This is a genomic window from Streptomyces sp. NBC_01217, from assembly GCF_035994185.1.
In the GTDB taxonomy this organism is placed as follows: Bacteria; Actinomycetota; Actinomycetes; order Streptomycetales; family Streptomycetaceae; genus Streptomyces.
Genome location: NZ_CP108538.1, coordinates 6,867,198 through 6,982,540, shown reverse-complemented (window position 1 = coordinate 6,982,540; position 115,343 = coordinate 6,867,198). Strand labels below are relative to the sequence as shown.

General features: G+C 68.3%; 96 protein-coding genes and 8 pseudogenes (1 of these 104 only partly in view). 47 read left to right on the top strand and 57 right to left on the bottom strand.

Annotated features, from left to right (window positions below; all coding sequences use genetic code 11):
- From mmuM to OG507_RS31120, 14 genes and pseudogenes are all read right to left on the bottom strand, one after another.
- Nucleotides 1-551, bottom strand: the 5' portion of a protein-coding gene (gene mmuM, locus OG507_RS31185; RefSeq protein WP_327370442.1) for a homocysteine S-methyltransferase. Its footprint begins 484 nt before the window's first position; 551 of the gene's 1,035 nt are visible here — the first part of the coding sequence; it begins with the start codon at nt 549-551; the stop codon falls past the left edge of the window.
- Nucleotides 552-638: 87 nt separating this feature from the next.
- On the bottom strand, nt 639-1,562 hold the full coding sequence (locus tag OG507_RS31180) for an LLM class F420-dependent oxidoreductase (protein WP_327370441.1): 924 nt from the start codon (nt 1,560-1,562) through the stop codon (nt 639-641).
- A 93-nt stretch (nt 1,563-1,655) separates the two neighbouring features.
- On the bottom strand, nt 1,656-2,192 hold the full coding sequence (locus OG507_RS31175; RefSeq protein ID WP_327370440.1) for a DUF6099 family protein: 537 nt from the start codon (nt 2,190-2,192) through the stop codon (nt 1,656-1,658).
- A 126-nt stretch (nt 2,193-2,318) separates the two neighbouring features.
- The gene (locus OG507_RS31170) at nt 2,319-2,687 is read right to left on the bottom strand and encodes a nucleotide pyrophosphohydrolase (protein WP_327370439.1); all 369 of its coding nucleotides are present in this window, start codon (nt 2,685-2,687) and stop codon (nt 2,319-2,321) included.
- Nucleotides 2,684-3,949: an ATP-binding protein gene (locus tag OG507_RS31165; protein ID WP_327370438.1), complete on the bottom strand. Its 1,266-nt coding sequence runs from the start codon at nt 3,947-3,949 to the stop codon at nt 2,684-2,686. The genes OG507_RS31170 and OG507_RS31165 overlap by 4 nt, the downstream gene beginning before the upstream one ends.
- A 116-nt stretch (nt 3,950-4,065) precedes the next feature.
- The gene (locus tag OG507_RS31160) at nt 4,066-4,464 is read right to left on the bottom strand and encodes a cell division protein SepF (RefSeq protein WP_327370437.1); all 399 of its coding nucleotides are present in this window, start codon (nt 4,462-4,464) and stop codon (nt 4,066-4,068) included.
- Nucleotides 4,465-4,568: 104 nt separating this feature from the next.
- Complete coding sequence (locus OG507_RS31155) at nt 4,569-5,843, bottom strand: cytochrome P450 (protein WP_327370436.1); 1,275 nt, start codon at nt 5,841-5,843, stop codon at nt 4,569-4,571.
- Nucleotides 5,840-6,454, bottom strand: coding sequence for a GTP-binding protein (locus OG507_RS31150; protein ID WP_114247180.1), 615 nt, complete (start codon nt 6,452-6,454; stop codon nt 5,840-5,842). The genes OG507_RS31155 and OG507_RS31150 overlap by 4 nt, the downstream gene beginning before the upstream one ends.
- On the bottom strand, nt 6,432-6,785 hold the full coding sequence (locus OG507_RS31145; RefSeq protein WP_327370435.1) for a DUF742 domain-containing protein: 354 nt from the start codon (nt 6,783-6,785) through the stop codon (nt 6,432-6,434). The genes OG507_RS31150 and OG507_RS31145 overlap by 23 nt, the downstream gene beginning before the upstream one ends.
- Complete coding sequence (locus tag OG507_RS31140) at nt 6,782-7,207, bottom strand: roadblock/LC7 domain-containing protein (RefSeq protein WP_327370434.1); 426 nt, start codon at nt 7,205-7,207, stop codon at nt 6,782-6,784. Before OG507_RS31140 ends, OG507_RS31145 begins: the two co-directional genes overlap by 4 nt.
- Nucleotides 7,204-8,574, bottom strand: coding sequence for an ATP-binding protein (locus OG507_RS31135; RefSeq protein ID WP_327370433.1), 1,371 nt, complete (start codon nt 8,572-8,574; stop codon nt 7,204-7,206). Before OG507_RS31135 ends, OG507_RS31140 begins: the two co-directional genes overlap by 4 nt.
- 130 nt (nt 8,575-8,704) lie before the next feature.
- Nucleotides 8,705-9,718: an MBL fold metallo-hydrolase gene (locus OG507_RS31130; protein WP_327370432.1), complete on the bottom strand. Its 1,014-nt coding sequence runs from the start codon at nt 9,716-9,718 to the stop codon at nt 8,705-8,707.
- A 344-nt stretch (nt 9,719-10,062) separates the two neighbouring features.
- Nucleotides 10,063-10,364 (bottom strand): annotated as a pseudogene (locus tag OG507_RS31125) (hypothetical protein); the annotation flags it as partial.
- A 265-nt stretch (nt 10,365-10,629) separates the two neighbouring features.
- Nucleotides 10,630-11,430, bottom strand: a complete 801-nt coding sequence (locus OG507_RS31120; protein WP_327370431.1) for a DeoR/GlpR family DNA-binding transcription regulator — start codon at nt 11,428-11,430, stop codon at nt 10,630-10,632.
- 183 nt (nt 11,431-11,613) lie between these two features.
- Between OG507_RS31120 and OG507_RS31115 the strand changes: the two genes are divergently transcribed.
- Complete coding sequence (locus OG507_RS31115) at nt 11,614-12,498, top strand: SIS domain-containing protein (protein ID WP_327370430.1); 885 nt, start codon at nt 11,614-11,616, stop codon at nt 12,496-12,498.
- A 77-nt stretch (nt 12,499-12,575) separates the two neighbouring features.
- On the opposite strand, the gene OG507_RS31110 is transcribed toward OG507_RS31115, so the two are convergent.
- Entirely contained in the window at nt 12,576-13,133 is a 558-nt protein-coding gene (locus OG507_RS31110) for a MarR family winged helix-turn-helix transcriptional regulator (RefSeq protein ID WP_327370429.1), read from the bottom strand.
- A gap of 62 nt (nt 13,134-13,195) precedes the next feature.
- Here OG507_RS31110 and OG507_RS31105 point away from each other — a divergent pair, with 62 nt between their 5' ends.
- Together OG507_RS31105 and OG507_RS31100 are read left to right on the top strand one after the other, a co-directional pair.
- Nucleotides 13,196-14,674, top strand: coding sequence for an MFS transporter (locus OG507_RS31105; protein ID WP_327370428.1), 1,479 nt, complete (start codon nt 13,196-13,198; stop codon nt 14,672-14,674).
- 213 nt (nt 14,675-14,887) lie between these two features.
- Nucleotides 14,888-16,051, top strand: coding sequence for an LLM class flavin-dependent oxidoreductase (locus OG507_RS31100; protein ID WP_327370427.1), 1,164 nt, complete (start codon nt 14,888-14,890; stop codon nt 16,049-16,051).
- Nucleotides 16,052-16,214: 163 nt separating this feature from the next.
- On the opposite strand, the gene OG507_RS31095 is transcribed toward OG507_RS31100, so the two are convergent.
- From OG507_RS31095 to OG507_RS31025, 15 genes and pseudogenes are all read right to left on the bottom strand, one after another.
- Nucleotides 16,215-16,766 (bottom strand): hypothetical protein, encoded by a 552-nt coding sequence (locus OG507_RS31095; RefSeq protein ID WP_327370426.1) that lies wholly within the window; start codon nt 16,764-16,766, stop codon nt 16,215-16,217.
- A 106-nt stretch (nt 16,767-16,872) separates the two neighbouring features.
- A complete protein-coding gene (locus tag OG507_RS31090; RefSeq protein ID WP_327370425.1) occupies nt 16,873-17,547 on the bottom strand; it encodes a 4'-phosphopantetheinyl transferase family protein in 675 nt (224 codons plus the stop codon).
- Between the two features lie 551 nt (nt 17,548-18,098).
- Entirely contained in the window at nt 18,099-19,250 is a 1,152-nt protein-coding gene (locus tag OG507_RS31085; protein WP_327370424.1) for an MFS transporter, read from the bottom strand.
- Nucleotides 19,251-19,256: 6 nt separating this feature from the next.
- Nucleotides 19,257-19,814 (bottom strand): GNAT family N-acetyltransferase, encoded by a 558-nt coding sequence (locus tag OG507_RS31080; RefSeq protein WP_327370423.1) that lies wholly within the window; start codon nt 19,812-19,814, stop codon nt 19,257-19,259.
- Nucleotides 19,815-19,826: 12 nt separating this feature from the next.
- The gene (locus tag OG507_RS31075; RefSeq protein WP_327370422.1) at nt 19,827-20,996 is read right to left on the bottom strand and encodes a type III PLP-dependent enzyme; all 1,170 of its coding nucleotides are present in this window, start codon (nt 20,994-20,996) and stop codon (nt 19,827-19,829) included.
- A 20-nt stretch (nt 20,997-21,016) separates the two neighbouring features.
- Nucleotides 21,017-22,330, bottom strand: coding sequence for a DUF6271 family protein (locus OG507_RS31070; protein ID WP_327370421.1), 1,314 nt, complete (start codon nt 22,328-22,330; stop codon nt 21,017-21,019).
- Nucleotides 22,312-23,376: a phytanoyl-CoA dioxygenase family protein gene (locus tag OG507_RS31065; protein ID WP_327370420.1), complete on the bottom strand. Its 1,065-nt coding sequence runs from the start codon at nt 23,374-23,376 to the stop codon at nt 22,312-22,314. Before OG507_RS31065 ends, OG507_RS31070 begins: the two co-directional genes overlap by 19 nt.
- 227 nt (nt 23,377-23,603) lie before the next feature.
- Nucleotides 23,604-24,581, bottom strand: coding sequence for a helix-turn-helix domain-containing protein (locus tag OG507_RS31060; protein WP_327370419.1), 978 nt, complete (start codon nt 24,579-24,581; stop codon nt 23,604-23,606).
- Nucleotides 24,582-25,051: 470 nt separating this feature from the next.
- On the bottom strand, nt 25,052-25,717 hold the full coding sequence (locus OG507_RS31055; RefSeq protein ID WP_327370418.1) for a DedA family protein: 666 nt from the start codon (nt 25,715-25,717) through the stop codon (nt 25,052-25,054).
- Nucleotides 25,710-26,504, bottom strand: a complete 795-nt coding sequence (locus OG507_RS31050; RefSeq protein WP_327370417.1) for a lysophospholipid acyltransferase family protein — start codon at nt 26,502-26,504, stop codon at nt 25,710-25,712. Before OG507_RS31050 ends, OG507_RS31055 begins: the two co-directional genes overlap by 8 nt.
- On the bottom strand, nt 26,501-27,247 hold the full coding sequence (locus OG507_RS31045; protein ID WP_327370416.1) for a GNAT family N-acetyltransferase: 747 nt from the start codon (nt 27,245-27,247) through the stop codon (nt 26,501-26,503). The genes OG507_RS31050 and OG507_RS31045 overlap by 4 nt, the downstream gene beginning before the upstream one ends.
- A gap of 135 nt (nt 27,248-27,382) precedes the next feature.
- Nucleotides 27,383-28,204, bottom strand: a complete 822-nt coding sequence (gene ddaH / locus OG507_RS31040) for a dimethylargininase (protein WP_327370415.1) — start codon at nt 28,202-28,204, stop codon at nt 27,383-27,385.
- Between the two features lie 1,275 nt (nt 28,205-29,479).
- Nucleotides 29,480-30,145 (bottom strand): SDR family NAD(P)-dependent oxidoreductase, encoded by a 666-nt coding sequence (locus OG507_RS31035; protein WP_327370414.1) that lies wholly within the window; start codon nt 30,143-30,145, stop codon nt 29,480-29,482.
- 16 nt (nt 30,146-30,161) lie between these two features.
- Nucleotides 30,162-30,320: a hypothetical protein gene (locus OG507_RS31030; protein ID WP_327372251.1), complete on the bottom strand. Its 159-nt coding sequence runs from the start codon at nt 30,318-30,320 to the stop codon at nt 30,162-30,164.
- Nucleotides 30,321-30,946: 626 nt separating this feature from the next.
- A pseudogene (locus tag OG507_RS31025) lies at nt 30,947-32,076 on the bottom strand (IS701 family transposase); the annotation flags it as partial.
- Nucleotides 32,077-32,267: 191 nt separating this feature from the next.
- On the opposite strand from OG507_RS31025, the gene OG507_RS31020 reads away from it, so the two are divergent.
- From OG507_RS31020 to OG507_RS31010, 3 genes are read left to right on the top strand one after another with little or no spacing between them, the layout of a single operon-like run.
- Nucleotides 32,268-33,353, top strand: coding sequence for a transposase (locus tag OG507_RS31020; protein ID WP_442811121.1), 1,086 nt, complete (start codon nt 32,268-32,270; stop codon nt 33,351-33,353).
- Between the two features lie 37 nt (nt 33,354-33,390).
- Complete coding sequence (locus OG507_RS31015; protein ID WP_327370412.1) at nt 33,391-33,573, top strand: hypothetical protein; 183 nt, start codon at nt 33,391-33,393, stop codon at nt 33,571-33,573.
- The gene (locus tag OG507_RS31010; RefSeq protein ID WP_327370411.1) at nt 33,570-33,779 is read left to right on the top strand and encodes a hypothetical protein; all 210 of its coding nucleotides are present in this window, start codon (nt 33,570-33,572) and stop codon (nt 33,777-33,779) included. Before OG507_RS31015 ends, OG507_RS31010 begins: the two co-directional genes overlap by 4 nt.
- Nucleotides 33,780-33,822: 43 nt before the next feature.
- On the opposite strand, the gene OG507_RS31005 is transcribed toward OG507_RS31010, so the two are convergent.
- The 5 genes from OG507_RS31005 to OG507_RS30985 all read right to left on the bottom strand — a co-directional run bounded on the left by OG507_RS31005 (nt 33,823) and on the right by OG507_RS30985 (nt 40,039).
- On the bottom strand, nt 33,823-34,233 hold the full coding sequence (locus OG507_RS31005) for a VOC family protein (protein ID WP_327370410.1): 411 nt from the start codon (nt 34,231-34,233) through the stop codon (nt 33,823-33,825).
- 326 nt (nt 34,234-34,559) lie between these two features.
- Nucleotides 34,560-36,611 carry a beta-galactosidase gene (locus tag OG507_RS31000; RefSeq protein WP_327370409.1) on the bottom strand — a complete coding sequence of 684 codons (2,052 nt, stop codon included), beginning with the start codon at nt 36,609-36,611 and terminating at the stop codon, nt 34,560-34,562.
- Nucleotides 36,612-36,729: 118 nt separating this feature from the next.
- Nucleotides 36,730-38,073 (bottom strand): ABC transporter substrate-binding protein, encoded by a 1,344-nt coding sequence (locus tag OG507_RS30995; RefSeq protein ID WP_327370408.1) that lies wholly within the window; start codon nt 38,071-38,073, stop codon nt 36,730-36,732.
- 99 nt (nt 38,074-38,172) lie between these two features.
- On the bottom strand, nt 38,173-39,108 hold the full coding sequence (locus OG507_RS30990) for a carbohydrate ABC transporter permease (protein ID WP_327370407.1): 936 nt from the start codon (nt 39,106-39,108) through the stop codon (nt 38,173-38,175).
- A 4-nt stretch (nt 39,109-39,112) separates the two neighbouring features.
- Complete coding sequence (locus OG507_RS30985) at nt 39,113-40,039, bottom strand: carbohydrate ABC transporter permease (protein WP_093929901.1); 927 nt, start codon at nt 40,037-40,039, stop codon at nt 39,113-39,115.
- Between the two features lie 287 nt (nt 40,040-40,326).
- Between OG507_RS30985 and OG507_RS30980 the strand changes: the two genes are divergently transcribed.
- Nucleotides 40,327-41,325 (top strand): LacI family DNA-binding transcriptional regulator, encoded by a 999-nt coding sequence (locus OG507_RS30980; protein WP_442811120.1) that lies wholly within the window; start codon nt 40,327-40,329, stop codon nt 41,323-41,325.
- 140 nt (nt 41,326-41,465) lie between these two features.
- Here OG507_RS30980 and OG507_RS30975 read toward each other — a convergent pair whose 3' ends face one another.
- Together OG507_RS30975 and OG507_RS30970 are read right to left on the bottom strand one after the other, a co-directional pair.
- The gene (locus OG507_RS30975; protein ID WP_327370405.1) at nt 41,466-42,089 is read right to left on the bottom strand and encodes a class I SAM-dependent methyltransferase; all 624 of its coding nucleotides are present in this window, start codon (nt 42,087-42,089) and stop codon (nt 41,466-41,468) included.
- A gap of 135 nt (nt 42,090-42,224) precedes the next feature.
- Nucleotides 42,225-43,487, bottom strand: a complete 1,263-nt coding sequence (locus tag OG507_RS30970; RefSeq protein WP_442811045.1) for an IS701 family transposase — start codon at nt 43,485-43,487, stop codon at nt 42,225-42,227.
- A 100-nt stretch (nt 43,488-43,587) separates the two neighbouring features.
- Here OG507_RS30970 and OG507_RS30965 point away from each other — a divergent pair, with 100 nt between their 5' ends.
- The 4 genes from OG507_RS30965 (at nt 43,588) to OG507_RS30950 (ending at nt 48,437) form a co-directional block, all read left to right on the top strand.
- Nucleotides 43,588-44,700 carry an IS630 family transposase gene (locus OG507_RS30965; RefSeq protein WP_327370404.1) on the top strand — a complete coding sequence of 371 codons (1,113 nt, stop codon included), beginning with the start codon at nt 43,588-43,590 and terminating at the stop codon, nt 44,698-44,700.
- A 1,393-nt stretch (nt 44,701-46,093) separates the two neighbouring features.
- A complete protein-coding gene (locus tag OG507_RS30960) occupies nt 46,094-46,291 on the top strand; it encodes a hypothetical protein (protein WP_327370403.1) in 198 nt (65 codons plus the stop codon).
- A gap of 84 nt (nt 46,292-46,375) precedes the next feature.
- Nucleotides 46,376-47,713: an ABC transporter substrate-binding protein gene (locus OG507_RS30955; RefSeq protein ID WP_327370402.1), complete on the top strand. Its 1,338-nt coding sequence runs from the start codon at nt 46,376-46,378 to the stop codon at nt 47,711-47,713.
- Between the two features lie 340 nt (nt 47,714-48,053).
- Nucleotides 48,054-48,437: a ParA family protein gene (locus tag OG507_RS30950; RefSeq protein WP_327370401.1), complete on the top strand. Its 384-nt coding sequence runs from the start codon at nt 48,054-48,056 to the stop codon at nt 48,435-48,437.
- Nucleotides 48,438-48,491: 54 nt separating this feature from the next.
- Here OG507_RS30950 and OG507_RS30945 read toward each other — a convergent pair whose 3' ends face one another.
- The 3 genes and pseudogenes from OG507_RS30945 to OG507_RS30935 form a co-directional block, all read right to left on the bottom strand.
- Nucleotides 48,492-50,408 (bottom strand): transposase, encoded by a 1,917-nt coding sequence (locus OG507_RS30945; RefSeq protein ID WP_327370400.1) that lies wholly within the window; start codon nt 50,406-50,408, stop codon nt 48,492-48,494.
- Between the two features lie 183 nt (nt 50,409-50,591).
- Nucleotides 50,592-50,981: pseudogene (locus tag OG507_RS30940) on the bottom strand (transposase); the annotation flags it as partial.
- Between the two features lie 27 nt (nt 50,982-51,008).
- Nucleotides 51,009-51,806, bottom strand: coding sequence for a hypothetical protein (locus tag OG507_RS30935; protein ID WP_327370398.1), 798 nt, complete (start codon nt 51,804-51,806; stop codon nt 51,009-51,011).
- Between the two features lie 85 nt (nt 51,807-51,891).
- Here OG507_RS30935 and OG507_RS30930 point away from each other — a divergent pair, with 85 nt between their 5' ends.
- Entirely contained in the window at nt 51,892-52,212 is a 321-nt protein-coding gene (locus tag OG507_RS30930) for a hypothetical protein (protein ID WP_327370397.1), read from the top strand.
- Here OG507_RS30930 and OG507_RS30925 read toward each other — a convergent pair.
- The 3 genes and pseudogenes from OG507_RS30925 to OG507_RS30915 form a co-directional block, all read right to left on the bottom strand.
- Nucleotides 52,187-52,498 (bottom strand): annotated as a pseudogene (locus OG507_RS30925) (FAD-dependent monooxygenase); the annotation flags it as partial. The gene OG507_RS30930 and the pseudogene OG507_RS30925 sit on opposite strands and share 26 nt — an antisense overlap.
- Before the next feature lie 57 nt (nt 52,499-52,555).
- Nucleotides 52,556-54,157 carry an MFS transporter gene (locus tag OG507_RS30920; RefSeq protein ID WP_327370396.1) on the bottom strand — a complete coding sequence of 534 codons (1,602 nt, stop codon included), beginning with the start codon at nt 54,155-54,157 and terminating at the stop codon, nt 52,556-52,558.
- An 89-nt stretch (nt 54,158-54,246) separates the two neighbouring features.
- On the bottom strand, nt 54,247-55,257 hold the full coding sequence (locus OG507_RS30915; protein WP_327370395.1) for an NAD(P)/FAD-dependent oxidoreductase: 1,011 nt from the start codon (nt 55,255-55,257) through the stop codon (nt 54,247-54,249).
- A 96-nt stretch (nt 55,258-55,353) separates the two neighbouring features.
- Between OG507_RS30915 and OG507_RS30910 the strand changes: the two genes are divergently transcribed.
- Nucleotides 55,354-55,968 carry a helix-turn-helix domain-containing protein gene (locus tag OG507_RS30910; RefSeq protein ID WP_327370394.1) on the top strand — a complete coding sequence of 205 codons (615 nt, stop codon included), beginning with the start codon at nt 55,354-55,356 and terminating at the stop codon, nt 55,966-55,968.
- A 107-nt stretch (nt 55,969-56,075) separates the two neighbouring features.
- Entirely contained in the window at nt 56,076-56,969 is an 894-nt protein-coding gene (locus tag OG507_RS30905; RefSeq protein WP_327370393.1) for a class I SAM-dependent methyltransferase, read from the top strand.
- A 99-nt stretch (nt 56,970-57,068) separates the two neighbouring features.
- On the opposite strand, the gene OG507_RS30900 is transcribed toward OG507_RS30905, so the two are convergent.
- Nucleotides 57,069-57,872 carry a helix-turn-helix transcriptional regulator gene (locus OG507_RS30900; RefSeq protein WP_327370392.1) on the bottom strand — a complete coding sequence of 268 codons (804 nt, stop codon included), beginning with the start codon at nt 57,870-57,872 and terminating at the stop codon, nt 57,069-57,071.
- Between the two features lie 99 nt (nt 57,873-57,971).
- Here OG507_RS30900 and OG507_RS30895 point away from each other — a divergent pair, with 99 nt between their 5' ends.
- The 11 genes and pseudogenes from OG507_RS30895 to OG507_RS30845 all read left to right on the top strand — a co-directional run bounded on the left by OG507_RS30895 (nt 57,972) and on the right by OG507_RS30845 (nt 65,824).
- Complete coding sequence (locus OG507_RS30895) at nt 57,972-58,787, top strand: siderophore-interacting protein (protein ID WP_327370391.1); 816 nt, start codon at nt 57,972-57,974, stop codon at nt 58,785-58,787.
- Nucleotides 58,788-59,106: 319 nt separating this feature from the next.
- A complete protein-coding gene (locus OG507_RS30890) occupies nt 59,107-59,460 on the top strand; it encodes a sensor histidine kinase (protein ID WP_327370390.1) in 354 nt (117 codons plus the stop codon).
- A gap of 172 nt (nt 59,461-59,632) precedes the next feature.
- On the top strand, nt 59,633-59,959 hold the full coding sequence (locus OG507_RS30885; RefSeq protein WP_327370389.1) for a rhodanese-like domain-containing protein: 327 nt from the start codon (nt 59,633-59,635) through the stop codon (nt 59,957-59,959).
- 64 nt (nt 59,960-60,023) lie between these two features.
- The gene (locus tag OG507_RS30880) at nt 60,024-61,253 is read left to right on the top strand and encodes an NAD(P)/FAD-dependent oxidoreductase (protein ID WP_327370388.1); all 1,230 of its coding nucleotides are present in this window, start codon (nt 60,024-60,026) and stop codon (nt 61,251-61,253) included.
- Nucleotides 61,254-61,383: 130 nt separating this feature from the next.
- A complete protein-coding gene (locus OG507_RS30875; RefSeq protein WP_327370387.1) occupies nt 61,384-62,769 on the top strand; it encodes an MBL fold metallo-hydrolase in 1,386 nt (461 codons plus the stop codon).
- A gap of 82 nt (nt 62,770-62,851) precedes the next feature.
- The gene (locus OG507_RS30870; RefSeq protein ID WP_327370386.1) at nt 62,852-63,433 is read left to right on the top strand and encodes a rhodanese-like domain-containing protein; all 582 of its coding nucleotides are present in this window, start codon (nt 62,852-62,854) and stop codon (nt 63,431-63,433) included.
- Nucleotides 63,430-64,404, top strand: a complete 975-nt coding sequence (locus OG507_RS30865; protein ID WP_327370385.1) for a sulfite exporter TauE/SafE family protein — start codon at nt 63,430-63,432, stop codon at nt 64,402-64,404. Before OG507_RS30870 ends, OG507_RS30865 begins: the two co-directional genes overlap by 4 nt.
- A gap of 82 nt (nt 64,405-64,486) precedes the next feature.
- Nucleotides 64,487-64,726, top strand: coding sequence for a hypothetical protein (locus tag OG507_RS30860; protein ID WP_327372164.1), 240 nt, complete (start codon nt 64,487-64,489; stop codon nt 64,724-64,726).
- A gap of 102 nt (nt 64,727-64,828) precedes the next feature.
- A pseudogene (locus OG507_RS30855) lies at nt 64,829-65,029 on the top strand (three-helix bundle dimerization domain-containing protein); the annotation flags it as partial.
- The gene (locus tag OG507_RS30850) at nt 65,026-65,208 is read left to right on the top strand and encodes a hypothetical protein (protein ID WP_327370383.1); all 183 of its coding nucleotides are present in this window, start codon (nt 65,026-65,028) and stop codon (nt 65,206-65,208) included. The pseudogene OG507_RS30855 and the gene OG507_RS30850, both read left to right, overlap by 4 nt.
- A gap of 10 nt (nt 65,209-65,218) precedes the next feature.
- On the top strand, nt 65,219-65,824 hold the full coding sequence (locus OG507_RS30845; protein WP_327370382.1) for a class I SAM-dependent methyltransferase: 606 nt from the start codon (nt 65,219-65,221) through the stop codon (nt 65,822-65,824).
- Nucleotides 65,825-65,848: 24 nt separating this feature from the next.
- On the opposite strand, the gene OG507_RS30840 is transcribed toward OG507_RS30845, so the two are convergent.
- The gene (locus tag OG507_RS30840) at nt 65,849-66,523 is read right to left on the bottom strand and encodes a peroxiredoxin (protein WP_327370381.1); all 675 of its coding nucleotides are present in this window, start codon (nt 66,521-66,523) and stop codon (nt 65,849-65,851) included.
- Nucleotides 66,524-66,802: 279 nt separating this feature from the next.
- Here OG507_RS30840 and OG507_RS30835 point away from each other — a divergent pair, with 279 nt between their 5' ends.
- The gene (locus OG507_RS30835; protein WP_327370380.1) at nt 66,803-67,093 is read left to right on the top strand and encodes a hypothetical protein; all 291 of its coding nucleotides are present in this window, start codon (nt 66,803-66,805) and stop codon (nt 67,091-67,093) included.
- Between the two features lie 688 nt (nt 67,094-67,781).
- A complete protein-coding gene (gene trxA, locus OG507_RS30830) occupies nt 67,782-68,150 on the top strand; it encodes a thioredoxin (RefSeq protein ID WP_327372163.1) in 369 nt (122 codons plus the stop codon).
- 48 nt (nt 68,151-68,198) lie between these two features.
- Here the strand turns inward: trxA and OG507_RS30825 are convergent, their stop codons facing one another.
- On the bottom strand, nt 68,199-68,786 hold the full coding sequence (locus OG507_RS30825; protein ID WP_327370379.1) for a rhodanese-like domain-containing protein: 588 nt from the start codon (nt 68,784-68,786) through the stop codon (nt 68,199-68,201).
- Between the two features lie 80 nt (nt 68,787-68,866).
- Between OG507_RS30825 and OG507_RS30820 the strand changes: the two genes are divergently transcribed.
- Nucleotides 68,867-69,154 (top strand): metal-sensitive transcriptional regulator, encoded by a 288-nt coding sequence (locus OG507_RS30820; RefSeq protein ID WP_327370378.1) that lies wholly within the window; start codon nt 68,867-68,869, stop codon nt 69,152-69,154.
- Between the two features lie 30 nt (nt 69,155-69,184).
- On the opposite strand, the gene OG507_RS30815 is transcribed toward OG507_RS30820, so the two are convergent.
- The 3 genes from OG507_RS30815 to OG507_RS30805 all read right to left on the bottom strand — a co-directional run bounded on the left by OG507_RS30815 (nt 69,185) and on the right by OG507_RS30805 (nt 71,752).
- The gene (locus OG507_RS30815; RefSeq protein WP_327370377.1) at nt 69,185-69,931 is read right to left on the bottom strand and encodes a sulfite exporter TauE/SafE family protein; all 747 of its coding nucleotides are present in this window, start codon (nt 69,929-69,931) and stop codon (nt 69,185-69,187) included.
- Nucleotides 69,928-70,314 carry a rhodanese-like domain-containing protein gene (locus OG507_RS30810; RefSeq protein ID WP_327370376.1) on the bottom strand — a complete coding sequence of 129 codons (387 nt, stop codon included), beginning with the start codon at nt 70,312-70,314 and terminating at the stop codon, nt 69,928-69,930. The genes OG507_RS30815 and OG507_RS30810 overlap by 4 nt, the downstream gene beginning before the upstream one ends.
- 70 nt (nt 70,315-70,384) lie before the next feature.
- Nucleotides 70,385-71,752 (bottom strand): MBL fold metallo-hydrolase, encoded by a 1,368-nt coding sequence (locus OG507_RS30805; protein WP_327370375.1) that lies wholly within the window; start codon nt 71,750-71,752, stop codon nt 70,385-70,387.
- A gap of 119 nt (nt 71,753-71,871) precedes the next feature.
- On the opposite strand from OG507_RS30805, the gene OG507_RS30800 reads away from it, so the two are divergent.
- The 3 genes and pseudogenes from OG507_RS30800 to OG507_RS40525 all read left to right on the top strand — a co-directional run bounded on the left by OG507_RS30800 (nt 71,872) and on the right by OG507_RS40525 (nt 74,023).
- Nucleotides 71,872-72,273 (top strand): DUF302 domain-containing protein, encoded by a 402-nt coding sequence (locus OG507_RS30800; RefSeq protein WP_327370374.1) that lies wholly within the window; start codon nt 71,872-71,874, stop codon nt 72,271-72,273.
- A 702-nt stretch (nt 72,274-72,975) separates the two neighbouring features.
- Nucleotides 72,976-73,365 (top strand): annotated as a pseudogene (locus OG507_RS40530) (maleylpyruvate isomerase N-terminal domain-containing protein); the annotation flags it as partial.
- A gap of 64 nt (nt 73,366-73,429) precedes the next feature.
- The gene (locus OG507_RS40525) at nt 73,430-74,023 is read left to right on the top strand and encodes a hypothetical protein (RefSeq protein WP_442811044.1); all 594 of its coding nucleotides are present in this window, start codon (nt 73,430-73,432) and stop codon (nt 74,021-74,023) included.
- Between the two features lie 67 nt (nt 74,024-74,090).
- Here OG507_RS40525 and OG507_RS30785 read toward each other — a convergent pair whose 3' ends face one another.
- Nucleotides 74,091-74,840, bottom strand: a complete 750-nt coding sequence (locus OG507_RS30785; protein WP_327370373.1) for an IclR family transcriptional regulator — start codon at nt 74,838-74,840, stop codon at nt 74,091-74,093.
- Between the two features lie 71 nt (nt 74,841-74,911).
- Here OG507_RS30785 and OG507_RS30780 point away from each other — a divergent pair, with 71 nt between their 5' ends.
- The 5 genes from OG507_RS30780 (at nt 74,912) to OG507_RS30760 (ending at nt 79,811) form a co-directional block, all read left to right on the top strand.
- The gene (locus tag OG507_RS30780; protein ID WP_327370372.1) at nt 74,912-75,718 is read left to right on the top strand and encodes a 2-keto-4-pentenoate hydratase; all 807 of its coding nucleotides are present in this window, start codon (nt 74,912-74,914) and stop codon (nt 75,716-75,718) included.
- 9 nt (nt 75,719-75,727) lie between these two features.
- Entirely contained in the window at nt 75,728-76,690 is a 963-nt protein-coding gene (locus OG507_RS30775; RefSeq protein ID WP_327370371.1) for an acetaldehyde dehydrogenase (acetylating), read from the top strand.
- Nucleotides 76,687-77,685 (top strand): 4-hydroxy-2-oxovalerate aldolase, encoded by a 999-nt coding sequence (gene dmpG, locus OG507_RS30770; protein ID WP_327370370.1) that lies wholly within the window; start codon nt 76,687-76,689, stop codon nt 77,683-77,685. Before OG507_RS30775 ends, dmpG begins: the two co-directional genes overlap by 4 nt.
- A 501-nt stretch (nt 77,686-78,186) precedes the next feature.
- Nucleotides 78,187-79,323, top strand: a complete 1,137-nt coding sequence (locus tag OG507_RS30765; RefSeq protein ID WP_327370369.1) for an ImmA/IrrE family metallo-endopeptidase — start codon at nt 78,187-78,189, stop codon at nt 79,321-79,323.
- Entirely contained in the window at nt 79,320-79,811 is a 492-nt protein-coding gene (locus OG507_RS30760; RefSeq protein ID WP_327370368.1) for a hypothetical protein, read from the top strand. Before OG507_RS30765 ends, OG507_RS30760 begins: the two co-directional genes overlap by 4 nt.
- Here the strand turns inward: OG507_RS30760 and OG507_RS30755 are convergent.
- Nucleotides 79,808-80,674 carry a DUF6602 domain-containing protein gene (locus OG507_RS30755; protein WP_327370367.1) on the bottom strand — a complete coding sequence of 289 codons (867 nt, stop codon included), beginning with the start codon at nt 80,672-80,674 and terminating at the stop codon, nt 79,808-79,810. The genes OG507_RS30760 and OG507_RS30755 overlap by 4 nt on opposite strands.
- 491 nt (nt 80,675-81,165) lie before the next feature.
- On the opposite strand from OG507_RS30755, the gene OG507_RS30750 reads away from it, so the two are divergent.
- Complete coding sequence (locus OG507_RS30750) at nt 81,166-81,612, top strand: GntR family transcriptional regulator (protein ID WP_327370366.1); 447 nt, start codon at nt 81,166-81,168, stop codon at nt 81,610-81,612.
- Nucleotides 81,613-81,623: 11 nt separating this feature from the next.
- Nucleotides 81,624-82,181: an HD domain-containing protein gene (locus OG507_RS30745; RefSeq protein WP_327370365.1), complete on the top strand. Its 558-nt coding sequence runs from the start codon at nt 81,624-81,626 to the stop codon at nt 82,179-82,181.
- Here the strand turns inward: OG507_RS30745 and OG507_RS30740 are convergent.
- A pseudogene (locus OG507_RS30740) lies at nt 82,182-82,619 on the bottom strand (NUDIX domain-containing protein); the annotation flags it as partial.
- 74 nt (nt 82,620-82,693) lie between these two features.
- Here OG507_RS30740 and OG507_RS30735 point away from each other — a divergent pair.
- Nucleotides 82,694-83,678, top strand: a pseudogene (locus tag OG507_RS30735) (IS5 family transposase).
- A gap of 135 nt (nt 83,679-83,813) precedes the next feature.
- Here OG507_RS30735 and OG507_RS30730 read toward each other — a convergent pair.
- Nucleotides 83,814-87,386: a DNRLRE domain-containing protein gene (locus tag OG507_RS30730; protein ID WP_327370364.1), complete on the bottom strand. Its 3,573-nt coding sequence runs from the start codon at nt 87,384-87,386 to the stop codon at nt 83,814-83,816.
- 479 nt (nt 87,387-87,865) lie between these two features.
- Here OG507_RS30730 and OG507_RS30725 point away from each other — a divergent pair, with 479 nt between their 5' ends.
- Nucleotides 87,866-95,026, top strand: coding sequence for a ricin-type beta-trefoil lectin domain protein (locus OG507_RS30725; protein ID WP_327370363.1), 7,161 nt, complete (start codon nt 87,866-87,868; stop codon nt 95,024-95,026).
- Nucleotides 95,027-95,109: 83 nt separating this feature from the next.
- Nucleotides 95,110-95,826 (top strand): hypothetical protein, encoded by a 717-nt coding sequence (locus OG507_RS30720; RefSeq protein ID WP_327370362.1) that lies wholly within the window; start codon nt 95,110-95,112, stop codon nt 95,824-95,826.
- Here the strand turns inward: OG507_RS30720 and OG507_RS30715 are convergent.
- Nucleotides 95,814-96,254 carry a hypothetical protein gene (locus OG507_RS30715; RefSeq protein ID WP_327370361.1) on the bottom strand — a complete coding sequence of 147 codons (441 nt, stop codon included), beginning with the start codon at nt 96,252-96,254 and terminating at the stop codon, nt 95,814-95,816. The two genes, OG507_RS30720 and OG507_RS30715, sit on opposite strands and share 13 nt — an antisense overlap.
- Before the next feature lie 1,826 nt (nt 96,255-98,080).
- Here OG507_RS30715 and OG507_RS30710 point away from each other — a divergent pair.
- The 3 genes from OG507_RS30710 to OG507_RS30700 all read left to right on the top strand — a co-directional run bounded on the left by OG507_RS30710 (nt 98,081) and on the right by OG507_RS30700 (nt 105,366).
- On the top strand, nt 98,081-103,261 hold the full coding sequence (locus tag OG507_RS30710; RefSeq protein WP_327370360.1) for a DUF6531 domain-containing protein: 5,181 nt from the start codon (nt 98,081-98,083) through the stop codon (nt 103,259-103,261).
- A gap of 1 nt (nt 103,262) precedes the next feature.
- Complete coding sequence (locus OG507_RS30705; RefSeq protein ID WP_327370359.1) at nt 103,263-103,544, top strand: hypothetical protein; 282 nt, start codon at nt 103,263-103,265, stop codon at nt 103,542-103,544.
- Between the two features lie 376 nt (nt 103,545-103,920).
- Entirely contained in the window at nt 103,921-105,366 is a 1,446-nt protein-coding gene (locus OG507_RS30700) for a hypothetical protein (protein ID WP_327372162.1), read from the top strand.
- A 63-nt stretch (nt 105,367-105,429) separates the two neighbouring features.
- Here OG507_RS30700 and OG507_RS30695 read toward each other — a convergent pair whose 3' ends face one another.
- The 3 genes from OG507_RS30695 to OG507_RS30685 all read right to left on the bottom strand — a co-directional run bounded on the left by OG507_RS30695 (nt 105,430) and on the right by OG507_RS30685 (nt 107,637).
- Nucleotides 105,430-106,518, bottom strand: coding sequence for a tyrosine-type recombinase/integrase (locus tag OG507_RS30695; RefSeq protein ID WP_327370358.1), 1,089 nt, complete (start codon nt 106,516-106,518; stop codon nt 105,430-105,432).
- Nucleotides 106,519-106,584: 66 nt separating this feature from the next.
- A complete protein-coding gene (locus OG507_RS30690; RefSeq protein WP_154821627.1) occupies nt 106,585-106,791 on the bottom strand; it encodes a helix-turn-helix domain-containing protein in 207 nt (68 codons plus the stop codon).
- 228 nt (nt 106,792-107,019) lie between these two features.
- A complete protein-coding gene (locus tag OG507_RS30685) occupies nt 107,020-107,637 on the bottom strand; it encodes a tyrosine-type recombinase/integrase (RefSeq protein WP_327370357.1) in 618 nt (205 codons plus the stop codon).
- An 836-nt stretch (nt 107,638-108,473) separates the two neighbouring features.
- On the opposite strand from OG507_RS30685, the gene OG507_RS30680 reads away from it, so the two are divergent.
- Genes OG507_RS30680 through OG507_RS30670 form a run of 3 tightly spaced genes read left to right on the top strand, consistent with a single transcriptional unit; the run spans nt 108,474 to nt 115,321 of the window.
- Nucleotides 108,474-110,024, top strand: coding sequence for a hypothetical protein (locus OG507_RS30680; protein WP_327370356.1), 1,551 nt, complete (start codon nt 108,474-108,476; stop codon nt 110,022-110,024).
- On the top strand, nt 110,021-110,839 hold the full coding sequence (locus OG507_RS30675) for a hypothetical protein (RefSeq protein ID WP_327370355.1): 819 nt from the start codon (nt 110,021-110,023) through the stop codon (nt 110,837-110,839). The genes OG507_RS30680 and OG507_RS30675 overlap by 4 nt, the downstream gene beginning before the upstream one ends.
- Nucleotides 110,840-110,863: 24 nt before the next feature.
- Entirely contained in the window at nt 110,864-115,321 is a 4,458-nt protein-coding gene (locus tag OG507_RS30670) for a hypothetical protein (RefSeq protein ID WP_327370354.1), read from the top strand.
- The last annotated feature ends 22 nt before the right edge of the window (nt 115,322-115,343 follow it).

Sequence of the window (115,343 nt, the reverse complement as noted above, 5' to 3'; positions counted from 1 at the left end):
CGCAGCAGCGCCTCGGCCTCGTCGATGTCCGGCACTGTCTCCAGCGCCAGCGCATCGGGCTCTGCGGCGGCCAGCGCCTGGACCCGGGGCCGGTGGAACCGCTCAAGCTCCCGGACGGAGAGCCCGTACCGGCCCCGGTACTCACTGCCGTCTGCCAGCATCGCCCCGTACGGGCCGACCGATGCGGCGACCCAGACCTCCCGCCCCGCCTCCACCGCACCGGCCGCCCGCCGCGCCAGCCGCACACTGCGGGCGAACAGCTCCGCAGCTCGGGCCCGTCCGATCCCCCGCCGCTCGAACCCCTCGAAGGTCGCCTGATAACTGGCCGTGATGAGCACCTGTGCACCCGCCCGCACATAGGCCATGTGCGCAGCCTCGATCTGTCCCGGCCCGTCGGCCAGCAGCCGGGCCGACCACAAGGCGTCGGACAGATCGCAGCCCTGCGCCTCCAACTGATTGGAGAGGCCGCCGTCGAGCAGGACCGTGCCCTCCGCGAGGGCGCGATCGAGCGCACGGGCGGGCGGACCGCCGACTGACCGGACGGGTTGCACAGGTGACTCCCTGCTGGGCCGGTGACTGCCCGGCCCGGGTGAGCGGCGGACGGTTCCCGGCTCAGGTGAGCCGGAGCCGTTCCCGGCTCAGGTGAGCTGGGACTGGACCTGGGAGGAGATCAGCTCCAGGTGCTCCAGGTCGTCCAGATCCAGGACCTGGAGGTAGATCCGGGACGACCCGATCGCGCCGTACCTGCCGATCTTGTCGACCACCTCGGCGGGCGAGCCCGCGAGCCCGTTCGCCTTCAGCTCCGCCACCTCACGGCCGATGACGGAGGCGCGCCGCGCCACCTCGGCGTCGTTCCTGCCGACGCAGACCACCAGGGCGTTGGAGTACACCATGTCTTCCGGTCCGCGGCCGGCCGCCTTTGCCGCCTCCCTGACCCGGCCGAACTGCTTCTCACTGTCCTCCAGCGATGCGAAGGGGATGTTGAACTCGTCCGCGTACTGAGCGGCAAGTCGTGGTGTACGCGTCGCACCGTGACCGCCGATCAGAACCGGCACCTTGGCCTGCGCCGGCTTGGGCAGCGCGGGCGAGTCGGTCAGCTGGTAGTAGGTGCCGTCGAAGCTGAACGTCTTGCCGATCTCGGTCGCCCACAGTCCGGTGACGATCTCCAGCTGCTCCTCCAGCCTGCCGAACTTCTCCTTGGGGAACGGAATGCCGTAGGCCTTGTGCTCCTCCTCGAACCAGCCCGCGCCGAGGCCGAGCTCGACGCGTCCGCCGGACATCTGGTCGACCTGCGCGACCTGGATGGCGAGCACACCGGGGAGCCGGAAGGTCCCGGCGGTCATCAGCGTGCCGAGCCTGATCCGCTTGGTCTCGCGCGCCAACCCGGCCAGGGTGATCCACGCGTCGGTCGGGCCGGGCAGTCCGTCCCCCGGGCCCATGCGGAGGTAGTGGTCGGAGCGGTAGAAGGCGTCGAAGCCGAGATCCTCGGCAGCCTTGGCGACGGTGAGGAGGGTGTCGTAGCTCGCCCCTTGCTGGGGCTCGGTGAAGATTCGAAGATCCATGCATCCATCCTGCACCTCCGAACGCCGGTCATTCCTCTCCCCCTCCTTCCCGTGCGATCCGTGCGGTGCGTGCAGTGCGTGCGGCACGTGTGGTCACGGCTGGCCCGCCGCCGAGCCAGCCGGTCCGCGGACCGCTCCGTACGGGCCGTCCCGCTCCCGGCCGCGCTCCAGATCCTGCTGCCGCTCCCGGTCCTGCTCGTCGAGGCGGCGGAGCATTCCGTGCACCCGGTCCATGGACTCGTCGGCCGCGTCGATCGCCTCCATGCACTGCCAGTACAGCCCCTGCTCGTCGGTCTCACAGGCCACCCCGACCAGGGCCATCCCCACCTCCCCGAGCAGTGTGCCCAGCCCCGTCAGCGTCGCCCTCGGTTCTGCGAGTTCGGACAGCTGCGCGGCGCGCGCCACTCCGGCCCTCGCCGCCGGGTGATCCAGCGCCCCGCCGCTCCTGCCGCCGATCTCGCTGAGCCCGCGCGCCTCCCCCCGTAGTTCCTTGGGCCCGTCCACCGCCAGGCGGCTGCCGATCGCCTGAGCAAGTGCCTGGGCCTGCCATGCCTCGGCGATGATGTCCGGCGTGCCTCGGCTCTGTGCCAGAGCACGTCGGCTGACTCCCACAAGCCGCTCCGCTTCCATGCGTTACCCCCGCGTCCGTACGAAAAGCCGCTCAACTCATCCATTACCCACAGTGAAGGTGTCGGTACCGAAAAGCCAGAGGAATTCGGAAATCTGTGGACACGAAGTCGACTGTGGATAAGTCGATCACTCCGCAGAGTGACGATCTGGGGGTTCGGAGGTGTCCGGACGGTCCGGCACCGGAAATCGGGTCTCGTTCCGGTCGATCTTCTGCGACAGCGCGGCCAGCGCATCGATCCCCAACACCTCGCAGAACTGCAGCAGATAGGCGAGAACATCCGCGACCTCGTCCGCCACCCGGTGCGCCGTCTCGGGCGTCTCCATCACCCGCGCCGACTGTTCAGGCGTCAGCCACTGGAAGATCTCGACCAGTTCGGACGCCTCGACGCTCAGCGCCGCCGCCAGGTTCTTCGGGGTGTGGTACTGCTCCCAGTCCCGTGCGGCCGCAAACGCGGCGAGCCGTTGCTGAAGGGCCCGTACATCAAGTTCTGTCACGGCTCCAGGTCTACCACCGTCACCCCGGGCATCTTCCCGGCCCGCACCGCGCGCGGCTCCGTGACCGTCCCCACCAGCCTGAGGTGCCCGGCCGCCCCGATCGACACCGCCAGCTCCAGCAGTTCGCGCAACTGCCGTCCGTCCAGGTCCCGGTCGAGTCCGTCGGCCAGCACGGTGAGGGTCTGCATGGCCGACGGCACCTCGCCCGCCGCGTCCACCGCCAGCACCCCGGGGCCGGTGAGCAGCACCAGGGCGAGCGAGAGATACCTCAGCTCACCGTCGCCGAGCCGGCCGACCGGCGTGACATGCCCGGCGCCGCGCCCGACCGTCGCGCGCAGCAGCCCGTCCGCGAGCCGCTCGACACCGAGTGCGGTCACCGGCCCCGAGCATCCGGCGTGGGCGGCCGCGACCAGCCGGGCGTGGCGCACCGCGCACTGTGTGTGCGTGCGCTCCAGCACCGCCGCGAGGTTGTCGCACTCCCTGCGCAGCCGCCCGTCGCCCGGCGGCACCGCGGCACGCATCCGCGTCGGCTGCGGTTCACAGGCGAAGACCGACCTCAGGGCCACGACCATCTGCTCGGCCGCGGCGAGGACCTGTAACTGCCCCTCGGTCCTGCCCGCCACCCGAAGCGGCAGCAGGGCCGTTCCGAGGCGGTCGTCCGGCAGCGGCGCTCGCGTCACCGGGACCGTGCCCGCGGTGTGCCAGGCAGCCTGGACCGTGGAGCGCCCCGGGTCGCGCAACGCGGTGGTGAGCAGGGTCTCGCCACCACCGGTGAGCCGTTCGCCGACAATACGGAGGGTGGGCTCCGCCTGAACGGCCACGTCGAGCCGTACCGGTCCTGCCGGACCCTCCGTCGTGCAGCCGATCCGGAATCCGCGGCGGCCCTGCGCATCGGCCGCGGCGCCTTCCGGAACGCAGCCCGCCGGGTCCAAGAAGACCTCGTCGAGCGGGTCTCCGCTGCCCAGCCGCGCCAACGCCTCGTACGCCCGCAGCGCATTCGACTTGCCGCTGCCGCCGGGCCCGGCGAAGAGCGTGACCGGGCCGATGGGGAAGTGGGCACCGCGGTGCGAGGCGAAGGCGGACAACCGCAGTTCGGTGATGACAGGTCCGGCGGAGCGGACTGGACCGCCGGAACGCCGTGCGGCTTCAGCAGTGGCAGGAGCCTCACCAGACACAGACGTACCGGTATCAGCAGAAGCCTCGCCGAGCACGAACGTACCGGCGGGCGATGGCGGGGTGGTCCCCGGGCGGAGTGCACTCATGGGCGGACCGTACGCAGAGCGCAAAGCGGTGAACCGTTCCGCCTGAACGACCTTCCTACGATCGGGGGACGTCCGCCTCCGAGCCCACCGGCCGTCACCCGCCCGGACAGGCCCTGCTACGAACCGGGTACGCCCGCCGCCACGACCCCCTCGACCTCCATGCCGACCGGTGACAGCAGGAAGACATTCCGGTCGACCCGGTGCATTCCGCTGCCGAGCCCGAAGACGACCCCGCTGGTGAAGTCCAGGATGCGCTTGGCCACATCCGTCTCCGCGCTGGTCAGATCGAGCAGCACCGGGATCTGGGCGACCAGATACTCCGCCACCTCCCGCGCGTCCGCGAAGACCTGGACCCGCAGCACGACGAGGCGCCGCTGTTCGGCTTCCGCACGCTCGTCGGGGACCGTACGGTGATCGACCCTGGACGGCCATTCGTTGCGGCTGCGCAGGGGTACGACCTGGGCAAGCCCTTCCCACTGCTCGTCCGTGACGTCGTACCTGTCGTACCTGCTCACCGGACCACCCCGTCTGTGCTTCGGTCGGCGTTGCGCCCGCTGCGCTCGCTGTTCATCGGGCAATTCTCTCGCCCCTCACCCGTTCGGCGTACCACCGACACGGTTCACGGGGTGATCGACACCGCTGACAGCCCGTCCGACGCGCCTTCGGCGGCTTCCCACCGGTCCGTCCCCGCACTCATGTCGACGGGGGTGAAACGGACCGGAAGTCGCACCAGAGCGCGGTGGAACGGTCCCGGCCGCCACTTCAGCCCGCTGACCGGGACGTCCAGTTCTGCGTCGCACAGCTGGCTGGTGAGCTGCTCGATCGCGGTCATGGCGATGAGCAGCGCCGGCTGCTTCGCCGGGCACCGGTGCGGCCCCGCCGACCAGGCCAGATGGGCACTGGATCCGGAGCGGACCCCGGGGTCCGAAGGACCGGGCGCGGACTGGGTGTTGGCCGCACCGTAGGAGACCAGGAGCAGCTGCCCGGCGCGCAGCCGTACGCCGTGGAACTCCGTGTCGCGACGCGGGTAGTGAGCGGCGAAATTGGCCAGCGGCGGGTCCTGCCAGAGAACTTCGTTGATCGCCTCGTGTGCCGTCATCGCGCCCCCGTGCAGCGAGCGCGCGTAGCGCGCGTCGGTGAGCATGTGCAGCAGCGCGTTGCCGATCAGGTTGGTCGTCGGATCGTGGCCCGCGCTCATGATCAGGGTGATCTGACGCACAGTCTCGTCGTCGTCGAGACCGGCCGGATGAGCGAGGAGGTGCGAGGTGAGGTCGCGGCGCGGCCGGGCGCGCCGGTCGGCGACCAGATCGGTGACGACCTCTACGAGGTCGGCGTACGCGGTGGCGGCGTCCTCGGCGGAGTTGAACATGCCGGCGATGCCGTTGACGATGCGTTCGCTGCCGCCGAGCGGTACGCCGAACCAGGTGACGAAGACGTGCACCGGGAGCCGTCGGGCGTACTGCGCGATCAGGTCGCCGCTTCCGGTGGCGGCGAATTCGCCGATGAGCCGCTGGGCGACCCGGGCGACCTCGGCCCGCAGGATGTGCGGCTCGATCAGGGCGAGGCTGTCGTTGATGGCGTCGCGGTAGCGGGCGTGCACATCGCCGTCGCTGAAGAGCGCGGTGGGCCGGTAGCCGAGCATGGGCAGGACCGGCGAGTCGTCGGGGACGGTGGCCTGCCAGGCGCGCGGGTCCTTGGTGAAGGTGTGGGTGTCGCGCAGCAGGTCGACGGCAGCCTGGTAGTCGGTGACCAGGAGGGCGTCGATGCCGGGGGCGAGCCGGACGGGGGCGAGGGGGCCGTGTTCGCGCAGGCGCCGGTAGTGACTCTGCGGGTCGGCGGCGAAGTCGGGGCCGTACAGCGCGAGGGGCTGCGGCGGCTGTACGGGCGGTGTCATGACGGGTCCTCGGGCCGGGGCATTCGGGTCAGTACGTGCTCGGCGAGCGCGATCAGTGCGTCGATGCTGCCGCGGCGTTCACGGGCGTCGCACTGCACCAGCGGGGTCTCGGGGGCGAGGTCGAGGTGTTTGCGCAGGACCTCGTCGGTGTGGGCGGGGGCGTCGGGGAAGCGGTTGACAGCGACGGCGTACGGCAGGCCCTGTTCCTCGACCATGTCCATGACCGCGAAGGAGTCGGCGAGTCTGCGGGTGTCGACGAGGACGAGTGCGCCGAGCGCGCCGCGCGCGATGTCCTCCCACAGCGGGAGGAACCGCTGCTGGCCCGGGGTGCCGAACATGTAGAGCACCAGGTCGTCAAGGACGGTGAGCCGGCCGAAGTCGATGGCGACGGTGGTCGTCGTCTTGTCCGGCAGTCCCGCGGTGTCGTCGAGCCGGGTGCTGGACTGGGTCATCGCCTCTTCGGTGTGGAGCGTGGCGATCTCCGACAGCGTACGGATCAGGGTGGTCTTGCCCACGCCGAAGGGACCCGTGACGACGAGCTTCATCAGGGTCCGGGCGGCAGGCGGCAGATAGCCGATGCCGGTCCGGTCAGTGGAGGGAGCGGAGTCCAACGAGCAGCCTCTCGACGAGCGACCGGTCGATCTCCCCGGCGCTGGGGACGGGCGGTCGGGTGTGCAGATGTCCGGCGGCCGCGAGGTCCGTGGCCAGGAAGACGGTGGCGCTGACCGGCAGGTCCAGGTGGGCCGCGGATTCGACGACGGTGAGCGCGCCCGGTTCGAGCAGCTCGCACAGCCTGCGCTGTTCCGAGCCGGTGTCGGGGGGCAGGTCCGTGCCGGTGCGTATGAGTACGGCGAGCCGGTCGAGCACGGGACCGGCGGGCCGGGTCCGGCCGCCGGTGACCAGATATGCGGGGATCAGACGGCGTCCTGGGCCGGAGGTCATGGCCGGGCGGCGGTGTCCGGTTGGCGGGCCGGTGCGTTCATGGCCCGCGTCAGGGCGGTGACCTGCACCTGCATCTGGTAGGCGATGTCGCCGAGTTTGGCTCCGGGTTCCGCGAACAGGGCGAGGGTGGTGTTGTTCCCGGCCGGTACGACGACGGCGAATCCCTGGTCGGACTCGACGACCGTCTGGGCCAGACGCGGCGCCTCGACGTCGGTGAACGCCGTGGTGAAAGCGCGGGCCGCGGCGTGCAGCGTGGCGGTCATGGCGGCGACCCGCTCGCCGGACGCCCGGTCCAGGCCGGGCGATGCGCCCTCGACGAGGCCGTCGCCGGTGGCGACCACGGCGTGCTGGACTCCGGGCAGCTCCAGCAGGGGGGTCAGCACCCATGCGAGGTCACCGGTGGTGGGATTGGGGGCGCTCACTTCTCGTCGTCTCCTTGTTCGTCCTGGTCGTCCGCACGGTCGTGGGCGTCCGCTGTCGGTGCGGATGACCGCCCGGCGACGCTCCTGCCATTGAGGGTGCCTTGCTGGAGTGCCGCCCAGGAAGCCTCGGCCTGCTCAGGTGTACGGGACAACTGTTCCCGGTCCTGGGTGACGACGGCGGAAGCGGACCGGGCCGGGGTCGGGCGTGGCGACCGTCGGCGCCGGCTGGGCAGCTCGGCGGGGTGCCCGCCGGACGGCTGCGGTGCGGCTACGGTCTCCGGCTCGGCGGGGGCGGAAGCGGAGGGAGAGGCGTGCGCCTGCATCGGCTTCGGGGCGAGGGCGGAGAGGTTGCGGTCGTCCTTCAGCACCGTGAGCAGTTGGGCGGGGACGCGCAGGATCGTGCGCATGCCACCGAACGGCGACGGCTCGATGTGGCAGTTGAAGCCGTACTGCACGACAAGTCGGCCGACGACCGCGAAGCCGGTCTGCGGCGGGTCGCCCAGCTCGGTCAGCAGCACTTCGGAGGGGCCCGCCAGCAGGGCGCGGGCCCGGTCGAGCGCGTCGTCGTCCATGCCGATGCCCGCGTCGTCGACGACCAGGAACGCGCCACGGCCGCCGCTCTGCTGGACGGTCACCTGTACATCGGTGTCGGGGTGCGAGTAGGCGGTGGCGTTGGCCAGGAGTTCGGCGAGCGCGATCGCGAGCGGTTCGGCGGCGCGGGCGACGAGCGCGAGCCGTTCGTCGCGCAGATGGTTGGCGACCTTGATCCGTTCGTAGCCGGCGACCCGGGACTGGGCTCCGAGCACGATCTCGACGAGCGGTGAGTTCTGGCGGGCCAGGCCCGGCCAGGCGTCGCAGAGCACGGCGGTGGACTGGGTGCGGCGCAGGGCCAGTTCGTTACGGAAGTCCAGCTGCAGGATCCGTGGGTCGTCGTACTCGTGCTGGAGCTCGTGCAGCAGCTGCTGGGACTGATTGAGCAGGGACTGGATCTTGGCGGAGGTGCCGCGCATCGCCGCACGGGCGGCCGCGTCGACTCGGCCGCGTTCCTCGACGACCGCCGCGCGGGCGGCCTGCACGGCCTCGGTGAGCAGCCGGGCGGATTCGCCGTCGATCCCGGCCGCCTCCCGCAGTCCGGGGACCGGGGCGGTGGGGTGGGAGAGGGCGAGCGCGGCGGCGGGTATCCGTTTGTGGGCCAGTTGCCGGATCTCGTCGGTGAGGGCGGCGGTACGGGCCTCGGCCGCCTTCAACTGCCGCTCGGCCAGCTCGGCGCGGGCCAGGGCAAGGTGCTCGGAGCGCCCCGCGTTCTGTGCGCGGACAGCCGCCGCCACGGCAGCAACGACGGCGATCACCGCCACGATCCATCCCATGCCGTCACCGCATTTCTTTAGTCGGATGCACTTCTTTAGTCGGAATCTTTGGTCGGATCGGTCTTCCGGCTGAAGCGGCAGCACAAGTTCCGCCTGCTTCTGCGCGCAGAAGCTCCGCCTACTCCTCCGCTTACTCCTCCACGTGCTTCTCCGCCGGACCTGCCGGCTCGTGTGCCGGCTCCACTTCCTGAGCGACCTCGGCGACATCGGTCATCACCTGGAGCACTCCGGGCAGTTCGGAGCCGTCGAGCTGCCGGTACTCGCTGCCGATGGTCACCACCAGCCGCTCGGGGAGGCCGAGCTCCGGATAGCGCCCCTCGGCGATGACCCGGCGGGCGGCCTCAAGGGATGGGATCCCGGCCGTGTGGAAGGCGTGGGCACGCTCGCGTACGTACTCCAGATACCCGATGTGATCGCGCACCCCGGCCTGGTCGAGGACCGGTCCGTGCCCCGGGACGATGGTCTCGGCGCCGGTGGCCAGCACCCGTTCGCAGGCCGCGATCACATTGCTCAGGGGACCGGCCCAGTGAACCGGGTGGTCGCCGGGCCGGTCAGGGGTGGAGGAGAAGATGACGTCCCCGCTGAACACGGCGCTCTGCGCCGGCAGATGGACCATCAGGTCGCCGGTGGTGTGCGCCGACGGCAGGGCCGTGATCTGGACCGGATACTCCCCCAGGGTCAGTTCGAGCTCCCCCGTGAAGTACGTGGTCGGCTGCACCGGCTCGGTATGCGACCAGTCGAAGGGGCCGAAATGACGTCCGAGGTAGGCCCCGAGCGCAGTCGCCCGGTCGCCGGTGGAGACGAGCGCGTGCTGCTGCTGGGGAGTGGGCTCGTAATGGATGTGCTCGCGGGCCTCACGGGTCGCGATGATCTCCGCGTCCGGCAGTACGCCCGCGCCCCAGAAGTGGTCACCGTTCGCATGGGTGACGACGACCCGGTCGATGGAGGCACCGTCGGGCAGCCGTTTCGAGGACTCGGCCAGGAATTGGCCGGCCAGCACGACGTCGTACGGGGTGTCGATCCAGAGCGCGCCACGGGCCGAGACGAGGAGGCCGCAGTTCGCCAGCCCCCAGCCCCGTTTCGGCGGGAGCCATGCATACAGGTCCCGCCCCAGGTCAACGACGTCTCCACTCGTGATCGACATGGACGCGATTATGCCGACCGCGATCCGGCCATGCGTTCGAACTCAGCCACCCTATGGTTCCGTTGGCGCAAAATCGACGCTCGCGCTCTTGGGTGGTGGCGGCTCGGTGACCCTGCGAGACCGGGCCCCTGCGCCCCCATACGGCATCTTCAGGATGATCGCCCCCAATTCACCCGACGGTGTCACGCATCGCGGCGGATACCGATCGAGCGGCCACCAAACCGGAAGGGGCCGACTACCCACTGAGCATGGCTGAAAACAGCTGTACCAAAGCCTCCGGTGACGGTGTCGGACAACGCTGTCACCGGAGGGCCGCCGACACGGCTCACGCCGGATCCGCGTGCCCCGCCGCCGTGCGAGCCGTCGGCCTCCGGTAACCGGTAGGTGATGTCGGCCTCGGCGCGGTAACTGCTGGGACCGGTGTTCCGGGCAATCGGCGGCCAGTCGAATTCGCGCAGCCGGTTCGCGAGGCGCAGGGTGTCCGACTCGCGGCGCGGCAGGTCGCCGTAGACAAGGTGGCGGTGTCGCCGAGCGCGTTGACGCGGCGGGTGTAGCCGTCGGCCAGCCAGTGCGGGACATCGATGCCGTAGGCAGCCTTCTGGAGCAGCAGGCCGGTGGTGCGGGTCCGGTCGGCAGGCCAGTCCCTTCTGACCGCCCGTACGGGTGGCGCCGGTCAGGACCGCATACTGGCACAGTCAGGGCCTCGCACTCGGCGCGGGGACAGTCACATGGTCCACAAGGCGCACCCAGATGACGGGAGTTGCTCATTAGACAGGCATAATGAGCAAGGTTTGACATAGATAAGATTCCTGCGTGCGCCTAGCGAACATCGCCCGCGGGCACCCGCGCGCGAAGCGGCGGGTGCCCGGTGTTCGGGCAGCAATGCCGGACTGCGGCATCGGACGGCAGCCTCAGACGGCGATGACGGTGACGCCGGCCTCCGTGAAGCGGGCGGTCGCCTCCGGTGTGATCCCCTTGTCGGTGACCAGGAAGTCGATCTGTCCGAGATCGCAGACCCGGGCGAAGGCCCGCTTTCCGATCTTCGAGGAATCGGCCGCCACGACCACCCGTTGGGCCTGCTCGGCAAGCAGTCGGTTGATGCTCGCCTCACCCTCGTGATGTACGTACGCTCCGCGCTCGATGTCGATCGCGTTGACGCCCAGCACGGCGACGTCCAGCGTGATCTCGCCCAGTACCCCGCTGGCCAGCGGGCCCGTCAGCTCGTACGACTGCGGCCTGGCCACTCCGCCGGTCACCACGATCTTGATCTGCGGCCGGATGACCAGCTCGTTGGCGATGTTGAGGGCGTTGGTGACCACGGTCAGGGTCGGCTGACCGCCCATACCCGCCGCAGTGTCGCCGACGACGTCGGGGCGCACCGCCAGCGATCGGGCCACCTCGGTCAGTGTCGTGCCGCCGGTCAGCCCCACCACTTCGCCGACCGCCACCAGTTCGGAGACGGCGCGGCCGATGGCCTGCTTCTCCGGGGCGTGCCGGCCGGTCTTGTAGCGCAGAGCCAGTTCGTAACTGACGCCGTGCGCGACCGCACCCCCGCGGGTACGCGTGAGCAGCTGCTGCTCCGCGAGCTGGTCCAGGTCGCGACGGATGGTCGCGGCCGAGACGTCCAGCGTCGCGGCGGCGTTCTCGACCTCCACCCGGCCGTTCTTACCTACAAGCTCCAGCAGCGCGTTCCACCGGGCATCCCTGGACAAGAGAACTCTCCTTATGAACCCGGGCTTCGGACACCCATCCCCTTGGGTACGGTCACCGGACACGCGCAAGGGTCGCACAAGGCTCCGTCCAGTCAAGTTCCTGCAAGAAGAATGCTTGATAATGCTCGTACTGCCCATATAACGTGCGTAAACGAGCATCCACTACGAGTACGGAGTGCAACCGTGTCATTTGTCGAGATCGAGACAGCGAGTCAGCCGGAGTGCTGGCGCCGCGCTGCCGAGCTGGCCCGGACCCAGACGGCCGCTCTGCCCGCGACCGGTGAGCGCATCGCGGTCGTCGGCTGCGGCACCTCCTTCTACATGGCTCAGGCATACGCCGCGCTCCGCGAGGGGTCGGGGCAGGGCGAGTCCGACGCCTTCGCCGCTTCGGAGTTCCCCTTCGGCCGCAGTTACGACCGGGTCGTCGCCCTCACTCGCTCGGGGACCACGACAGAGGTGCTCGAACTGCTCAACCGGCTCCGTGGCGTCACCCGCACCGTGGCCATCACCGCCGACCCGGACACCCCGGTCATGACGTCCGCCGACGAGGTCGTCGTGCTCGACTTCGCCGACGAGCAGTCCGTCGTGCAGACCCGGTTCGCCACGACCCTGCTCACACTGCTCCGCGCCCACCTCGGTCTGCACACCGATGACGTGGTCCGTGACGCGCAGACCGCACTGGCCGAGCCGCTGCCCGAAGGCCTCCTGGACTGCACCCAGTTCACCTTCCTGGGCCGTGGCTGGACGGCGGGCCTCGCCAACGAGGCCGCGCTCAAGATGAAGGAGGCGTCGCTGTCCTGGACGGAGGCGTACCCCGCGATGGAGTACCGCCACGGTCCCATCAGCATCGCCACCACCGGCACCGCGACCTGGATGTTCGGCACCGCTCCCGAGGGCCTTGCGGAGCAGGTGCTCGCGACCGGCGCCCGCTGGGTGGAGAGCGGCCTGGACCCGCTGGCCGATCTGGTACGCGTGCAGCGCCTGGCGATCGCCCGCGCCGCCGCCCGCGGTCTGGACCCGGACAGCCCGCGCCACCTGACCCGCTCCGTGGTGCTCGCGAAGGCCTGACCGAAACCCCTCACGAAGCCCCTCACGATCCCCTTCACCCGGGCGTTCGCGAGGGGCTTCTCGCCATGCCCGCGGCCTCAGGCGTGCGACGCGGCGCCTGCTCGGTCGTCGGAGACCAGCACTCTACGCAACAGCGCGGCCAGCACAGCCCGTTCGGCCGTGGACAGGTCGGCGAGAAATGTCTCCTGCGAGCGCTCGGCGACTTCCTGAAGTATCCGCTGGAGCCGCTCCCCCTCCGGCGTGAGCGCGACGACCTGCCTGCGACGGTCGGCCGGGTCGCGGTCGCGGCGCACCAGGCCTCGCTTCTCGACGGCATCGAGATAGCCGACGAGATGACTGCGGTTCAGACCGAGCCGGTCGGCCAGTTCGTGCTGGGGCAGCGGGCCGAAGTCGGCGAGCGCGGTGAGCGCGGCAAAGTGCGGAAGCCGCAGGCCGTGTTCTGCGATACCGGAGACCAGCGCGTCGTGACCGATCCGCGCGACATGGCTCACCAGATAGGTGGGGAGGGCGAGCAGGCTCGGCGGGCGCAATGCCTCGCCGTCGGCGGGCTCGCCGGACACGTCGGGCCCGCTGGATCCGTCAGGACCGTTGGAGCCGCCGGGGCCGTTGGAGCCACATTTCTCGGCTTCGTTCATGGAGCCAGCATAGCGATTTTTTCACCCTGGACGTAATGATGTCGATGTGTAACGATTCCCTCATGACATTAAATCCGGCGAGGCCGCGCTCCTCCGCGGCACCCTTCGCGGCTCTGCTGATCGCAGTGCTGTCCTTCTCTCTCATGCAGACGATGGTCGTGCCGGCGCTGCCCGACCTCCAGCAGGAGTTCCGCACCTCCACGACGACCACCTCGTGGGTGCTGAGCGCCTTCTTGCCGACCGCTTCCGTGGCCACCGCGCTGCTCGGCCGGGTCGGCGACATGTTCGGCAGACGCAGAGTTCTGATTGCCAGCCTGGTGGTGTTCGCCATCGGGACGCTGCTCGCCGCCCTGTCCACCTCGATGGGCATGCTGATCGCGTCCCGTGCGGTGCAGGGCGTGGGCTCCGCCGCCTTCCCGCTCGCCTTCGGCATCGTGCGGGACCAGTTCCCGCGTGAGCGGGTGCCGGTCGCGATCGGGATGATCAGCTCCACCTTCGGGATCGGATTCGGTGTCGGACTCGTAATCCCCGGCCCGATCATCGACACGCTCAGCTGGCACTGGGTGTTCTGGCTCGGGCTGGTCGTGATCCTGGTGGGCATCGCCGCCGTGGCGGTGTTCATCGAGGAGTCACCCTCACGCTCCCCCGGCCGGATCGACTGGCCGGGCGTGATCCTGCTCACCGATGGCATCGTCGCGCTGCTGCTGACCATCAGCCAGGGAAAGTCCTGGGGTTGGGGCTCGGCAGGCGTGATCGGACTGTTCACGGCGGCGGTGGTTCTTCTCGGCGTCTTCGTCGTCATGGAAGGCCGTGTCCGTGAACCACTGATCGACATGGAGCTGTTGCGCCGCCCTGCGGTCGCCACCTCGCATGTCGCGGCCCTGATCATCGGCTTCGGTATGTACGGCGCGTTCACCCTGGTTCCGTTGCTGGCCCAGACGCCCTCGAAGGCGGGGTACGGATTCGACGCGTCCGTCACCGAGTCGGGCCTGTTCATGGTCCCCATGGCGGTGACGATGCTGATCGCCAGCCCGGTGGCGGGGCGGCTCGGTGCGGCCCTCGGCTGGAAGCTGCCGCTCGTGCTGGCGTGCCTGATCGGCCTGGCGGGCTTTGTCGTCTACGCCGTGGCACATGACACGGAATGGACGATGTACGTCGGGTCCGCAGTCCTGGGGATCGGTGTCGGCTTTGCTTTCGCCGCGCTCGCCAACCTTGTGGTGAGTGCTGTCGACCCTCGGCAGATGGGAGAGGCAACCGGTATCAACACGATCATGCGGACCATCGGCGGTTCGCTCGGAGCCCAGATAGCGGCCACCGTCGTGGCGTCCCACGTGATCACCGGCACCCGGGTTCCCGCGGAGTCCGGCTACACGACGGCGTTCACCATGTCCGCGATCGCGCTGGGTGTGGCCGCCGTGGCCGCGCTCGCCGGCCCCGGCACTCTGCGCAGGTCCACATCGCCGGCCCCCGCAGTCGTACCCGCAGTCGAACTCCGTGGGCCGAGCACCGGCCGGGCGCGAGGCGACTCGACCACCGGCTGAGCCGAGGAGCATCTCCCATGACGGACTACGGACATGACCTGCTCTTCGGAGCCATCCTGACGCCTTCGGCCGCCCGGCCGCACGAGGTCGTCGAGCTGGCGGTCGCAGCCGAGCGGGGCGGACTCGATCTGGTGAGCGTGCCCGATCATCCGTATCGGCCGGATCTCCTGGACGACACTCACGGTCATTGCCGCCGCCACCACTCGGATCCGGGTGTTCCCGAACGTCGCCAATCTGCCGCTGCGTCCGCCCGCCGCGCTGGCCCGCAGTGCCGCGAGCCTGGACCTGCTCAGTGGCGGGCGGGTCGAGATCGGCCTGGGTGCGGGGGCGTACTGGGACCTCATCGGCGCCGAGGGCGGGCCCAGGCACACCCCCGCCGAGGCGGTAGGAGCGACCCGCGAGGCGATCGACGTCCAGCGGGCTCTGTGGCGCCCCGGCCCCGAGGCCCGGCTGGACGGCAAGCACTACGGCCTGTACGGCGCGGCCCCGGGGCCCGTCCGGGCGCATGACATCGCCGTCTGGATCGGTGAGGTGGGGCCGCGCATGCTGCGGCTGATCGGGCACATCGGGGACGGATGGCTGCCGAGTGTGCCGCATGTTCCGCCGGGTCAGCTGGCGGCGGGCCACCGGATTGTGGACGAGGCTGCGGAGGAGGAGGGCCGCTCTCCCGCAGCCGTACGCCGTCTCTACAACCTGTCCCCCGGCAGCTTTCCCAGGGGGCGGCCGGGAAGTTGGGCCGAGCAGTTGGCGGACCTCGCTCTGGAGCACGGCACGAGCATCTTCCTGCTGCCCGCGAACGGCGCCGGAGGAACGGTGGGCGACGCCGGGCCGCTCCTCATCCGCCCCTCCCCGGCCCCCGCGACGCCCCACGGCGCAGCGCGGCTGTGGGACAGGTCCACCCGGCCTGTCGGGCCTCCAGCGCCCCCGGAGCGGCGCTACACGCGGCAGCAGCAGGAACCGGCACGCAATCTTGTCGCCGCCCACGATCAGCAGGAGCTGAGCCTGCGGCAGAACTCATGGGGGCTGGGTGCCTACTGCGCCTCGTACTGTCAGCTGGCGACAGCGCATCATGAGCGGGAGGATCTGGGTCTCTTCCCGTATCTGAGGCGCTCCGAACCGGGGCTGGGCCCGGTGCTGGACCGGTTGATCGAGGAACACCACGCCATTCACGGCGTCATCGAGCGCATCGACCGAGCACTGGTCGCCCGAGTCACGGGCAGCAGCGGAGCTTGGGCCGGGGGCGAGGCCGGGCGAGACGCCGACGCCGGGGAGCTGCGCTCGGCGATAGATCTGCTCGCCGACGCTCTTGTCTCGCACCTGACCTATGAGGAGCGTGAACTCATTGAACCGATGGCCCGGTTCGGCAATGGCTGGTAGGGGTCAACCGGGGCACGCCTCTCCAGGGCGGGGACAGTCGGGGATGATCCGGGAGAGGCCGGGATGACTGAGGCCCCGCCGACCAGGACGAGGTCTGCGGTCGCGAGGGGGCCGACGGTCGTTTCGGCCGCCGGCCCAGCCTCCCCGGACGACGCCGTCGAGGTCAGGACTCCTCGAAGTAGACGTCCAGGACCGCGTCGAGTTCTTCCGCCCACTGCTTGAGGTTGCTCCTGGCCGGTGCCTCGACCTCGGCGTTGAACCATCGACGGGTCGACATATGGACCGTGACGGTGAACCGTCGGCCGAATCGGGGGGTCTTCACCTCGACCGCGCCGATCTCGTCCCAGTGGAAGTCGGCTTCCTGGTCGTCGAGCCGGAACCGGACGCCGTCGCGGTCCGCGGTGATCGAGCCACGGCGGTCGCTCACCTCGAATACGGGGCCGTCCGCTGCCTCCTTGTCGTCGGCGGCCGCCTCGGCGGCAACCTCCCCGTCGGCTGCCGCACTTTCGGTCACGGACTCCGCAACGGCGCCGGACGCCCGCTCCTCTGTCTGTCCCTTGCCTGTCAGTTCCTGATCTGTCAGTTCCTGCTCTGTCTGCTCCCGGCTCGCGTCCGTCTTTCCGACGGCGACGGGGGCCGTGAGACCAGGGATGTACGCCGGGTCTGTCCCCGCGGCGTACCCGGGCTGAGTCTTCGGATCTATGCGCTGCTCCACGGCGGGCAGTATGGCCGACGAACCTGTACGAGGCCAGCGACCACCACGCCCTGCGCCTGACTTCACCGGCCGCGACCTCCGAATGCGCCTTCGGCCAGGCGTTCGGTCACGGTGTGTTCTCGACGGCGATCGCGGTCACCACGAGACCGTCCGCGACCAGCCAGCGGCCGTTGAAAGCCGAAGGGGGTGCTGCTGACCCGGCGGCCAGGGCGGCCTCCGTGGCGGAGGGCAGCAGCCCGGCGGTGAAGGTTCCGTTCGAGTGGAGCACGATGTCGGCCTCTTCGAAGCCGAGCCAGCGTTGGGTGAGCGGAAACCACGCCTTGTAGACGCTCTCCTTCGCGCTGAACAGCAGCCGGTCCCAGTGGATCCCCGGGTGCTCCCTGCGCAGTTCTCGCTCGCGCCGCTGCTCCGTCGCGAGGGCGATCGTCTCGTGCACGTCGTCCGGCAGCGGCGCGTGTGGTTCGGCGTCGATGCCGACGGTGAGGACGTCCGCCCGGTGGGCGACCGCGACGGCGCGGTAGCCCGTGCAATGGGTCATGCTCCCGACCGTCTGCGGTGGCCAGATCGGGGCGCCGCGTCTGCCCTTGAGAATGGGGGCGGGGGCTATGCCGAGCGAGCCGAGCGCGCGGCGTGCACAGTGGCGTGCGGTGGTGAATTCCCTGCGCCGTGTCTCTACGGCACCACGGATCAGTTCCTCCTCGGCGGGGAAGAGCACGGCGCCGGGCGGATCGGAGAACGCCTCTTCCACGGCCATCCGGGACGGCAGTATTTTCTCGATCACGCTCTCCCCTTCACGGCCGGTCCGCCTCATTATTCTCCACGGCATTCTCCACGACGGTCTCGAAACCGGTCCGAACTCGCCCCGGTTCATCTTTCGAGATCGCTCAGCCGGTGGTCCAGGGCGCACTCCACCTCCCGATCCGGTGGCCAGGCCTTCCAGGAGCTGGCCGATGCCTCGGTGCGGATCGTGACGGCGCGGGGGCCACGACCCGGGCCGGTCAGGGCTGCCTGCCGGGACTCCCGGCTCGCGGTGCCCCAGTATCTGCAGTTCGCCCTCGGTTACGGGCCGCTGCGGGCCGGCCTCGCGCACCGGATCTCCCCGGCGCCGTCGGATCCTGCCTCCCGCCCGGTGGCCGGGGCGTAGCTCTGCCTGCACCGGCCCCGCCCCGTTGCACGCCTGCTCCCACCGGGACAGGTCCTGTGCGAGGGCCCTCTGTCCACGCAGCGCGAGCCGCTCGAACTCGCGGACGTCCACGTCGGCATCGGAGGAATCCAGGATGTAGCCGGGGTGACTGCGGATGAGAGGCACGAAGGGGTCGGGGCCGCGCGTCGTCAGGACTCGGCAAGCCTCGGCCAGCGGATCTGTGTGGCACACAGGGATACGAGGACGGCCGAGGCTGCGACGGCGCCCATGCCCCACACCAGGCTGCTGGCGCTCGCTATGAAGCCGATCACCGCGGGTCCGGCCAGCAGACCCGTTGTTCCCATGGCGGCGACCAGGGCCAGTGCGTCCGTGCCCTGTCCCGCGGCGGCCACATAGATGCACGGTGTCACTGCTGCGACGCCCAGCCCGACACAGGCGAACCCGATGAGGGTCGGGACCACGCCGCCGGCCAGCAGCGCGAGCGCAAGACCCGCGCCGGCCACCGCGCTGCCGACGCGGACGATGCGTCCGTCGCCCCAGCGGCTGCGCCAGCCGTCGGCGAAGATGCGGGCCAGCACCATCATGACCGAGACCACCGCGATGCCCATGGGCGCCAGTTCCGCCGTCGCGTTGACGACGTCCTTCATATAGAGCGCGGACCAGTCGTTCATGGCGCCTTCGGTCACCGTGCCGAACACCATCGCGCAGCCCATCCATATCGTCACGCGCGAGGGCCTGGTCAGCTTGCGGCGGCTCTTCTTCGGTGCCTGCTGGTCCTCCGTCAGCAATCCCGACTGTGTGAGTCCGACCAGCAGCAACAGAATGACGGTGGCCACACCGAAATGCGCCGAGACGGCCGGGGTCAGCGCATTCATGCCCGATGCGAGAAGCGCTGCGAACAAGGATCCCGCACTGAATGTCGCATGCAGTTTGGCCATCGCGGTGCGCTGGTACTTGACTTCGAGGGCAGCCCCCTGCGCGTTCATGGCGACATTCAGGCTTCCGACGGCGACACCGTCACAGCAGATGATCAGCAGTGCGACCGGGTAGTTCGGTGCCACAGCCAGCGCAAGCAGGAGGACGCTCAGACAGATGGCGGACACAAACGCCAGGCGCCGGGATCCCAGCCGCTTCATCAACATCGCCACCAGGGGGAACGACGCTGCCGCCCCGGCCCCGCAGGCCATCAGCAACAGACCCAGTTCCGCTTCCGTCAGGTCGAGCCGTGCCTTGATCGCGGGGAGCCGCGAGGCCCAGGTGGCGTACTGGAACCCGAGAAAACAGAACAACGCCGCGATCGCGAGCTGTGCCCGGCGAAATTGATCGTGAATGCCAAACATGTGAGATCAGCCCACTTCGTCTTTCAGAGGTGCCGTGCACAATGGTTCATCGGCGAGGTTCGTGTTCCTGGTGCGGCCGCCCGGTACCGACCGGGACATGTACACCGCGTCCGCGCCGTAACTCCTGGGCGGCGCGACGTCGTGGTGGGCCCGGTATCCGTTTGCCGACCAGAAGGTGGCGCTGCCCGAGACGGCGATCAGGGAGATTCCCTCGTACCCCTTCGACCCGGCCGTTGCCGTGAAATGGTGCAGCAGTCTCTTCGCCAGGCCTCTTCCGCGGAATTCTTCGGCGACGACGAGATCGTGCAGATGCAGGTTCCGGGAATGGAAGATGACGTCCTCCGTCCGGTCCAGATCCGGGTACTCGAACATCGGGTAGGGCAGTGCCAGCAGGTATCCCGCTATCCGCCGCCCGCTGTCGAGAACGAAACAGGTCCCTGGTGAGGCATGGGCCCGGGACTGCAGCGCCGCCCGTCCCTCCGACAGTCCGTGGTCGGTGTACACGCTCGCTTCGAGCGCAGTGATGCCGTCCCAGTCACCATCGGAGATGTGCCGTATGCGCACGTCGTGATCCATCTACTCGCCGCGTATCCATGTGTACGGAAGTGGATTGAAACCGTTGAACCCTTGGGTCATGTAACCGATGGCGTACGCGCCGCAGGAGAGTATCCAGACCGGATCCCCCGATGCCGCGGACGCGGGCACGGACACACGGTTGTGCTCATGGGCGTAACCGTCGTCGCTGTCGCATGTGGGGCCCGCGACAACAGCCGGAACATGCTCACCGCCGGCATGAGAGGGAAACACCAGCCGGTACTGCAACTGGTCCATCTCGTAAAGGCCGTTGAACTTCCCGCAGCTCAGGTACAGCCAGTGCTCACGCTCGCCGTCGATCTGCTCTCTGGACGACAGCCGTGACACATGGGCCCTGATCGCACCGTGGTCGGCGATCAGGTGGCGTCCCGGCTCCATGATGAATGCGAGCGGGGATTCCGATACGGCCCGGAGCTGCTGCATGCCCTCCCGGATCACGGCGAATATCTTGTCGACCGGGGGATCCAGCGGCCTGCCCCGGTTGTCCAGATAGCCGAGCGCGGGGAGGCCTCCGCCGAGATTGATGTGGTCCGGGAAGATCCCCCGGGCGTTCAGGGACGTGAGCACGTCGGCAAGGCGCTCGAAGGCGTCCTGCCAGGCGTCGGACGTCATCTGCTGCGAGCCGACGTGCACGGACAGGCCCGAGGGCGTCAGTCCTGCCGAGTGTGCCGCTTCCATCACGAGCACCGCGTCGGCCGCCGAGCAGCCGAACTTCCGGCTGAGCCCCCAGAGCGCCCCGTCTCCGCTGGTGGCCAGTCGGCAGAACACACGGGATCCGGCGGCGTGGGCCGCGATGGCCGCCACGTCCTGCGTGCTGTCGGTCGCGAAGTCCCTGACGCCGAGACGGTACGCGTCGACGATGTTCCGGTCCGACTTGATGGTGTTGCCGTAATGAATCCTGCTGACCGGCACGCCGGTTCTCAGAGCCTGCGCGATCTCATTGGGACTCGCCGCGTCGAAACCGGAGCCCCTCTGCGCCAGACAGGCGAGAACCTCGTCCACCGGACAGGCCTTCATCGCGAAGCGGACGGAGATGTCGGGCAACTCCGCCAGCAGGGAGTCGTATTGGGCTTCGATCCCGCCGAGATCGAAGACGATCCGGTCCTCGGAGGCCGCCGCCAGGGCTGCACGCATGGGCGCGTTCAGGTGCATGATGAGATTTCCGGGCCCAACTACCGGCCGGTCCGGTGGACGGGCGTGGTCCTGCTCGCCCGTACCAGGGGTTCCCACGCCTCGGTCAGCAGTGCGAAGTCCTCGATGTCCTCCTGGGCCTCTTCGAGCAGCCGCGGTCCCAGCGAAGTCAGGCGGTCGGCGAACTCGGCGTATCTGCCGCCCAGTTTCCGGTAGGAGCGGTCGAGGACGTCCAGCCGGTGTACGTTCTCCTCCCGGTCCAGCCGGGCGGCCTCCGTGGCGAGTTCGACGACCGCGTCCGGCCGGACGCGATGGCCGCCGTCCAGCAGTGACGAGCCGGCCGCCGCCATCCTGTCGTAGATGAAATTGAAGTAGAGCATCGACAGGAAGAACTTCGTCAACCGCAGTTGGTAGGCCGCGAATCCGGCGTCGGTTCTGCGTTCGGCCGTGTAGAAGTTGACGATGTTGCGGTTGTGCAGGACGCCGGGCAATGTGCCGTCGTACACCAGGTGCATGAGGAAGTAGTCGCTGCCGATGGTGTCGGTCGCGGGCGGCAGTGGTACGCGCTCGTACACCTCGTGCAAAAAGCTGATGTTGCACATGTCCACGCGCATGGGGTCGACATGGGTGAGGGTCGAGTGGTCGCCGGTGAACGGTTCGGTGCCCGCCCCCCGGAACGACTCGTCGACCAGTTCCCTCTTCTCCTCGTCCGGCCAGTCACGGGGCGCCCACAGGCTGACGACGTCGTAGTAGATGCCGCTGTCCAGCCGGGAGATCTCTCCGATGTCCACCGACAGCTCGCCGACGAAGGAACTGCCCACCATCGCCACCGGCTTGTGTGCGTGCTCCTGGTCCAGCACCGTCTCGGACACGCCGCTCGCAGCGTCGCTCGCGGGCTTGCCGAGTGAGGTGAGCTCATGGTGAATGGGAAAGACCGGCTCACCGTCGAGGATCTGATAGGTGCTGTCCGAGTCCCTGCGGTGTACCGACCGGCATCCGAGCGCACCGGCGATCAGGAATGCGCGGTTGGTGCAGGCACCGTAGGAGACATCGGCGGGGAGCATGAGATCGAGCATCAGATCCGGCTTGAGGACACCGGAACGATGGATCACCCGCTGCAGAAAGTCGCGCTGTTCGGCCTCGCCGAGATGATGCACGATCACATTCGGCGCTCGGCGCTCCTCGGCCACCGTCCGGGCGTGCTCGGCAAATGTCTCGTCGTCGGAGGAGTCCAGGATCAGCAGGTGCACCTCGACATCGAAGTGGGCGGCCGCGTAATCCGCTTCCTCACCGATGGCCGATATCGTCGCGGCGCATGCCCTGTTCGTGGGAAGGGTCAGGCAGATTCTACGCATGCCGGTTCTCCGGTCGACCGTTCGAATTCTTGACCGTTCCATGAGGTGAGCCCCAGCAGCCTCTCGCCGAGCTCGTTCAGCGCGGCCGTTTTGTACCGAAGGGATTCATGCTTCGTGGCGTCGCCGACCAGCGTCTGGTTCCAGTCCGGGGTGGCGAGGTGACGCCATGACTCGACCCGGGACTGCCGCAGATCGTCGTGCGCCTCCAGAGCGGGCATCATGGAGAGGTACTGAACGGCACGAACCCCGTTCTCCGAGGTGTTGCGTGCCACGCCGTGCGCGAGCAGACCGTTCCAGATCAGCAGGTCACCGGCCTGGAGCTGCGGCCGGACCACGGGGAACTCCGCCCGGTCGACGTCCGGCCTGATGGGATCCCGGTCCGCCGGCTGGGCCACCTTCCACTGCTCGAACCGCCGGAACAGCTCCGGCGAGCACTGGAAGCCGCCCAGCTCCGGCTGGGTGTCGTTCAGCGCGACGATCCCCTGGACCCGCTGCGGCAGAACACTGAGCGTGGTGTCGACATCCCAGTGGAGTTCGATGTCAAAACCCTTGTCCGTGGGCGCGATGAGCGCGCGGTCGCGGTTCTTGACATTGGGCGGGTTGAGATTGAGCCGGTCCAGGGTCACCCACAGCTCTTCGCAGTCCCACACGTCCACGAATGCGTCATAGACCCGCTGCGCCTGACGGCTGTCCCATATGAGCTGGTGGTGGTACGCCTCGACGAATCCATAGACATGGAGCTCCCTGTCGAGGTCCGACCGGAACGGCCTGTCCTCGTACCAGCTGTCGGGCCGTGCCGGATCCAGCCCCTGGAAATCCCAGGTGAAATCGAGCAGACGCTTTGCGGCGGCAGCGGGAATCGCCTCCCGCACGATGACGTAGCCGTAGGTCTGCCAGAAGGAGAAGTCCTCTTCGGAGAGCACGCGGAGTTCGCGCGACTTCTTGATGTCCCTCAGCGGTGTCTGCGCCAGATAGGACTCACCGTCAGCGCTGAAATACGGGAGGTCCGAAGGGGCTCGATGCAGATATCGGGCAGGCGTCGGCATGCAATCACTCCAGGGCAAAAGGTCTCAGGGGCTTGGCGGACCGGGCGGGAGGCGTGCCGTCGCGTCGCGAACGGCTCCATGTGGCCGGCCCACGTCTTCGCGGTCCTCCGGTCGAGCGGTTCCCACCTCGACTTTTGTCGAACACAGGGCAGGGAACAAGCCTTTCGGTGTGCGCCGAATCGTCGCAGTTGCGCGACGCTGCGCAGGGGTGGTCTGCGGTGCATGCGCTATCGGATGCCACGTCCGTGTGTCAGCTCCATGACGTCTGTCGGCTGCTGGTTCATCAGGCACTCCGTCAAGGTCACGCCCTCACGGTTGAGCTCGTAGAGGACGCGCGTGCCGGCCCGGTGGCGTTGCACCACACCGGCGGACACGAGGGCCGCCAGATGCTGGGAGACCGTGCTCGCGGCGAGTCCCAGATGGTCGGCGAGCGCGGACGTGGTGATCGGTACGGCCAGTTCGCGGACGACGGAAGCGCGGCCCCGGCCCAGCAGGATCGCCAGACGGTCCGCGCGCTGTGGCTGTGCGGGGCTGTCCCTCTCCGGCTCGGCGTGCAGGAGGCCGGCTCCCCGCGCCGCGAAGGAGACCACGGTCCTGCCGTCGGCGACCGACCACCAGTGGGTGTCGTCCGCGAGCAGCATCGGTACGACGGTCAGGCGGGCCGTGCCGTTGGTGCGCTCGGGCGGGAGCCGGAGGTCGTGGAGCAGCGCCGCTCCCCCGCTCATCGCCAGGGTGCGCGAGCGGAAGAGGATCTCCTCCTCCAGGGAACGCGCGAGCCCGGCGCCGCGCGGTTCGATGGCGGTCCGCCAGAAGTTGGCGAACTCCACGGCGAGGTAGTGGAGTTGTGCCTCGGGGTCACGGATCAGCGCGGCGATCAGCGGATCGGTGAACGCCTCGGGATACTCCTGGGCGAGTTCGTCGCGGACGAGTCCGGGCGGTGTGCGCACCATTTCGTCGAGCTCATCGGCCACACTCACCCTTCGCGAAGTGACGCCCGCGGTCAGGAACGAGGGGATGCGCCCCCGCGGCCGGGACAGAGCAACAACCGCTCTCAGACGGGGCGTCAGCGCTCCGTGTGCCTTGCGGGCCCAGGCCGAGTGCGGCCAGGGGACATCGGGGCCGTATCGGCTCAGCAGGGCGATCCCACCGAATGCCTGCCACAGTTCGCACAACGCCAGGCGCACATCGCAAGGTTGTCGGTCCATCAGCACACCCGGCCTTCGCGCACCAGGACCGCTGAACCGGGCTGCGACAGCAACTCCGATGCTCCCAACCGGCGTTCACCTCGCGAAAGCAGCACAGCCATGACGGAAACAGCGAAGTCGCGCGACGGATCGAACATGAACCCCGCCCATTCATTGTGGTCCAGACCAATGATGAACGAGCTTTCGGTAACGCCCTACCAGCTGTCAAGGATCTTGTGTCCCAGGTCACATCTGCATCACCTGTCGCAAGGTTCCGCATACACTAAGTCACTAATACTGGTCTAGACATTATGGTGGAACGCCTGTAGGTTCACACCCGGGAAGCGCCTCGCGAAGCACTTCGCCGGACGCTTCGACCAGGACTTCGGCCGAGCCAACTTCCGTGCGGTGTAGGCCCGTCAGGGAAATTCTGCCGCCCCGGTCACGGCCTTGCGGATTCTGCGCGGATATTCGGGGTCGGGCTCGCGGCCTCAGTCGGATGGCGCGGTGTGTTCGAGCCGGCCGGGGGCAGACCCGTGGCCGATGGCTCGGGAGCGGCGGATCCAGAGCCTGCGGGCCAGTTCGATCAGGCCGACGACGGCCAGGGCCAGGACGAAGGCCAGCAGGAGCCCTTTGACGGGGTCGTGGCCGAAGCGGGCCCCGCCGACGTAACCGATGGCGGTGCTGGTGACGGCCCACAGGCCCGCCCCGGTGGCGTCCAGTACGAGAAAGCGGCGGAAGGGGAAGCCGAGGCTGCCGGTGGACATGCTGGATGCGACACGTCCGCCGGGCAGGAAGCGGGCCGCCACGACCAGGGTGGAGGCATGCCGGTGGACCATGGCGCGGCCCCATGCGTACCGTCGGCGGCCCTTCTCGCCGCGCATCAGCCGGGCGACGGCGCGGGGTCCGAAGCGGCGTCCGCACCAGTGGCCGACGCAGTCGCCGGTCAGGGCGCCGCAGGCGGCGACCGCGGCCAGGACCGCCAGGTGCGGGAGGTCCCCGCCGAACAGCACGGCCACCGTGACGACGACGGTCTCGCTGGGCATGAGCGGCAGCAGGGCATCCAGGCCGGCCACCACGAAGACGATCGGCCACAGCCAGGGCGAGTCCAGCCTGGCCTGCAGTAACTCCACCAGTCGGTCGAACAGTTCAGACATGATTGGGCAACTCCGACCCTGATACGGCCTGTTGGGCCATGGCGGCCAGTGTCCGCCGGTCCGTTCCGGCGAGCGGGCGGTGCATGGTCACGCGTACGGACAGAGCGCGGGCCCCGGCGACGCGGCGCAGGCAGGTGCCGAAGTCCTCGTCGCCGAGGAAGGCCGCGACCGTGCTGGGCCTGCCGTGCTGGAGGTAGTCGATCGTGACGGGCCGGACCGGGGCGCCCGCGTTTATCGCCGCCTGGAAGGTGGCGCGCCGGAAGGATCCCCCTGCCACCGTGCACCAGGTGGTGGCCTGAGGAAAGACCACGACGGACCGGCCGGAGCGCAGGGTGTCCGCCAGGTCGGCGACCACACCCGGCAGTTGACGAAGCCCCTCGCGGTCGATGAATCGGGTGCCGATGCGCCGGGCGAGTGCCCCGACCACGGGCCATGTGCCGACCTCGCGCTTGGCGAGCAGGGTCAGTTCGGGTTCGACGGCCAGCAGGGCGACCACGTCGAGCCAGGAGATGTGGTTGGCCACGACGAGGGTGCCGACGGGCCCGGGGGCTGTCAGCGGCTCGGCGCAGGGCGCCCTCTCCAGCCGTATGCCGAGGTCGGTAAGGGCCGCCTCGGCCCGGCGGCGCAGGGTCGCCGGGCCGGACAGCCGCTCCCCGTCGGCCACGCTGCGCAGCAGCGTCGTGGCGAGGGAGGCGTAGCGGCGGGCGGTGACGGACAGCGGTACCCGCGGGCCGGCGTCGGTGGCGCAACGCGGGGTGCAGAGCGCCTCCACGGCCCAGGGGTTCACTGGTCCTCCCCGAGGAAATAGCGGCGGTAGCGGTCGCCCAGGCGGTCCATGTCGAGCAGGACGAAGAAGTCGGCGACGCCGAACTCCGGGTCGTGGGCGGGGGCGCCGCACATCCAGGCACCGAGGCGCAGGTAGCCGCGGAGCAGCGGCGGCAGCAGCGCGTAACTCGGCTTGCCGTCGCTCGGGCCCTGCGGGGTCCAGGGCTTGCGCGGGTGGACCCGGTGCTCGGCCGGGGAGGCGTGCTTGGTGGTGCCGAGCAGCCAGGCGTTGGCGGCGGCGAGACCGCCGTCGTCCAGCGGTACGGAGGCGCAGCCGCCCAGGTAACGGTGGCCGGAGAGCAGCACGTAGCGGGCCATGCCGGACCACATCAGGTTGATCACGGCGCCGTTGCGGTGGTCGGGGTGGACGCAGGAGCGGCCGACCTCGATCATCGAAGGCCGCGCCCGGGAAAGGCCTTGGAGGTCGAACTCACCGGCGGAGTAGGACTGTTCGGTGCGTCCCGGCGGCAGCATCCGGTAGGTGCCCACCACGTCGCCCGTGGACGTGTCGGTGACGATCAGGTGGTCGGCATACGCGTCGAAGGCGTCTATGTCGTGGCCGGCCAGCGGTGTCGAGAGCCTGGCGCCCATCTCGGTTGCGAACACCTGGTGGCGCAGTCGCTGCGCGGCCCTGATCTGCTCCTCGGTGTCGGCGATGGAGGTGACGTACTGGGCGCTGACCACTTCGGTGGTTGTCGTAGACATGATGTTCCGCTCTCCGTTTCGTCGGGGGGACTTGACTTCCTTCCCCACGGGCCGCGGGCGCGGCGGGGAGGACGTCGCAGTGCATCAGGAGCAATCCGCGGGATCCGGCCGTAGTTGGGTCACCGCGGTCGGGGCTCAGGCCTCGCGCAGTTCGAGCGTGCAGCACTTGACGCTGCCGCCGGCCTTGAGCAGTTCGGCGAGGTCCACGCCGATGGGCTCGAAACCGCGCTCGCGCAGCCCGGCCATCAGCCCCGTGGCGGCCTGCGGCAGCAGCACGTGCCGCCCGTCGGAGAAGGCGTTGAGACCGAACACCTCGGCGTCCTCGGTGGTCGCCAGGAGCGCGTCGGGAAACAGCTCGCGCAGCACCGCACGGCTGCCGGGGGTGAACGCCTCGGGGTAGTACATGATCTCGTCGTCGCCGAGCACGGCGAGCGCGGTGTCCAGGTGGTAGAACCGCGGGTCGACCAGGGTCAGTCCGGTGACGGGTATGCCGAAGAACTCCTGCGCCTCGGCGTGCGAACGGGGATCGGTGCGAAAGCCCGTGCCCGCCAGCAGGCGCCGGCCGACGAGCAGGTAGTCGCCCTCGCCCTCGTTGATGTACTCGGGCCAGAGGGTGTCGGTGAAGCCGTTGGCCCGCAGCCACGACAGGTACAGCGGGCCCTCCGCGGTGCGTTCCTCGTGCCGGAAGCGTGCCCCGAGCACCCGGCCGTCCACCACGGTGGCGCCGTTGGCCGCGAAGACCATGTCGGGCAGTCCGCCGACGGGCTCCACGACGTCCACGATGTGCCCCAGGTCGCGGTAGAGGCAACGGAGTTGCTCCCACTGGGCCAGGGCGAGGGCGGCGTCGACGGGCTTGCGGGGTTCCATCCACGGATTGATGGAGTAGGTGACGTCGAAATGGCTGGGCGAGCACATCAGCAGACGTCGGCGGACGGCGGTGCGGGCGGTTTCGGTCATGACGTATTCCTTTCGACGGTCAGTGGGTTCATCGGTCCTCGATCCGGCGGTCACGCCGAAGCGATGGCAATCCCGATCGGTATCGTTCGCATTGAACGGGAGGAATGAAGAACTGCGTGTGAGTTCGCTCTGAACATTGCTGTGCCCGAGGGTTTCTCCGACAATGAATTCCGCTCACCATTGGGACATTTCCGCCAGGGCATCACGGCGGTCACCGCCACGGGTTCCCAGGTACCGATGGAATTCACCTGTCAGTCGCCCGGGCCGCCCCGGCGTCCTGCCCCGACGGGGCGGGGCGCGGCGGTCGGCCGGGAGCCGCGGGCCCCTCCGGCGACGCGGCGAGCGCCTGCCGCCGGTACTCCGACTGCTTGAACATCACGCTGTCCGGCGCGCGGGCTTCCGTGGCGTGACCACATCGGCCGACGCCGGCGGCGGTCATGGCTCACCGCCGTGTCCATCGGCGTGCGCCCATCGGGGGCCGCGAGATACCGATCGGCACCGAAGGCCGGGCGCCCGGCCCCGGAGCAGTGGCCCGCGAGCCCGCCCGTGTCTTCACCGACGTCAGCGGACAGAGCGCGACGGCACTGTGCAGCGGTGCCGCGTGCCACGAGGGAGAGCCGGCGGATGCGTGCAGGGCGGGGTTTGCTGATAGCGGGAATGCTGCTCGCGGCCTTTGGGACCGTGCTGGCCGCGGGGCGGTCTGGGCTGTTCGGAGCGGCTACACGGTCACGACTGCGAGCGGATCGATGGCGCCTTCGTATCCCCGAGATCATCGAGTCACCATCGAGAGGATCGACGGTGAAAAGGAGAGAGACATCGGGGCGGTCACCGGGCCGTACGACGTGAAGGTGCCGGCAGGCCGTATGTTCCTCCTGGGTGACAACCGCGGGAATCAATGGACTCGCGCTTCTTCCTGAGCGAGGAGTCCGGCACCGTGCCGACGACCGCGGTCCAGCGCCGCGCGCTCGATAACGGCATCGCACCAGTTGTTCTCGGACTGACCGTAGTGCTGGGCGCGTTCCTCATCGTTGGGGGCGCCGTCTGCGTACTGGTGGGCGGGCTGGCTCATCAGCGCCGGGAGGGGCGTACCTCCTCGATGTCGAGCCGACGGCGAGTCAGTGGATCACCGGCGCCGTACCGTCGTTGATCAGGCTCTCCGCAGGCGGGAGTGTGCAGGTCCCTGCGGATCCCCCGCAGGGACGTGGCCAGGCTCTCCCAGTACAGCTTGTCGGCCGTGTGTGGATGGGATGGCGTCGAGGAAGGGGCGGGGTCCGGTCAGGAGTCGAGGTCGTCGGCGTAGTGCCGAAAGCCGTGCCGGTCCCGGTGGATGGCCCACAGGGCGTCGGCGAGCGCGGCCGGGTCCTTGCGAGGGTGTCCGGGGACGATCGCCCCGGGGATGACCAGCTGGGCGGCGTGGATGCCGTCGGCGGCGAGGGTCTCGTGCAGCAGATGGCCGTACGCGCTCTCGGCGGCGAAGGCGATGGACGTACCGGCGCGGTCCGGGTGCGGGATGGCGGCGGTGCCGCCGTTGACGAAGAGGATGGTGCCGCGGCCCAGGTCCCACATGTCGGGCAGGACCTGCCGGACTGCGGCGACCGGCCCGTACACCGAGAACTCGATCGGACCGATGAGGTCGGCCGGAGCCGTCTCCAGCACCGGTCGCATGAAGTCCCGGTGCGGGACCGGACTGTACTGCAGGATCTCGATCGGGCCGAGCGTCACATGTGCCGCGTCGAGGGCCGCCGCGAGGGTCTCAGGATCGCGTACGTCCGCGGGGAATGCGCGCGCCGTGACGCCCTCGGTGGTCAGGTCGGCGGCCAGCGCTTCGAGCCGCTCCCGGTTGCGGGCGATGAGGGCCACGTCGTGGCCCTCGCGGCCGAAGCGCCGGGCTACGGCGGTTCCGAGGCCGGGTCCGGCCCCGATGATGGCGATGGTGGTCATGGCTCAGTCCTGGTGGTCAGACGGCGAGGGTCGAGGTGTCGATGACGAAGCGGTAGCGGTAGCGGACGTCGGAGGCGAGAACCCGCTCGTACGTCTCGTTCACCCCATTGATCTTCCCGGCCGGGACGACCTCGACCGCCGCACCGACACCGTGTTCGGCGCAGAAGTTCAGCATCTCAGGGGTGCCCCTGTGCAGCAATGACCGGCTGAACCGACTGCCCCGACGTCAGAAAGGCCGCGCGGCACAAGCGCAGGGTCTCCGTCAGCAGACTGACGGAGACTCGCGAACGACCGACGTCAGGGCAGTGCCGCCTACTCGTGTGTCGTCACCGCGTCGACGCGAAGAAGCACTGAACGGGAGAGAAATAGCAGGTCTGAGCCACCGTCTCGCGCTTCGAGTCGCCGGATACGCCGGCACCGACGACTACCGTGCCACCAATAAGGAATGCGCCTACGATCAGGAAAACACCCCTTCTGGCCGTAGAGATGGGGAGTTTCGCGGCATTGGCATTGGCATTGGCATTTCCGAATGGACGCATTATGGTCCTATCATTTTGTGAAATCGCGGGAATTCGGCCTTACGGGCTTGAGGAGGACGTCGCCCCACCCGTGACCACGGACCCCGGTCTCGGCCCGGGTCGGCCGACGGTGATCGGCATGGCGGGAGATCGGCGAGGCCGCGGTCGACAAGGCCGAGGGGTAGCCGATCCGGGGTGTGCTCAGGTCGCGTTGGCCTGCTGGATGCTGTCGCCGCGGTTGTTGATCGTGATGTAGGTACCGACACGGCAGCTGTAGTTCTGGTCATGGCTGGTCCTGGAGAGCGTGTCGGTGCTGGTGGCAGGCTCGTGCGAGGGCCTGGTGGTGGCGGCGCCAGGCCATCCAGTGCAGGGTGTGTTCCGTGTCCCTGACTGGTGGTTTGAGGACGAACGCTCGCAGAACCCGTACGAGTTCGGGGCAGGTCAACGGGACGAGACGGGGCGGTTCGGCAGGGACTGTCGTGGTCGTGGCTGCGGTGGTCAGGGCGAGGACGGCGGATGCGACAAGGGAGAACAGTGACCAGCGCATCCAGGAGTTCCAGCAGGTCACCTGTCCGTCGTCCAGGCCGGTGAAAGTCTTGCCGAGTTGGAAAGTCTCCTCGATCCGCCACCGTCGGCAGATGACGTCCACCAGTTGGGCGAGAGTGACCGGTGCGGGCGACCAGCAGCGGAAGAAGGAGATTTCGCCGGTGTACCGGTGCTGGCGGGCGACCAGGACGCTGGTGCCGTCGTCTGCGTGTCCGCCTGGGGTGTCGTCCGCGCGAACATCCAGCCAGGCCCAGTCGTACTCGCGGGTGCCCTTCGTTCCGTGTCCGGTCCGCATGCGCATCCACTGGTGCGGCAGCACCTTGTTGATCATCTGGCGGGGCGTCCACCGGCGGCCCGCTCCATCCGTGACGGTGTATGCGTGGGACACACCGACCGCGTAGCCGAGCCCGAGCTCCCGCAGATCCCTGCGCAGTTCACGGCCGCAGTACACCTCGTCGCCGGCGAGCCAGCGCGCCTTCACACCCAGCTCAAGCGCGTTGGCGACCATGGCGGAGGTCTGCTGCAGCTTCGTCGCGAACATGATCTCCTCCGGGACGCCGGCCACGTCGCGGCGTTCCTCGTCCGCGGCCCAGTCCTTCGGCAGATACAGGGCCCGATCGATCACCACCCGCACGGACGCGGTGACCGCGGCCAGGTGCACGGCGACCTGGCACAGCCCGACACCTTTGAGCGCGCCGGAGTACTGGCGCCCGGCGCCGACACACCGGTCGAGGACTTCGCATCCCCGGTCTCGTCCGCGACCAGTACGACATCCTGGCCATCGAGTTCACGCACGATCAGGCGGACGATCTCCTCCTGGGCCCGATCATGGTCGAACCTCGCCCGTGAAAGCAGGTGCTGCAGCCGGGGGCAAGCAGCGCACCGATTCCACCCATGTGATCAGTGCGGTGCGGGACTTGAACCGGCTGGAGCTGGCCGGGGAGAGCGTGCGGGCGGCGCTGGAGGCTCTGGCGGCCGCGGCGCCGGTCTGGCTGGCCGGACAGATCGACGTGCCGGAGTTCGCCGAGCGGTACGGACCGAGGACCGACGGCTGGCGGATGCCGTCCTCACAGGCCAAACGCGGCCGCCTCGCCCAGGTCTTCGGCCAGGACGCCCTCGCCCTGTGCCGGGCGGCCTGGGCCGAGGACGCCCCGGTGCGGATCCGTGAGGTCGAGGCGGTGCGTCTGCTGCGGCAGGTCCTGGTGCAGACCTACGTCATCCGGTCCGATGCCCGGGGACGGCAGGTGATCAGGAAGCGGGACGCCGACGACGGCGTCCCGCCCGGTCAACTCCGCCTGGCCTCCCCCTACGACGCGGACGCACGCTGGGCGGCCAAGGGCGATGACCTGTTCTGGATGGGCTACAAGATCCACCTCACCGAAACGTGCGGCACACTCCCCGACGCCGGGTCCGGGAGGATGCCGAATCTGATCACCGACGTGCACACCACCGACGCGGCCGTGCCCGACGTGAAGGCGACCGCTCCCATCCAGCAGAGCCTCACGGAGCACGGCGTGAAACCGGCCGAGCATTACCTCGACTCCGGCTACCCGTCGCCCGACCTGATCACCAAGGCCACGCAGGACGGTATCCGCATGGTCACTCCGGTCCTTCTGGACCACTCCGCGCAGGCCAGGGCGGCCGAAGGCTTCGACAAGAACGCCTTCACCATCAACTGGAAGACCCGCCAGGTCCGCTGCCCCGCCGGAAGGATCAGCTCCCACTGGAACCCCGTCCAGCAACACGGCACAGACGCCATCGTGATCACCTTCAGCGTCCTGACCTGCCGCGACTGCCCCTTCCAGAAGCAGTGCACCACCTCGAAGACCGGGCGCCGCATGCTCACCCTGCGTCCCGAGGAACTCCATGAGAACCCCGCCCGGGCCCGCGCCGAGCAGAAGACCGACACCTGGAAGAACAAGTACGCCCTCCGGGCCGGCGTCGAGGGCACCATCAACCAGGCCCTCGACATCACCGGCATCCGCCGGGCCCGCTACCGCGGCCTGCCGAAAGTCCGCCTCCAACACGCCTTCTCCGCCACCGCGCTCAACGTGATCCGGCTCGACGCCCATTGGACCACCGGGCCACTCGACCGCGCCCGCCACAGCAGGCTCGAACGACTCAGCTACCAACTCTCCGCCTGACGAATTACGCAGCAGAGTCCCCCCACAAGCCAAAGACGTGGTCCGAATCGACCACCGTTTCGGCGACATCACACGCACCGACCGCTGGCCGGTTCCACGTCGTATGGAGATCCGCCTGATGCTCGGCGAGGCGAAGCTGGACTTCACCCACGCGGTGATCACCCACCACACCCTTCACATCGATGCGGACCTGCGCATCAGAGGAAACCTGACCTGGTGACCAGACCGGGGATCGTCGTGGACACGGACGACCTGGAGCGCGGCAGCGGCGACATCAAGATCCGGCCCGCATCCGGCCCGGACACCGCCACTCTCCTCCGTGTGCAACTGACCGGACGGTCCCGCGGAGGCGACATCATCGCTCGACCCCCGCGACGGAAGCTCTCGGAGTGGCTGCTCCGCACGACAAGCAGCAGCGGCCGCTGAGCGGGCCGCCTCGCCGCCCGGCTCTGTGCCGGCCGTGCCTGCACTACGAGTTGGACCATTCCCTGGTGGAGAGGACCAGCAGGTACCCGTCCGGGTCCTGGAGCGTCACGCCCCACGTATCCCAATACGGATTGTGCGCCGGCACTCGCTTGCCGCCGTGCCGTTCGAGGCGTTCGACCAGGGAGGCAGGCACAGGTTCGCCGAGGTAGACGACCAAGAGGTCCTCGGGCGTCGGCTGTGGATCCGCGGTGGCGGCGGGATCGTGCACGAGTTCCAGATGCCACCCGGCACCCGGCCAGCCGACCATCAGGAGCGAGTGGTCACCTGGCGTGCCATCCGCCGCGTGCTGGTACAGAACATCGAGACCCAGACCCGAGATCCAGAACTGTTCCGCCGCGCCCAGATCACGTGACGGACGAGCGATGCGTACATGGGCTGTGGCGTCGGCCGGCATGTGCTACCCCTGGTCGGAACGGAGCTGTCGTGCGGCGACCGCTCATCACGAGGAGCCTAGCGAGCAGTCGAGCACGCGACCATCGGGCACTGGTCCTAGCTAGGTCTGCCTCGGAAGTGGTGGTGACAGCGACCGGAGCGCGGCTGTGACCAGCACTTCCGAGACAGGCCAGGGATTCGACGTGCGCGGCCGGCGTTTCCCAACCCCCCTTCGATGCCGTGCGCGGGACTGCCCGCGAGGGGCGCTACGGAGCGACTCTCGGCGGGTTGCGCGGCCGTTCAAGGGGGGCCGGAGAGGCAGTGCTGTATGTGTGACGAATCCCGTCGTCAGGTCGCCGGCTGCCGCAGCACGGCGACGCCCCTCGGGGAGAGAACGAGGGCGTCGTCATCGCCTGTCCGACCGATCAGGACGTCTCCGGCGAGTCCCGTCACCGGCACCGTCGCGTCGGTCCGGTTGACCAGGAAGAGGTAGCGGCTGTGACCGTCGCGACGCACGATCAACTCGACATGTCCCCGTACGTCGTCGGGCAGTTCACTGCCGACACCGGCAGAGGCGAGCAGCTTCGGCAGCAAGGCGGTTAGGCCCTCCGCACCCAACCGGGTGGAGACGTAGGCGGCCGATCCCTGGACCACGGCGCGGCGGGTGACGGCGGGGCGGCCGGCGTACGCACCACTGCGGTACTCGGCCAGTACCTCCACCGCAGGGTCGGTGACGGTGATCCGGTCGGTCCACAGGGTGCCCGACGTGGCGTCGTCCAGCGCGACTTCGACCGTGTCACCGTCGAGCATGGGGCCGAACTCCTCGATGCGGATACCGAGCAGATCGCGCAGGGCTCCCGGGTAGCCGCCGAGCCAGATGTGGTCGTTCTCGTCGACGACGCCGGAGAAGTACGTGGTGACCAGATGGCCACCGTTCTCGGTGTACCTGGTGAGTTCCTTGGCCAGCGCGGCGGGGACGACGTGCAGCACCGGCGCGATCAGGAGCTGGTATCGATCGAGATCGGCCTGTGCGGTGACGACGTCTGCCCGTACGCCGAGGGTGAGGAGGGCGGAGTACCAGTCGAGCGCCTCCTTGCGGTAGTCGAGGAGGGAAGTGGGATGGGAGTCCTGTTCACTCGCCCACCACGACTCCCAGTCGAAGATGATCCCGACGCGTGCTGCTTCGCGTTCGGATCCCGCGACCGGCGCCAGCGTCCTGAGGGTCCGGCCGAGGTCGGTCACCGCGCGGAAGGCGTCACTGTCGGGCCCGGCGTGCGGCAGCATCGCCGAGTGGTATTTCTCGGCGCCGGCCGCCGACTGTCGCCACTGGAAGAAGCACACGGCGTCGGCGCCGTGCGCGACGTGCAGCAGTGAGTCGCGGGCGAGGTCGCCGGGGCGTTTGGCCAGGTTGACGGCTTGCCAGTTGACGGCGCTGGTGGAGTGCTCCATGAGGAACCACGGCCGTCCCCCCGAGATTCCGCTGACGAGGTTGGCGGAGAAGGACAGTTCGTCGCGGTCCTGAGGGCCGGGCGTGACGTAGTGGTCGTTGGAGACGAAGTCGATCTCGTCGGCCCAGTCGGCGTAGTTCATCCCCTTGGTGCCGCCCATGACCATGAAGTTCGTGGTGACGGGAACATCGGGCGTGATCGCGCGCAGCACATCCCGCTCCGCGCGCAGATACTCCTTCAGCGCGTCGGAGGAGAAGCGCTTGAAGTCCAGCTGCTGCGTCGGGTTCGGGTGGGATGCGGCCAGCCGGGGCGGCAGGATCTGCTCCCAGCCGCTGTACCTCTGGGACCAGAACGCGGTGCCCCAGGCGTGGTTGAGTCCGTCGAGCGTGGTGTACCGGGCGCGCAGCCAGTCGCGGAAGGCGTGCGCGGCGTCGTCGGAGTAGTCGTAGATGTTGTGGCAGCCCAGCTCGTTGGAGACGTGCCAGGCCACCAGCGCGGGATGGTTCGCGTACCGCTCGGCCATCGTCCGCACCAGGCGCAGCGCGTGCTCGCGGAAGACGGGCGAGGTGGGACGCCAGTGCTGCCGCGCCCCCGGCCACACCGTCTCACCGGAGGCGGTCACCGGGAGGATCTCCGGGTGCGCCGTGGTGAGCCAGGGCGGTGGGGACGCGGTGGCGGTGGCCAGGTCGACTCCGATGCCTCCCGCGTGCAGCAGGTCCATGACCTCGTCGAGCCAGGAGAAGTCCCACTCGTGCTCGGCCGGCTGGATGCGGGCCCAGGAGAAGATCCCCACGGAGACGATGTTCACGCCGGCCTCGCGCATCAGCCGTACGTCCTCCTCCCACACCTCGCGTGGCCACTGCTCCGGGTTGTAGTCGGCCCCGTAGACGAGGCGCGGAGTGGGATCACCGTCCGGCCCGTGCTCCAACTGGGACAGGAGGGTGGAGATCATGGTGGTCCTTCCGGTGTACCGCACGGGGTGGCGCGAGGTGATGCGTGGTGGCTTCCGGGAGGCTGCCGCTGCGAGCTTGCTCCTCAGCGGCAGCCTCCGGGCGGCTGCTTCTGAGCGGTTACTTCTGAACGGTGAAGCCCTGCTCGTTTCCGTACTTGACGGAGGCGTCCTGCCAGCTCTTCAGACCGTCGGTCAGCTTGGTGCCGGATATGTAGGCCTTGCCGACAGTGTCGTTGAAGATCGAGTTGGCGTAGACCTGGTACGGCAGGTACGACCACTCGGAGGCGACGTTCGCGGCCGACTCGGCGAAGATCTTGTTGGCCTGCTGTCCGCCGAAGTACGGGAACGCGGTGTTCTGGAACGAGCTGGACTGGAGATCGGCGGTGGTCGCCGGGAAGGCGCCCGCCTTGAGCCGGGTCTGGACGCCCTTGCCGGCGTTCGCGTACTCGGTGAAGGCGTAGGCGAGTTCCTTGTTCTTGCCGAGCGTGGGCAGGGCCAGGGAGCTGCCGCCGTTCTCCGCGCTGGCCTTGTCACCGGCGGTCCACGCGGGCAGCGGTGCGGCGCGCCAGTCGCCGGAGGCGCCCTGCACGCCCGTGGCGAAGTTGGCGGGCATCCAGGCTCCGGTGGCCAGGGTCGCGATGGTGCCGTCGCCCAGCCCCTTGTACCAGTCGTCGCTCCAGCCGGTGATGGGCGCCAGCAGCTTCTCGTCGAGGAGCTTCTGCCAGACGGCGGTGTACTTCTGGGCGCCGGCGTCGGAGAAGTCGATCTTCACGTTCGTGCCGTCGACCTTGTAGGGGCGCGAACCGGCCTGCCACAGCAGGCTGGTGGTCTCGCCGGCGTCGCCGGTGTCATTGGCGATGTACGCCTTGGGGTCGGCCTTGTGCAGGGCGCGGGCCGCCGAGAGGTACTCGTCCCACGTCGTCGGCACCTTGATTTTGTACTTGTCGAAGACCTTCTTGTTGTAGAAGAGGGCCATGGGCCCGGAGTCCATCGGCAGCGCGTATACGTTCTTGCTGCCGGATTTCACGGCGCTCCACGGGCCGGGGGAGTACTTGCTGGCGAGCTTGTCGGCGCCGTACGGGGTCAGGTCGTCCAGACCCTTCGTCAGCGCGTACTGCCCCAGTGCGTAGTACTCGATCTGCGCGACGTCGGGAACGCCCTTCTTCGCGGAGATGGCGTTCTGCAGGGCCTTGTACTGGTCGTTTCCGGTGCCCGAGTTGACGAGCTTGACATGGACGGCCGGGTGTTCCCTCTGGAAGTCGGCGGCGACCTGCTTCAGTGTGGGCTCCCAGGCCCAGACCGTGAGCGTGCCGCCCTTCTTCAGGGCCGCGTCGATGTCCTTGGAGGAGACCGGCTTCGTGCTGGAGCTGTTGTCGTCGGAGCCGCCGCAGGCGGTCGCCCCCAAGGCGAGGGCCGAGACCAGGGCGAGGCCGCGCAGCAGGCGGCGGGGGTTCATGTGCATAGGAGTGCTTCCACTTCGTCGTGGCCGAAACCGTGCCTGATGAGGGTTGAGAATCTGTGGGGGAGACCGGGGGAGGTGCTGCCGTCCGGGGCTCCGGAGTTACTCCTTGACGCTTCCCGCGGCGAGCCCGGACTGCCAGTACTTCTGCAGCAGGAGGAACGCCGCGATCAGCGGAAGGATGGTGATCAGCGAGCCGGTGATCACCAGGTTGAAGACGGGTGTGCCGCCGGCGGTGGCGGCCTGGACGTTCCAGCTGTTCAGGCCCAGGGTCAGCGGATACCAGTCCGGGTCCTTGAGCATGATCAGCGGTAGGAAGTAGTTGTTCCAGGTTGCGACCATCGTGAACAGCGAGACGGTCACGATGCCGGGTGCGAGCAGCGGCAGGACGACCTGGAAGAAGGTGCGCAGTTCGCCCGCGCCGTCGATACGGGCTGCCTCCAGCAGTTCGTCGGGGACGGCCTCGGAGGCGAAGACCCACATCAGATAGAGGCCGAACGGCGAGATAAGGGACGGGATGATCACCGACCACGGGGTGTCGGTCAGCCCCAACTTGCTGAACATCAGGAAGGTGGGAACGGCCAGGGCGGTGCCCGGCACCGCGACGGCGCCGATGACGATGGCGAAGACGGCGCGTTTGCCGGGGAACCGGAACTTCGCCAGGGCGTAGCCGCCCAGGACCGCCAGCAAGGTGGCGCCACCGGCCCCGACCACGACGTACAGCACGGTGTTCAGCAGCCAGCGGGTGAAGACACCGTCGCTGTAGGTGAACGTCTCACGGATGTTGTCCCACAGGGCGAAGTCGCCGTTGAACCACAGCCCGAAGGAATGGGCCAGCCCCTCCTGGGTCTTGGTGGCGCTGATGATCAGCCATATCAGCGGCACCAAGGAGTAGAGGAGGACCAGACCGGTGAGCACGGTCAGCATCACGCTGCGTCGTGGGCGCCCGGGGCTGTGCCGGCGCGGTGTGCGCAGGCGGGGCACGGAGCCGGCCGAAGGAACTGGTGGCCGGGCGACGGTGGTGACGGGGCTGCTCATCGCTTCACGCTCCCTTGCGCATGCCGCGCAGCTGGACGACGTAGGCGATGACCATGGTGATCAGGCCCATGACGATGGCGACCGTCGCGGAGTAGTTGTGCTGCTGGCCCGAGAAGGACAGCGAGTACGTGTAGTAGTTCGGGGTGTAGTCGGTGGTGATGGAGTTCGGCGCCAGTTTCTGCAGGATGCTCGGCTCGTTGAACAGCTGGAAGGTGCCGATGATCGAGAAGATCGTCGCGATGACCAGGGCACCGCGGATGGCGGGGAGCTTGATGGCGGTGATGACACGGATCTGCCCGGCGCCGTCGATCTGTGCGGCCTCGTACAGCGATGCCGGGATGACGCGGAGCGCGGAGTAGAAGATCAGCATGTTGTAGCCGACGAACTCCCAGGTCACGATGTTGCCGATCGACGCCAGGATCAGATCGGGACCGAGCGGGTTGGGCAGCGATACGCCGAGGGCGTCGTTGATGTCGCTCACCAGACCGAAGCGGGTGCCGTACATGAAGCCCCACATGAGTGTGGCGACCACGGCGGGTACCGCGTACGGCAGGAAGATCGAGATCCGGAAGAAGTCCCTGCCGTACAGCCGCCCACTGTCCAGGGCGAGTGCCACGAGCAGGGCGATGCCCAGCATGATCGGCACCTGAATCAGCAGGAACAGCGACACCCGTCCCAGAGAGTCCCAGAACTGGCTGTCGTGCAGGGCCTGTTGGTAGTTGTCCAGGCCCACGAAGGACGTGCCGCCGATGAGCTTGTTCCGGAAGAGGCTGAGGTAGACCGAATAGGCGATCGGCGCCAGGAAGACGAAGGCGAAGACCACCGCGAAGGGCCCGATGAACCCCCAACCTGTCCAGGAACGGCGGTCCCGTTCCACCGCCGGCCGCGCCGGACGACCGGGTATGGCCGCAGGGGGTTGTAGCGTCGTCATGTCGTTCCTCGCTCGTCCTTTTCGGAACCGGCGTCGCCCGCCGCCGCGATGTTTACGTAAACATGCCGTGCCGGAGAGGACCCCGGGCCAGCTGATATGTTTACGTAAACATCCGATGGGGGCATGTCTACACTGCGCCATTGTTGGTGGTCAAGGGACGCCTACCGAAACTGCGACTCAGGTGGAGAAGGAGACGGGTGGACACCGCGGACAGCGCCTCGACGGGCAAGGACCGGGCAGGCACGTGCACGGGCAGGCGGACCGCGCCTCGCACGCAGCGCGCGTCCATGGCGGATGTCGCCCGCCTGGCCGGTGTCTCCTCGCAGACCGTCTCCCGGGTGTCCAACGGATACGAGGGCGTCACCGAAGAGACCAGGCAGCAGGTGCTGGCCGCCATGAGCGAACTGGGCTACCGGCCCAACAGCGCCGCCCGGGCCCTCAAGCGCGGTGAATTCCGCACCATCGGAGTCATCACCTTCAACCTCTCCACCACAGGCAATATGCGCACCCTGGAGGCGATCGCCACGTCCGCGGCGCAGGAGGGCTACGCCGTCACGCTCCTGCCCGTCGCCGTTCCCACCCAGGACGAAGTGCGTGGCGCCTTCTCCCGGCTGGGCGAGCTCGCCGTCGACGCAGTCATCGTCATCATGGAAGTGCACCTGCTCGATGCAGCGACCATCTCCCTGCCCCCTCATGTCCAGGTCGTCGTCGCCGACTCGGACGCGGGCGACCGGTACACCGTGGTCGACACCGACCAGGCCGGTGGAGCCCGTGCTGCCGTGCGGCACCTGCTGGACCTCGGCCATCGCACGGTCTGGCATCTGGCCGGTCCCGAGGAGTCCTTTGCGGCGCAACGCCGTGCCGATGCCTGGCGCGCCGAACTCGCCGGGGCGGGCTGCGCCCTGCCGCGCGTCGTGCGAGGCGACTGGTCGGCGGAGTCCGGCTATCGGGCAGGCGTGCAACTCGCCGACGAGAAGGACTGTACGGCGGTGTTCGCCGCCAACGACCAGATGGCGCTGGGGCTTTTGCGGGCCTTGCACGAGCGAGGCCGGAAGATTCCCGATGACGTCAGCGTCATCGGCTTCGACGACATCCCCGAGGCGGGCTCCTTCCTGCCTCCGCTGACCACGGTTCACCAGGACTTCGCCGAAGTGGGACGCCTGTGCGTCGAGGGTGTCCTGCGGCGGATGCGTCATGAGGGGGCGGAACACGGCACGACGCTCGTACCCACAAAGCTTGTGGTCCGCGACAGTACCGCCCCGCCGCCCGTTGCTGCGGACGAGTAGTTCGGTCGAAGCCGTGACCGCCACAGGCGTGACCGAACCGGAGCGTGAGTCCGAGTAGTTCCTGAGGTCGCCGCGATCGAGCGAGAAGCGGTTCGCCACCGGCTGGAGCCGTCAGCCTCTACGACACCACGAGTTCAACCTCAGTGGCAGCGGCGGGCCCAGAACAGAGTGTGCCCGCCATCGCCTTCGGGCACGAACTCCTCCTGCTCGACGACCAGGCCGGCTCGAGTGATCCAGGCTCGGTTGGTGGCGGCGTCGGCGTGACTCCACCACATGGCCGTCCCGGCCCCCAGCCAGTCCTCGTCGATGCCGGTCCAGGCCCGGTTGCCGGTGGTGCCCAGGAACCAACCGCCGGGACGCAACCATCCGGCGATCTTCTCCAGCAGCGGAAGCTGTTCATCAAGGGGGATGTGGATCAGTGCGTAGAACGAGACGATCGCGTCGAACGAGGACGGTTCGAAGTCCATGGCCGTGGCATCGGCGCGGATGAACTCGGCCTGCGGCACGAGCTCCCGTGCCCGGCGGATCTGCACCTCGCTGATGTCGACGCCCGTGACGCGGTGCCCTGCGGTCGTCAGGGTCCGGGCGACGGGTACCCCGCTACCGCACCCCAGATCCAGCACCGTGCCTCCAGCCGGGATCCGACCGATCAGTTCGCTGATCCACGGCTGGTATTTCGTCTCGGAGCCGTACACCTGGTCATAGCGGAGGGAGAGCGCGTCGTACCCGCGCCGGACCAGGTCTTTGGGATCTTCGATGTCCACGTCGGGGCACGCTAGTAGGGCTTTGTTAGGTCCTGTGGTGGGGGTCGGGTGTCGGTGCGGGTTGGCCGCATATCGAGCAGGCGCCGGTCCAGGTGGCCAGGAGGGCCTGGAGTTCGCGGAGGACCGCGTAGAGCGTTAGGCCGGCGCAGGGGCTTTTGGGTCGAGCCGCAGGAGGGTGCAGAAGGCCTGGGCGAGGGAGGCGAGGGTGACGTGGCGGTGCCAGCCGAGGTAGTTGCGGCCCTCGAAGTGGTCCAGGCCGAGACCGTCCTTGAGCTCACGGTAGTCGTGCTCAACTCGCCATCGGATCTTGGCGATTCGGACCAGCTCGCGCAGTGGGGTGTCGGCGGGCAGCGTTGAGAGCCAGTAGTCGGTTGGTTCGGCGCAGCCGGGTGGCCACTCGACGAGCAGCCAGCATTCGGGCAGGGAGCCGTCGGCGGCGCGGCGGATGTGTCGGTTGGCCGGGCGGACCCGCAGGGGCAGGAATTTCGAGCGCATGTCGGCGTTCGGGTTGTGCTTGGTGGCCTTGCTGCCCTGGCGCCAGGTGACGGTGCGGGTGGCTGCTTGTCCGGCTGCCAGGGCCAGCTCGCGCAGGGTGGTGTGCGGCTGGGGGTAGGCGGACACGGGAGGGCGGCCCTGTCCGGAGTATGGCGGGCGCTCGGGCGTGGCGTCGCCCGGGTGTGCGGTCGTGATGGCCTTGACCGCGACGGCGTAGGTCAGGCCGCGCTCGGTCAGGCCCTCGCGAAAGCCGGTGGCGTCGCCGTATCCGGCGTCGGCGACGACCGGCAGGTCGGGCAACTCCCAGTCTTCGCGAACCTCGTCGAGCATGTCCAGGGCCAGGCGCCACTTCTCCCGGTGCCGTGCCGCGTCGGGGATGCCGGCCTTGGCCCGGCGGTGCCGGATCGCGTCAGCCAGCAGCGCATCGTCGCCGTGCTTGGTGTCGTCCCAGCTCTCGGGAAGGAACAGGCGCCAGTCGACGGCCGAGGACGCGCGGTCGGACACCAGATTCACACTGACCCCGATCTGGCAGTTGCCGCGCTTGCCCAGCGCACCGCAGTACATCCGCGCCACCCCCGGCGAGTCGTAGCCGTCCTTGGGAAAGCCCACATCGTCGATCGCGTACGCCTCGGGAGAGATGTGCGCCGCAGCCCAACGGGCCAGGCGCTCCCGAACCTTGGAGTAGTCCCAGGTTGAGGAGGAGACGAACTGCTGAAGCTGCTGGTGGTCAACCCCGAGCCGCTCGGCCATCGGCTGCATCGACTTGCGCTTACCGTCCAGCATCAGCCCGCACAGATACATCTCGCCCTTGGCCCGCTGGTCCCGACGGGCCAGCGAGCCAAGCATCTCGGCCGCGAACGCCTCCAGCCGTGGACGGACCTCTTCCATCTCCTCAGGTGTCACACCTGAAAGAAGATCACAATCTATCTGACGAGGATCACTTGGGGTACCTAACAAAGCCCTACTAGTGTCTCGTGATTCCGTCAGCGTTACTTGATCTTGTGTGACAGGGTCTCTTGGTGTGGAGATCTCCGTGGAACAGGCCGCCGAGTTGCGGGAGTTGGTGAACAGTCGGGACGTTCCTGCGGACATCGCTACGCGCGGCCGGATCGTGCTGTGGTCGAGTGAGGGGCGTCGGCGCAAGGACATTGCGGAGCTGCTCGGGGTGTCGCTGCCGACCGTGGACCGCTGGAAGATCCGCTATGCCGAGCAGGGCCTGGCCGGGCTGGAAGGGGAGCGTCCCGGTGGCGCGCGGGAACAGGTGCCGGCGCGGGTGCGGTCCCGAGTGATCGCGCTGACGCGCATGACGCCGCCGGACGGCACAGGGCTTTCGCACTGGTCCACACGGGAGTTGGCGAAGTACCTGGAGCGAACCGAGAACATCACCGTGTCCTGGCACTACATCGCGCGCGTCTGGCGCGAGGAAAGCCTGAAGCCGCACCGGTCCGGCACCTTCAAGATTTCCAAAGATCCCGCGTTCGCGGAGAAGGTGGCCGACGTGATCGGCCTGTATCTGGCCCCGCCGGGCGCCGCGGTGGTCCTCTCGATCGACGAGAAGACGCAGATCCAGGCGCTGGACCGGACCCAGCCGGTGCTGCCGGTCGCCTTCGCGGCGAGCGAGCAGCGCACCGCCGACTACGTCCGGCACGGCACCACGAACCTGTTCGCCGCCCTGAACGTCACCACTGGTGAAGTGCTCGGCGAGTGCAGGCCGACCCGGAACGGCAAGGATTTCCTGGCCTTCTTGAAGAAGGCGGTGAAACCGCACGCCGGGAAGGACATCCATGTCGTCCTGGACAACCTCTCGACGCACACCACACCCGAGGTCAAGGAGTGGCTGGTCAAGAACCCGCACATCCACTTCCATTTCACTCCCGTCGGCTCCTCGTGGCTGAACCAGATCGAGATCTGGTTCGGAATCCTGACCCGGCAGTCCATCCGCCGCGGCACGTTCTCCAGCGTCAACGTCCTGATCAAACAGATCCGCGACTACATCAACTCCTGGAACACGACAGCGAAACCGTTCACTTGGACCGCGACCGCCGACGAGGTCCTCGCGAAGGTCCGACTCGTCGCGACCAACGTGAAGAAACTCGTCAATAACAACTCGAACTGACATGAACAGGATCACGAGACACTAGGCGTCGCGAATTACGCGGAACGCAGGCCTGAGCCCGTGAATGAACGGATTGTTCCATGGGGCCGCCAGCGCCTCCGCAGGAGGGCATTCTGAAACGATCAGTTACGCCGCCCGTCCAGCATCAGCCTCCGCAGATAGCAGTCACCCTTCGCCCGCTGATCCTTGCGCGGCACCGACGCGAACACGTCAGCCACGAATGACGCCAACTTCGCTCGAGCACGGTTCACTTCATGTGCGTCCTCCGCGCGCTCGGCGATTGGGGACGGTCGCGGTCGATGCGCGCGGCCTCGCTCGGGGAGTCACGCGTGAAGGGGGCACGGGTGACCCCACCGACGAAGAACGTTCCGAATTCCGCGACAATGCGCCCTTCTGCGCAGGTGGTGAAGCGGGCAATCCGTGTGAGGTGCGAGCGGGGGGTGGGGGGTGGATTGCTTGCGTACGCATCTTCTATTAATGTCTCCATCAGAAACCCCGTGGTGCAAGAGGGACTTCACCAGCCGCACCTTCGGCGCCGACGGCCGCTTCGCCGCAGGGACGATCACTGGAGTGAATGATGCAGTTCTCCTTAGCCGGCCACGGCAGTACGAGCCGCAGAACGCTGCTCGGTGGGATGCTGGCCGCGACCGCTATGACCGGCCTGGCCGCCGGCCCGGCTTCCGCCACCCCCAAGAGCGGCTTCCACCCTTCCCGCACGATCAAAGTGATGGGACACGACGTCGACGTCAGCCAAGCCAAGCCACGCCCCGGCTGGCGGACTTCTTCACGTCCTACTTCGAGGCCAAGTCGGGAAGCGACGTCGACCGCCTGATGGCGCACTTCTCCCGCAAGTCGATCGTCTACACCGACGCCACTGTCGGCTGGGCCTTCCCCGACTGGCAGTCCCTCTACGACCTGTTCGCCGACCTCATGCCCAAGTGGCCCGCGTCCGCCATGGCTTACCCGACCCGCATCGTCGGCGACGACAACAGCGCCGTCGTCTTCTTCACCGACTCGCCGGAGCTGTTCGGCAGCGTACTGAGGGTCATCGGCACCATCAACTTCCGGCAGGGCAAGGTCGTCCGCTGGGTCGACCACTGGGACGGACGCTCCCTCGGTGTCGACGGTGTCGCCGCCATGCGCACCCCCCTCGACCAGTTCCCGACCGACTTCGGCGAGAAGACCGTCGGTGAGACCGCCGCTCCTGCCCTCCGGAGGGTTGCGCGCGAGCTCGGTGTCGTCCTGGCCGCAGGAGACGCGGCATGGGTGGCGGCCCTCCTCGACCCCGACGTCGTCGTGGAGGACGTGGCCCTGTACACCCAGGTCGCTGGCCGGGGCCGGGCCCAGGAATTTTTCGGCCGCACTCTGCCGGTCCTTGCCCTACGGCAAGGGCGTGACCCTACGGCACGTCGTCGGCTGTGCCCAGGGCGGCGCCTTCGAATGGATCAGCCGCACACCGCTGCCGCTGGGCGCCACCGCCCTCGAGCTGGGCCGGCACGGCCTGATCACCCGGATGACGTCCACCTGGGACAGCGCTCTGTGGCAGGCGACGGCCATCGCCAAGGCCCAGGCCGCCGCGATCCTCGGCTGACCTCCGCCTCCGCACCGGGCCGCCACCCGACCCGACGGCAGCTACGCGTCATGAACCGCCCACCTCACAACGGAGTGAAGCGATATGAGAACCATGACCAGACGCGCCATGCGCGGTGTCGGCCTGCTGTGTGCGGCGGCGCTGAGCCTCACGGCGTGCGGGTCCTCCGACGACGCCAGTTCGGACACTACCGTCACGATTGGTGAGCTCAGGACGGCCCTCAAGAAGGGCGGCTCGATCACGGTGTGGGCCTGGGAACCGACACTGAAGCAGGTCGTCAGCGACTTCGAGAAGGAGTACCCGAAGGTCAAGGTGAAGCTGGTCAACGCCGGTACCGGCAACGACCAGTACACCGCCCTACAGAACACCGTCCAGGCCGGATCCGGCGTACCGGACGTCGCGCAGGTCGAGTACTACGCCCTCGGACAGTTCGCTCTCGGCAAGTCCCTCGAGGACCTCAGCCGCTACGGCGCGAACTACTTCGAGAACGACTACTCACCCGGACCGTGGAACGCGGTCACAGTCGAAGAGGCCGTGTACGCCCTGCCCATGGACTCCGGCCCGATGGCGCTCTTCTACAACAAGAAGGTGCTCGACAAGCACCGGATAGCCACGCCCACCACCTGGGACGAGTACCTCGAGGCGGCACGGGAACTGCACGCTGCGGACCCGAAGGCCTACATCACCAACGACACCGGTGACGCCGGCTTCACGACCAGCATGATCTGGCAGGCCGGCGGAACCCCCTTCAAGACCAGCAGCACAGGCGTCAGTATCGACCTCACCGCGGACAAGGGCGTCGTCGCCTTCACCGAGGTCTGGCAGAAGCTCATCGACGAGAAGCTCCTCGCGCCGATCAGCTCCTGGACCGACGAGTGGTACAAGGGCCTGGCGGACGGCACCATCGCCACCCTCGCCACCGGCGCGTGGATGCCCGCCAACTTCGCCTCGGGCGTCGAGTCCGCCGCAGGCGACTGGCGCGTGGCTGCGCTCCCCCAGTGGGAAGAGGGCGCTGAAGTCAGCTCCGAGAACGGCGGCAGCTCCCTCGCCGTCATGAAGGCAGGCAAGAACAAAGACCTCGCCTACGCCTTCAACGAATATGCCAACCACTCCGACGGCATCGACACACGTATTGCGGCTGGCGCCTTCCCCGCCACCACCGCAGACCTGAACTCAATGCCGTTCCTGGACACCCCCTTCCCGTACTTCGGGGGCCAGAAGGCCAACAGGATCTTCGCCCTGTCGGCCGCCCACGTCCCCGATTGGTCCTACCTCCCCTACCAGGTCTACGCGAACTCCATCTTCAACGACTCCGTCGGCAAGGCATACGCCTCCGACACCACGCTCGCCGACGGGCTGCAGCAGTGGCAGAAGGCCACCGTCGACTACGGCACGGACCAGGGCTTCAACGTCAACAAGTGACGCCCCCCAGCTGAACCGGCACAGGGGCGGCCGCCCTTCCCACGAGCGGCCGCCCCGCCTCGTACCCGCACCTCCGCATCCATCATGATCACCGTCAGGAGTTCTCCGCGGGAGAGCTGAGTGCAGCGATGCACTCCCCGAGCGTGGTGGCCGCAACGCACGCGGCGGCCAGGTCTCGGTCGTCGAATCAGGCGCTGTCACGTTGTTGGGTATGCGGGTGTCTGACGGTGCGTCGAGGCGTGGTGGGGCCGGGTGACGGCCTCGAGCGCGCGCGCTTGCCCCCGTCGAAGAGCACTTCGACGTCATCGTCATCGACTCACCGCCCAGCCTCGGCCTGGCCATGGACGCCGGGCTCGTCTACGGCCGCCAGCGCAACGGTGAAAAGCCCGGCGCCTCCGGTCTCGTCATCCCCGTCGAAGCGGAAGACACCTCCGCCCAGGCATACGGCATGCTCATGAACCAGGTCGGCTCACTGACCCGGGACTACGACATCGACGTCGAACAGCTCGGACTGGTCGTGAACAAGTACGACTCCCGACGCGGCTTCATCGCCACGTCCTCCCTCCCCAAGTGGAAGGCACTCGGCACCCCGCCCGAGTTGTCCGTCATCCCGGACGTCAAGGAACAGCGCGAAGCCGTCCGAGTCCAAAGGCCCCTCCTCGACTACGCACCCGAGTCCGACCAAGCCCACGGAATGCGGCAGATCGTGCGAGGACTGGCATGAGGAAGGCAGACGCCCTCGGCGCATCCGCAACGTTCGACGCCGTCGCCCACCCCATCAGCAGCCGCGCCGCGTCCTTCGCGCGCTACGCCGGACAGGGCGACGAGGCTGCCCGGCCACCGGCGGCGGCAGTCTGACATCGTCACCGCGGCTGCCTGCCGCCCAGATCGCCCACAATCCGTTCAACCCCCGAGAAGACTCCGTTGCTGAATTTGTCAGCTGGCGAGTCGGTAGCTGAGGCGTTCGAGTCTGCTGGTGCGGGGTTTGCGTAGTGGGTCGGTGGTCCACCAGGTGTCGAGCCGGACCACGTTGAGCGCGGTGGCGGAGAAGGCGTGTTGGACTCGGACTTTCGGCAGGCTGCGGTAGCGGGCCCGGCGGATGCCGGTGACGTCGAGTGCCTGGTTGACGGTGCCCTCGATGCCCGCGCGTAGGGCGTACTGGTTCGCCAGGACTCGGTGTCCTGCTCGGCGCGGGCTGCGGCGGTGCGTTCGTGGAGTTCGTGGGGCCGTGGGGCCGTGGGGCCGTGGGGCCGTGGGGCCGTGGGGCCGTGGGGCCGTGGGGCCGTGGGGTGAGCATGCGGGTGCCGCGGACGGAGCTGGTGCATTTGGTCCGGGAGGGGCAGGGGCGGCAGTCGGCGCGGGCGAAGCCGATCACGATGGCGTCGCGGCCGTGCTGGGTGACCGGATACCGGTCGGCGCTGGTGGAGCCCTCGGGGCAGCGGACCTGACGGGCCTTCCAGTCGATCTGGAAGGCGCTCTTGTCGAAGCCCTCGGCGGCCTTGGCCTGGGGCGAGTGGTCGGCCAGGAGCGGAGTGACCATGGTGATGCCCTGCCCAGCCGCGGCAGTGATCAGGTCGGCCGAGGGGTAGCCGGAGTCGAGATAGTGCTCGGCGGGCTTCACCTCGCGCTCGGTGAGGTTCTTCTGGATCTGCTCGGTCGCCTTCACATCGGGCACGGTGGCGTCAGTGGTGTGCACGTCGGTGATCAGATTCGGTGCCGGGACACGGAGACAGCCTTCGGCTTCGGCTTCGGCTTCGGCTTCGGCTTCGGCTTCGGCTTCGGCTTCGGCTTCGGCTTCGGCTTCGGCTTCGGCTTCGGCTTCGGCTTCGGCTGGAGCGTGACACGTCTCGGTGAGATGGATCTTGTAGCCGCACCAGAAGAGGTCATCACCCTTGGCGGACCAGCGGGCGTCGGGGTCGTAGGGGGAGGCCAGGCGGGTACTGCCGGGCGGGACACCGTCATTGTCGGCGTCCCGCTTGCTGACCACCTCCCGTCCCCGGGCATCGACGCGGACGGCGTAGGTCTGCACGAGGACCTGCCTCAGCAGGGCGACCGCCTCGATCTCACGAATCCACACCGGGGCGCCGGGGGACCAGGCGGCCCGGCACAAGGCCAGCGCGTCCTGGCCGAAGACCTGGGCGAGTCGCTCCCGCTTGGTCTTCGATGACGGCATCGTCCAGCCATCGACGCGCGGCCCGTAGCGTTCGGCGAACTCGGCGACGTCGATCACCCCGGCCAGCCAGGACGGTGCCGTCACCGCCAGAGCCTCCAGCGCCGCCCGTACGCTCTCCCCGGCCAGCTCGGTGCGGTTCAGGTCACGGACCGCGCTGATCACATGGGTGGAGTCGGTGCGCTGCTTGCCACCGGCCTTGACCAGCCCGGCCTCGCGGCAGTGCTCCAACAGCCGCTCGAAGAGCACCCGTTCCATCCCGTCACCGGCCAGCCGGGCACGGAACCTCGACAACGCGCAGAAGTCGAAGCCGGTATCGGACAGTTCCGCGCCCAGGGCGTACTTCCAGGACAGCCGGTCCCGCGCCGCCTCCGCGGCCTGCCGGTCGGTGAGGTTCTCGGTGAACTGCAGCACCGTCACCAGAGCGAGCAGGGCCGGAAACTGGGCAGGAGCACCACGACCGGGAAACGCCCCGGCGAACAAGACGTCATCGAAGACCTCGGCCAGGTGGTCGCGGACCCGCATAGGAAGGCTTCCCCTGGGGAAGGCGGCACGAGCCGTACGCACCGTCTGTTCCGGAATGGGCGGCAGACCTCCAGGCCGCATGGACACCGCACCGACCCCCTGTGGCCGGGGCAGACAGAACGACCGCACCGACGATCATGCCGAACAGCCCCAGACCGCCGCAGACAATTCAGCAACGGAGTCGCCGGAGTACTGGCGCCCGGCGCCGACACACCCGGTCGAGGACTTCGCATCCCCGGTCTCGTCCGCGACCAGTACGACATCCTGGCCATCGAGTTCACGCACGATCAGGCGGACGATCTCCTCCTGGGCCCGATCATGGTCGAACCTCGCCCGTGAAAGCAGGTGCTGCAGCCGGTGCGGGCCTGGATGCCCGAGGGCCTCGGCCAGCGTCCAGCAGTTGCGCGTGTCCACCTCCGCCAGCAGCCCGGTGACCATCTCCGCCGCCGTGGCACGGGTCTCACGCCGAGCGAAGCAGCCCGCGATCGCATCCATCGCCGCCCCGAACAGCCTGCCCCACGCAGCCCGGGCTATCGTCGCCTCCACGGCCACCTGGTTTTGATACGTCGTCACAAACGTTCATGATCACGGTGGCCGTACCTATGCCCACAGCAGGGACCACACAAGCTCCTGACCAGCGCAGACGCCGGAACTACAGCTGCCGTGACCGATGCGCCGGAAATCATTGATCACGCCGAACATGCTCTTGTCGGACGGCAGGAGGGCCCGGAGAGAAGTGTCCTCCGCCAACTGGGCGTGGAGCATTTCCTTGTAGGCGTTGTAGACCTTCGCCGTGTAGTTGGGCTCCGTCGCCGCGTTCATCCGGTGGTCGTTGGTGACGGCGATAGATGCGAGGTCCATGAGGTAGCAGTCGAACAGGTCCGTGATGTCCTTGGACTTGGCGTTCTCTTCGCCGGTCTGCGTGTCCCGCGCGAATGTCCTGGCCATCTCCAGGACGATCTCGCGGTAGATCCGGTGCCTTGTGCTGCTGGGGAAGGCGGCCATGATGTGGTCGGCCTGACCGGCGCCCTCCGTGCTCATGGTGCGCGGAGTATTGATGTCCGCCAAGCCCGGCACCGGCAGCGGAACATCCCGGAACATCAGCTCCTCGTCGGGGATTCCGGCATTCCGAGAGGCCAGCGGATGCAGACCGATCTCATGGGCGAGCATCCCCATCACGTGGCCGATGTCGTACTTCTCGAAATAATAGCTCGCGAGTTCGATGTCGACGCCCTCGTCGCCCCGGTCCCACACGTTGGCCGGAGTCTCCGTGGTCCGCACCAACAGGGTGATACGGCACGGACGATTTTCGATGTAGTTCCGGATGGTGTCGTTCTTCTGCAGCGACTCGATGATGCGGACTGCCTTGTCCCGGTACCTCTCGTCCGTGTGCCTCAAGTTGGTGAATTCGAAGTTCCCGGACTTGAACGGTATGAAGGTCGGTGCTGGTACCGACTCGGCGGGGCCACTCGGTCCGGCTTCCGTGTTCGAAGGCATCCGGGCGGGCACTTCGGTGACTGCCGCGGTGCCGGTGCTGTCCCGCCACACGGTGGAGACCGTCGCCGCCCCACCCCCGCCCTCGGCCGCCGCCAGTACCACCGAGGCGCCCGAGGAGGGCGTCGCCGTGGCGGCGGCCGTGGGTACGGAGCCGCCGGGTGTCAAGGCCGACACCGGCGTCGACAGCGGGCGCCCCCACAAGCCGATCCTGGCGGGGGCCGCGATCGTCGGCGCCGCCCTGATCGCCATACCGCTGCTGCTGGTCGGAAGCGCGAAGGACGAAGCCTGTTCGCCGTGGGAGAGGTGAACTGCCGTTCCAGTTCCGCCCGGGCGACCTGCTTGCGGAACTCTCCCCCGTAGGAAGTGTCACCGGCGTTGTGCATGAGATCGGTAACCCATGTTGCGAATGCCTGGTAGTTCCAGATGTGACGCAGGCAGGTCGAGGAGTAGCTGTCGAGGAGGCTCGGATCGCCCTCCTCGACCTGGCGCATGACGGCGCGGGCGAACACCTCCGTGTCGTGGAGAGCGAGATGGATTCCCTTGGCGCTCATCGGCGGAACGATGTGGGCCGCGTCTCCGAGGAGATACAGCTTTCTACGTCGAGGCTGCGCGCCTCTGCCGACGCGCCGTCCAGCCAGTTGCTCACCGGGTCATCGGGCGGCAACGGTCTCGGTGGGCTCCGCCTCGTCCGGCGACGCTGCGGGGGCGGAGGTCTTGGGTCCGCGCAGGGCGATGTAGACGAGCAGGACACCCATGACGGCGACGCCCGCCCACATGGCCTGCTGCCAGCCGTCGACGAAGGACTGCTGGGCGGCGTGGACCATGTCCTGTGCGTGCGAACCTGCGCTGCCCGCCGCCTCGACGGCGTTGGCGATGCCTTCGCGTGCGGTGTCCGCCGTCCCCTGGGGGATGCCGTGCAGTTTGTCGTCGATGGCGTTGCGGTAGCCGGCGGACAGGAGCGCGCCGAGCAGGGCGACGCCGAGTGCGGTGCCGAATTCGCGGGTCACGTCGTTGAGCGCGGAGGCAACGCCCTGCTTCGCGCGCGGCAGGGAACTGGTGATGGCCTCGGTGGAGGGGGTCATCGACAGGCCCATGCCGACGCCCATGGCGAGCATGCCCGGCAGGATCGACAGATAGCCGCCGTCGACGGAGACGAAGAGGGCCATGAGTACCAGACCGACGCCGGCCAGCGCGATCCCCACAGCCATGGTCGAGCGGGCGCTGATGCGCGCGGCCAGCTTGGGTGCCAGGCCGGACGTCATCATCATCATGACGGCCATGGGCATCATCGCCGCCGTGGACAGCAGTCCTGACCAGCCGAGCACGGCCTGGAAGAACGGGAAGAGCACCACGGCGATGCCCGCCTGCACACCGAAGACCACCAGCAGCGTGATCGAGCCGCCGGCCAGGCCGCGCTCCCGGAACAGGCGTACGTCCAGCAGCGATGCGTCCCGGCGGTGCAGTTCCCAGGCCACGAATCCGGCCCCGGCGACAAGGCCGACGGCGAGGCTGGTCAGGGTCGCGGGCGCGGTCCACCCGCGCTCCGGCCCCTCCTGAAGGACGAAGATGAGCCCGACCACCGCCACGGTCGATACGAGTGCGCCGACGGTATCGAAGGAATGGGCCGACCGTTCGCGGGAGTTGGGCACCGACTTCACCGTCATGGCCAGGGCCACGGTGATCAGGACCACCGGCAGGACGAACAGCCGGCGCCAGTCCGCGATGTCGACGAGGAGGGCGGAGAGGAACATGCCCAGGATGCCGCCGCCTCCGGCGACACCGGTCCACACACCGATCGCCCTGCCGCGCTGCTCCTCGGGGAAGGTGGAGGTGATGACAGCAAGCGTGATCGGCATGATCATCGCTGCGCCGATCCCGCCGGCCACACGCGCGGCCAGCATCACCTCGGCCGACGGGGCCAGACCCGCGGCAACACTCGCGACGCCGAAGACGGCAAGCCCGGCGATCAGCATCGGCTTGCGGCCCAGGCGGTCACCGATGGCGCCGAGCGGCAGCAGCAGCGCGGCCAGGGCGAGGGTGTAGATGTTGATGATCCACAGGACCGTGCTCTGCGAGGCGCCGAACTCGACGGCCATGTGGGTCTGGGCGACGTTCAGCCCGGACACCGACGCGATGACGGCCATCAGCGCGATCGAGACGGCGATCAGGATCGTGCGTAGCTGACGCGCATCCGGCGCGCCCCCGCCGCTCACGTCAGTGGCTGCCGCCTGTGGAAGCTGGTTCGTACTCATGCGTCCTCTCAAAAGGGCGTGCAGAATCAGCGCCGGACCATGCCGGGTCGCCGAGTGAATGAGGTGGTGGACCCGTGCGGGCCCGGATGTCAGGCGGTGGCGGCGCCCCGTGCTGCGGCGAGCGCCGCATCGGTGTCCGCGGCGGCCAACAGGGCGTTGATGTGCGCGCCGGCCAGCGCGCCGGCCGCGGCGGAGGCGCCGACCTGTGCGATCGGGTCGGTGGCATTGCCGGCCACCCACACGCCCGGCACCTCGGTGGTACCGGCCATGGCGGAGGCGAAATGGCGGCCCATGTTGTCGGGCAGGTCCTCCATCGGCAGCTTCAGGCCGGCCAGACCGTCGGTGCGGGCCTGCATCTGCGTGGCGACCGCGAGGATGCGTCGGGCCACGAACGTGTCGTCGGCCAGACGTACCCCGGCGATGCCGCCGTCGTCGGCCTTGACGACCTCGTCCACGGGGGTGTCGACGATGCGGATGCCGCGGGCGGCGAAGCGCGCGCGATTCTCCTCGTCCAGCTCGGTGTCGCCGGTGAAGTAGACGAGGTCGTCGGACAGTTGACGGAACAGCAGCGCATGGTGGACCGAGGCGGGGCCGGTGGCGAGGACGCCGATGGTCTCATCGCGCACCTCCCAGCCGTGGCAGTACGGGCAGTGCACCACGCTGCGGCCCCAGTGCTCGGCGAGTCCGGGGACGTAGGGCAACACGTCGCGAAGTCCGGTGGCCACCAGCACTCGGCGCGCCGTCAGGGCGCGGCCGTCGGCCAGGGTGACGGTGAAACGCAGGTCGCCCTCGTTTGAGGGGACGGCAGGCTCGGCCGAGGCCACCTCGCCGAAGACGACCCGGCCGCCGTACTGGCGTACCTGTTCCCGGCCGCGCCTGAGCAGCTCGGTGGGCGGGGTGCCGTCCAGCACGATGAAGCCGTGCATGGCCTCGGCGGGTGCGTTGCGGGGCGTGCCGCTGTCGATCACGACGACGGAGCGGCGGGAGCGGGCGAGCATCAGCGCGCCGTTGAGACCCGCGGCGCCGCCACCGATCACCACGACGTCGACGGTCTCATCGGGCAGAACGTCGCTCGCGTACGTGGAAATCGCCTCAGCCATGTCCTCGTCCCCATTTCCTCGGGCGTGGCCCAGCTGTTCCGGACCACCTGAAGGGAACGTAACCCCGAGTTGCATCAAAGGCATACGATGTTGCCTATGACGCAAAATGATGACGGGCTGGACGGCCTGGTACGCAAACGGATCCGGGCCCTGCGCGTGGCGCAGGGCTGGTCCCTGGAGGAACTGGCCACCCGCGCCAACGTCAGTCAGTCCACGCTCTCCCGCATCGAGAACGGGCAGCGCCGCCTCGCGCTGGATCAGCTGGTCACCCTCGCTCGCGCCCTGGACACATCCCTGGACCAGCTCGTGGAGACCGCCTCGGACGACGTCGTCACCAGCCCGATGATCGACGGCGCCCACAGTCTGATGCGCTGGCCCATAAAGGCCGAGCCCGGCATGACCGTCATGCGCCAGCGGATGACCGAGCCGCCGCCGGACAACCCCGCGCGCATGCGCGCCCACCCCGGCCGCGAATGGCTCGTCGTCCTGTCCGGCACCGCGATCCTCATGCTGGGCCATCGCCGCTTCCGTATCGAGACCAACCAGGCCGCGGAGTTTCCCACCATGCTGCCGCACGCCATCGGCGCCGAGGGCGGCCCCTGCGAGATCCTGGGCATCTTCGACCGTGACGCCCGGCGTGGTCACCAGCGCGACAACGGAAGCAAGGGCGCCGACAGCGGTGACCGCGACTCGGGCGGCCCCTCCACGTGACCTCCCGCTGCGGGCATTTTTGCGCCTTCGGCACCGTAGGCGACCTCCTCCTTGCGAGTGCGGCAAGTGTTCGTGCTGTACGCGCAAAGCCGCCCTAGCGTGGGGGCATGACCCACGCACAGCCGCACGCCCCCCGCCATGCCGCGCACCACGCCCCCCAGCACGTCGCCGACTCCAGCAGTCAGGCCGAGATCCTCGATCTGGACGCGGAAGTCCTGGCCGGGCACATCGCCACCATCACCGCATGGCTGCCCATCGAGGCGGCCCCGCGCGAGGTCGTGGACCTGGGCTGCGGGACAGGAACCGGCACCTTCGCCCTTCTCGCCCGCTTCCCCGAGGCACACGTCACCGCCGTCGACTCCTCGGCCGAGCACCTTCACCGCCTGCGGGAGAAGGCGTGCGCCATGGGACTGCAGGAACGTGTGCGCACGGTGCAGGCCGACCTCGATGCCGCCGACTGGCCCGACCTCGGCACGCCCGATCTCATATGGGCCTCCGCCTCGATGCACCACATGGCCGACCCCGACCGCGCCCTGCGCCACGTCCACGACACGCTCGCGCCCGGCGGCCTGTTCGCCGTCGTCGAACTGGCCGGCTTCCCACGCTTCCTGCCCGAAAGCGCACCCGAGGACCGGCCCGGCCTGGAAGACCGCTGCCACGCCGCGACCGACCACTTCCACGCCGAGCACGCACCCCACCGCGGTGCCGACTGGGGACCGATGCTGACCGCCGCCGGATTCGCCCTCGAAGGCGAGCGCACCATCACGGTGATCATCGATGGCTCCCGCACCGAGGCGATCGGCCGCTACGCCCTGGGCACCCTGCAACGCATCCGTGGCGCCGCCGCAAACGCGCTCGCCCCCGAAGACCTCGCCGCGCTCGACCAACTCCTCGACGCCGGCAGCCCCCACAGCATCCTGCGCCGCACGGACCTCGTAGTCCGCACCGAACGCTCCGTCTGGGCCGCACGCCGCACGCACCCCGCGACAAAGCAGTCCTGAGCTCCGGGGGCCAAGGAAGGTCCAGCCCCGGGCCGTCTCCACGCGCTGCCGGTACGCGCGCCGTTCGCACAGGCCTTCCGGCCACCGAAGCCGGAATGGCTACTTCGTGTCGTTACGCAGATCCGCTTGGTAACGCCCCGGGGTCTGGCCGACAACCTCGGTGAACGCGTCGATGAAGCTGGAGGGGTTGGACCAGCCGCACTCCATCGCGGTGTCGGTGACGGACAGGCCGTTGGTGAGATGGGCCAAGGCGTGGTGGATACGCAGGGTGGTGCGCCAACGGTGGAAGCTCATGCCGAGCGCGGTGCGGAACAGGCGGCTCAGAGTGCGCTCGCTCGCCCCTGCCATTCGTCCCAGCTCGGCCAGGGTCGTGGTCCGGCCGGGATCGGCATGCAGGAGATCGGTGACAGCACGAAGCCGGTCGTCGCCGGGTTCGGGCAGGTGCAGGGACTGCTCAGGGGTGTCGGAGAGCTCGTCGACCACGACTGCGAGCAGCCGCTCATAGGCACCGGGGCGGGCCTCCGACCGGTCGGTCAGCGCCAGGACGGCTTCGCGCAGCAGGGGACTGATCGCGAACACGCTGGGGTGTTCGACGAGCTCTCCGCACAGCTCGACCGGGACGGTGAGCAGGCGGACGTCGGTCCTGCCGTAGAAGCGGTGGGAGTGGGCGAATCCCGGCGGCGTCCACGTCATGCGGTTGGCCGGAGCGACCCAGGTCCCACGCTCGGTGGTGGTGGCCAGCACGCCGGCGGCCGCGTACACCAGCTGGCCCTGGACGTGTGAGTGGGGGTCGAGGTGGTAGCCGTGCGGCAGCCACCCGGCTCCGCGCGGGATCGCGTCCCGCAGCTCCGAGGGCTCCGAGGGCTCCGAGGGCTCCGGCGAAGTTTGGCGGTTTTTCGGCATCGGGCGTCAGTCTACCGGTGGTTCGGCGGCTGCTGCAGGACCGAGAGTTGCCCTCATGAGCACCGACACACAGGCGAACACCGAAGAGGGCCGATAGCGATGGCAGGCGGAACCAGACGCCCGCGCCACCGGCGGATACTGACGCTCGCCGTCCAGGCCTGCGAACGGCTCAGCCCACACTTCATCTCCATCACGCTGGGCGGAGACGATGTCCAGCACCTGGAGCAGTCCGGATACGACCAGGCGGGCCGCCTCTTCTTCGCCGACCCCGGCAACGACGACGTCGTACTCCCGGGCAACGAGAGGTGGATGCTCCAGCACACCCTGCAGAGCGCCGGACGACGCCCCCGCGTCAGGACGTACTCGATCCGGCGCCATGCGCCGGAGTCGTCCGCGTTCGACATCGAGATCTCGCTCCACGAGCAGGACCCCGCGGAAGGGCCCGTTGCCCCCGGAACCGCCTGGGCACTGGCGGCCGAGCCCGGCGACAAGGTCGCCTTCCTCGACGAGGGATACAGCTACGCGCCCACCCCCGGCGCCACCTGGCAGCTTCTCGTCGGCGACGAGAGCGCCCTGCCGACGGCCCTCGCCATCCTGGAGCGCTCCGCCGACACGCTGCCGGCCGAGGTCTTCCTCGAAGTCCCCTCCGCCGAGGACATCCGCCGCGAGGTCACCGCACCCCCGGGCACCACGATCCACTGGCTGCCCCGAGGCAACCCGTCCACCAGGCCCGGCACCCTCGCCCTGCGCGCCGTGAAGGACGCCCGACTCCCTCCGGGCCCCTTCTACACCTGGACAGCGGGCGAGTCCTCACTGGCCACCGGCATTCGCAGGCATCTGGTCGGCGAACGCCACGTCCCCAAATCCGACATCTCCTTCCGCGGCTACTGGAGACACGGCAGAGCCAGCCTCTGACCACGCCGCACGGTCACCCGCTCGAACCGATCGCCCGGAACAACGGATTCACCCTCAACACCCCACGACTGACCGTGAGTACGTCCACGTGTCCACGTTCCTCTACATGCTCGGCCGGCCTTCAGGCGTCGACGTCTTGTCGCCGACCCGTCGGCTAGGCGTCTGGCCTCCCTGCACGACCAGACGCTGCGGCTGGGCCGCATCACGACGACCTCGGGGAACTGGCGGAGGACGAGTCGGCCCGGCTGTCCCTGCGCCTGGCCGAGGTGGATCTGACCGCCCTGGCCGGCGCCGCCCTGGCCGAACGTGAGGCCGAGCTGTGCACGGCGGGGCTGACCGTACGCATCACCCCGACCCCGTCCCCCTGCTGGCCCGCGCGGACGCGGACCGGCTGCACCAGGCCCTCGGCAACCTGCTGAGCAACGCCGCCCGCCACTGCCGTCCCGGCGACACTGTCACCGTCGCCACGCCCGCCACGCCCGCCGAAGCACTGGTAGAGGCGACCGACACCGGTCCGGGCATCACCGCCGACGAGCTGCCGTACGTCTTCGAGCGGCTGTGGCGCGGGCCCGCACCCGCGCCGGAGGCGGCAGCGCTGTCGTCAAGGAGCTGGTCACCGCCCATGGCGGAATGGTCTTCGCGGACTCCGGACCGGGCGGCGGGACGCGGATGACCCTCCGGTTACCCAAGGCCGAGCCACGGGGATCACGGCTCATTCCCGACCCTGGCGCCGAACCGCGATTTACCTGACGGGCAAATACCCCATGGGGTATTTGACGACCCACTCTCAGCCGCCCTACTCTCGCCAATAAGACACCCCCCGGGGTATTTGAGGAGGCAATCAAGTGGCTCGCGAGACAACGCAGGAGGCGTTCGCCACGGCCTGGGCCGACGGCGGGCTCGTGATCGACGTACGGGAGGAGGACGAGTACGCGGCCGGACACGTGCCGGGCGCGCGACTGATGCCGCTGCGCTCCGTGCCGGCCCAATGCGGTGAACTGCCCAACGACCGGCCTGTGTACGTGATCTGCGCCAGCGGCAACCGCAGCAAGACCGCCGCCGACTGGATGAACTCCCGTGACATCGACGCCTACTCCATGCCCGGTGGCACCGGTGCATGGGTCCGCGCCGGGCACCCGATCGCAGCCGGACGCCACGAGCACGCAGCCTGAGCGACTCCGCCATCAGCCACACCCGGTCCTCCCGGACCGCCTCACATTCTTAGGGAGCACCGCCATGGCCACCACCCCCTCGCCCTCCGACACGCCGATCGCCGGCCGCCACCGCGTCGCAGTCATCGGCGGCGGCAGCGCCGGCATCAGCGTCGCCGCCCGCCTGCGCCGCGCCGGCGTCACCGACATCACCCTGATCGAGCCGTCCGACACCCACTGGTACCAGCCTCTGTGGACCCTGGTCGGCGGCGGCCAGGCACCCCTGCGCACCTCGCATCGTCCCGAGGGCTCGGTGATACCGGACGGGGTGCGCTGGATCCGCCGCCGCGCCCAGGCCGTCGACCCCGAGGCCCGCACGGTGACCCTGTCCGGCGGCGACGAACTCACCTACGAGTACCTGGTCATGGCGCCTGGTCTCCAACTCGACTGGGACGGTGTGCCGGGCCTGGCCACGGCCGTCGGCCACGACCGGGTGAGCAGCAACTACGCGCCCGAGTACGCCCCGCGCACCTGGGAGCTGATCAAGGGGATGCGCTCCGGTACGGCCGTCTTCACCCATCCGGCCACCCCGCTGAAATGCGGCGGTGCCCCGCAGAAGATCGCCTATCTGGCCGCCGATCACTGGCGCAAGCGGAAGGTCCTGGACGACATCCGCGTCATCCTGGTCATCCCCGACCCGGCGATGTTCAAGGTGCCCGCCTGGTCGCAGGCTCTGGAGAAGGTGGCCGCGCGGTACGGCATCGAGGTGCGGCTGCGCTCGGAGATGACCGCCGTCGACGGCGACGGCCGCGAGGTCACCGTCACCGACCATGCGAACGGCACGAAGGAAACCATCGCCTACGACTTCCTGCACGCCGTACCGCCGCAGAGCGCACCCGGCTGGGTCAAGGCGAGCCCGCTCGCCGACCCCGCGAGCGCCCAGGGCTTCGTCGCCGCCGACAAGCACATCCTCCAACACCCCCTCTACGACAACGTCTTCGCCGTCGGCGACGTGGCGAACCTGCCCACCTCCAAGACCGGCGCCGCAGTGCGCAAGCAGGCTCCGGCCGTGGCCGGCAACCTGCTCGACCTGATGGAGGGCCGTTCGCCGTCGCACCGGTACGACGGCTACACCTCCTGTCCGCTGGTGACCGCCCGCGACCGGATGCTGCTCGCCGAGTTCGACTACGACCTGAATCCCACGCCCACGTTCCCGCTGCTCGACCCCTTCAAGGAGCGGCGCATGATGTGGCTGTTCAAGCGGTACGGGCTGCCGCCGGTGTACTGGCACGGCATGCTCACCGGCCGCCTCTGACCGGTCGGCCCGGGACATCCCCCGACCCGGGCCGACCATCCCGTCCTCGAAACAAGGGCGGGCCAGACCCTTCTTTATACCCCCGGGGGTATAGAGAGTCCTGCCCTTCCGACACGGAGGTCACCCCAAGATGTTCTTCGCCCAGTACTACCTCGACTGCCTCTCCCAGGCGTCGTACATGATCGCCGACGAGACCACCGGCAAGGCCGTCGTCGTCGACCCCCGCCGTGACGTGTCCGAATACCTCACCGACGCCGCCGAGCACGGCTTCACCATCGAGGCGGTCGTCAACACCCACTTCCACGCCGACTTCCTCGCCGGCCACCTGGAACTCGCCGACCGCACCGGTGCCTGGATCGGCTACGGACAGCGCGCCGAGGCCGAATACCCCATCCGCAAGCTGACCGACGGCGAGCGGATCAACCTCGGCGACATCACCCTGCAGATCCTCGAAACCCCGGGCCACACACCGGAGTCGATCAGCATCCTGGTCCACGAGCACGCCGCCGACACCGTCCCCTACGGCGTCCTCACCGGCGACGCCCTGTTCATCGGCGACGTCGGCCGGCCCGATCTGCTCGCCTCCATCGGCGTGACCGCCGACGAACTCGGCCGCATGCTCTACGACACCATCCAGAACAAGCTGATGGCACTGCCCGACGCCGTCCGCGTCTTTCCCGCACACGGCGCCGGATCCGCCTGCGGCAAGAACCTCTCCACCCAGCGCCAGTCCACCATCGGCGAGCAGCGCGCCACCAATTACGCCTGCCGGCCCATGAGCGAGCAGAAGTTCGTCGAGTTGGTCACTGCGGGCCAGCCCTCAGCCCCCGCCTACTTCGTCTACGACGCCATCCTCAACCGCAAGGAGCACGGCCTGTTCGACGCGGCCGCAGCGCCCCGGCCGCTGTCGGTCGAGGAGTTCATGCAACGGCGCGCGGGCGGAGCGGTCGTGGTCGACGCCCGCTCGCCGCAGGACTTCGCCCCGGGGTATCTGCGCGGCTCGGTCAACGTGCCCGCGGACGGGCGATTCGCCGAGCAGGCCGGCATGGTCGTCGCCCCCGAGCAGGACGTCGTCGTCATCGCGCCGCAGGACCGCGAGGAGGAGGTCGTCACCCGGCTCGCCCGGATCGGCTTCGACAAGGTCGGCGGCTACCTGCGCGAGCCCGAGGGCGCCTTCCCCTCGCTGGCCGACGAGATGGAGCAGGCCAGCCGCCTGACCTCCGACGAGCTGCGCCGCCTGCTCGACAGCGACGAACCCCCGCTGGTCCTGGACGTGCGCAACACCGCCGAGCGCGAAGAGGGCTTCATCGAGGGCTCCCTGCACATCCCGCTGGCCGAACTCGCCCGCCGTATTGACGAGATCCCGGCCGGCCTGCCCCTTGTCGTCCACTGCGCGGGCGGCCACCGCTCCTCCATCGCCGCCAGCCTGCTGCGCCACCAGGGCCGCACCGACGTCTCCGACCTGCTCGGCGGCTATGGCGCCTGGCTCGCCCTGCCCGCATCGGCCGACGTCTGATCCACCCCACGCCGGACGGCGGCCGAAGCCGTCGGCCGCCGCAGGCCCCCACCAGCCGTTCCAGCGACAGCGAGGAACCCCGATGACCACCCACGCCGACAAACCACGGCTCGATCCCGCAACCCTGCGCGACCTGCCCCGGGACGGTGGGGGCCCGCGCCTGCTGGACGTGCGTACGCCCGGCGAGTTCCGCACCGCCCACATCCCCGGCTCCTACAACGTCCCCCTCGACACCCTGCGCGAGCACCGCGCCGAACTCCTCAACCACCTCGACGAGGACGTCATACTCATCTGCCGCTCCGGCGCCCGCGCCGCCCAGGCCGAACAGGCCCTGGCCGAAGCCGGACTGCCCAGCCTGCGCGTCCTCGACGGTGGCGTCATGGCGTGGGAGACCGCCGGAGGCCCGCTCGCCCGAGGCCCCGAACGCTGGGACCTGGAACGCCAGGTGCGCCTGGTCGCCGGCACCCTCGTCCTGGTGAGCGGCGTCGCGGGCCTGTTCCTGCCCGGACTGCACCTGATCGGCACGGCGGTCGGGGCCGGGCTGGCCGTCGCCGCGCTCACCCATACCTGCGCAATGGGCATGCTGCTGTCGAAGCTGCCCTACAACCGCGGCCCGCGCACCGACATCGGCACGGTCGTCGCCGCCCTGCGGAGCGCCCCGTGATCGCCGTCATCATCGCCGCGTCACTGCTCATCGGGGTCAGCCTCGGCATCCTGGGCGGCGGCGGGTCCATCCTGACCGTGCCCATCCTGATCTACCTGGCCGGAATGGAGACCAAGGAGGCCATCGCCACCTCGCTGTTCGTCGTCGGCGTCACCAGTGCCGCCGGGGTCGTCTCACACGCCCGCGCCGGACGCGTCCGCTGGCGTACGGGTCTGCTCTTCGGTCTGGCCGGCATGACCGGCGCCTACGCGGGCGGGCGGCTGGCCGAGTTCATCCCCGGCACCGTCCTGCTGCTCGCGTTCGCCCTCATGATGATCGCCACCGCCGTCGCCATGATCCGGGGACGCAAGCAGCACCCGAAGAAGGTCCACCACGAACTCCCCGTGCTCCATGTCCTGCTGGAAGGCATCGTCGTGGGCCTGGTCACCGGACTCGTCGGCGCGGGCGGAGGCTTCCTGGTCGTACCCGCCCTGGCCCTGCTGGGCGGACTGCCCATGACTGTCGCGGTCGGCACCTCACTGCTGGTCATCTCCATGAAGTCCTTCGCCGGCCTGGCCGGTTACCTTGCCAGCGTGCACATCGACTGGGGGTTCGCCGCCCTCGTCACGGCGACCGCCGTCGTCGGCAGCCTGCTCGGCGGTCTGCTCGCCGGACGCATCCCGCAGGATGCACTGCGTAAGTCCTTCGGCTGGTTCGTCGCCGTCATGGGCGTGTTCGTCCTCGGCCAGCAGATCAGCTCCGACCTGCGTCACACCCTGCTGACCAGCCCCTTGACATGGGCCTTTGTGGCCGCGGCGGCGGGAATCGTGTTCAGCTGGTACATGTTGCGCAGGACCGACGGACGAACCCCGGAGCGGGCAGGCGGCACCTCGATGCCGCCGGACGACGCAAGCGGGCGGACTGTCTCACGCCCCATCCCTGCTGAGACCGTGCGAAGCAATGGCACCACCTCGTCATCGCTCGACACGTAGCGGAGCAACAGGAGCTCCAAGAACCCGGTCCCCCTGTACGTGTCCGGTGAACGACACGGAAGTCGTGAACGTCGTGAACGTCGTGAACACAGAAGCGGACTCATGGGCCGAGGTGCTCAACCGGCTGCGGCGGGCCCAGGGACAACTGGCCGCGGTCTCCCACGCCCTGGACCGGGGCGGCTTCAAGACAGTGGCGGGCGGCATTCGCCAGTGCCTCACCGAACGGCAGAAGGGGCACACCCCGCTGCTGAGCGAGGCCGAACTGGAAAAACTGTTCCTGACCCTCGCCCGACCCCCGGATCCTATACTCCAGGGGGTATAAAAGTGGCCTCCTCCCCGTCGTCACCGACCTGGCCGTCCAGCCGGACAGTCACTACCCCGACACCCGGCCGGCCCACCGACACCAGCGGCAGAGCAGCGCGGCCGCCAGGACATCCAGGCGCGGCTCGTGCGCCGATTCCCGGATGTCCCGCCAGAGGCGCCGGCGAGCGCAGTCGCAGAGGCGTTCGCGTTCTTCGCCGGCGCACGCGTGCGCCACTACGTTCCCGTCCTGGCCTTCAAACGCGCCTCGCGGCAGCTGCCCGGCCGCTTCGACACCCGGGGCGAGGGAGGCGGCGAGACATGAGGCCGCCCCCGAGGTGCGTTCTCGACCGGTCCCGGCCCTGCAACGCCTGCATCGCCCCGGACCCCAGCAGCTGCCCCTACCCGTATCTGCTCGCCGGGGACGACGCGGAGGAGCCGGACGACGCCAACAGTGACAACGGCGACAGTACGGGCGAGGATTCCACTCACGCGCAGGGATGAGGTGCACACGATGGACGCAGCAGGCTGGGACGAACGGTACCGGGGCAGCGAACTGGTATGGAAGGCAGCGCCCAACCGGTTCGTCGGAGAGGAGCTGGCCGACCTGAAGCCGACCGGGCGGGCCGTCGACCTCGCCGCCGGGGAGGGGCGCAACGCGGTCTGGCTCGCGGAGCGGGGCTGGGAGGTGGACGCTGTCGACTTCTCCGCCGTAGCACTGGAGAAGGCCGAACGGCTGGCCTCCGACCGGGATGTGCGGCTGCGTACCGTCCGCGCCGATCTCACACTCTGGGCGCCCCCGGAAGCAACGTACGACCTGGTACTCATCGCGTATCTGCACCTGCCGTGGCCGGACATGGCCCAGGTACTGCCCCGGGCCGCCACTGCCGTACGCGAGGGCGGAACCCTGCTGCTCGTGGGCCACGACGCGGCCAATCCCGAGCACGGTCACGGCGGCCCGCAGGACCCACGCGTGCTGTACACCGCCGAGCAGGTCGCCGGCCTGTGGCGGCCGTACGCCGACATCCTGCGGGCCGAGACGGTCACCCGGGCGGTGACCGACGGCGACGGCTACAGCCGTACAGCCCTCGACGCCCTCGTACGCGCTGTACGGCGATGACACCGTCCCGCGAAGCCAGGCCCGTCAGGCCGGCGTGACGGGCCTCGTCGCCAGGTACCAGTCGGTGAGTTTGACGCTGTCGTCGGCCAGCCGGGCATCCAGTTCCGCCTGGGTGCGCGGGGCGCCGAGGACGACGTCCTCGCCGGGATGCCAGTTGGCGGGACAGGAGACGCCGTCGCGGTCGGAGGTCTGCAGGGCGTCGACGAGCCGCAGGATCTCGGGGATCATGCGTCCGGCGTTCATCGGGCAGTGCAGCACCGCCCGTACGGTCTGCTCCGGGTCGATGACGAAGACGGCGCGTACGGCGGCGGTGCCCGAGGTATTCGGGTGGAGCATGCCGTAGGCGCGCGAGACGCGCGTGTCCAGGTCGGCGATGATCGGGAACGGAACGCGCACACCCAGCTTGTCCTCGATCGCGCGGGTCCAGGCGAGATGACTGTGGACGGAGTCCACGGAGTTGCCGAGCAGGGCGGTGTTGCGGGCGGCGAACTCGTCGGCGAGTTCGGTGAAGGCGACGAACTCGGTGGTGCACACCGGGGTGAAGTCCGCCGGGTGGCTGAAGAGCACCAGCCACCGGCCGGCGTAGTCGGCGAGCCGGACGGGCCCGTGCGTGGACTCGGCCTCGAAGTCCGGTGCTCTGTCCCCGATGAGCGGCAGACCGGCATTGGCGGACGAGGCTGGCTGTTCGGAGACGGTCATCGGAGGATCCCTCCCGGACGATCACGGATTCGGATACCCCACACGGTATTTCTCCTACCCGAGCTCTTCGAGGGCTGGACGGCCCTGTCCACTCCCCCGTCATCCCTTGCGCCAGCCGTCCGACCGAGATACCCACGTCACGGCAGAGCGGCGGCGCGCGTGCGAGCGCGGGAACAAAGCGGCCTTGCGCGACGCTTCCACCTATACCCTGCCGGGTATTCGAGTCCCGGAAGAAACCCGCCGGGGGCGTCACCGACCCGGCGCAGGAGCGTGAGAACGATGACGACGACAGGACCTGACCGACTCCCCCCGAGCGAGGACGACTTCGTCGTGACCACCTGCGGGCGCAGGATCGCCGTGCGATGCCTGCGGCTCGCAGCCGCGGACCGGCCCATCAGCCGGGTCACCCTGGCCGTCGGCCGGGACCAGGGGGGCGAGCCGGGAGTGTGGGCGTCGCTCACCGCCGACGAGGCACGCGACCTGGCCCGCCTGCTCCTCCTGCAGGCCGGCCTGGCCGAGCGCGGCACCGAGCCCGCCGGCCCGTCGCGGAAGGGCTCCGCCTCCTTCTGACTTCGACACCGACCACGATCCGGAAATCCCGCTCGCCGTACGTACGTTGCAGGCGGTTGGCCGCCTCAAACAGGCCGTCGGCACCGACGCGATCCAGGCCGCCGAGGAGCGCCACTGGCGGCAGGTCCTCGCGGACTGGGACCGCACCCCCGGCATCGAGGTCCTCGGCAACCACCACACCCGCCGCCTGTCCGTCGTCAACTTCCGCATCGGCCAGGGTGAACGCTCCTGCCTGCACCACACCTACGTCGTCGCTCTGTTCAATGACCTGTTCGGCGTCCGGGTTCGCGGCACGTGCTCGTGCGCCGGACCGTACGGCCACCGCCTGCTCGCCATCGGCCCCGCCGCCTCCCACACCCTGCTCGACGAGGTCGTCCACGGCTGCGACGGCATCAAACCCGGCTGGACCCACGTCAACTTCACCTGCTTCATCAGCGACACCGTCCGCGACTACCTCATCGACACCGTCGACCTGATCGCCGCGCACGGCCACCGGCCCCTTTCCGACTACCGCTTCGGTCCGCACACCGGCCTGTGGCGCCACTGCACCGACTCGGCCGCTCCCCCGCCCCGGCTGACCAATGTACGGATGCGCTGGTTCCCGCCGCCGCCCCTCTGTCTGGAACAAACCCGGACCAGCACTGGTTGTTCAATACCCCACCGGGTATATGAGAGGGGGCCGGACACCATGCCGACCGTTGAACTGACCAAGGACAACTTCGAGGAGACCGTCACCGGTTCGGACATCGTGCTGATCGACTTCTGGGCCGCGTGGTGCGGGCCGTGCCGGATGTTCGGCCCCGTCTACGAGAAGGCGGCCGCGCGCCACCCCGACATCGTATTCGGCAAGGTCGACACCGAGGCACAGCCCGAACTCGCCGGGGCCTTCCAGATCTCGTCCATCCCCACGCTCATGGCCGTCCGCGACCGGACCGTCCTGTACTCGCAACCAGGCGCACTGCCGCCACAGGCGCTGGAGGAGCTCATCGGCAGGATCCGGGCCGTCGACATGGAGGACGTGCACCGGCAGGCCGCAGACTCGGCGGGAGCGAACTGACGCCCGGGGCACCCGAGAAGTCTCCACGGGTGCCCCAAAACGCACCGGTCAGCGGTTGCGCAGAGCGGCGAGCACGGTGTCCAGGTCGGCCGCGCGCGGGCGGTTGTGGGGCAGCTTGCCGAGCACGGCCGCCATGCCGCAGCTGTTCGTGAGGGCGGAGAAGACCAGGCCGCCCGCGATGCCGGCCGGGATCAGCAGGAGGGCCGGGTGCACGAGCAGGCCGAGGAGGAGGCCGAGGAGGACCAGGCTGCCGGCGGTGAAGCGAACCTGACGTTCCATGCTCCAGCCGGCCCGGACGTCACAAGCGGTCGGTGTGTGCAGGTCGTGCCCCTCGGCGGCCCAGGCGCCGGTGCCGCCGGCGAGGGTGGCGGTGGTGACACCCTGCTCGGCCAGCAGCTTGCAGGCGTTCTCGGAGCGGGCCCCGGAGGCACACACCACAAGGACGTCACCGCGCTCGGCGGCATGCCGTATCTCCGGCAGCGCCCGCCGGACGTGGTCCAGGGGGATGTTCAGGGCGCCGGGCAGATGACCGGAGGCGTACTCGGCGGGGGTGCGCACGTCGATGACGGTGAGTTCGTGGAGCCGGGTGCGGGCCTGGTCGGCGGCGAGGGTGATGGGGGTGGGAGAGCTGGTCATGGCAGGTGTGATCCTTAATGGTCGACGCCGTCCCGAGCCGGGACGTACTGTACCCCTGGGGGTATTTTTGAGGAGTGATCGTGGAACTGGAGCTTGAGGGTGCGGAGCTGAAGTCCGTGCTGAACCGCCTGCGCCGCGCGCAGGGTCAGATATCCGGCGTGATCCGGATGATCGAGGAGGGGCGCGACTGCGAGGATGTCGTCACGCAGCTCGCCGCCGCTTCGCGCGCTCTCGACCGTGCCGGTTTCGCGATCATCGCGACCGGCATGCAGCAGTGCATGACCGACATCGAATCCGGCCGCAAGAACGGCGAGGACGCCCAGCAGATGCGCGCCCGTCTGGAGAAGCTGTTCCTGTCCCTGGCCTAGGGCTCGCCCGGGTCTCGGGGCTTCGGCGCATCACGCCACCGCGTCGATCAGCATGAAGACGGCCACGGCCAGCAGCACCAGGGCGAAGATCCGCTGCAGCGTGGGCCCGGAGACCTTCGCGGCCAGCCTTTTTCCGTCCCAGGCGCCGAGGATCGCGGCCCCGACGAACGGCCCGACGACCGCCCAGTCCAGCCCCTCGACCGTACCGGCGCGCGTCGCCAGCGCGGCCAGCGCGTTGACGGTGATGACCAGCAGGCTGGTACCCACCGCGTTCCGCATCCGCATGCCGAGCACGTTCACCAGGGCCGGTACGGCGAGGAAGCCGCCGCCGACGCCGAGAACGCCGGTGACCGCGCCGAGTCCGGCACCCGCGGCCGCGGCCCGGCTCGGCCGTACGGGCACCATGGCGTCCGCACGCGGGCGGGTCCGCAGCATGGGGAGCGCGGCCGCTCCCGCCACCACCGCGAAGGCCGCCGTCAGCGCGGCCGCCGGGATACGCCCGGCGAGCGCGCCGCCCAGCATCGCCGGACCGATCCCGGCCGCCGCGAACGACAGTCCCGTCCGCCAGCGGACGTTCCCGTCGCGGGCGTGTGCGGACATCGCGGTGGTCGAGGTGACGGCAACGATGACCAGGCTCGCGGTGGTGGCCGCGACCGGGGTGAAGTCGAGCAGGTAGATCAGGGCGGGGACGGCCAGCACACTGCCGCCGCCCCCGAGCGCGCCGAGCGCCAGGCCGATGACGGCCCCGGCGATCAGCGCCAGTAGGAGAGCGCTCACGCGACGACGCCGTTCAGGCCGCGGGAGTCCACCACCGGCAGCCCCTCTCCCGCCCAGTCCTTCATGCCGCCGATCACGTCCGCGGCCTCCGAGCCGCGGGCGGTGAGCACGTCGGCGGCCTGCCGGGACCGGTTGCCCGAACGGCAGATCACGATCAGGGGCCGTGACCGCGCGTTCGCGGGCAGTCCGGCCCCCGCGACCAGCGCGGACAGGGGCAGGTGCACGGCCCGGGGGGCGTGCCCCGCCTGCCATTCGTGTGGTTCGCGGACATCGAGCAGCACGGCGTCGCCGCCGGATGCGGTGCTGCCGTGGCCGGTGCGCGCGGCCGCCTCCTGGACGGTCACGCGGCCCGGGCCGCCCCGGCTTCGCCGGAAGATGCTCATCTCGGTTTCTCGCTCCTGTTTCCCATGTCGGTACGGAAGATCGGCTGGGCCGCTGCGGCGACCGGCACCGTCAGGGGTTCCGCACGGTGAGTCCTGCCTTCTCGGCCGCGTCGAAGGAGTCGTCCACGGCGACGACGGCGCGACCGACGGCATCGAACAGGGAGGCGGCGATGGCGGCTCGCATGCCGCCCGCGCAGTGCACCCACACCTCGCCGGCGGGGACCTCTCCGAGACGGCGGGGCAGGGCGTGGACCGGGATGTGGACCGAACCCTCGATGTACCCGCCGGCTCGCTCCGAACCACGCCGGACGTCGAGGACGACGACGCCCTCCGCCGGAAGCCGACCAGCGAGGTCGGCGAAGGTCGCACGGCGGAAGGAGGCCGGTGCCACACCCTCGGGCACCCAGTCCTCCGGCCCGCCCGTCGCCGCGGCGGCCGGACGGTCGATGCCCACCCGGACCAGCTCACGCTGGGCGGCGGCGAGCTGCCCGGGCGACTCGGCGAGCAGCGTGACCGGCTTGCCCCACGGAATCAGCCAGGCCAGATACGTCGCGAGCTGACCTTCGGCCTCGAAGTTGAACGAGCCGGAGACATGCCCGGCGGCGAACGCGACACGGTTGCGCAGGTCCACCACCCACTCCCCCGCGGCCAGCCGGGCGGCGATCTCCTCGGCGTCCGCGACGGCAGGCGGGGTGAGGTCGACGGGCACGGGTCCGGCGGCGTTGGCCGGGCCCATGTGCGTGTAGTAGGCGGGGATGTCGTCCAGCCCGGCCAGCAGGTCGGCGACGAAGGTGTCGACGTCCCGGGTGAGGGCTTCATTGGACGCCTTCTCCTTGCCGATGGTCGTGTCACCGCCCTCCGCCTGGGACGAGGAGCAGAAGCTGCCGAAGCCGTGCGTGGGCAACACCGCCGTCTCCTCGGGCAGTTCGGCGGCCAGCCGGTGGGCGGAGGCGTGCTGCGCCCTGGCGAGGCGCTCCGTCAGCCGCGGCTCGACGAGGTCCGGGCGGCCGACGGTGCCGATCAGCAGCGAACCGCCGGTGAACACCGCGACCGCCGTGCCGTTCTCCTCCAGCACGTAGGAGGTGTGGTGCGGGGTGTGACCGGGCGTGGCCAGGGCACGCAGGGCCAGCCCGGCGCCGGCGTCGATCGGCGTACGGTCACCGTCGTGCACCGGTACCCGCTCGAAGGAGACGCGCGCCGCGGCGGGAACGAGGTAGGCGGCGCCGACGACCCGGGCGAGTTCCAGCCCGCCGGTGACGTAGTCGTTGTGGACATGCGTCTCGACGACGTGGGATATCCGCACCCCGCGCCGGGCCGCCGCCGCAATCACCTGGTCGACATCGCGGGGCGGGTCGACCGCCACCGCCGTTCGCTCGCCGCCCGCGAGATAGCTCCGGTTGCCCAGTCCCGGCACCTCGATCGTGTCGACAAAGAACACGAGGCACTCCCTTCCAGTGAAGAATTACCCCAGGGGGTATACATTCGACAGTAACATGAGTACCCCTGGGGGTATTTTCAAGAACAGGGAAAGCCCCCAGAAACGAGAAAGGCCACGCCATGCGCCACGACCGCACCGTGCACCTCGACACCGGCTTCGCCACCACCGTGGACCGGGTCCGCGAGGCCCTCGCCGCCCAGGGCTTCGGCATCCTCACCGAGATCGACGTCACCGCCACACTCAAGGCCAAGCTCGATCACGACATGGAGGACTACGTGATCCTGGGCGCCTGCAACCCGCCCCTGGCCCACCGCGCCCTGGAGGTCGACCGTTCCATCGGCCTGCTGCTGCCGTGCAACGTGGTCGTCCGTGCCGACGGCGCCGGCACCGTCGTACAGGCCCTCAACCCGGACACGATGGTCGCCCTCACCGAACTCGACGCACTGCGCCCCGTCGCCGAAGAGGCCACCCGCCGCCTCGACGCCGCCCTCGCCTCCCTCACGACGGACGTGACGAGCTGACGTCCGAACGGGTGACCATCTCGTGGTCCGCCAGGAAGTATTGATCCGAAACGCTTGTGATTCCGGGTCGTTGCGCTGGATGTGAGTGATCTGGTGGGGGACGCGCGGCACCTGTCGCCGTCGGCGCAGGAGGTTCTGCGGTTACGGGCAGTGGCCGCTCTGGCGGCGGGGCGGGACCGGGAGGACGTCGCGTCGGTGTTCGGGGTGTCGCTGAAGGCCGTGGACATCCGGTGGGTGAGGTGGCAGGCCGGGGCCGGGACGCGCTGCTCGCGCGGCCCCGTGGCCGCCCGGTGGGGGTGCATCAGGTGCTGGCGACGCTGAACAGGCCACGGTGCGGCAGGCAGTACTCGATCACCGGCCGTGCGATGTGGGCCTGGTAGGCCAGTTGTGAACGCGCAGGCTGGTCCGAGACCCGATCGCGTACCGGGTGCGGCCGACCGAGCCCGGCGTGGGCAAGTACCTGTAGTGATGGGGGCTTTCCTTCCAGCGGCCCGACAAGCGGGCTGTGGAGCAGGATCCCGAGGCGGTGCGGCCTCGGCACGAGGAGACCTGGCCGGCGATCCGGACGAAGGCAAAACCCGAGGGCGGCGAGATCCTCTTCGCCGACCAGGTCGGCATCATGGTTCGACCGCAAGATCCACCTGGTCCTCGACGGGCACTCCGCGCACCGATCAAAGACGGTCCGCACCTGGCTCGCCGCGTATACGGAGGAGATCGAGCTGCACTGCAGGACTCGACGATGCCAGGTACGCAGCGCCGAGCTCCCTGCCCGGGTGGACCCGCGCCCACGTCGCCGCCCATGTGGCAGCCAACGCCGAGGCGCTGGCCAACCTGGTCCACTGGGCCGCGACCGGCGAACCCACCCCGATGTACGCCTCGCCCGAAGAGCGCGCCGCCGGCATCGAACGCGGCCGCGCCCTGCCGGCCGCCGAGCTGACCGCCTGGCTGCGCCGCTCGGCGGACGCGCTGGAGGCGCGGATGGACCGGCTCACCGACGAGCAATGGCGGCACGAGGTCGTCACCGCCCAGGGCCGGACCGTCCCCGCCACCGAACTGCCCTGGATGCGCTCGCGCGAAGTGTGCGTCCATGCCTCGGCCCCGGCTGCCACCTCGTCCAGTACGCCTTGCGCGGCGGCGACATGTTCAACCAGTCGCTGTGTTCGAGTCGCCGAAGGCCCTGGCCGACCAGGAGGACTGGGGCACCCCCGACAAGCTGGACGCGGCCTTCGCGGACACCTGCGACACCGTCCGCAAGGGCATTCCGCTGATGTGGCGGGACCGCTGGTGGAGGATGTTCGACCGCGACCCGGTCGAGACCTGGGTGCACGGACGGATCGCACTGCTCGGCGACACCCCGCACCCGCCGCTCCAGTACATGGCGCAGGGCGCGATCATGGCGATCGAGGACGGCTGGGTGCTCGCGCAGCACTACGCCCGACTGGCCGCGGCCACCCCCTCCGGCACCGAGCCGAACTGGGACGGTGCGCTGGCCGCGTACGAGGCGGTCCGGGTGGAGCACCGCCACCGGGTGCAGACGACGCCCCGTGCGTGGGGCGAGCTGTGGCACCTCGACGGAGAGTCCCGGCTCCGACGGAACGCGATCATGCGCGCGGGACACCCACGACTACTACTCCTTCACCGACTGGGCGTACGGTCCGACCGCGCTGACGCCGGACGAGGAGCCCGAGATGTTCACGCCGATCCCGCTCTCCTCGGCGGCCGTCGAGGAGCCGGTGGCCTGACCCGCTGACGCCCCGGAGCAGTGATCACGGCCGGGTGTGTGACGCGATACGCGTCGCACCCGGCCACAGCGCGTTTCAGGGACGTCGGCGGGCGAGGGTGGACCCCAGGGCCGTGGCCGCGGCGCGCAGGGAGTTCGCGTGGGATTCGGGGCGGAAGCGTCCGACCGGGCCGGCCACGCTGATGCCCGCGATCGCGGTCAGACCGTCGGGAGCCAGGACCGGCGCGGCGATGCAGAGCAGGCCCAGTACCGACTCCTCGCGTTCGTAGGCGACCCCTGTCTCGACAGCGTTCACGAGCTGTCGGCGCAGCAGACCCGGGGCGATCACGGTGTGCGGCGTGCGGCGTTCGAGCGGGGCGGTCAGCACGGCGGTCTGCTGATCCTCCTCCGCGTAGGCCAGCAGCACCTTGCCGATCGCCGTGCAGTGCAACGGCATCCGCCCGCCGGTGCGGGAGGGCGCCCTGGCCTGGCGATGTCCGCCGATCTTGGCGACGTAGACGACCTCATGGCCCTCGCGCACGCCCAGGTGCACGGTCTCGTGGGTGCGCTCGTAGAGGTCCTGCAGGAAGGGCATCGCCAGCTCCAGCAGGGTGCGTTCGGTGGCGGCGCGCAGGCCGAGCTCGAAGAGGCCGCCGGAGAGCCGGTAGCCGTGTTCGGTCTTGTCCAGCAGCCGGTGGTGCACCAGATCGCCGGCGACGCGGTGGACCGTGCCCTTGGCCAGCCCCGTACGCCGCACGAGCTCGGCGAGCGGCAGCACGGAATCGGCCGGGCCGAACGCGCGCAGGATCGCCAGTGCCTTGCCCAGGACGGTGTCGCTGTCCTCCATGGAAAAGAGCGTACCGCTGAGTGGAACGCCTTGATGGAGCCTGCCCCGCCCCATACCGCAGATTGGACGTCATGCCCCAGAACCACCCCACTGTCGGCGACGACAGCATCGCCGCCGCCGCGGCCCGGCTCCGCGAGGCCGCCGCCACCGGCACCCCCGTCTCCCCCGTTCGCGACCTGATCGGCCGCGACGACGTGAAGGCCGCCTACGCCGTGCAGCAGCGGCTCACCGCCGAGCGGATCGCGGCCGGCGCCACGGTCGCCGGCCGGAAGATCGGCCTGACCTCCGCCGCCGTGCAACAGCAGCTCGGCGTCGACCAGCCCGACTTCGGCTTCCTCTTCGACGACATGGAGTACGCCGACGGCTCGGTCGTGCCGGCCGACGCGGTCCTCCAGCCGCGGATCGAGGCCGAGATCGCCTTCGTGCTCGGGGCCGACCTGGCCGAGGGTCCCCTCGATGCCGCCCAGGTGCGCGAGGCCATCGACCACGCCGTCGCCGCGATCGAGATCTGTGGCAGCCGCGTGGCCGACTGGGACATCAGCTTCGGTGACACGGTCGCCGACAACGCCTCGGCCGGCGCCTACGTCCTCGGCACCCAGTGCGTCCCGCTGACCGCCTTCGACCCCGTCACGGCCGAGATGACTATGACCGTCGACGGCGAGACCGTCTCCACCGGCAGCGGCGCCGCCTGCCTCGGCGACCCGGTCGACGCCGTCGTCTGGCTCGCCCGCCAGGCGCGCGACCTGGGCGAGCCGCTCCGCGCGGGCCAGGTCGTCCTCTCCGGCGCCCTCGGCCCGATGCGTCCCGTGACGCCGGGCGCCGCTGTCCACGCCACCGTCACCGGCCTCGGCACGGTGTCGGTCACCTTCTCCGCGTAAGGAACGCCGATGAGCAAGACCAAGGTCGCCATCATCGGGTCGGGCAATATCGGCACCGACCTGATGATCAAGATCATGCGCAATGCGCAGCACCTGGAGATGGGGGTCATGGTCGGCATCGACCCGGCCTCCGACGGCCTGGCGCGCGCCGCGCGTCTCGGGTTCGAGACCACCGCCGAGGGCGTGGACGGGCTGCTGAAGTCGCCGCAGATCGACGAGATCGGCATCGTCTTCGACGCCACCTCCGCCGGTGCGCACAAGACCAACGACGAGAAGCTGCGCCCGCTCGGCATCCGCATGATCGACCTGACGCCGGCCGCGATCGGTCCGTACGTCGTCCCGGCGGTCAATCTCGAAGAGCACCTCGACGCACCGAACGTCAACATGGTCACCTGTGGTGGCCAGGCCACGATCCCGGTCGTGGCCTCGATCAGCCGGGTCGTCCCGGTGGCGTACGCGGAGATCGTCGCCTCGATCGCCGCCAAGTCGGCCGGCCCCGGCACCCGGGCCAACATCGACGAGTTCACCGAGACCACCTCATCGGCGATCGTGCGGGTCGGGGGCGCCCAGCGGGGCAAGGCGATCATCATCCTCAACCCGGCCGAGCCGCCGCTGATGATGCGTGACACGGTCTTCGCCCTGGTCACCCTGGACGAGGGCGAGGACGGCGAGACCGCGAAGGACCGGATCACCGAATCGGTCCGCAAGATGGTCGCCGAGGTCTCGGCGTACGTACCGGGCTACCGGATGGTCCAGGACGTCCAGATCACCGCGATCCCGGCCGACCAGCCCGTCGAGACCCTGCTCGCCGACGACGCGACCACGCGGCCGACCCACCAGGTGTCGGTCTTCCTCAAGGTCGAGGGCGCGGGCATGTACCTCCCGGCGTACGCCGGGAACCTCGACATCATGACCTCGGCCGCCGTGCAGATGGCCGAGAAGATCGCCGCCGCGAAGGAGGCCACGCAGTGAGCACCCCGATCTTCGTCCAGGACGTCACCCTCCGCGACGGCATGCACGCCGTACGGCACCGCATCACGCCCGACGACGTCCAGCGCATCGTCGTGGCCCTGGAGGAGGCCGGTGTCGACGCGATCGAGGTCGCCCACGGCGACGGCCTCGCCGGCAGCTCGCTCAACTACGGCCCGGGCTCACACACCGACTGGGAGTGGATCGAGGCCGCCGCATCGGTCCTGAAAACCGCCCGTCTCACCACGCTGCTGCTGCCGGGTGTGGGTACCGTCCACGAACTCGAGCGCGCCCACGACCTCGGCGTCCGCTCGGTGCGGGTGGCCACCCACTGCACCGAGGCCGACGTCTCCGCACAGCACATCGCCGCCGCCCGCGAGCTGGGCATGGATGTCTCCGGCTTCCTGATGCTCTCCCACATGGCCGAGCCCGAACAGCTCGCGCAGCAGGCCAAGTTGATGGAGTCGTACGGTGCCCAGTGCGTCTACGTCACCGACTCCGGCGGCCGACTGACGATGAACGACGTCGCCGCCCGGGTGCGCGCCTACCGCGACGTCCTCGAACCGGCGACCGAGATCGGCATCCACGCCCACGAAAACCTCTCGCTCTCCGTCGCCAACTCCGTGGTCGCGGTCGAGAACGGCGTCCACCGCGTCGACGCCTCCCTCGCCGGACACGGCGCGGGCGCGGGCAACTGCCCCATCGAAGCCTTCATCGCCGTCGCGAACCTGTCGGGCTTCAAGCACAACTGCGACCTGTTCAAGCTGCAGGACGCAGCTGACGACATCGTCCGCCCCCTCCAGGACCGCCCGGTCCGAGTCGACCGCGAGACCCTCACGCTGGGCTACGCCGGTGTCTACTCCAGCTTCCTGCGGCACGCGGAGACCGCCGCGCAGCGGTACGGCGTCGACGTCCGCGACATCCTGATGGAATCCGGCCGACGCCGACTGGTCGGCGGCCAGGAGGACATGATCCTAGACATCGCCCTCGGCCTCTGACCAGGTATTACTCTCTCACGGCTGGAGGCTGACCGTCGAATATCCCTCGGAGTAGGGGACGTATGTGGGACGGGGAGCCTAAAACGAGGGTATAAAACAGGGCAAAGCGTTCTCCCATGCAACGAAAAAGCCCTCCGCAAGTGATCTTGCGGAGGGCTTAAATAGCCTCTGACCTGCATAAATGTGCGCCCCCGGCAGGACTCGAACCTGCGGCCAAGCGCTTAGAAGAGACTGGTCTTGTTCTGCATTACCAGGGTTTTGACCTGCAGCTAAGCGGTGAGTGCGGCGTCGGGATGACTCATCACCACCGCGTATTCACCGGAAGAAGCCATTCCGACACGGGAGTTCGTGGGCACACCCTGAGCCCCGGCTGTGGCGCGAAGAGCGTGGGGCAGCCACCCGTCAGCCAGCATGGGCCGCTCGGTGCCTTGTCGTTGAGTGGAATCCACCGATTGCAGCAGACGTCGTGACGGGACCTCTGGTCGTCAGTAGCCTGGTGGTGTGCCAGCCATCAAGCAACCCGTCAACCCAGATGTGCTGACCTGGGCTCTCAAACAGGCCGGCGTCACCCGTGGTGAGCTCGCTCTAGCTCTCGCGGTACCCGATGACGTAGTAGACGACTGGCTGTCCGGTGAGGACGCCCCTGGCATGACTCAGCTCCGCGGCATCGCGAAGTTACTGCGACGACCAACCTCTTTCTTCTTCCTGCCGCGAGTACCCCAACGTCCCGCCGTTGAAGCCTCCTTCAGGCATCCGTGGGGAAAAAAGGGCGCACGAACACTCACGAGTGAAGAGGTAGCCGAACTTCGCAGCGCGCAACGGCGGCAGCGGATCGCGAAGTGGGCGTTTCAAGCCCTCGAAGAGGCGACCCCGCCACAGCTACCGAACCGCGCTCCAAGCCCAACGAAAACTGCTGGGGCCGTTCAGCAGTGGCTGCATTGGGACGTGAAGTGGCAAGTGTCTGCGACCTCCAAAGGGGCCTTGACTAGGCTGCTCCGCCGGGCCCTTGAGGATCAAGGCATCCTGGTACTGCAACGGTCCATGGACGAGACTTCCTGTCGGGGCTTCTCGATCTATGACCCAGAAGTGCCAGTTATTGCATTCAACGGCTCTCAGTTTCCGGCAGCGCGCACGTTCACTCTGCTGCATGAGTTGGGGCACTTGCTTGCCCACGAGCAGGCTGTATGTGGATCTCCGGAGCCCGCTGAAGAGCGATGGTGCGACGAATTCGCGGCCGCTTTCCTGCTGCCTGAGTCGCACCTAGGGGATTATCTGCGTTTCAAAAAGGTCGACCATGTCGAAAGCGATGACATTGACATGGTCCGCCTTATCGCACAGCGATACAAGGTAAGTTTTCAATGCGTAGCCCTACGGCTCATTGACCTAGAGAGGGCGGATTGGTCACTCTACGAGAAGGTGCGCAATAATCCCCTAGAATACGAGAAAGGGGGTTTTGGTGGAGCGCCCCAAACAACACCCGTTCGGCGCATTCGAGAGTACGGAACCACGTATCCTAGGCTAGTGCTTGCCGCTTGCGATAAAGGATCGCTTGCTGATATTGATGCACGCAAGTACCTAAATGTAGACGGGAAGCAGTTGACCGCTCTGCGACGCAGCATCCTCATGGAAGAGGTATGAGGTTGCAGCTTTACGTGGTCGACACTCATGCGGTTCTAGCCCTGCCTCAACTTTGTCGAGACGAGTCGAAACATCCCCTGTTTTTTGACGGCTTTACGAAAATGGTCAAAGATGGGGCATTGACATTCCCGGATCTCGTAGTCAAAGAATGCCAGAAGTATGCATACGGTGAAAATGTCTACACGTGGATAAATGCGGCCTCGGGGCACCGGACGCAACGCGCCGTACCTGCACAGTGGCAGGAGTCTGTGCTGGGGACCTGTGAGGAAATTCTTGACATGGATGGGGAGATGGAACAGGTTCCGGTCTTTGTCGCGGCAATGGCGCTCATGTTTAAGAGGCAAATTCCTGAAGTTTACGTTGTGACTGAGGATCGCCTACATCTACCAGAGAGAGAGTGTCTGGTGGAAGCATGCAAGAAACTTGATATTGCGACCATGACGGTGCGAGAATTGGCAATTGAGTCTGATCTACGAGATTTCCTTTAAGAAGTCTCCAAGAGTTCTCTGGCTGGGTCTTGCAGATAGTAATTGATCACCGATTGGGGCAGATTAGAAACGCTAGTCAGCATGTCCATAATCGCAGCACAGAAAATGAGAAGCGCTCGCCCGGGCTCTCCGATCACTCTGTCCTTTCGTGACAGGCCTAGACGAGCAACAGGATAGGACGACCCCGCTCGCAATATGTGGGCCTGGGTCTCGACTTCTGTCGGCCTTTGGAAATTGCCAGAAGTTCGCGTACCCGTGCGATCCATTTCATGGAGTCCTGCGACGCCAACAATAAAGTCGTCGCAATCATCTCGATAGACGAGTCTCTTTGAGCCTGCAATGATCCCGGGCTCAACCACGCAGATCAGCTCTGGTCGATCGGTGACATCGTGGGACAGAATGTTCTTGGTAACTGTCGGGGCCATTCCGTCGGCATGGTAGGCCATGACAGCAAGGCAAGGTGCCTCGCCATCATTCCCAGGGGATAGGTTCCTGAGCGACTTCCTTTTGGCAACGCAGTCTCTTAGCTCCTCTTCCGTGAGAGTTGTTTTCACCTCGATTGCCAGCAGTACGCATTCGACGGGAAAGATCACCTGATTCGTCTGAGCCATAATGGATGGCTGGCTAGAGACGTCATAGATCAAAATGTCCATCTGCTTGGAGTAATTTCCGTGCGAGTCGATCACCATGCCGCTGCCAACTCCGACAGTGGATGGCAGGAGATTCTCGATTAGCCTTACGAGCGACAGCTCATTTTCGCGCCCTTGTTCCCCCGCGTGGCCGATCAATTTGTTGAAGGTGTCTACTTCCTCTTGCAGTCGGCGTGCAACGCCTGACCAGTATTCTTCAACTACCTTGCTCAACGCTGCTCCTCGGTGCGTCCCGAAGGGATTCGACCGCCCTCGCGGAGCCCAAAGAGGACGCCGCTGACCTGGCGTGACGTCCCGAACGGGCGTCGTCGTTTGCCGCAGTTGTAACGCAGTTGGACGCTCATCCGCAGGGGGTCAGAGGAAGTCGCCTTCGGCGCCTGCGACCTAGGGGTCGTCTTCGCCGACGAGCTGTAACACCCACCGGGGGTGTTGCAGCCGTCTGTAGCCGGACAGCCCGGACAGTGCCGCTGACAGCTGTCCGGTCAATTCCCGCAGGTCACAGTCTGAACCGGACAGTCGGACAGCTGGGACACGTCTCCCGGAAGTCTTAAGCCAACGTCCCCAGTTCGACAGAGAGTGACTGTCTGGATGTGTTGCGTGGCAGTCCAACTGGCGATCGTGTGAATCCAGTAGTGACGTGACTGCTGCTGACCGTGCGAGGCTTGGCAGGGAGTAATGGATGGAGTGAGGCGAGAGGAGCCCACGTGCCGGAGGCCAGTCCGCGCGGAACCTATCTGGTCATCTCAGAGGCGCTTCGCAAGGGGATCGAAGAAGGCGAGTTTGTCGACGGCTTGCCGTCCGAGGCGGAGCTCATGGGTAGGTACGGTGTCGCGCGCAACACGATCCGCCGTGCTCTCAGGACGCTCGAAACCAATGATGTGATTGAGCCCGTGCCTGGGGTCGGGTGGCGAATCGCTGCGGGAGGTGACCGACGCACCCTGGTAGAGCGTATGACGGCCGTGATCGCGGACGACGCGCTGGCGGTCGGCGACCCGTATCCATCCGAGGCGAAGCTCTGTGAGCGGTTCGGCGCTTCCCGCACAGCTGTGCGTCGTGGCCTTGCTCAGATGGAGGGCACAGGCTTGCTCGCCACTGTTCACGGGAAGGGGCGAACAGTGCGCGCCCTCCCAAGCACCGCCGGCCGGTCGTAGCCTTGGCCGCCATGGGACTCAATGAGTGGGCTTACCCGCTATCCGAATCACTGCTGTCCGAGCAGCTCCCGCGCAGGTGGGCACATTCGCTCGGGGTCGCCAGGCGCGCTCGCTCCCTCGCTCCAGTCGTGGGCGATGACGCGGAGTTGTTGGAGGCAGCCGCAGTGCTCCATGACATTGGGTATTCGCCCGCGGTGGCGGTCACTGGGTTCCACCCACTGGACGGAGCCCGGTACCTCAGGGCGCAGGAAGCGGCAGACGAGCGTGTGATCTGCCTTGTGGCCCACCACTCATGTGCCGTCCTCGAAGCTGAGGAGCGCGGTCTCCGGGCTGAACTTGAGAGCGAGTTCGAGCTTGAGCGCCCGGATCTCGTGGACGCGCTCATCTACTGCGACATGACGACCACGCCGGATGGTGTGGAGACCACGCCGATCGAGCGCCTCGACGAAATCGTGAAGCGGTACGGCCCCGAAACCGTCGTCGGCCGTTTCATCCAGCGGGCGGCACCGGAGATCCACGCAGCGGCACGGCGAGTGGAGGAGCGTCTCGCGTTGGTCCACCCGCGCTAATTAACCGATGTAGGGCTCGGTACGCGATCCGTCCAGGCCGTGCATGATGCGTAGTCGCATGGACGGATGGATGTCGAGGTCATCGAGGTCCGCTGGATCTATCCAGCGGACCTCTTTCGACTCGCTGCTCGTACGCAGCGAACCTCCGACCGGGTGGACGCGGAAGCAGATCGAGAACTGCTGCCGCACCTCGCCGTCGTTGTACGCGATGACGTGGTGCGGGTTGGTGTAGAGACCGACGATGCTGTCTACCTCGACAATGATTCCGGTCTCTTCCGAAACTTCCCGCACCACCGTGTCGCCGATGCTCTCGCCGATGTCGTGACCACCCCCGGGCAGCGCCCACAGGTCGTTGTCCGTCTTGTGGATCAGGAGCAGCCGACCGGCTTCGTCAGAGACGATCGCCGTGACCGAGGGGACAACAGAGTTTGCCCTAGGTCCTGTACGGAGTTCAGATCACGGTTCGGGTAATCCGCAGCGCGGAACCGTGTGCGCTTGATAGGCCATCAGGTATGGCACGTGGCGATGTGACCGATGAGCAGTGGTCCCTGATTGAGCCCCACCTCCCGCTGGGAGTATCCGGACCCATACCTGACCTGCGAAAACACTTCAACGCGACGATGTGGCGGTTCCGCACCGGCAGCCCCTGGCGAGACGTGCCTGCCGAGTACGGTCCGTGGTCGAGCGTCTACGACCGCTTCCGTATCTGGACGCGCGAGGGCGTCTTCCAGCACCTGATGGAGACGGTCATCGGTTATGCCGCAGAACGCGGTGAGGCAGACCTGTCGCTGGTCAGCGTGGACTCTGCTACCTCCCGCGCTCACCACCACGCCGCCGGGATGGTTCTGGACGAAGAGCAGTTGGAAGCGCTGGTGGAGGCCGCAGAGTCCGAAAAGGGGCGGGAAGAAGGGACGGGAGCCGCAATACGATCAGGACGGGGACCCGGAACGAGCCGAGCGGCAGCGGTTGCGGCGACGCCGCCGGGCCCGTTTGAAGGCTGCTGAGCTCGGTCGTTCCCGGGGCGGGCTGACCAGCAAGGTGCACTTGTCAGCCGAACGGCGCTGCCGTCCACTGTCGTTCGTCCTCACCCCCGGCCAGGCCGGTGACAGCCCGCAGTTCGCGCGGGTCGTGGACAAGATCAAGGTCCGTGGCAGGAGGGGCCGGCCCCGCACCCGCCCGGACGCGGTCGCCGGCGACAAGGCGTACTCCTCCCGCCGCAACCGCGCCTACCTGCGCAAACGCCAAATCCGGGCGGTGATCCCGGAGAAGGCGGACCAGACGGCCAACCGCAAAAAGAAGGGCTCGCGCGGAGGCCGCCCCGTCAGTCACGACGCCGAGCTGTACAAGGACCGCAACACGGTCGAGCGGTGCATCAACCGGCTGCGCAACTGGCGCGGGATCGCCACCCGCTACGACAAGACTCCCGAGAGCTACCTGGCCGGACTCCACCTGTGCGGCACGATGCTGTGGCTACGCAGCATCACCCGACGAGCATGATCTGAACTCCGTACAGGACCTAGTGCGGTGGATGCGCAGGCGCCGGACAAGCCAGTGCAGACACGTACAACGGCTCCGCACCCCGGGAGGGGCGACGGAGCCGTTTCCTGTGCTGGGCTCCTTCATATGCGGGGCTCAGCCAATGGCCTTCTTGTTGACCCAGCCCCCTCCGCTGTTGCTCACGATCTCCGTGCCGGACCCGCTCAGGGCCGTACGGGAACCGGCATAGAGGCGGACCGCACCGTCGGTGCGAATCGTCCAGATGTCTGGGATGTTGTCGCCGTTGGCGTCGGGCGTGCCGAACAGGAAGCGGATGCTGCTGCTGCCCCACCCCGAGGCCCCGTACGGGTCGTCCAACCCGGTCGCGGAGTTGGCGGCCGCCGCGAGGGAGTTGAGGTCGACCCCGCCGTCTGAAGCGGCTGGCTTGCCGGTGCGCAGTAGGAGTCGGCTGGAGACGTCCGTGCGGTAGATCAGGTCGGTGATCCCGTCTCCGGTAACATCCTGGACGGTGACGATGTCGCGCTCGGTCCACGGGGAGCTGGAGAGCTGGACGGCCTGCTCGATGCTGGCGCCGTTGTATCCGGTGAAGGTCCAGATCGCGTCGCCGACGGTGAGGAAGAAGTCCGTCTTCCCGTCCCCGGTGGCGTCCCCGGCCGCCACGATCTGGGTGATCGTGGAGGGGGCGGGCGCGTTCGACGGCAGCAGCACCCGCTGGCGCTTGTCGATGTTGACGGCGCCGTAGCCGTCGCCCGGATAGACCCACAGGGCGTTCTCGCGGACGGCCACGAGATCCTGGAGTCCGTCACCGCCGTAGAAGTCACCGAGATGCGCGATCAGGGTGTTCTTCCAGTACCCGGAGGGTGCGGCGGCATAGGCGGGAAGGCCGTCGTCGCCGTTGGGGTCCTTGGCGGGGTTGCCCCGGTAGGCCCCCGACATGGAGTAGTCGAGGTCACCGGTGCCCTTGGCCAGGTCCGTCGTGGACTCGGACGGGTAGAGGCGCAGATTGCCGTTGCCGTCGACCACCATCAGGTCGGGCAGCCGGTCACCGGTGAAGTCGCCCGGCGCGTCGGCCTCGTCCCTCGGGGTCACGTAGAAGAAGTACTTGAGCGGCTGAGACACGTTCCCGGCGTCGTCCACCGCACGCACATACAGCACGTTCGGTCCGGCGAGCGGCGGCTTCACGGTCGACACGGACGTCGTCGTGGTGGTCGCGGCACCGTTGGTGCGGTTGACCGAGAAGGGGTACGACGCCTGGTTGAAGCCGTACTCGAAGCGGACCACGTCGGTCTGCCGGGCCCGGAAGGTGAAGGTGCCCGCAGTGCCGAAGGTGACCGTGGACCATTTCGAGTCCTCGGAGTCGTTGGCGAAACCGTTGTCGGCGGCGTCGGCGTCGGGGAACTGCGTCGAGGACGCGAGCGGCGGCGACGGCTTTGAGGTGTCGTACACGAAGCGGCACGGGATCTTGCTGTGCGAGTAGGCGGAGGTGGCGCCGAACTTGTCGACGGCCTTGGCGCGCCATGAGTACGTCGTGCCGTTGACCAGCTTCAGACCGGTGCTGCCCGTCGAGAACGGATCGGTGTGTACACGCGCCGAGCTGTTCTGGCTGCCGACCGACACCTTGCCCTTGCTGCCGAGCAGGTTGGTCGTGCTGCCGCCCGTCGGCCACAGTTCGAAGTTCACGGAGGCGAGGTTGCCGTCCTTGTCGGAGCTGTTGCCCCAGAAGGTTAGCGACGACGCCCCGACGTTGATGTACGGCGACGTGGTGTCACAGCTCAGGTCCGGGTCCAGGTCGAGGCTGCTCGGGGTGGCGGGCGGCCGGTTGTACGAGAGGTCGACGTACGGGTCGTTGCCGCCGTTGGCCTGGAACTTCTTCCACGAGTACTGGGAGTTCTCGTCGGAGGCGCGCATGCCGATCGTCATCGTCTTCCAGCCGCCCGCGACGGCCTTCTTGGCGCTGTCCTTGACGTCGAAGACGACGTACTCGTCGGGGCACGAGCTGGACTTCCAGCCGTGCGCGAAGCTGCCTCCGCCGATTTTGTTGCCGCTGTTCATCGCTGGGGCGTTCTTCCAGTTCGTCTTCGAAGTGATCGTCCCGGTGAGGTGGACGGTCATACTGCGGGCGCTGCACGACCAGGAGTACGTCTCCAGGGCGCGCAGCTTGGCGCTGTGCACCGTGGAGCCCTTGAGGTCAGGGTCCCAGTCGATGCTGAAGAAGGACCGCGAGGTGCCCCAGGTGTCCGACTCGAAGCCGACGCGGGCCTCGTCGGTGCCGCCCCGGTTGAAGTTCTTGCCGTTGTAGAAGGTGGCGGTGGGGTGGCGGCTGTAGGCGGTCGTCCAGTCGTTGGTGTGCTTCTTGATTGACGGGTCGACGAAGACGGGGTACACGGTCGTCGGGTCGTCGAGGAACACCTGGTCCGGGCTGAACACCCAGTTACCGGCGTCCAGGTCGACGTCCACGAGCGAGCCGTGCGAGTCGGGCTGCGGGCCGTTGACGCTGGCCAGCGAGAGCGTGGCGGCGGCGCCGGTCTGGGAGGGCAGCGGGCTCGGCTCCGGCGGTACGGGCGGTGATGTGCCCTCCATCTCGGCGATGACCGACGGATCGGCGGCCTCGTCTGTCGCCTCGGGCAGCGCCTCCGGCGTGGGGTCCTCCTGGTCGGTGTCGGCCATCTCGTCGGTCGGCTCGGGCGACACGGACGGTTCCTCCTCCGGGGTGCCGGTGACAGCCGACTCAGAGGGGATGACCTCGGGGGCGGTCGGTGAGGCGCTGGTGCCGGCCTGGCCATCGGTGAGGGCCGGGGTGCCGGCGCTGTCCCACATCAGCGGGGTAGGCGCCTCCGCCACGTCGGCGCCGTTGGTGTCGGTGGCCGTGACGATGCCGGTGACCGGGTCGAGCGTGAAGTTCAGGTCGGGGGAGCTGAGGCCGTACACCAGGCGTGCCACGCGCGGGTCGGTCGCAGCCTGACGGGTCTTGACGACAAGGAGTTGCGCGAACCCGCCGTCGGCCGCTGTCAGGACGAGGTCGGCGCCGGGCAGGATTTCCGGGTACAGGGCGCGCGGCCCGTCGATGATCGGGGTCGGCACCGCGTCCGGCCAGGTCAGCACGATGTCGTGGCCGTCCACAGTGAGCGTCACCAGCGGGTTCGCGGCGGCAGCGGCACTGGTGGTGGCATTCGTGGCGGTGGCAATGCCGCCGAGCAGGGAGACCTGGCGAGGAGCGGAGCGGTCGGCGCGCTCGCCGCCGCGTCCGCTCGCACCGGCGCCGGAGCCCGAAGCGCCCTTGCCCCCCGATGACTTGCCCGCACCGTCCGAGAAGACCATGCCCACGTTGGTCGCCTTGGGCGCCCAGCCACCTTCCACCCGGCGCAGGTCCGTGTCGATGGCCTTCCAGACCCCGTCCACCTCGGCCCGGATCGGGCTCGCGTGGATCCGGCGCTGGAGCATTCCGTCCGGGCGCGCCCAGGTCGTTGCGTACGCGGTACGCAGCGCGGTCGCCTCGACGGCCTTGCCGGTCCTCTTAGCGCGGGCGGCAGCGTCGGTCTCCGCCAGAGGCGCCGCCTGGCGGGCGTCGGGGCGGCGCGGCTGATCCTCCTGGCCGGAGCCGCTCAGCGCCACGACCGTGAGGCCGGACGCCGCGATGGCGGCGACAGCGACGGCCGCGACCGGCCGGCGCGCGGGCGAGCGGCGCCATCGGCGCCATCGGCTCGGCATGAGAGTTCCCTTTCCCCTGTGAAACAGCTGTGCCAGCTGCGACAACAGCCGACAGATCATGGCTCAGCTACCCGGGGCCGTCACCTGGCGTCATGGCTGCGGGCGGCGCCGGGCGGCGTACGGCGTCCCGCGCCGTCCGGGACACGGAAACGGCCCCGACCCGCGCCTTCGACAGGCGACCAGGTGCCAAAGCGGCACACAACACGACACATGTAGAGGGCATTTGGGAAGGTTGGAGCAGGGAATGGGGTGGAGAGTCATAGAAGTGCTGTAGGTACCTATGGAGCATGATCGGCGGCATGAGTGATTCTTTGCGGTAACTAGCGACATAGGCGACCGATTTGGGCCCGTGACGATGATCACATGGTTACGGGCTATCTGGTTTTTCTTCACAAGTGCCCCACAGAATCAGGCTGTTCGCTGGCCGCACCTGCGCACTGTCCAGGTGCGGCCTTCTGCCGCCCGGGGGGACCTCGTCCGTGCCTGCTTTTCTGTCCGCTCGCCGCACGCACCTGCGCTCCGCAGTGGTGCCCGTCGTCGGCGCGGCCCTGCTCGTGGGGCTGCTGCCGTTCACGGCCGTCGCCCAGCCGCCGAATCCCGAGTCGGCCGAAGTCGCCCGCCAGGACGTGTCGTTGGAGGAGATCCCAGTCGAGCAACGGATCGCCGGCAGCACGCACAACGCTGGGCTCGACAGCATCGAGGCCGCCCCGCCTACCGAGCAGGAACAGGCACCAGCCGGCACCGTCACCCCGCCCACGGGTGGCACCGGCTCGGTCACCTTCGGCACCGCAGACACCCAGCAGGCCGCCGCCCGCACCACCAGCGCTACTCCCGCCGCCCTCGAACCCGTCGGCACCCTGCCCGTGAAGCTCGGTCAGGCACCCGGCGCCGCCCTGCCCACCGGCACCTGGCAGGTCGGTGTCTCCCCGCGCACCGCCCCCGAGGCCGATGGCATCGACGGCGCGCTCGTCACGGTCACCGCTCCCGCCACCGGCTCAGTGCCCGTCTCGGTGCAGCTCGACTACAAGGCGTACCAGAACCTCTACGGCGCCGACTGGGCCTCCCGGCTCACCTTCGTGCAGTTCCCCGAGTGCTACCGCACGACGCCCGACGTTGAGGAGTGCCAGGGCTACGAGGAGCTGGAGACGGTCAACGACACCAGCGCCAAGACCCTGACCGCCACCGTCGACACGGCCGCCGACGGCACGGTGACGCCGGCGTCGGCGTCGGCATCCCCGGCGGCCGGCGCCGCCGCCCTCCAGGCCGCTTACCGCACTGGCGCCCGGCAGGCGTCGGCCGACGGTGACAGTGCCGTGATCGGCGCGGTCGACTCCGGCGCGGGCGAGAGCGGCTCCTTCAAGGCGACGCCGCTGGAATCCAACGGCAAGTGGTCGGCGGGCGGCTCGTCCGGCGCCTTCACCTGGTCGTATCCCATCGAGGTTCCGCCCACGCCCGCAGGTCCCGCGCCGGAGATCTCTTTCGACTACAACTCGCAGAGCGTGGACGCGAAGACGTCCACCTCCTCGCCGCAGGCGTCGTGGATCGGTGAGGGCTGGGACTACAACCCGGGCTACATCGAGCGCCGCTACCGCACCTGCAAGGACGACCGCGAGGACACCGCGACCGGTGCCCCCAACAACGCGGTGAAGAAGGCCAAGACCTCCGACCTGTGCTGGGTCTCCTACAACGCCGTGATGTCGCTTGGCGGCGCCACGACCGAGCTGGTCCGCATCGGCGAGACCGACCGCTACCGCCCGCAGCAAGACGACGGCACCCGCGTCGAGCTGAAGATCGGCGCCACCAACGGCGACAACAACGGCGAGTACTGGGTCGTCACCAAGCGGGACGGCACCGTCTACACCTACGGTCTCAACAAGATCGGCGGCGGTCACGAGGACACCCAGTCCGTCTTCACCGTCCCCGTCTTCGGTAACCACCCCGGCGAGCCCTGCCACGCGACCGCCTTCGCCGACTCACGCTGCCAGGGCGACACCACCAAGCAGCAGGCATGGCACTGGGGCCTGGACAAGGTCACCGACGTCAACGGCAACGTCATGGTCGTCAACTGGCATCAATCGACGAACTACTACGCCGTTAACAAGAAGTTCAAGACGCCCGAGAAGTACGTCCGCGGCGGCCTGCCCGACTCCATCGAGTACGGGCTGCTCGAGGGCGCCCTCGGTGCCACCCCGGCCGCGAAGATCGACTTCCTGCTCTGGCAGCGCTGCCTCCAGGACTCCGCCGTCTGCGACTCGGCGAAGTTCGACGACACCAAGAACCCCGCCTCCTACCGCCCCTGGTGGGACAGTCCCGGCAACCTCAACTGCAAGAGCGACTCCAAGCTGTGCCCCGCCTTCCCGTCCTTCTGGAACCGGCTGCGGCTTGGCGGCATCACCACCTACGCCCAACGCCCCGGCGTCGCGGGCCTGTCCAAGGTCGACACCTATCTGCTTAACCAGTCCTTCCCGCGCGACTGGTACGACACCTCGCCCGGCCTGTGGCTCAACTCCATCCAGCACTACGGCTTCCGCCCTGGTGACACCAGCGGCACCCTGCTCACCAAGTCTGGCGTCAGCTTCCAGCCGTACGTCGTCGGCACCGGCTCCGCGCACCCCCTCAGCACGTATCTGAAGGACCAGCAGCTGCCCAATTTGGTGCCCCGAAACTCCTCCGACCCTCGCCTCGGCTTCACCCGGCCGCGCATCGGCGCCGTCGCCACCGAACACGGCGCCGACATCGAGATCACGTACAAGGGCGGCTGCCGTGTGCAGCCCGACGTGGCGCCCGAGGACAATCACGGCACCTGCTTCCCCGTACGCTGGTCGCCCGACGCCGAAGTCGAGAAGCCCGCGCTGGCCTGGTTCAACAAGTACGTCGTCCACACCGTGACCGAGACCGACCGGATCACCGGCGTCTCCGCCCGGATACCGACGCGCTACGACTACTCGGGCGCCGCCTGGGGCAAGAGCGACGACGAGTTCAGCAAGCCCGCCCTGCGCACCTACAGCGAGTGGCGCGGCTACCAGCAGGTTGCCACGTCGAAGGGCAACAAGATCTCGGCGGCCCCCGGCCGTCCGCAGACCCAGTCCTACTCGGTCACCCGCTACTTCCGCGGTACCGGCGGCCCGGTCAAAGACTCCACCGGCGCCGTCACCCTGGCCGCCGACGACATCGCCCCCTACGCGGGCATGACCGCCGAGACCATCGCGTACACCGGGACCGGCGGCAAGATCGCCAGCCGGGTCCTGAACCGGCCCTGGGCCAAGCAGACCGCCTCCCGTGAGCGCGACGGCGGGCTCGCTCCGCTGACCGCGTACCGTAGCGGCTTCGAACGCAGCGACACCGTGCAGACCCTCGGCAGCAGCTGGCAGGGCGTACGCACCACCACCGTCGTCGACGACACCTATGGGCTACCACAGCAGGTCGAGTCGGCCGTGGTCAAGCCCAACGGCAGCGGTGGTGAGACCCTCAGCGACCAGACCTGCGCCAAGACGCTCTACGTCGTCAACGAGGCGGCCAACCTCGTCGGTCTGCCCAAGGAGATCCGCACCACCTCCACCTCCTGCGCCGACCATGCCTCAGCCGACCCGGCCACCCAGGTGATGAGCGCCGTCCGCACCAGCTACGACGACGGAGCCTGGGGTGCGGCGCCCACCAAGGGCCTGGCCACCACCACGGCGACGCTCAACGACGACGGCTCCGCCTACTCGACCGTCTCCACCAGCACCTTCGACCCACTGGGCCGGGTGCGGAAGATCACCGACCCGCTCAAGGGCGTCTCGGAGACCCAGTACACCCCTGGCGACACCGGCGGCCCCGTCACCGCGATCAAGAAGATCAACCAGAAGGGGCACGCCTCCACCACCACCCTCGACCCCGGCCGCAACCTGGCCCTGTCGGTGACCGATGTCAACGGGCACGTCTCGCGCATGGAGTACGACGCGTTCGGCCGCCTGGTGAAGGGCTGGTCGGCCGACGTCGCGACACCCGACGTCCTCATCGACTACCAGATGGCGACCGCGACCCCGACCGTCACCCGGCCCACTGCCGTGACCGTCCGCTCCCTCAAGGACAACGGCGGCTACAGCCGCCAGGTGACCGTCTACGACGGCCTGCTGCGCCCCGTGCAGACACAGGACGAGGCCCACGGCCCCGGCCGGGTCGTCCAGGACACGCGCTACGACGACCACGGACTCGTCTCCGAGCAGACCGGCTCCTATCTCGCCAAGGGCGAGCCGGAGACCGGCCAGTTCAAGCGGGTCAGCGACACCCTGGTGCCCAACCTGGTGCGCAACACCTACGACGGCCTCGGCCGCCCGGTGCGCAAGACCACCGTGCACAGCGGCAGCGCCGTCTGGTCCGACACCGTCGAGTACGGCGACAACTGGACCATCTCCCGCCCGGCCGACGGCGCCACCCCCGCCGTACGCGCCTACTCCGACGCACGCGGCCGGATCACCCGCGTCGACCACTCCACCAACCGCACCCAAGACGAGTGGCGCACCACCAGCTACTCCTTCGACGCCCGGGGCAACCGCACCCAGATCGAGGACCACGCGGGCAACCTCTGGACTTACACCTACAACACCCGCGGTCTGCTGGCCTCCGCCACCGACCCCGACATCGGCAGCGCCTCCTTCACCTACGACGCACTCGGTCGGCAGGCCACCGCCACCGACACGCTTCAGCGCACCACGTACACCGAGTACGACGCCATCGGGCGTGTCCTGAAGGTCCGTCAAGGCTCCGCAACCGCCGACCCGATCAAGTCCTTCACCTACGACCTGCCGGGGGCGCTCGGCAAGGTCGCGAGCTCCACCCGGCACGAGGCCGGCGCCGACTGGATCGACCGGATCACCGCCTACGACGACAAATACCGCCCGACCACCCGCGAGATCGTCGTCCCGTCCCAGGCCGGGTCCAAGCTCGCCGGCACCTACACCTACCGCTACGCGTACACCGAAAGCGGCAAACAGCTCTCCGTCAGCGTGCCCGCGATCGGCGGCCTGGCCGCCGAGAAGGTCATCACCCGCTACAACGAGGACGGGCTGGCCGAGTCCACCTCCGGCCTAAGCTGGTACACCTCCGACGTCACCTACTCCGCGTACGGCGAGCCCCTGAGGACCGTCAGCGGACCCCAGCCCTACCGGGTGTGGACCACCAACTTCATCGACCAGGAGACGGGCCGCCTCCAGCGGACCGTCTGGGACCGTGAGACCGCGTCCTCGCACCGGATCTCCGACTCCTACTACTCCTGGGACCGCGTAGGCAACCTCACATCGGCGGCCCGCAAGCAGACCGACGGCACCACGTCCACCTGGGACAACCAGTGCTTCACCTACGACTACCTCGGTGAGCTGGTCCACGCCTGGACCTCCGGCCTCGCCGTGACCGCCGCCACCGGCTGCAAGTCCGCCTCCGGCACCACCTGGGGCTACCGCAGCGACGGCCAGAGCAGCACCGGACCCATCGCCGAGGCACCCGACGCCGTCACCGACGCCGCCGCGCCCGACGCCGAGATGCAGGCGTCCCTCGACGCCGCGGCCCCCGCCACCGGGTCGATCGCCACCGCCGCCGACTCCTACCACCAGTCCTTCACCTTCGACGCCGTCGGCAACCGGGCGTCCCTCACCGACCACGACCCGGCGAACCCGACCCTGGACGTCCGTACCACCTACGGCTACGGCAAGACCGTGACGGGCAACGGCACGAGCGCCCCCACCCTCACCCAGCCCCACCTGCTCACCAAGGTCGACCGGCCCACCGGCACCGACCCCACCTACGTCAACGACGCCACCGGCAACACCACCGAGCGCCACCTCACCGGCGGCGACCAGATCCTGGACTGGAACGCCGAGAACAAGCTCGCCGCGGTCACCGGCACAGGCGACGGCGCCGGACCGATCACCGGCCTGAACGGCAAGTGCATCGACCTCCAGAGCAACGTCCTCACCGACGGCACCCCGATCCAGCTCTACAGCTGCAACAGCACGCCCGCCCAGGCGTGGCAGACCACCGGCGACACCCTGCGCAACCGCGGCAAGTGCGCCACCGTCAACGGCGCCCTCGTCCAGCTCGCCCCCTGCAACGGCAGCACCGCGCAGAAGTTCACCCTGCGCACCTCCGACAAGGCGTTCGTGCACGCCGCGACCGGCAAGTGCCTGGCCGTGCCCGGCGGCACCGACACCGACGGCACCGACCTCCAGGTCGCCACCTGCACCACCGGCGCCGCCCAGCAATGGGCGCTCGCCGACCGCACCACGTACGTCTACGACACGGGCGGCAACCGCATCCTGCAGAAGTCCGCGGCCGGCACCACCCTGTTCCTGGGCGAGACCGAGGTCACCACGGACCCCAAGGGCGACCTGATCAAGGCCAGCCGGATCTACCAGCACCCCGGCGCCCCCTCCGTCGTCCGCGTCAGCAAGCACGGCGGCTCCACCCACGTCCTGAGCGTGCTGCTCAACGACACAGTCGGCACGGCCACCACCTCCGTGGAGCAGAGCACCGACCAGCCCGTCACCCGCCGCTCCTTCAAGCCGTACGGCGAGGTGCGCGGCACCCGTCCCGCTTCCTGGCCCAACGCCCGCAGCTACCTCGGCACCGGCATCGACGACACCTACTCCGGGCTTACGCACATCGGCGCCCGCGAGTACGACCAGTCGACCGGACGCTTCCTCTCCGCCGACCCCGTGGTCGACTTCGCCGACCCGCTCCAGATCAACGGCTACGCCTACGCCAACAACAACCCGATCACCAAGAGCGACCCCGACGGACTACAGCCCATCGAATGCTGGGAAGGCATCGCCGAGTGCAGCGGCGGACGCATCATCAGCGCAAAGAACGACAACGTGAAACCGCCCAAGGCACTCACGGAGACGACGGTCTCCAAGGGCGACAAGACCTACCGCGTCATCTACGACGACCGAGGCGTCCCGCACACCGTCGGCTCGCCCGGAAAGATCAAGTCAGAGCGCGTCGCCATCAAGTTCATGAACGACGACCTACGCACGTCGCTCAACCTGTACGACCCGAAGACGGGCAACGGCAGCGAGTACCTCTGGCAGAACGACAACGGAGTGCTACCCAAGAAGGGCTTGCTCCACGACGCAAACGGCAACCACCAGGTGACCGGTGCCACCGCCGACTACATCAAGGTCACCTGGAAGAACGGCAAGATCGTGGACGTGAAGACCTGGGACGCCAACGAGTCCACGCGCCCCGTCAGCGCAGAGTCCATCGACGACATCGCGAAGACCATCAACAACAAGCTCGACCCCGAGGGCAAGGCGCAGAGCCATGGGGTCGTGTTCGTCGCCCACAGCATGGAACAGGCCGAGGCCGTCCGGGACAAGTTCGTCGGCAACGCCAACGTCCGAGTGATCTTCAGGGGTGACAGGGAATTCTTCGACACCCACTCCTCGGGCGGGATCCGCGGCGGCTGGGCCCCAGGCGAAAGGCCCGCTGGCAGCGGTGGTACGCGCGGTGGAGGCAAGCGCGCTGGCGGTGGTCTCGGCGGCAAGCTGATGAACGGCGCCGGCATCCTCGGCGACCTGGCGTTCATCTGGGAGGGCTGGAAGACGCTGGAACGCGGCTGCGACGACGTCGTCGTCTCCTGCGGCCCCCCGCCGACCGCCTGACCGGCGCGGCCTGCCAAAGTGGGCCGCGCACCACACCACACGCCCGCGCACCAAGCACAGACCGCACCACACAAGGGGACACCATGGGCAAACAACGCATCACCGTCTGTCTGCCACCCGTCGGCCACGACGGGCTGAAGCAGGCAATCGGACAGGCCATGGCCCCCTTCTGGTACGACCGTGAGGACCGGCCCCACCGGGGCTGGGTGGGAGAGTGGAGCTACTGGTTCGTCTCCGGGGCGGGCTGTCTCTTCGACGTACTTCCCGGCCACGAGAACGACCCCCGGCTCGTGCGGTACGACGACTGGACCGAACCCCCCGAGGACCTGCCGCCTTCCCGCTGTCACGGCGGCCCGCGCGGCATCCTCGACCTCGACACGCCCCGCGCCGCCGAGGCCCGCCGGGCGGCCGGTACCTGGACGGCGTACCGCGCCTTCGCCGACCGCTACCCGCCCGCGCTTCCCTTCCACCACTTCGCCGAGCGGGCCAGGAACCTGGAGCCCGAACACGCCAGGGAGGCCGCCGTGGCCGACTTCCGTGAACAGCCCCTGATCCGGGCGATCGAGGCCGACCCCGCCCTGGAGGAGCGGTTCACCTCCGACCCCGTCCTCCACTTCGACGAGGACCGGGAGACCTACGTGGCCCGTCATGTGGCCGCCGTGCTGCCCACCCCCGCCCTGCTCACCCTCGACGGCCGGTGGGTGGAGGCCGGCGGCCTCGACTACGAACGGATGTTCAACGCCTACCTGGACGGCCTGCCCGGCGACACGATGGTCGTACGGGTGCTCTACCACTCGTGACGGACTGGCCTCGCCGTTTCGGTTGGGGTGCGGCTGAGGGGTGGGTAGAAGCGCAAAAGTGCCACCGTCCGCGCCTCGATCTCTCCAGGGATCACGCCCAGGGCTCCTTCGAGCGTCCGGGTCTTCCGATCCCGCCAGCGACCCGGCCGACCGGTCAGGCCATGGGCGAGGTCCACGACGAGACGAACGGAGCGCTCCGGATCTGTGGACTCCGGGAACTCCTGCCTGACGGTGACGGTATACGCGAAGCCGTCGACAGCGACGTCCACTCCGCCCTCGCGCGGGTAGAAGGACGACCCGGCCTTCCGCACCTCGTACCCGCGCCGGATCGCCTCAGCCGCCAGTCCCTGCAACAGCTGGAAGGACCTGCGACGCAGCGCAGACGGCATGACCAGTCGGCGCGAGTCGTCTTTGAGCGCGGTCGCCATCGAGTGCAGGTGCCCCAGTCGTGCGGGGACAGGAACATGCCCCGCCCTCCTTCGGCCGCTGACTCCGTGCGTTGGAATGCGGGCCCTCCGCGAGGAACAGCTCCAGCCCCGTCCCGCCGTACGGGACCTTCTCGATGCGTTTGCCTGCCGGTTCCAGGCCGTGCCGCTTCGCATGGTTGACGACACGCCGCCACTCCGCGACCTCGTCGTCATCCGGAGCGGTGATCCAGATGCGTCCCTCGGTGACGAGCCGCCCGACCAGCTCCTGCGCCTTCGCCCGCCGGGCCCGCGCGACGAGCCGCTCGCTGTAGGGGCGCCCGAGGCTTGGCGGGCACCGCCGGCTCACTGCCATCGGCCGCCACAGAGTCATCGTCGATCATCAGGAGCCTACGATCCCGCAAGGCATCCACCGAGCGCCAGTCACCCGACATCAAGGTTCCAGCACCCTCGTCGACAACGGGGCGTTCGACGAGCCCGCATCGGCGTATAGAGCCAAAAGGGCGTCCGGCAGCAGTGGGAGCCCTCTGGGACTTCCGGCCCCATCAACCGGCGCGAACGTGAAACGGCTGAAAGGTTATTCGCACAGGTCAGCTGTCATCAGCCACTCATCGCGGCAGGTCACCGCGTTCACTGGTCTCTTCCGGGATATCTGACCAGCAGGACTCAGTCGGTCTGCACTCAGCGTCGTCTGCCCTCGTCGTCCCATCAGTCGCCACCTCGACAGAGTCTGACCTGCCCGACAAGGCACCTGACACTCCATCAGAACGAGCGTCAGATGAGCGTCACGAGCGTCATTTCAGCGTCAAGATATCGCCCGTAACGCCCACACCGCACATAACGCGCACGCTCAAAACCGCAGGTCAGGCACCCTTAGCCACCAGCTCAAGGATCGCGACGCACTCCACGTGGTGCGTCATCGGAAAGATGTCGGCCTGAGCGCATGATGGAAAAGCCCAGGTCAGAGGCGGTTTCTCAGCTCGCCGCCTTGCGCGTGGCTGCCTGGAGCGTCAAACGGGCGTCATGGCCGACAGCCGGTGAACAGGCCGCTGAAACCAGGTCACTCATCGGGTCCACCCCCGCCGGCTCCGGACGCTTCGCGCTGCACCGGAGAACCCCATCACCGGCCCGGCCTCCGCTGAGCGAGAGTTACGGCGCGATGGTGGGTGACCGCGGACAGCAGGCGCCTGTGGGTAGCGGCCAGATGGGCCCGCCAGGTAGGCGCCGACCGCCCGGTCGAGGGCGTCACCAACGACAATTGGCAGCACCCGGCCGATCATGGTCCGCGAAGCCACCACGCCACTGAAAGCTCCACTCCCGCACGTCGACAGCAAGCGAGGTCCGCGAACGAGGCGCACCTTCCACTCCCCCATCAGTCGCCACAACCACGCCCGTCTCCGAGCAGAAACCCAACCTTGGCCGGCTGCTCTCCGGGTGTTCAACTACCGCCTCCGGGACAGGACGGCGTGTTCACGCCAATCGCCCCTCAGGGGGCGGCTGGTTGACCCCGCGACCAGGGGACACTCACGGCGCCGTTCGGCGCGACACGTCTGGATCCAGCCCCATCCGCCGCCGTCCGTTAGTTCGATCCGCTTTTGGATCAAGCATCACCCCGACTCTGTTCACGACTTACTCACGGGTGATGCACTGTGCGCACACAAGCGCGAAGACTCCTCACAACACTCCTGGCTCTGGCCCTCCTGGCCGTCGCAGGGGTCATCCCCTCCTGGGCATCCCCCGGAGGCCAACAGACCTCCATACCCCCATCGGCTGCCATACGGACGGCCGCAGCGAGAACCGCTTCGAACCTCCCGAAGCCGCCCAAGGCCATGACACTGGCCGAGAGACGCCAGCAGGTGAAGCGGGACCGGGACGAGCTGTCACCCATGCACAGCTACATCGACCCGCGCGCAGAAAAGCCGTCCGGAACACCGCACCCCCGTCCCACCGAACCCGCCGACCGAGGCCCGGCCGCCAGCAGGTCGGCAACTCCGTTCGGCGCACAGGCAACAGGGAATCCCACGTGGGTCAGCGCGTACGCCACTGCTTACCCGGCGATGTTGTCGATCGGCGGGCAACTGCAGCTGCCGGCGGGTACGACTGCGTCCTCGGTATCCGGGATGTGGCTCTATGTCCGCGACGAGGCGGGGAACTTCGTCCTCCAGCAGGAGATCAAGCGCTCCACCGATGACCCTTCGGGCCGCTACCTCGACAACGGGGCCTGGTGCTACGGGTGGTGGCCGAGCAACGCCTACCCTGCCGACCAGTGTTTCTGGTGGAGCGGCAGCACGCTCGGGGGGCATCTCGAGGACGGTAAGAAGTACTACGCCTGGATCTTCCTCACCGGCACGGACGGGACTTCGAGTCCGGGCGGAACCACCTCCCCCCTTGTGGAAGCCTTCTACACGCCTGACATCCCCGGAGCGCAGGCGGGCATCTGCACCTGCTACGCGCAGGCTCACCGTGCGGACCCGGTCAACACGGCGACCGGCATGTTCTTCGAACAGCTCACCGACGCCTCTCTGGTAAGCCCCGGTGTGCCTCTGGCCCTGGAGCGCACGTACCGTTCCGACTCGGCCACGGCGGGCCTGCTGGGGCGCGGCTGGGCGACACCGTTCGACTCAAAACTCACGGTCGCGACGGGGAAAGTGACCTACCAGGCGGACGACGGGGCGTCGTTCGTGTTCACGCAGAACAGCGACGGAACGTACACGGCTCCGGCCGGGTCGGCGGCCAAGCTGGCCAAGGGCACCAGTGATTACACCCTTACCTCGCCCGACCACACCAAACGGACCTTCACCAGTACCGGTCAGCTCACCTCCGTCGTCGACGAGGTCGGCAAAGGACTGAGCCTGACGTACGCGTCCGGCAGGCTCGCCTCCGTCAAGGACGCCGCCGGCCGCACGACCACTTTCACGGTCGGTACCGACGGACTGCTGACCAAGGTGGCCCTGCCGGAAACGACATCGGTGTCCTACGGCTACACCGACGGTCTGCTGACTTCGGTGACCGACCCCGCGGAGAGGGTCTCGTCGTACGGGTACGACGCGAACAAGCGGCTGTCGTCCTACACCGACCCCGCGGGTGGCAAGGTCAGCAACGTCTACGACACGAGTGGCCGGATCACTTCCCAGACCGACCAGAACGCCAAGACGACGACCTTCACCTGGGACGGCAGCCGCGAGTCGCACACCACGGCGCCCGACGGCGGCGTGTGGACCGACGTGTACTCCGGCAATGTCCTCATGTCGACCATCGACCCGTACGGCGAGAGCATCACCTACGACTACGACCGCTATCTGCGTCCCGTGGGCATCACCGACCAGCGCGGCAACACCACGTCGATGACGTACGACAGCGCCGGCCGGATGCTCACTCGCAGTTCACCGTCGGGACTCGGCTACACGGAGAGCTGGACGTACGACACTTCGGGCAACATCACCAGCCACACCGACGGCCGTGGCAACAAGACCACCTACGCGTACAACACGTCGAACCAGCTGACGACGACCACGGACCCTCTCAGCGGCGCCGCCGTCTACACGTACACGGCGCTCGGCGCCATCCAGACGGTGAAGACGCCGCGGGGCAAGGTCACCACCTACGGCTACGACACAGCAGGGAACCGGACGTCGGTGACCACGCCGCTGGGTGAGAAGGCGACGTTCACCTACGACGCGGCCGGGCGGATCCTGACCAAGACGGACCCGCGCGGCAACGTCACCGGCGCCGACCCTGCCGCCTACACGACGACGTACACCTACGACGGGCGAGGGCTGCTCAGCTCGGCCACCGACCCGCTGGGCCGTACCACGACCTACACGTACAACGGTGCGGAGCAGCTTCTCTCCGCGAAGAACCCCGAGGGCAACACCACCGCCTACGCCTACGACGATGCCGGGCACCTGACCAGGACGACGGACGCCGCAGGCAAGTTCGTCACCCGCACCTACAGTGCCGCCGGGCACCTCGCCTCCGAGACGGACGCCGCCGGCAACAAGACCACCTACACCTACGACAAGGTGGGCCGTCTGCTCACCAGCGTGTCACCGCGCGGCAACGTCGCCGGCGCCGACCCGGCTGCGTACACCACGAGCTACGCCTACGACGCCGCCGGCAACCGCACCAAGGTCACAGGTCCCACCGGCGCGTTCACCACCACGACCTACGACGCGATCAACCGGCCGCTGGTGAACACCGACCCGCTGGGCCACACCACTACGTACACGTACGACGCCAACGACAACGTCACCAAGGTCACCGACGCCGCGGGCAAGACGGCCCTCTCCGTCTATGACAAGAACAACCGGCTGACCAGCAGCACCAACCAATTGAGCAAGACCACCACCTACACCTACGACGCCGACGGGCACCTGCTCAGCAGCACCTCGCCCCTGGGTAACAAGGGCACCTGGACCTACGACGACGACGGCCGCCAGGCCACGGCCGTCGACCCGCGCGGCAATGCCACTGGCGCCTCCCCGGCCCAGTACACCACCACCTACGGCTACGACCCGTCGGGCAACCCGACCACCGTCACCGACCCGCTCGGCAACGTAACCCGTACCGAGTACGACGCCGTCGGCAACGTCACCCGGAGCACGGACGCCGACCAGCGCACCACCACCTACGGCTATAACAAGCTCGACCAGCTGACCACCGTCACCGCTCCCGGCGACGCGGCCACCACCTACGGCTACGACACGGTCGGCAACGTCACCGGTCGCACCGACGCCAACAACCATGTCACCACCTACGGTTACGACGCGAAGCACCGCCTGACGTCGGTTACCGACCCGCTGAACCGGGCGACGACCTACGCCTACGACGCCGACAGCAACCCGGTCAAAGAGACGACGCCCCGGGGCACCACCACCCGGACGTTCGACGCCCGCGGCCTGCTCACCAATCTCGACTACTCCGACACCACGCCCGATGTCACCTTCGGATACGACGACGCCGGACGCATGGTCGCCCGCGCCAACTCGAAGATCTCCGAGGACTTCGTCTACAACACGGTCGGCAACCTCACCAAGACCCGCGGCTTCGCCTACACCTACGACGCCGCCGGGCAGATGCTCACCCGTAAGTACTCCGATGGCAACACCATCGGCTACACCTACGACAACGACGGCCGCACCGCCACGATGACGGCCGACGGCGCCACCACCACCTACACCTCGGACCCGGCGGGCAACCTCATCACGACGGCGCTGCCCAACACGGAGACCGAGGAACGCACTTACGACCGGGCCGGACGCGTCACCGCCGTCACCTCCGCCAAAGCGGGCACGACGGTCACCAAGACCGCCCTGACCCTCTCGGCGGCCGGCCTGCCCACCCGCGTCGACGTCACCCGCGCCGGAGTCGGCACCGGCGGCTACGACCAGACCTACGACACCGCCGGCCGCCTCACCTCCGGCTGCTACCCCCAGCCCTGGATCACCGGCTGCGCCGCCACCCGCACCACGTCCTACACCTACGACAAGGCCGGCAACCGCCTGACCTCCACCCTCGGCGCCACGTCCACCAGCTACGCCTACGACGACGCCGACCAGCTCACCTCCACCACGGCCGGAGCCACCAGCACCGCTTACGAATACGACGCGGAAGGCAACCAGACCAAGGCGGGCGCCAACACGTTCACCTACGACCTGGCCGGACAGATATCCGCCGCCACCGTCGCGGGCGCCACCTACACTTACGACCACGACGCCAGCGGCAACCAGGTCGCCACGCTCAAGGACGGCGCGGTCACCAGCCGCACCCAGTGGGACCCCAACGCACCCCTGCCGATCCTCGCCACCGAGTACGACAGCGCCTGGGCCATCAAACAGTCCTACCGCTACGACCCCCTCGGCCAGCCCGCCGCCACGAAAACCGGCACGGGCGCGGTGTTCTACTACCACCACGACACCCAGGGTTCCCCGCTCGACGTCACCAACAGCACCGGCACCCTCCACCAGCGATGGGCCTACGACCCCTACGGCACCCGCGTCCTGGGCACCGTCACCGGAGGCGCACCCGCAAGCACCCCCTCCTACACCGGCGCGCGGTACGAAACCACCACCGGCAATCTGGACCTGCACGCCCGCCAGTACAACACCGCCACCGGCCGCTTCAACAGCACCGACCCGGCAACCCGCAGCGCCACAACCCCCTATGTGTCCCCGTACGCCTACGCCGACAACGTACCCACCCTCCTGACCGACCGGAGCGGCCTGACCCCCGATGACCCGAACGACAGCGTCGACGGCATCGGCGACGTGCTGGGCATCTTCGGCGACGCCTTCGCCGACGTCGTCAAGTCACCGTTCGTGTTCCTCGGGGACGCACAGAACGCCTTCACCGGAGCGAACGGCGGCGCCGGCGCCTTCCTCGACAAGTACCTCCCCGTCCGCCCCGCCTACCGCCTCTACCGCGCCGAGTACATGCTCCGCCAACAAGGCTGCGACGCACTCGCCGACCTCTACGCCGAAGCCGCCGACGAACTCACCCAGCAGATCGTGGTCATGGGGGTTGGCGGGCTCACGGGGTGGCGACGGGCCGCAGTCAATCCGGGCGGAGGCCGCTACCACGGGGAGCCCGAGTCAACGCGATTCGGGCTTCCTTACTACACGCCCGAGACCCCGTCCTCGAAGCAGCGCATCAATCCGGAGGGCGGCAAGAAGAACTGCGGGCTGTGCGCTACCGCAGGTGACGATCTCATGGCAGGCCGCAACCCGAACTCTGTTCCCGGAGCCGACCGCCCTATGACCAGGGCTGAGGTATCGGCAACCACAGGTCTCGCGTTCCGCAGCGTCGGGGGCCTGAACGTCATCGTCAGCGAAATGCTGCGCTGGGGCCCGGGAGCGCGTGCAATCGTGGGGGCCTGGCCGCAGAAGGGGATCGGCCATTACTTCAACGTCGCCAATATCGACGGCAAGGTGGTATTCCTCGACTTCCAGTCAGGCAAGGCCAATCCAGCCGCGACTAGATACCGCAACTACTACCTCATGAGGACCAACTGAAATGCTTGACAGGGAACAGGCCGAGCGCAGAGCCGCGGAGTTCCTCGCAGGCGAAAGCCGGTCCTGGGGACCGTCCTCCTCTGTCCGGATCATCTCCGAGTACTGCTTCACTGACGGGGGGCAGCTCATCGCTCCCTACGACCACATCGACTACCTCGACCACGGACGCGAGGACATGCAACTGGGCGGAAACCTACCGGTCGCGGTCAACCTGACCACCGGATCCTGCCGCTTCATCGACTGGGAGGAGGCGGACGCCTTCATGGAACGCGACCTACTCTGAACCGGAGCCGCCCCGAGCACGCACAGCGGGCCTCGCCGGAAGCACCCTGACGAGGCCCGCTCTCGTGTGTTCAACATCAGGGATCATCGGAAGGATGTCGGCCTGGACAGCTGTGCACGAAACAGCAGGTCAGGTATCGTTTTTGGGCTCGCCCAAGGAGACGTACGGGGCTCGGAGCGTCAAATGAGCGTCACGACCGTGTACTGGCGAAGCGGGGGGGGATCCCCCGCGACCTCCTACATCGCCGTTGTAGCGGCCGTGCTTGTTGACAGCCCGATTCACCCGTGCGAAGCACCACTGCACACAAGACGTCTATAGCGGTCCTAGGCTGGCCTTCCCGTCCACGGACCGTCGAGGAGCCGCCGCGGTGAAGTACATGTTGACGGAGCCCCAAGTCGACTTGCTCCGTGAGATCGCAGCAGCCTCCAGTGCGATGCCCATCCCACCTGCCCGGACTCAAACATCCTGGGCCTTGGAACAACGGGACCTGATCAAGCGGACCTGGCGCGGGAGCGGACACGTCGCCGTAGTCACTGCGGACGGCCGTTACTACCTCAAGCACGGCAAGCATCCGCGACAGGTGCAGGCCGAGAAGGAGAGGCTGAAGGGCGATGCCGCCCAGGCCGCGCTGGCTCCGGCCGCTGGAACCGAGCTGATCTCCCGCCTGCAGTCGGCCTCCGGGAAGATCACGGTTCCCGATCCTGCCGCGCAGACCCGAGGTCGATGGCGGGCGGCGTACTACGACGCGCTCCACCATGGGCACGTGCCCACAGGGCACAAGCTGCGGTGGAACGGCCGACAGCGCGGCGACTGTGTCTTCACGCTGATTGACGAGGAGGTTGAGAAGGCCGCCCAGCCTCCTCCCGTGCCGACCGTCGACGTGCCGGAGACCCTCAACCAACCTCATCGTCTCGTTCGTGCGACGCGCAAGGCTCTCGGCCGATCCCAGAAGGTGGTCGACACCAGGGGCAAGCCGGAAGTCATCCCGCTGTACCTGTCGCGTCCACGCGCCGACCGAGCCTTGCGGATCATGCACGCACTGTTTACTGAAGCAGAAGGCCGCGGCTACACGGTCGAGACCCAGAGCGACCTGAAACGCGGTGAAGCTGTACACACGGTCGCGATCGTGATCCGGTGCCGGGCCTTTCCCCTCGTGCTCACGGAGCGAACGACCAAGGTCCCGCACGAGCCGACCCCGCAGGAGCGCCGTCAGCAGGAGCGCAATCCCTGGACGCGCCTGCCCAAGTACGACGAAGAGTTCAACGGCCGCCTCGCTCTCGGCGCGCCCTCCGGGAGCTGGTACCAGCACTCGTACTCGTACTCGTACAGCGACGGCGCCCGGTGGACATTGGAGTCAAGGCTGGGACATCTACTGCAGGATCTCGAACGCCTTGCGGCGGAAGCCGACCGCCGGGAGCGGGAGGAGGAGCTGCGTGAGGCCGAACAGCGGCGCCGCTGGTACGCGGCCGTCGCGCGGGCTCGCGAGCAGCAGATCGAGCAGCACCGGATGACGGTTCTTACCGGGCAGATTCGGGCCTGGCGGCAGGCCGACGATATCCGCGCCTTCTGCCAGGCAGCCCGCGCCCGAGCAGGCGACGCGCCGGTTGCGGCGGACGAGGCGCACTGGCTGGAATGGGCTGAGGCGTACGCGGTGCAACTCGACCCTCTGAAGGGACCCTTGCGCACTCCTGTGGATCCGCCTGCCGGGCGGGAGGTGCTGCGTGAGCTGGCGAAGATCGATGCCTACGCCTACGCGTGGCCGTTCGACGCCGACGGCCGCTGGACGCTTCCCGGCGACCGGTCAACCGGCCCGCGAACGTGACCCGGCCCGGTCCAACCGGGAAACGCCTTCGCCCTGTCCGTGGAGGACAGGGCGAAGGAACGTTCATGCGCCAATGGTAAGCGGGGTTTCCATGCGTTCCCAGGCTCCCAGCACGGCCTTGTGGGCGTCCGGCTGTAGGTGGGCGTAGCGCTGGGTGGTCTGGAAGCTCTCGTGGCCGAGAAGGTGCTGGACTTCGTAGAGCGAGACTCCCCTCTGGACGAGCCACGAAGCGCAGGTGTGGCGCATGGAGTGCGGCGGGTAGTGCGGGACGAGCTGCAACTCGCCGTCGTCGCCGAAATGGTAGGCAGCCTCGACAGCAGGCCACCAGGTCTGCCGGCGCCAGTTGCTGTCGGCCAGGAGGCGTCCGGAGCGGCCCTTGGTGATGGTCGTGAAGACTACTGCGTCGCGGTCGAGCCGGTGGATGTGGCTTTCGAGGGCCTCCAGGACGTGGGGCGGGAGCGGGACCTCCCGGCGGCTCTTGGAGCTCTTGGGGTACTCCTTGATGCCGCTCTTGGTGTTGACCTCCACGACGAACAGGCGGGAGCGGCGTGTGTCGATGCGGTGGCGGTGTAGGCCGGAGAGCTCCCCCCAGCGCAGTCCGGTGTAGAAGCCGAGCAGGCACATCGTCCGCCAGGCGGAGGCGAGTCCGTCGAGGATGCTCTGCGCCTGGTCGGGCGTGAACCACTGCGGCGGTTTGACCGCGATGGGCGGCAGATCGATGCTGCGGCACGGGCTCACCGCGATCACATCGTCGTCGACCGCCGCGCGCATGATGGACGACGTCAGGTTGTAGGCCCGCTTGATCGCGGCAGGGCCTGCGCCCTTCTCGACCAGGGAGCGTATCCAGCTCTGGACGTCCATGCGGGTGATGGCCCGCATTTCCCAGTCAGCCCAGTAGGACATGACGTGATTCTTGATGCTGGACGCGTCGCCCCGCAGCGTGTGGGGTTCGACGATGCGGGCGTTCCACCACCGGTCGTGCCACTCCCGGAACGCGATCTCGCCGGCCCGCGGGTCGCGCATGCCTCCGCGGGCGAACTGGGTCTCCAGCTCGATGCCCCAGGCCCGCGCCTGGGCCTTGAGGGGGAAAGACTCGCTGAACCGGTCTCCGGCCCGGTTACGAACGGTCGCCTGCCACTTGCCAGACTTCAATTTGCGCAGGTACGCGGTACTACTCCTTTATTCGGAAACGGTGAGGGCTGGACTAAACGCGAGAGATCACCGACGGGGGCGCGGGGAACCAACCAATCTCCTGGCGATGAACTCCTCAAGCCCGGCAGCAGGGACACGGACGCGAGATCGTTCCGTCCCGGTGCGCAGGTCGACGACGGGGAGGTCACCGGCGGCGATGAAGCGGTAGACGGTGCGGCGGTCGACGTCCAGGGCGGCGGCGACAGCGGGAATGGACAGCAAACGGGCAGGCATGCGCGAGTCCTCGGAAACAGAGGGGGAAAGACCAAGCAGGTGAATTGATTCAGCCGGGCTGCCGGCAGTCCACGGCGCAGGTCAACCGGCCCTGTAGGGCAGTGGGACCAAATCGCTGGGGGGCGAGCCATGTGACACGGCCGCGTGCGGCGTGGACCGCCGACGTTCGAAATGTGCTCGGCGGGTGGTCTCGCGCTCGGATCGTGAGTCGGAGCGCGAGAGGGGAAACTACCGCTCGGGAATGTCCGGAAGGCGCAGGATCTCTTCCAGGTGCTCCCAGTCGATCTCGACGTCTTCCAGCCGGAAGCGGTGCGGGTACCGCAGCGCAATCCAGCTCGCACTCACGCCAGCCCACTCGGCGACACCCCATGCCGGAACGCCCGCCCCGAGCCAGCGGTCCAGACAGGAGTCACGCAGGCTGGAGACCTGCTCCCCCAAGCCCGCCTGCACCTCGCCCGGGCTCAACAGCGCTTGGCGAGCCTGCCTCCACGCCCTCTTGTACTCGGAGGACGCCAACGGCCCACCCCGCTCGGCCGGGAACAGCAGATCTTCAGCTTCCAAATCCGCCTCGTCGATCCAGCGCCTCAGCACACCCACGATGTCCGGGGAGACAGGAACCCTCCGGCCCTCGCCGGCTCGGACCAACACCTCCCCGAACTCCCCGTCCGGGAGCGTCACGTCCTTCACCCGGACCGAGGCTGCTTCGCCAGGCGAAAGCGCGGTGCCCGCCATAGAGGCGAGGAAAGGGAAAACAGCCCCCGAAGAGTTCTCCTGGACCCACTCCAGAAGGGCGCGAACATGGTCCGCAGAGAGCAAGGACGATTCACCTACTGCCAGCTTCGACAAGCTACACGACTCCTCACACGAGACATCGGGACGCGTCGGCGTCCCCTGGTCATTCAATGGTCTGGAGAAGCGCCGGTTTGGCCAACCGGCGATCGTCGGCTATGTTGCGCCCGCGACGCACCTCTCGCGGTCCCGACTGATGCGCAGAGAGCAGGTTCTGCTTTCTCAAGACCGCTCTAGGTTTGCTTCCTTCGCCGAGTTAATCCAGTCCGTACGGGACTCAATATGTCTGCTGTCGGCGAATCCGCTCGAACCCACCCATACCTGCCCCTCGGCGGCCAGGAAACGCGAGGATAGAGCAGGCGCCTTCTAAGCACCTGCTCTATTCCGCCCGTCAGGCACAGAGAGGCGTACTTGGGCTTCATGGCCGTCAGAGACGGTCGCGATGAACTTCCAAGACATCCTCAGCTGCCGCATGCGCGACCCCGCGGCCGTGTACGTCGAGGCGATGCACAGGAGCTCCCCAGGACACTTCGACCCGGTGTCTGTCGACGAGGTGCCTGCCGCGCCTCAGACCGTGATCGTTGAGCGGGAGCCGAAGCGCTCACGGAAGCGGAAGTAGGAGCCGTGCTGCCTCTGGCGCCGCGGCACAAGGGACCCACTCACCCGCTCCGGACCAGACACCTACTCCGGGAACGGCTACACGCTCACCCTGACCGACAGCACCGACGGAGTCGCCAGCTTCACACTCGACCTGAAGCGTGCCCCCGGGCTCCAATACATCCGCCAATGACCCCGCAGGAAATAAGCCATGCGTTCGAATTCCACGACCATTGTCAGTGCCGTGTTTTAGCTTGAACTCAGCGCGCCAGAAATGAACTTGGGGGACAGAACTGGTGATCTTCGAAGAGCCTTCGATAGTTTACGAGAGCATCACCTTGCGGATCCGGGCCCTGGCCGTGGGCTCCCCGCTGGTGGCCCTGGACAGCAGCAAGGCCAAGAAGGAACGCGGGTGGGACCGATACCGCATGGCCGAGCTGGCCTTGGCCGCCATTGACTTCGTGACCCTGCGCACGGACATGACCTCGGCCGTGCGGCAGGACGCTGTCGTGGAACACGTGGCCGAGTTCGCCGCCCTGCAGCTGCCGGAGCGGACGGGGGAGGAGTACCGGGCGGTCGCCCGCTGGGTGACCGAGCGGCTGATCAACACCGAAGAACGCGACCGTGCCTTCCACCACGACGTCGGGCACATGACCGACGAGGGATTCGAGACGCGCACAGCGTCCTTCCAGATCCTCAAGGAAGTCCCTGATCATGTGGGTCAGGCCGCGCTGATCGCCACCGACGCGGCGATCACCGTGCTGGTGCATGCGATCGATGTCGACATCGCCTCGGAACAGATCGCCGCTGAAGCCAAACTGGAGGCGCTGCTGAGGCGTTCACGGATCAGCGAGGCGTGGCAGGCCGCGCAGAACGCACAGATCCACAGCATCCGGTACGCCAAAGACATCCACGGGCGCATCGAATCGATGAAGCGCAATGTGCGGGCGGTGGACTGGGACACGGAAGTCAAAGACACCGTCGATGAGGCGCTGGAGCACGTTCGCAGCCGCTCCGAGGCCGAGACGATGCAAAAAGAGCGGGTCAACCAGTTGCTGGAAGCCACCGCCGATGACCGCAAGCGCAGACAGCTGCAAGACCTCGCAGAACTCATCCACGAGTGCTGGAAGCGTCATGCGCAGCTGATCAGGATGCTGATGGAAGTCGGTCCGGAATTCCGGCGGCAACAAGACCGCCAGGTATTCGTCGCTCCGGCGATTCACACCCGCGTCCACCTGCATGAGCAGCTCCTTCAACCGGTACTGGAACTCTCCCTCGATGCATGCCTGGGCCCTTTGGAGGCATTCACCCGCGCGGTCATGGGGCCGGTACGCCCCCGTGTGATGTATCTGCCTGACTACCTGGAGGGGCTCACCCAGGTTGCCGAGGAGGCCGGCGGGGAGCTGGTAGCCGTCCAGGACGAGCACGACTGGACACAGATCGACACCACCTCCGCCTTCGGCGACGAGCAGCACCATGCGGTGGACGCTCTGCTGGCAGCCGTCACGGACCGGGGCGTACGGCTCTCGGCCCTGCTGGAGTCCACACGTCAGCCCGGACCCGGAACCGGCCCGGATGCCGGAGCCGATGAGCTGCTGAAGCTCCGCGTCCAGCAGTTGTTCCGGCTCATTCCCGTGCGCGAACTCGCCGACGGCGAAGCCGCCGTGGTGGCCGTCGACGACGGCACGGTCCTGAATGACCAACGATTCGGCGGCAGCGACTTCCTTCTGGTCCGCACCGCGGGCACCGCCACGACGGCGGAGACGAACACGCCGCTGCCGGTGTTTCCCGCACCGCGCCGCCCGCCAGGCCCTGACGCCCGTCCGCTTGCTCAGGAGAGTGCATGAACCGCCACGAAGATGCTGCCGACGCTGCCCGGATGGTCGGCTTCGCGATGGCCCGCCGCAAGGCGCCCGCTCGCTCCGGCGAGTACGCCCGCCTCGTCCAACGCTTCGACACCGAGCCGGACTTCGCGCAAGTGGTGCGGAAGGTCGCCCAGGGCTTCGATCTGACGGTGCTGGAAGTCCATCCGCAGACCGGGCTGGTCCTGGGCACGACATCCGAGACCGACTTCGCGGTCTCCATCTCCGAACTCGTCCCGCAGACCGCCGATCGCCCCCTGTATCTGCTGGCCCAGTTGACGATTGCGGCCATGGTCTTCCCCCGTCCCGAAGACCTCGACAACGACGAGCATGTCGGGCGGATCTCGGTCCGGGAGGTCGATGACGAGGTCCGCGTCCGGGCCTCGGCCATCGAACGCCGTCTTGCCCACACCGGCGAGGACATCGATCCGCCCGCCGATCAGCTGGGGTTGGAGGGACTGTGGCGGGCCTACCTGCGCCGCAACGCCACGGGCAACACCAAGACGCAGACGGGCAGAGCACCGCAGGCGTCCACTCGAGCCCTGGTGAAAAGGGCGTTCACGCATCTGGAAAGCCACGGCTTCGCCAGCAAGGTCAGCGACGAGAACGCCGGCACCTACGTCACCCACGTCAAGTACCGGCTGCAGATCCGCGACCAGGCCGCCCGCGACATGCTGCAGGAACTCGCCGCGCTGGGCGTCGCCGCCCTGCCCACGGACGCACCCGACCTCGCACAACCATCACCGGAAGCACAGACGTCGCCGGACGATTCCGTGCTGGCCAACGGCCTGTTCAGCTGACCGCCCTCCCCAAGGACTTCCTCCATGTATGAGCTCAACCGCATCCTGCTGCGAAACTTCGGCCCCCGCGATGCCCGGTACGAGGACGTGCCGCTGGACTTCTCCGGCGTCGGCGCCGAGGTGGAGACCGCCTCGCTGATTCCCGACGCCGGACACGTCACCCAGCGCCCGGCACCCGCCAGCCTGATCATGCTGCAAAACGGCGGCGGCAAGGGCGTCTTACTCACCGGCATCACCTGCACCACCATCCCCTTTCACCACCAGGACCTGGAGACGCTGCGCAACTTCACCATCTCCATGGCACAGCCCTCGCACGTGGTCCTCGAATGGGCCGATGCCCGCACCGGACGGCTGCTGGTGACCGCACAAGTCCTGGCCCCCGAACGTGACGGCAAGATGCAGCGCTGTTTCTATAGCTTCCACCCCTGTGCAGCCCTGGACGCCGACCGGCTTCCCTTCCACCGCGAGGGACACTGGACTCCGTACGGGGACTACTGCACAGAACTGCGCGACTGGAAAGAGCGGGTAGAAGCGCTCGAACTGCACCTCCTCGACGGCCAGGAGAAGTGGGAGAAACACCAGCGCGGCCTCGGCCTGCAGCCCGAACTCTTCGACGTGCAGCGCAGGATGAACGCCAAGGAGAGCGACGCCGCCGCTGCCTTCACCACCAACACCGCCAACGCCTTCGTCGAATGGCTCCTGCGCAAGGCCACCGACGACGACCAGTACACCGAATTGGGCTCCGCCTTCCACGGCTATGCCGCCGCACACGATAAGCGTGCCCAGTGGGAGAGGGAGCGGCAGTTCGCTGTAGAGATGCACCGCGCATGCGAGAACGTCGCCGACCTCCACGACCTGCACTCCCAGCATGCCGGTGCAGCCCAGGGTGCCGAAAGGGACCTCGTCTACCTCACCTCCGCAGTCCGTGCACGCCACATCGAACTCACCAGCACCGAGAGCGAGAGAAACGCCGCTCTCAAGAAGACTCACGGCTCGCTGGAGGCCGCGAAGGGCAGCAGCGCGCTCGCCCACGCGCACGTCCGGCACGTGCAGTTGTGTGCCCACACGCTCCAGCTCGGCGAGATCACCGCTCAGCAGGAGGCCACCCAGAAGCAGAAAGCGGAGGCGGAGCTTCAGAGCACGGCGTGGGCGAGCGTCCCGATCGCGCTACGCCACGCGCAGGCACAGGACAACAACAACCGCGCCCAGCAGGCCCTCGTGGAGGCTGAACGCACTGCGGCCCCGTTCATTCAAGCCCTCGACGCCGCAGCAGCAGCCCTGCGGGCGGGCTACACCCGGGCCGAGCAAGAGGCCCGCGAAACAATCCGTGCTCACCACCGTGTGACAGGCGAGACCCAGGACAAAATCGGGCAATGGCGTGCCCGCAGCAACGAGCTGCTCAGGGCGGCGGGCGACGCGCAGGCGGAATCACGCATGCTGCAGGAGCAGGCCGACGCCTTCGCATTACGCCTGAGTGCCGCCCGCGAGCTAGACCTTCTGGCCCCGCAGGAGAGCGCCGCCGATGGTGCCGCCCGTACCCAGGACGACGCGCGCCACATCGAGCAGCTGCTCCAGGAGGCCAACCAGACTCGCAAGAGCGTCAAGACGGAACGGGACCGAGCCCAGACCGCACTGTCGGAGCAGCAGCAACTGGCCTGGTCCGCGCGAGGAGCCGCGACGGCGGCAGCAGAGGAGACCAGTCGGCTGCGCGCTCGGGCTGAGGACATTCGCAGCAACCCGCTGTGCGGCGGGCTCCTGGAGGCCAGCAGCGACGAACTGGGCGCCGGCGACGCATTGCGCTGGCTAGACGACCACGCCGACGCTCTGCAACAGCTTGCCGAGCGTCGCGCCGGCGGGCTCGAATCCACGCTAACGCACAAACGCATCGACCTGCAGACCGACCAGGCCCTGCTCGCCCTCCTCGACACCAGTGAGGGCTTGATGCCTGCGGCCGCGGAGGTACGCGAACTGTGCGGGAAACTATCGGAACACGGGATCCACGCCGTGCCCGGCTGGCAGTGGATGCACGACAACGTTCCGGCCAGCGAGCGCCAGCACGTCATCCGCGCACACCCCGAACTGGTCGGCGGAATCATCGTGGGCGGCCTCGACGGCCTCGACTCCGCCCGGGATCTGATGGAGCGCCTTCGGCCGCTGCCTTCCGCCGCCGTGACGGTGGGCACCGGAGAGCGGATGCTGAGCGCCGAAGCAGCGTCCGATGCGGGACGGTTCGTGGTCGAACCCTCCCCCGCCCTTCACGACGAAGAAGCCGCCGCGCACGAACGCGCCGCGGTCCACTCTCGCATCACCGAGCTCACCCGCGAGGTGGACGCCCTCACGAAGCGCATGACCGCTGCACGCGACCTGCTCCGCCAGATCGCGAACTGGCGTGATGCCTGCGGTCTGCGGCCCGTGTCCGAGCTGCTCGGCGAACTCGAGGTGCTGGAGGCCGCTGCGGGGGACGCCGAGAGCAAGCTGGCCGAGGCCCGCACCGCAGCAGGGGAACAGGAGGCTGCGCTGCAGGGTGCCGAGGACGAATGCGCACTCCGTGCCGAACGGCTCAAGGCGGCGCAGAAGATCGCCGAGAAATTGGCTCGCCTGGCTGAAGGGGAGTTTGGCGCCTCGCAGGCACAGGCCCGGATCAAGGTCCTTACCGGTGAAAAGGTCGCCCGTGAAAACGAGCTCGACTCGCTGGCAGGCCAGATCGGTCAGGCGGAGAAGGAAGTCGTGCGTCTCGCGCGCGCCATCGAATCTGCCGAGCAGGCTGCAGAAGGGTATGTACGATCCCGCGAAGAGATCACTAGTACGTCCCAGGCGGAACAGGCGCACGGTGACTCCGGTGCACCGCTGTTGCCCCTTCCCTCTCTTCAGTACCGCTACCTGCAAGCGCAGGATGAACTGAGAGGCGTTGAGGTCGGCGAGGACCAGCAGGTGCGTGCGGCGACAGCGCGGAAGGCGCTGCTCGCCAGTCAGGCGGAGTGGGACAAAGTCACCGAACCAGTCCGGGACCTGGCCGAGACGCACAGTCGAGATGGGCGAGCTGGTGACGCTGTTCAGCGCGACGCGATTCTGCGCGCGCTCACCGTCGAGATCGACTCCTACGACACGTCCCTCCAGGGACTCCGGGATCGGGCGAGCCAGCTTAAAGAGCGTGCCAGGAACGTGGAACCGGCCGTCTTGCCCAACGACGAAGACGCCTCCGCGTGGACCCCGGCCACCGTCGCCGAGGCCCGCGAGCTGGAAGCCAGGGCCGCAGACGAACTGGGCACAGCCCAGAACGAGGAACGTCTTGCCCAGGACGCCTTCAACACCGCGCGCCGCAATCAGACCAGTTCCACCAAGGACCTCGCGGCCTTCGACCGGGTCCTGCCGATGTTGGAAACCGCAGTCCACGGCCTGACCGTCCCGCCGGACCAGCCGCCCTACGACGGCACTGCAGAGGCCGCCACCTCCGCTGCCCGCCAGGCGGTCACCGCCCACAGCACCTGCCGGGACGCAGCACTCCAGACGGAGCGCAAGCTGGAAGGAGGCGTCAGCCGGCTCAAGGAAGTACCCGGCGATGTCCGGTTCGAACGACTCGACATCCCCCTGCGTACGCAGATCTCCGCCCTGGAAAGCAGCCACATCCCCGCGATGGCCGCCACCTGGACGTACGCACTGTCGTCCCGCGTCGCAGCCCTGACCTCCGACCTCGAAGGCATGGCCAAGGCCCGCGAGACCCTCGCCTCGCACCTCAGCGGCCATGTCACCGACCTGCTGCAGCGCCTCGACCAGGCCAGCCGCTTCTCCGCCTTCCCCGAGGGAGACGCCCCCTGGTCCGGGCAGAAGTTCCTCACGATCCGCTACAAGAAGCCGGACCTGCCTGCCCTCACGGCCCAGATGCACGAATCCATCGACGCACTGGCCGGCAATCAACGAACCCGCAACCTCAAAGGCATCGACGTCGTCATGCGCTGTCTCCTCGCAGCCGTCCCCCGCGGGTTCACCGCCGAGGTCATGAAACCCAACGCCTCCCAGCGCCTGGACCGCGTCCCCGTCGAAGAGATGAGCCGCGTCTTCTCCGGCGGCCAGGAACTGACCGGAGCCATTCTCCTGTACTGCGCGCTGGCCGCCCTGCGCACCTCCCCCGGCCCCCGCAGCCGCACCCGCAACGGCGGCCTGCTCCTGCTCGACAACCCCATCGGCCGGGCCAACGCCGGATACCTCGTCGACATCCAGATGGAGATGGCCGCTGCCCTGGGCATCCAGCTGATCTACACCACCGGACTGAGCGACGAGGACGTCACCTCGCGCTTCCCCATGCGCATCCAGCTCCGCAACGACGCCGAAGCGCGAAGCGGCCTTTCCCTCATCCGGCTTGAAGACCAGGTACGCAACGCCCTCATCCCCACCCCTCGCATCGCCCCCGACCACGACGCCCCCGAACCCGTCGGCCTTTTGTCTTCGGCACGTCTGTACAAGAAGCAGGACGACACTCAGTGACCTCATCCACGGATCCAGACCA

Coding starts and splice junctions, on each gene's coding strand:
- OG507_RS31060 (WP_327370419.1), bottom strand. CDS start 24,581: ATGGACCGACAACCTTGCGATGTGCGCCTGGCGTTGTGCGAACTGTGG.
- OG507_RS30800 (WP_327370374.1), top strand. CDS start 71,872: ATGCGCCACGACCGCACCGTGCACCTCGACACCGGCTTCGCCACCACC.
- OG507_RS31165 (WP_327370438.1), bottom strand. CDS start 3,949: ATGAGTGCACTCCGCCCGGGGACCACCCCGCCATCGCCCGCCGGTACG.
- OG507_RS30675 (WP_327370355.1), top strand. CDS start 110,021: ATGAACCGCCACGAAGATGCTGCCGACGCTGCCCGGATGGTCGGCTTC.
- OG507_RS30710 (WP_327370360.1), top strand. CDS start 98,081: ATGACACTGGCCGAGAGACGCCAGCAGGTGAAGCGGGACCGGGACGAG.
- OG507_RS30870 (WP_327370386.1), top strand. CDS start 62,852: ATGACCACCCACGCCGACAAACCACGGCTCGATCCCGCAACCCTGCGC.
- OG507_RS30700 (WP_327372162.1), top strand. CDS start 103,921: ATGTTGACGGAGCCCCAAGTCGACTTGCTCCGTGAGATCGCAGCAGCC.
- OG507_RS30850 (WP_327370383.1), top strand. CDS start 65,026: ATGAGGCCGCCCCCGAGGTGCGTTCTCGACCGGTCCCGGCCCTGCAAC.
- OG507_RS30715 (WP_327370361.1), bottom strand. CDS start 96,254: ATGGCGACCGCGCTCAAAGACGACTCGCGCCGACTGGTCATGCCGTCT.
- OG507_RS30810 (WP_327370376.1), bottom strand. CDS start 70,314: ATGAGCATCTTCCGGCGAAGCCGGGGCGGCCCGGGCCGCGTGACCGTC.
- OG507_RS31070 (WP_327370421.1), bottom strand. CDS start 22,330: ATGCGTAGAATCTGCCTGACCCTTCCCACGAACAGGGCATGCGCCGCG.
- OG507_RS30900 (WP_327370392.1), bottom strand. CDS start 57,872: ATGCCGAAAAACCGCCAAACTTCGCCGGAGCCCTCGGAGCCCTCGGAG.
- OG507_RS30915 (WP_327370395.1), bottom strand. CDS start 55,257: ATGGCTGAGGCGATTTCCACGTACGCGAGCGACGTTCTGCCCGATGAG.
- OG507_RS30920 (WP_327370396.1), bottom strand. CDS start 54,157: ATGAGTACGAACCAGCTTCCACAGGCGGCAGCCACTGACGTGAGCGGC.
- OG507_RS30995 (WP_327370408.1), bottom strand. CDS start 38,073: ATGCACATGAACCCCCGCCGCCTGCTGCGCGGCCTCGCCCTGGTCTCG.
- OG507_RS31065 (WP_327370420.1), bottom strand. CDS start 23,376: ATGCCGACGCCTGCCCGATATCTGCATCGAGCCCCTTCGGACCTCCCG.
- OG507_RS31045 (WP_327370416.1), bottom strand. CDS start 27,247: ATGTCTACGACAACCACCGAAGTGGTCAGCGCCCAGTACGTCACCTCC.
- ddaH (WP_327370415.1), bottom strand. CDS start 28,204: ATGACCGAAACCGCCCGCACCGCCGTCCGCCGACGTCTGCTGATGTGC.
- OG507_RS30745 (WP_327370365.1), top strand. CDS start 81,624: ATGGGACTCAATGAGTGGGCTTACCCGCTATCCGAATCACTGCTGTCC.
- OG507_RS31035 (WP_327370414.1), bottom strand. CDS start 30,145: ATGACCACCATCGCCATCATCGGGGCCGGACCCGGCCTCGGAACCGCC.
- OG507_RS30760 (WP_327370368.1), top strand. CDS start 79,320: ATGAGGTTGCAGCTTTACGTGGTCGACACTCATGCGGTTCTAGCCCTG.
- OG507_RS30670 (WP_327370354.1), top strand. CDS start 110,864: ATGTATGAGCTCAACCGCATCCTGCTGCGAAACTTCGGCCCCCGCGAT.
- OG507_RS31105 (WP_327370428.1), top strand. CDS start 13,196: ATGACATTAAATCCGGCGAGGCCGCGCTCCTCCGCGGCACCCTTCGCG.
- OG507_RS31055 (WP_327370418.1), bottom strand. CDS start 25,717: ATGTCTGAACTGTTCGACCGACTGGTGGAGTTACTGCAGGCCAGGCTG.
- OG507_RS30905 (WP_327370393.1), top strand. CDS start 56,076: ATGACCCACGCACAGCCGCACGCCCCCCGCCATGCCGCGCACCACGCC.
- OG507_RS30690 (WP_154821627.1), bottom strand. CDS start 106,791: ATGCCTGCCCGTTTGCTGTCCATTCCCGCTGTCGCCGCCGCCCTGGAC.
- trxA (WP_327372163.1), top strand. CDS start 67,782: ATGCCGACCGTTGAACTGACCAAGGACAACTTCGAGGAGACCGTCACC.
- OG507_RS31085 (WP_327370424.1), bottom strand. CDS start 19,250: ATGTTTGGCATTCACGATCAATTTCGCCGGGCACAGCTCGCGATCGCG.
- OG507_RS30985 (WP_093929901.1), bottom strand. CDS start 40,039: ATGACGACGCTACAACCCCCTGCGGCCATACCCGGTCGTCCGGCGCGG.
- OG507_RS31020 (WP_442811121.1), top strand. CDS start 32,268: ATGCCGTCCTCACAGGCCAAACGCGGCCGCCTCGCCCAGGTCTTCGGC.
- OG507_RS30775 (WP_327370371.1), top strand. CDS start 75,728: ATGAGCAAGACCAAGGTCGCCATCATCGGGTCGGGCAATATCGGCACC.
- OG507_RS30785 (WP_327370373.1), bottom strand. CDS start 74,840: ATGGAGGACAGCGACACCGTCCTGGGCAAGGCACTGGCGATCCTGCGC.
- OG507_RS30990 (WP_327370407.1), bottom strand. CDS start 39,108: ATGAGCAGCCCCGTCACCACCGTCGCCCGGCCACCAGTTCCTTCGGCC.
- OG507_RS31130 (WP_327370432.1), bottom strand. CDS start 9,718: ATGTCGATCACGAGTGGAGACGTCGTTGACCTGGGGCGGGACCTGTAT.
- OG507_RS30950 (WP_327370401.1), top strand. CDS start 48,054: ATGGACGCCGGGCTCGTCTACGGCCGCCAGCGCAACGGTGAAAAGCCC.
- OG507_RS31180 (WP_327370441.1), bottom strand. CDS start 1,562: ATGGATCTTCGAATCTTCACCGAGCCCCAGCAAGGGGCGAGCTACGAC.
- OG507_RS31030 (WP_327372251.1), bottom strand. CDS start 30,320: ATGCTGAACTTCTGCGCCGAACACGGTGTCGGTGCGGCGGTCGAGGTC.
- OG507_RS30980 (WP_442811120.1), top strand. CDS start 40,327: ATGGCGGATGTCGCCCGCCTGGCCGGTGTCTCCTCGCAGACCGTCTCC.
- OG507_RS30895 (WP_327370391.1), top strand. CDS start 57,972: ATGGCAGGCGGAACCAGACGCCCGCGCCACCGGCGGATACTGACGCTC.
- OG507_RS30945 (WP_327370400.1), bottom strand. CDS start 50,408: ATGCGGGTCCGCGACCACCTGGCCGAGGTCTTCGATGACGTCTTGTTC.
- OG507_RS30825 (WP_327370379.1), bottom strand. CDS start 68,786: ATGACCAGCTCTCCCACCCCCATCACCCTCGCCGCCGACCAGGCCCGC.
- OG507_RS30840 (WP_327370381.1), bottom strand. CDS start 66,523: ATGACCGTCTCCGAACAGCCAGCCTCGTCCGCCAATGCCGGTCTGCCG.
- OG507_RS30910 (WP_327370394.1), top strand. CDS start 55,354: ATGACGCAAAATGATGACGGGCTGGACGGCCTGGTACGCAAACGGATC.
- OG507_RS31155 (WP_327370436.1), bottom strand. CDS start 5,843: ATGACACCGCCCGTACAGCCGCCGCAGCCCCTCGCGCTGTACGGCCCC.
- OG507_RS30875 (WP_327370387.1), top strand. CDS start 61,384: ATGTTCTTCGCCCAGTACTACCTCGACTGCCTCTCCCAGGCGTCGTAC.
- OG507_RS31110 (WP_327370429.1), bottom strand. CDS start 13,133: ATGAACGAAGCCGAGAAATGTGGCTCCAACGGCCCCGGCGGCTCCAAC.
- OG507_RS30955 (WP_327370402.1), top strand. CDS start 46,376: ATGAGAACCATGACCAGACGCGCCATGCGCGGTGTCGGCCTGCTGTGT.
- OG507_RS31175 (WP_327370440.1), bottom strand. CDS start 2,192: ATGGAAGCGGAGCGGCTTGTGGGAGTCAGCCGACGTGCTCTGGCACAG.
- OG507_RS31145 (WP_327370435.1), bottom strand. CDS start 6,785: ATGACCTCCGGCCCAGGACGCCGTCTGATCCCCGCATATCTGGTCACC.
- OG507_RS31005 (WP_327370410.1), bottom strand. CDS start 34,233: ATGCCGGCCGACGCCACAGCCCATGTACGCATCGCTCGTCCGTCACGT.
- OG507_RS30835 (WP_327370380.1), top strand. CDS start 66,803: ATGACGACGACAGGACCTGACCGACTCCCCCCGAGCGAGGACGACTTC.
- OG507_RS30780 (WP_327370372.1), top strand. CDS start 74,912: ATGCCCCAGAACCACCCCACTGTCGGCGACGACAGCATCGCCGCCGCC.
- OG507_RS30880 (WP_327370388.1), top strand. CDS start 60,024: ATGGCCACCACCCCCTCGCCCTCCGACACGCCGATCGCCGGCCGCCAC.
- OG507_RS30720 (WP_327370362.1), top strand. CDS start 95,110: ATGGGCAAACAACGCATCACCGTCTGTCTGCCACCCGTCGGCCACGAC.
- OG507_RS30845 (WP_327370382.1), top strand. CDS start 65,219: ATGGACGCAGCAGGCTGGGACGAACGGTACCGGGGCAGCGAACTGGTA.
- OG507_RS30705 (WP_327370359.1), top strand. CDS start 103,263: ATGCTTGACAGGGAACAGGCCGAGCGCAGAGCCGCGGAGTTCCTCGCA.
- OG507_RS31135 (WP_327370433.1), bottom strand. CDS start 8,574: ATGGGATGGATCGTGGCGGTGATCGCCGTCGTTGCTGCCGTGGCGGCG.
- OG507_RS31075 (WP_327370422.1), bottom strand. CDS start 20,996: ATGCACCTGAACGCGCCCATGCGTGCAGCCCTGGCGGCGGCCTCCGAG.
- OG507_RS31000 (WP_327370409.1), bottom strand. CDS start 36,611: ATGATCTCCACCCTCCTGTCCCAGTTGGAGCACGGGCCGGACGGTGAT.
- OG507_RS30730 (WP_327370364.1), bottom strand. CDS start 87,386: ATGCCGAGCCGATGGCGCCGATGGCGCCGCTCGCCCGCGCGCCGGCCG.